Origin of the sequence: Legionella nagasakiensis, assembly GCF_900639915.1 — a bacterium.
GTDB lineage: Bacteria > Pseudomonadota > Gammaproteobacteria > Legionellales > Legionellaceae > Legionella_A > Legionella_A nagasakiensis.
This window is the reverse complement of sequence record NZ_CAAAID010000006.1, coordinates 1-115343: the sequence shown is the minus strand read 5'-3', so window position 1 is coordinate 115343 and position 115343 is coordinate 1. Positions and strand designations below refer to the sequence as shown.

Here is a 115343-nt window from a genome sequence, read left to right as displayed (position 1 = left end):
TGAAGAATTCTTGCGGCTGATGGAAAGTAAACAAATTCAAAATCTGGAAAGAGCGGCGCACAAATTACATGGCGCTTGTTGTTTCTGTGGTGTACCGCAATTACAAAGCCAAGTCGCGCAATTGGAAACATTGGCCAAGCATGCAAAACACATCGATGAGCTAACCACCTCATTTAACCAATTGATGCAATGTCTCGATGCGGTGATTGCGGAATATGAGCGTTCTTACCGCACGCAAGAAGTCGTGTAAATGTAACCGCAATCATCTTGTTAAACTACTTTTTAGTTAGAAGATTAGGGCCGTATGCTTTGGATGCCAGTATTTTCTCGCTCATGCGTTTCTTCATGTCTTTCAGTTTTATCATTGTCCAAAATGGGTGGAAGCCATGCACAATCGTTAGCAACCAAATCGACTTGTCCCCGAACAAATTGCTGAAGCTTCCTACAGTCGCTTTCCTCAGTAAAACTCATGCTTGGTAACGCTGAGGGTCCTACCGAAGAAATCACATTATTCATATATATTTTCTTATAAATTTTTTTTAAATTAACATTTTCCTCATTTTCCATAGCCTCCTCACAAGCTTTACGGATTAAGAAAATCATGGGAAGGGAGTAAAATTCTTCATACTTTTTATTTATAATAGAGAACAGCTTATCAATCGCTTCTTCAACCAGCTCATGATCATCCTCGAACAAGTTCAGAAAATTAAGAACCATTTCTAGTCTAAGTTGGTTTCTTTCTTCTGAGTTATACTCCTTACATAAACGATAAGATAACCTTATATTGTCATGGTATTTGTTTAATAAATCTTTTTTAAGCCCCATTTCCGGATGAATAGCCAAAACATCGTTACAACGAACTTTTCCTTTAACACTGCAAAGAAAAGGACTTGACGTCTTGAATCGTTCTAAGTTGGAATTCAAAAATTCAACGTCAAAGTCCGTGTAAATGCCTAAACGATAGACTACGCTTAAAGTGCGAACAATGTCACTTGCTGCAGCCACATTTCCACCTTTAAATAAATTTTGTAATTCAGTATTCGCTAATTCATACAGTGTTAATTCGTTAGAATCTAGAAGATTGTTTTGAAAACTATTTTCGGAAAAATCATAAAAATCGATCTGACTCGATTTATTTAAAAGGCTTAATTCCTTTTGAAAATTAAGAAAATCTTCTTGGCCTTGGGTATCCAGCAATCGACTGTCGTAGATAAGTGAAATCCTTCGAGAAGGAAATTTATTAAGAAAATCCATTATTCTCTCTTTGTTTTTTTGAGGAATAAATTGTTGGGAATTTGTGGTAAACCATATTCTTGTCCAATTATTAGTCAAAAACTATAAATGCCTTCCTCCATATTCGGCTCTATTGTAACTAGGGGAAATAATTTAAAACTAGGCTTAAATCGTTTCATGTTGATTCCTTGATTCATTTATCGCGGACTACGTACTGGCTTCGTCGTTTCAGGTGCTTCCGTTTCTTCCGAAAGTGTTTGTTTAGGATGTGCCCAAGCTTTCTCAAACGTTGAGCTTAATAAAGACTGAGTGAATTCCGCATCCCAACGTCGTGGCGGGATAGTACTTAACTCCTCTTGACTCATGTTTGTTTGTAACAATCCAGATGCAATTTGCCGAGCAACTGCTTCGGGATCAATGGACTGGGTCAAAAAATCAATGAGAAAGCACCGCTCACCGGTAAAATATTGTGGTTGGACTCTAAAAAAAAGAGGTGTATTTCTCCGAATAAGAACCGTTCGATAAGCATCAGAACCGCTCGTATTCATAACTTCATAGTAATTCCTTGAACGCAAGTAATTTTCCATACTTCCATATTTTTTCTCATTATACTGATAATTACTAAGTATTGTTTTAAAAAGTGCCATTATCACGGGACTATGTACAGGGGCAGCCACCACACAATTCGACATATTGCCGTAAATCATTTCCTTTTTAATCACAAATTTTGAAAAATACACCAACAGCCCCAAAGGGGCTTTCATGTGTTCTTTGAGTCGATAAGTGCAGGTAACATCCAAATCCGAATAAACTCCTCCCTGATTATAAAGAATTAAAAGTCGAAACAAATCACTTGCTGCGGCATAATTGCCTTGTGGATGCGTTAGTTCCAGTAAAAATAATTGATAAATATTATATTGAATGGTGGTTTGGTCGGTGAGTTCAGGAATGAAGGCAGTCGCTTGTTTCTGATCTAAAATCTGCAATTTGCCATAAAAACTTGCGGCATATTGCCTTAAAGCATCACGCTGTGTTGTAGTTAACTCCTCTTGATTGATCCATAGCTTAAACGTGGCTTGCGGGTTAGCACGAATCCATTCAGCCATGTTTCTGCGAAATGAATCGCGGATCGCCCCACTTGTATCAAAGATCTTCGGACCAAAATATATCCAATGCATATCATGCGGGATTTCCTTCTCCTCCACGTCATTATCACTCATCATAAAAATACGGCAGGTAATTGTTCAATGCTCTGTAAGTAATTATAGCCTACTTAAATGGCCAACTGTTTATAAAATTCTTCTCCGTACAAGCGGTCATATACAGGGACTACAACGCTATGAACAAGCGCTTGAAATCATTTTTGCCGAATTGGAACGTATGAAATAGAATAACAGGCATTCGTCCGTTAAACCATATTTCTCAGCCGCCCTTGAACAAGAAGGTTAGGGAGGAATGTATGACAACCCAATCACTTATGGAGAAACCATGTCAGTAAAAAATGCCTTGTACGCTCAATCTGGTGGCGTTACCGCCGTGATTAATGCCTCTGCCTGCGGCGTCATCCAGACCGCGCGCCTGCATCCTCAACAAATCGGCAAAGTATATGCGGCCAAAGACGGCATCATCGGTGCGTTGCATGAACGTTTAATTGATACCTCCTTGGAAAGCGACGATGCCATCGCCAAATTGCTGCATACGCCGGCCGGCGCTTTTGGTTCCTGTCGTTATAAGCTTAAAAAAGATGGGGAAGAATTCAACCGCCTGCTGGACGTCTTTAAAGCGCATGACATTGGCTATTTCTTTTATAATGGCGGCGGCGACTCGCAAGACACCGCCAACAAAGTCGCAGCCATGAGCAGCGAAAAAGGCTTTCCCATCACCTGCATTGGCATCCCTAAAACCGTGGATAATGATCTTCCCTTTACCGACTCTTGCCCGGGATTTGGCTCGGTTGCCAAATACGTCGCCATCTCAACGCTGGAAGCAGGTCTGGACGTCGCCTCCATGGCCGCTTCTTCCACCAAAGTGTTTATTCTTGAAGTCATGGGCCGCCATGCCGGCTGGATTGCGGCGGCCAGCGGTCTTGCCAGCACGCAGGCGCATGAACCCCCCCATATCATTTTATTCCCGGAAGTTCCGTTCCAAGAAGCCCACTTTTTAAAACGCGTGGATGAATGCGTCAAAGAGCATGGGTATTGCGTCATCGTCGTGTCCGAAGGAATTCGCAATGAAGAAGGCTTATTTTTAAGCGATTCGGGCCTGCGTGATGCCTTTGGCCATGCGCAGCTAGGCGGGGTCGCACCGGTCATTGCCCAACTCATTAAACGCGAATTAAATCTTAAATACCATTGGGCCGTGGCTGACTACCTGCAACGCGCCGCCCGCCATATTGCCTCACGTGTTGACGTTGAGCAGGCATATGCTTTGGGAAAAGAAGCGGTGAAACTGGCACTCGCCGGACACAACGCCATCATGCCCGTCATCGTGCGCGAAGAAGATGCCCCCTATCGCTGGTCTATTAGTCATGTGGCCTTATCAGACGTTGCTAACGTGGAAAAGAAAATGCCGCAAGCATTCATTGCCGACGATGGTTTTAGCATTACCGAGGCTTGCCGCCGCTACCTGCGGCCCTTAATTCAAGGCGAAGCTTATCCACCTTACATCAGCGGCCTGCCCGATTACGTGCGGCTGAAAAATCAACTGGTGCCGCAAACACTATAAAAAAAGCCGCTGTAAAGCGGCTTTTAACTGATGAGAATATTATCGACAGTTTGCTGGTCGGTATCTATCGTTTAAATCGCCTCCTGTACAAATCCAAGTCACTTCTCCATTTGCTTGCAGCGTTGGTGTTAAAATGAGCGTATTACCCGCAATACCTGCAGCAGCATATGTAATAGTAATGGCAGCAGTACCATCACCGGCGATGGTAATTGAAGTTACATTAGGTGTGGCTGCTGTTAAGCCAGGATAACCCGTAGCGGCCTGATTCGCCGGTAGAGCACCATTAGAAATAGCTGTTTCAGCCACTGCAAGTTTTGCCGCCGCAGCCAGATTCAGCCCTTCAGTAACCCTCGCCCGAAGTGTATAGTCCTGATAGGCTGGAATGGCGACCGCGGCCAGAATGCCAATAATGGCGACCACGATCATCAGCTCAATCAGGGTAAAACCTTGCTGTCTTTTCATGACGTTTCCCTCTTTAAAAGTAATTCACTCATCTATTAATGATGCAAGTTAGATGCCAATTAGGATTCATAAAATCATGCTTATCATGACAGATCATCAGAAAAAAATAAATGATAGAATTTTCAATCGATTAAGTACTATCCTCGCTATCAAGATTCAGCCTCAATGTTATAATCATACTAAATAGGGGATTTGAAGACGAATATCAAATGACTGACCGCTGTAACAAAACCAATACATAGTGACAAAAATTGTCATATTTTTACAAAAAATAAACAACAAGGAAGGAAATGACAATGAACATTTTGCTTGCAGGAGGCACTGGATTTATTGGCTCAGAGCTGGTGGATTCATTTCATGCGGAGCATCAAATTACGGTGCTTGGCCGCGATCATCACCATATTCAACGTGTATTTGGCAAACGGGTACAGGCTTGCACGTGGCAAAGGCTTTCCTCGCTGGAAGCTGGCCATTATGATGTGGTAATCAACCTATGCGGCCATAATATTGCCGCTTCACGCTGGACGGAATCCGCCAAAAAACTCATCATTGAATCACGGGTTAAAACCAACGCAATGCTCATTCAGTGGTTGATTGACCATCAGTGCAAGCCACACTACTACAGCGCCAATGCCGTCGGCATTTATGGAGTACAAGACAAGGATACCTCTCATGCGTTCGATGAAGACAGCCCCATCGATTTTGACCATCCTCGCGACTTTTTAAGTGAGGTGGGCATTCGCTGGCAAAAATCGCTGCAACCAGCGATTGATTATGGCATGCCGGTGACCATCACCCGTTTTGGTGTGGTCTTAAAGAGCGGTCAAGGCATGCTGAAAAAACTTGCCCCGAGTTTTAACTTAAGTTTAGGGAGCATCATTGGCGATGGCGAGCAAATCATTTCCTGGGTGCACATTGCCGATGTCATCCGCGCGTTTCATTTTTTATTGGAGCACCCTGACCTCATTGGTGCTTTCAATATAACGTCTCCCAATCCCGTGCCGCAAAAAGAATTCGCAAGACTATTGGCCAAAGCCATGCACCGGCCTTTATTTTTAAAAACACCGGCGTTTGTTATCCGTTTGCTATTCGGTGAGATGGGCGAGTGTCTCATCAATCGCGGCCAACGCGTCGTGCCCAAACGCTTACCGGAAGAAGGGTTTAAATTCGCCTACCCGGATTTAGAGGAGGCATTGGCACGCGAATTTTAACCACACTCAGCCTGGACAGTGCGAAGCAATATCCGGGATTAATGCCCAGACAAACCCGGTTATCGCTCACGCGTTAACCAGGCTACAATTCATCCAATCTGTAGTTGCTATGGTTAAATAAAAGAAGGAAAGATTATAGAAAGAGTCTCCTGTTAATGTAAATTAACAAATCTCAGGCAAGATAAAGGAGACTCTTATGGAAGGAGGTTATACGAACAAAGTGGGATTCATCGGAATAGATGTTCATAAAAAAAGTTACTCAGTCTATTGTGTGTGCGAGGGAGCAAGAGTAAAGAGTTGGAACATGGGGGCGAGGGCGAAGGAACTGATAGGGCAACTCAAGGAATATTTTTCTGGGGCTGAGCTATGTAAGCGGGTTTTAGTGGTTTTGTGTTACAAGCGCTTATTGATTCTGGGATAGAGAATATTGTAGTGAACGCTGGTTCAGTTGAGAGTGCATCTCGAGACCGAGTAAAGACGGATAAACGCGATGCAAAGAAGCTGGCGGAGCAGTTATCAGCTGGTTGTTTGCAGAGTATTTATATTCCGAGTTTGGAAATCGAAGTTGCTTGGCGAGGAATTCGCAAAGATACAGAATCCAAGCTGTGAAGCGACTTGAGTATCTTGAAGTCGTCTATCACGTAATACGTAGTTTGGGGCCAGCACTTATTAAACCGAATAGACAACTTGTGACGAAACTACGGTTTCGAGCACGAATGGCAGTATGATCTAATAAGAAGATCGATGAATGATTAATTGTACTTTTTAGAAACGTGTAATAGACTTTTTTAGAACAATAGTTGTAAAAGAAAAAAGACCTGCTTTCTGGTCACAGGAGACTTTTTTGCCTTACTTGACAATTCACATGGCGGCCTGGATAGTGCATCTCCGGGAAAAACACATCACAATCTGTCCTCCTGGTTGCAAGCAACCAGGCTACAAGCCTATCCGGGGAAACTATATCGCAATCTACCAGGATTTAATCCATGCTAACCGTCGCGCAACGAGTCAGTGACGCTTCTGTAACCATCAACGATGAAACGATTGCCAATATTGGACAAGGATTGCTTATCCTATGCGGCTTTGAAAAACAAGACACAGATGAAACCCTAAAACGCATGGTAAAAAAATGCCTGAATTATCGGATATTCAGTGACGCCCAGGGAAAAATGAACTTAAGTCTTAAAGACGTCGGTGGCAGCTTGTTGCTGGTGCCACAGTTTACACTGTTGGCCGAAACCGAGCGTGGCCTGCGCCCGAGCTTCACCAAAGGCGCCTCTCCTGACATTGGCCGTGCTTTATTTAAGGCGCTCATTGAACACGCCCGTGAACAATATCCTCACGTGGCTTATGGCTCTTTTGGCGCGGATATGCAAGTTCGTCTTTGCAATGACGGTCCAGTGACCTTCATTCTCAGTTTTTAACCGCGCAAGCACCATGAGTATTTAAATCATCGAAATGTCGGAAAAAATGGTTGTGGGGGATTTCGCCACAATTGTGGCAGTAAAGAAGGCAGGTCCCAAGTCGGAAAAAATCTCAAAGAGGCAGCCAGAGGTCGCTCTTCTAAATGAGAAAACGGTTCCGCAACCACTTGCCCGACAGAAGTCAATGTAGAAGCATCTGGTGGTAGTTCGGTTACAACAATTTTTGTGGCTTCACCGTGAACCGCAACCGGGTGGCCACTAGCCAACACAGTAGTTCTATCGATTCCGGTCATACTGGCTTCTCTTTCATCAAAACGACGTTTTCTTCTATCTTGTATTGCTGCAGATGCAAATAAGCCAAGCTCAGAAGATCTGGCCGACTTAGGTGGTCTAGGCGTCGCAAGCTCGGCTTTTTCTTTATGGGAAATTATTCCAATTCGTGCGGCAACGTCCAAGAATTCACCCGCTTTCTCCGGACTTTTAAGCGTCAAAGCTTTTAAAAGTTTGACGTTGAATTTTCGATCATTAAACAGGTTCACTGAGGCATGCAACGCTTCCAAAACCAGCTCAATCATGCTTGGATGCAGGCAAGAAAATGCGTTTGCGTAATTTTCCACAGCTTCTTCATGATTTATATCGGGATTTTTTCGTTTCTTATTGTAAATAACCCAATCATTTTCCTGAATAAACATTGTAAACCGTTTAATAGCAAGCCAGTCGTTATTTTTAATGGCAAGCAACAAGGGGCAAAGGTTATCGTTATCAACCAGCACAAATGGATCTTTTTGAACCATCCCGCACAACGTACCTAAAGGAAAAGCACTCAGTTTTTTAAAAAGCTGGAGCAGTTTTTCGATGGCCTGATAATCATGAAACTTCACCGCCAAATGCAGAGGTGATAATTCATGTTTATTTTGCAAGATCAAAAGATGCCGAGCCTGTAGAATAAGAAATTCATTTTTGGCTTTTATGGCTTTATCAATCTGCCTTTCGATAACCTCCAAAATTAAAGCCGCGCAATCAGGCCGTTGATGATACAAGGCGTAATGAAGAGCATCGTCATGCTCCTCATCCACCATGCCAATCAAATCAAGGTTTAAAGAATCCGCTTGTGCCAGTAAAATGGCTGTATGGGCCGTACGTCCAAGTGCTACTGCCAACATGAGTGGGCTGATGTAGCCTAAGGAACTTGCATCGACTTTCATTAAATGCACCGAAAGAGCAGCCGCTTCTCCCGCCATTAAAGGCAATTTCTTATCGTCCAAAATGGCCTGGCATAGAGGAGAAAGATAATATTCTCCAACGCGATGTTTATCTTTTATCGTTAAAGACAACAATCTTGGTGCTAATTGGAACGTTCGGATCAAATCTTCCGAGGCGCGGTGGCCATCGCTGGGATGCAAATAAACAAGCCCTTCCGGGTAATTGTAACTCGGTCCATAATGAATCAACAACTGTTCGCCTGGCTCAATGTCTCTTAATGCGATGTAGGCAATGTATTCTTTTCCTTCTGGCGTTTCACGGATTTCGGGATAAAGATTAAAATATTGGGCAGAATGATTGACAAAGCGGGTGGCATTACCGATTTCTTCACAATCCTCTACAACATCGCGGCTTAATTCATACAGGTATTCTGTTCTGGCAGCACTTGCCTCTTTATTGGTCAAACGTTTTCCTGCGTAAATAAATTCTTCCCCTTTGGCAATACGCCGGCTGGCAAAAGCACCATAGGCATTGGGAATATGAGACAATCGTGGAACCAGGGCAATGAAAATTGGCGTATCATCTTGTGCCGTACATGTGAAATGCATGTCTTCAGACGGATATTGAGTCCGTAAATGCTCGCTGATGACTGTTTCAAGGGCCTTTCGTCCCTCTGCAATGCCTAAATCATAAATGGCACTTCCTGGCATAACATATTCCTATTAGGAAAAATTTAGCGCATTTTCACATAAAAATAATCAGGAAACAATGCTTCGTTAATAACGATGTTTTGATTAAGACTTACAAAAAATCCCACGGGCCAGGCAAAAAGAGATTGGGAGTTTTTCGGCATCTGTTTTAAACAAAGATCATCGGAATCAATTACCATTTTCAAGCCAACGTATCTAGTGTACCATTTAATAATTATACTAATAATAAAGAATCATCATGCGCTTCATTGCTACACTTGCTGTCATCACAAGCACCCTGCTATCGACATCCTGCATCCAAAAAGGTACAAATCCGGTCGACCCGTACGAGCCAATTAACCGCAACATTTATGCATTCAATGCAGCGTTTGATGCAACCGTCCTAAAACCGCCGGCAAAATTGTATAAAGTCATTCTGCCACCGCAAGTGCGTGCCGGAATTAATAATGCTTATAACAACGTCAATATGCTGCCGACAGTCGCCAATGATGTGTTGCAGTGGGAATGGAATTATGCCATTAAAGACACTTGGCGTTTTCTGATTAATTCCACGTTTGGAATCGCAGGTGTATTTGATGTCGCGGCAAGTTCATTTAGCTTGCCTCCCCACAGCAATGATTTAGGTTTAACGTTTGCTAAATGGGGCAACAAGGAATCCCCTTATGTGGTCATCCCATTCCTAGGCCCCAGTACAATTCGTGATGGTATGGGCATGATGTTTGATTATGCGCTGTTTACCCCATATCCTTACATTAAATCCGACAAATGGCTGTATTCTATTTTAGGCTTGCGTTATATTGACTTGCGATCGCAAATGCTGGAAAACGATCGCTTAATCGCTGAAGCCATGGATCAGTATACCTTCGTTCGTGACGCTTATTTGCAAAATCGCAATTATCGCATTAATGGCGCCCAGGACAACTTGGGCTCATTATACGTCGACGATGAAGGCGATGACGATGACAGCATGCAACCGCCTGCTGATGCCAATGAGCCTGAGTTTCCATTAACTGCCGCTGCCAAAGATGCTGCACATCGCTCTGTTTCAGCCTGAAATTCCGCCAAATACCGGCAACATCATACGATTGTGCGCCAACAGCGGCGCACAATTGCATTTAATTCATCCGCTTGGATTCGCTCTGGATGATAAACGCATGCGGCGAGCTGGTCTGGATTACCATGAATGGGCCCATATCATTCATTATGAGAATGAACAATCTTTTCTTGCGCAAAATCAAAAGCGGCGAATTTATGCCTGCTCAACCAAGGCCCGTCAATGCTATAGTGATATCACTTACGAACAAGATGACATGCTGCTGTTTGGGCCTGAAACCAAAGGACTGCCAACGCATGTATTGAATGCTTATCAAACGATTCGTATCCCCATGCGCCCTGAAAGCCGCAGTCTGAATTTGTCCAATGCCGTTGCCATCATTCTTTTTGAAGCATGGCGGCAGCTTGAATTTAACTAACGACCTTTAGGATCTGACGCTTTGCTGCAAGGCAGCGTAAATAATCGCCGGCAATATCCAAGCCGGTTTCAGTTGCTATTTCACGAATACAGGTAGGACTGGTCACATTAATTTCAGTTAAATAGTCGCCAATGACATCAATGCCCACAAAATACAAGCCCTTGGCTTTTAGAACAGGAGCCAGTTGCGCACAAAGCCAGCGATCACGCTCATTGATGGCAACCACTTTACCTTGTGCACCAGCGGCCAGATTACCACGTAATTCGCCTTTTGCCGGAATACGAGCCAGTGCATAAGGAACCGGTTCCCCATCAATCAACAAAATCCGCTTATCTCCGTGCGTGATGATTTCAGGAATGTATTGTTGTGCCATAACGCTGACCGTTTGACCATGAGTCAGTGTTTCTAAAATCACCGACAGATTATGTCCTTTTTCATCCACATGGAATACGGCGCTTCCTCCCATACCCTCTAGAGGCTTGAAAATAACATCACGGTGTTGTTGCCAGAACGCCCGTAATCGCTGAATATCCTGACTTACCAGCGTTGGTGGACAACATTGCGGAAAATTCAAGGTAAAGAATTTTTCATTAGCGTCCCGTAAACTCTGCGGTTTATTGGCCACCAGCACGCCTTCCTGTTCAGCCAGCTCCAAAGCATACGTTGCATAAATATATTCCATGTCAAAGGGTGGGTCTTTGCGCATCAAAATGATATCAAATGACGCCAAAGGCTGTTCCCCCAATGACGTTGTTTCTGCCCAATCGGCTTTTGATTCATCCTGCAAGTGAATAGCAAACACATGCGCATGAGCACGTCCTTCATGGCAAAACAAATCGGATTGCGTAAAATAGGCGCAAGACCAACCTAAAGACTGGGCGCTTTGCATCATTGCCACCGTCGAATCTTTATAAGGCTTTATCTTGGATAACGGATCCATTAACACGCCAATTTTCATAATTTATCTCGCTTCAAGTCAGTTAATCAAAAACGATTCCTCCCTTTATTAAAGAGGTTAGGAAAAGTTTTCAAAGCAACACTCAAGCAATTGCAGCAATTTCACGAGCTGCAGCCAACGCCGCCAGACGCGCAATGACTCCATAGGCATAAAAACGATTAGGATAATCGACCACCGCTAAATCTTCGCACGGTGTATTGCAAGCCTGCGCAAAGGCTAAAGGTTCAAAATGCATGCCCGGTGCATTTAAATTTTCTGCCTTGCCACGACCATGATGCACGCGATAAAAACCGCCAACAACAAATTGACCAATCATATAGACAACAGGCTCTGCCACGGAACCATCCGGCATCGTTTCAAACGTATAAACACCTTCCTGAATGATCACTCGACTGACTTTCCTACTGCCCTTACTGGCCGCCATGCGCGTACGCTGTTTACGATTCAATTGTAAGATTTGTTTCCCTTCATGCACCATCATCACACTCATTCCATACGTTCCATTATCCGCCTTTATCGCAACAAAAGGCTTTTCCAAAATACCATAAGCTGTGTATTTTTCACGAATGGTATTGATGAGTTGATCAACCGCTTCCACCAAAGCCTCAATGCCTTCCTGAGCCATAAAATCAATGCTGTCAACCGCACTGAAAGCCGGGCAAATTAACCACGAATCCATCTTTACCAGTGCCGCAAATTCTTTGGCAATTTCAGTAAAATAATGAAAATGGCTAGATTTTAACCGTGATGCCCAACCCAACTTAGCCGTAGGTTGAATGTTTTGTTGCAAGTCTTGCAAAATATCCGGCACACCGGAGGACAAATCATTGTTTAACAATAACAAACAAGGATCAAAATCCGCTAAGCCAACTTTATTGCCAACGCGTAATACAGGTTCAACCAACAAAACATCTCCGTCGTCCGTCACCAATTCGGTTGGCTTTGTAATTGCAGAGTCCAGACTGCCAATGCGAACCACAAATCCTGCCTTGACAAAAATATCACGCAATACGCTCAGACTTTGCAAATAAAAACGATTACGGGTATGGCTTTCGGGTAGAAGAAGTATTTTAGTGCAACTGGGATAATGCTCTCCGAGCACCGATTGCGCTGCCTGAATGCATAAAGGGAAAAAGTCGCGATTTAAATTATTAAAACCCGCCGGAAATAAATTGGTATCCACCGGTGCCAATTTAAAACCGGCATGCCGTAAATCAACCGATGAAGTAATTGGGGGGGGAGTCTTTTGCCATTGACGACGAAACCACGCTTCAATGGCAGCAACTTGATTTAAAATAACATGCTCTACATGATGCAGTGGGCCAGTATGCGCTGTAGTTAAATGAGGTACGGGCATATCAATCACTTGCTATCCTCTTAATCAATAAATCGATGCATGGATATTAGCTCAGGTTTTACAACCATTCAAAAATAACTTCCAGAACTTATGAATAACCCTCAATCTTTGCGTTAACAAAGAAATGTTGATTCAGTCATTTGGTTATTATTTAAGCAATACTGTCCCATTAATCTGTCTTTGCGAGCGTTTAATGGGACAGTTCTGATTATTTCAATCTATGCTAATGCTTTCAATCATTTTTCTGATATGATGAGAAGCAAATTCAATCTGCTATGAGGAAGTTCGCGGATGCTGCCCGATCTTGTGCAACAATTTAGCAGTCAAATACAAACGTTTTATTATTTGTTAATTTTAATCAATGCCATTTTACATGTTATTTTTGCTGGGGCTGTTGCGCGTGATGCCGGCATTTTATATAAAATAGGACAACGTCCTGCTCTGGTATCCGCTGCTACCTGGGCATTTGCAACATTAATTGGCGGAGTAATTACAGCAACCATTTATTGGTTTATTCATCATTCCACATTGACCCGTCCTATCGTTCGAGAGGCTGATTATGACCGACAATCAAGTAGCGACCATCACCGTCCATGAATTAAAAAGACGCCGCGATGCCGACCCCAAATTATGCCTCATTGATGTACGCGAACTTCATGAATGGCAAGAGGGACGCATTGCAGGAGCACGGCATATCCCAAAAGACAAGCTCACGACTCAAATTGAGCAGGAAATCCCAAAACGTGATTGTCCGATTTATCTCCATTGTCGTGGCGGCGTTCGCTCGCTTTATGCTGCGGACTGTCTTATAAAAATGGGCTATCAACACGTTTATTCTGTTGATGGTGGAATTATGGAATGGGAAATTTGCGGTTACCCGGTTGAAAAGTAATTTTATCTGACCATGGATCTTAAGGACAAGAAGATGACATTCATTAGACCTGCACTCGGCTTACTACAAGGCGTCATTGCTTATGCACTCATTAATTTTGGCCATTTCAGTATTGCCACAACCTTCTGTGCCATCATTGTATTGACTTTTCCTCTCTTTGCGTTGCAGGTCAAACTGCCCGAACGAGACACGCTAGCACTTGGTCTTGGCATGTCGTTCATCATAGCCATTGTGTATGGTTTTGTTGCGTATCATTTGCTTGCTGATCTCACACGTGCAGTCACTTACGTTACCCCCATTCTCGCCGCCCAATGCGCTGTGAGTGCTTTTATTGTTTTTATTTTTTACTGTGTTGTGCTTGAGGAAAAACAATTTATCTTTTCCTATTCGACGTTGTTCAGTGAAGTTTGGCAAGTCATATTGAAGCTTATTCTTGGACAAGTGCTGATTTCATTAGCCATGGGATTATGCACACTGGCTGCTCTTTTATTTCAATTACTGGGTATATCACTGATTCAAAACATTGTGTTCAGCACTGCCTTTTTCTACATTATGCCGCCTTTTTTCTTCGGCATAGCCATGGCCATTCTCCATCAACATGAGCAAATTCTCACAAAACTCAGGAATATTTTATTGGCGTTTTGCAAATTCCTGTATCCAATTTTTGTGGTGATTTGTTTAGGGTTTCTCTTGGCAATTCCTTTTGCAAACCGCGCATTTGCTGACTTCTGGCCAATCATTGTGGTGTTGAGTGTCTTTAATATTTTATTGTTTAATGGCATTTTTCAAGCCGGTCTTGAACGTGAACCTTATGCTCGTTGGTTTTGTTATTTAATTTACGCCTGCTTCATCGTCAGCGCCTTATATTCTTTATTTATTCTTAAATACCCCTGGATGGACATGTGGCATTATGGCCTTAACCCTCTGTCTATCCTGTTACTGATTTCACTTATCATTCATGCCTTATATAACGTCAGTTATAGTCTGGCTGTTTTTCTCAGTGAAAAGCCATGGCTGAGCATGATAAAACCTGCCAATACTTTGCTTGCCCTGTTAATGGCAGTCGTTTATCTCATCCTGGCATTACCCTGGTTTCATATCGGTAAAATAGCGACGCATAATCAACTGGCGCGCCTCTTAAATAACAAGCCAATCATGAATCCGCAAAATTCGAGTCCAAATCAAGGCTATCTGGTTGGCGCGGATTTACACGGTGCTAATTTGCACGGCCGAGATCTGCGTCATATCGATTTCTCTCACGCAAATCTACAAGGCGCTAATTTAAGTGAAGCCAATTTGGCACATGCCAACCTGCAATCCGCTAATTTAAGTCAAAGCAACCTTAACAAAGCCGATTTAACGAAAACACGACTAAGTTATGCTGATTTAAGCCAAGCTAACCTGAGAAATGCCCAGCTCAATATGGCGTGGCTTACTCAGACCATTTTAAAGGGTACAAATTTAACAAATGCCGATTTACAGCAGGCCTTCGGTTTACAGCAGAAAAATTTGGATGAAGCTTGTGGAACAGAGGTCAAATTACCTAAAGGGCTTACCATCAAACCCTGTCCATAATTCATATCTTGTCCCTTTTTACAAATTAGAACCTGTCTTTGTAAAGAGAGGCAAGCATTTCTTTCATAATTCGTTTTAACGGTCTAGTACTTATCATTTCTCCCCTTGACTAAAGGGGAGTTAGAGGAGATTTTTCCCTGATAAATCACCAGGACTTGCGTTGTCTGACCGTTCTTAGGATAATTCGACCCAAGTCACTGAATTTCAGGTATCCCATGCAACAATTAGGACAATTTATCATAAACCATTGGCCACTTTGGCTGGCACTCATTGTGATTCTTTTATTAATTTTTGTTAACGAATTAATGAGCCAAAGAAAAAAAGCAAAAGAACTTAACCCATCTGCAGCAGTGGATCTCATTAACAATGAAAATGCCATCGTCATTGATTTACGCGATGCCGAAGCCTATCGCAACGGCCACATCATTAATGCCATACGAGCATCGATGGATGATTTCAATCAACAGCGCATGGATAAATACAAATCAAAACCGATTATTCTCGTCTGTGCCCGCGGCTTGCAATCACCAGCACTAGCCGCTAAATTACGCGAGCAAGGATTTGAGCAACCGATGGTACTTGCTGGAGGAATGGCTGCCTGGATTTCGGCTAACCTACCTACGGTTAAAGGCAAAAAATAGCGCTTATTAAATCAAACCCTATCTACCAATCGTTAATCAACTTATAAAAGGATAACGCTAGAATGACTGAACAAAACAAGAACCAACAACAATCGTCTGAAGTGCAATTTATGATTCAGCGCGTTTACGTTAAGGATTTATCCTTTGAAACCACCAATACACCAGCAATTTTTCAGCAAAAATGGGAACCAGAATTATCTCTGGATTTAAACACCCAACATACCCTCTTGGAAGAAAACGTCTACGAAGTGGCTTTGACCGTGACGGCAACGGTGAAAAATCAGAATGCCACGGCCTTTTTAGTCGAAGTTCAACAAGCGGGAATTTTCACCATTCAAGGCGCTCCTGCCGAACAACTGGATCATTTATTAGGCAGTTTCTGCCCCAGCATTCTCTTTCCCTATGCTCGTGAAGCGATTACCACAGAAGTCATTCGCGGCAGCTTCCCACAGCTTGTCTTAGCCCCAATCAATTTTGATGCGCTTTATATGCAGCAATTAGAGGAAAAGCAAAAAGCAGCTAAGGAAAAATCCAGCGAGACGTCTCACTGATTCAGGTTTTTTACCAATGAAAACGACCACGATTGCCGTTTTAGGCGCAGGCTCTTGGGGAACCGCAATTGCGATTCACCTGGCTCAGCACGGCAATCGAGTATTATTGTGGGGGCACTCTGACCAACACGTAAACGACATGCTGCAGGAGCGCTGTAATCGTCGTTATCTGCCCACTATCAATTTTCCTCCCACCCTGCAACCAACTGCCGATCTTGCAGCATGCATCGCTCAAGCCGCTGAAGTCATTGTAGCCGTACCTTCTCATGCCTTTGCAGCGCTGTTAAATCAATTACCTAAACCCGCCAAGGGTCTTGCCTGGCTAACCAAAGGGCTTGATCCAAGCCGCCATAAATTATTAAGCCAGCTGGTCGCGGAACGATGGGGCAGCGCTTTTCCTATTGCCGTGATTTCCGGACCTTCTTTTGCCCGGGAAGTCGCACAGTTTTTACCAACCGCCTTAGTCGTCGCCGGCACAAGTGGTCCTTACTTGAAAGCCATTCGCGATATCCTTCATCAAAACAACATTCGCGTCTATCAGAGTGATGATGTCATCGGGGTCCAGCTATGCGGCGCCGTTAAAAACGTTCTGGCCATTGCTTGTGGCATCAGTGACGGCTTGCATTACGGCGCCAATGCCAAAGCCGCGCTTATTACCCGGGGACTTGCAGAAATGTGTCGCTTGGGACTAGGTTTAGGCGCCCGTCAGGAAACGTTTATGGGGCTCGCCGGCGTCGGCGATTTGGTGCTTACGTGTACCGATGATCAATCCCGTAACCGCCGTTTTGGCCTTCACTTGGGGCAAGGCATTAGCCTAAATGAAGCTGAGCGGCGTATTGGACAAGTCGTTGAAGGGAAACATAATGCAGCCCAAGTTTGCGCACTGGCAACGCATCATCAGGTTGAAATGCCTATTTGTCAGGAAGTCAATGCCTTACTGCAAGGTAAAATAACCGCCGAACAAGCCGTCAAAAACCTCATGAACCGCCCTCCCAAAGACGAATAATCGTTTATTGATACGTCATTAAACCCGGTTACCGCTTACGCGTTAACCAGGCTACAAGTCACTCAATCTGTAGCCTGGATAGTGCGAAGCAATATCCGGGGAGACCATTGATGGGCATCAAACATCCACCAGTTCAATGTCGGCTTTGGCCAAGGGGCTGCCTAGAAAGATCTCGCCTACGGCTTGAAATCGATGGATGGAATCAGTGACTAGATAGTGCACTTGTGCGGCGGAATTTTTTTCAGGATTGCATAACTGTTGCGCGATCAATGCCTCTTTCAATGCCAATGCTGTGGCTTCGGCGGAATCCACCACACACACGGTGGCAGGCAACAGTCGTGATAATAACGGCTTAAACACCGGAAAATGCGTACACCCCAAAAGCAGCGTGTCTTCCTCGGTCAACCCGGCAAGATAATGGCGAAGTGTCGCTTCGGCGATGGCATTGTCCACCATGCCCTCTTCCGCCAAAGCCACCAAGAGGCTGCAGGCGCGGGCGTGAATGGTAACCTCAGGCAATTGTTCCGTGATGAGCCGCTGGTAAGCGTTAGCGGCAATCGTCGTTTCGGTAGCCAGCACCGCCAAACGCCGGTTACGCGTCGCCGCCACCGCAGCCGATGCTCCTGGCAAGACAACCCCTAAAACGGGCATATCCGGCAGCATGGCTTGTAAATGCGGCAAGGCTGCGGTGGTGGCGGTATTGCAGGCAATGACCAGTGCTTTGATGCGCCGCTCGACCAAAAGCCGCGTCATTTGCACCGCGTATTGCTGCACCGTTGCCGGGCTTTTAGTCCCATACGGCAGACGCGCGGTATCGCCCAAATAAATAAACGATTCATCCGGCATCGCCGCGCGTAACGCACGCAACACCGTCAAACCGCCCATCCCAGAATCAAAAACACCAACCGCCAATGGTGAGGGGTTCATGATGGTCCTTATTATTATGGTCTTCTTTGTCCTATTTTAGTCGTTTCTGTAGGCGCCTCAAATTCTTCTTTCTTACTATCCCACAATCGACCTTTAGTAATTACTTCTTTATATTTTGCCTGAGTCATACTTGCCAACTGACGGGTTGCTTCTTCACGATCACTTTTAGTAATGGCACTAGCCTGTGCGGGATCTTTCGGCGCAACATCACCTAAGTGCTCCGTTATAAACGTACTATTACGGGTCTTCCAGTCTGGACCTGTCACCCCTGGTATCCGCGAATCTATTTTAATATCTTTTAATGAAGGATGACTTTGTTTAAGCAGTAATAACGCTGCATAGACCTTATTACCCATATCCACATCCGGTGGCCTGGCATCTGATCGAAGGATAATATCGCCATCACCGGGCTTGTAATTGGTTAGTAACATTCTAGCCATTTTAAAGGCTACTAATTGTTGTTCCTTTGGATCTAGATTTTCTGATCTATCAGAGACTTTACCCTGATGATCCTGGGTAATGCGACCAATGCCTGCCACTTGTTGTGGGGCACCGCTGACCCGAATTGCTCTAGGTCCAAAATGAGCCACCGAATGGATCACATCGCCTTCTTCCAGTTTCTTTCCATGAAATACCACGGGTGTTCGTCGAGACGATAATTCAGCAGTAGTACTTCCTGCAAGTGGCCCTCGTGCAGCAGGTGCTTCGGGCTCTGGAGGCCTTTGTCCATGAAGAACAACAGTATCTGTAAATTGCCGCATGATGCCATGCTCTTCCAGCAGAAGAACACCAGATTTAGGCGGACCTGAGGGCGCTGGGGCTCGACCTCCAGTCACGGTTAAATCAGGAAAAGTAGCCTGGGCAGCCCCTCTTAATTCGGCAAATTTAGTTTTAGCTTCATCATAAGCACGTTTTGCCCTATCATGTTCGGCAATAAATGATCTCCGTGCCCCCTCATCTGTAATAATCGTACCGGCATTCCTGCGTATAAATTCAGCTTGCTCCAGTTTTTTCTGAAGTTGCGTCATTTGCTCTTGAAGATGGCGCAACTTATCTTCCGCTTCCCTGACTCTAAGCAGGCGGACATCGGTTGCAGCAGCCTCTCTTACAACGGCTTCAGCGCCTGTTTTGATGGCTGTGGCAAGTTCAGGTGCATAATGCTCGGCTAATGCTTTTCTTTGTTCTATTGCTTCATCTAATTTTTCCCGTAACTCCTCATTTTCCTCACCATGAACCAATGTATCTAATTCAATCGCCTTTGATAATACCTCAACATTTTCATAAGCTGCATCAAATAAAGACTTACGTTTTTGTGGAGCAGCTGCAGCAAGATCCGGTATTGACGCCAGCTCATCTCGGACAGGTTTAACCCTCGCCTCCATAAACGCCAATATGCCATCTTGCTTATCACGAACAGCAGCTTCTTCACGCTGAATTTGCTCATGAAGCGCTGCATACCTCGCCTTAATATCTGTTAAATGTTCTTCGTGAATATCTTGCTCTAGAGTTGCTCTATTAGAAACGCAATCACGCCGAATTTCTTCTTTCTTTGCCTCCAACTCCTGCAATCGCGCCATAATGGCTGCAAATTGTGCGGCAGCCGCCTCGCCTGGCTCTGCAAGCGCCGTTTCTATGGTGGGATGAGGCGCGGCACTCACCTGTTCTGCAGCCTCTAGCTTGGATTTAATCTCTTTTATTGTGGCAAGCTCGCCAGCATATTGTTTGATCTGTCCTAATCTTCTATCAGATAAATATGGATGATCGGCTTTGGGAAAAACATCCTTATCTTTTAACATTGTCCGCAATACTGCGAGATCATCCTGTGTAGCTATTGTTGTTAATTCGGCAGCAGGAAGACTAGCCAATCCAAACACCAGACGTTTTTTATTGATCTCTCGCTGTATAACAGCCATGGAGTTTTCTGCTCCATCATTGGCAACACTGAGCTCGTCCTCGTCTTCAGTATGGGCAGCACTTATAAAATTTGCATCAAGTCCCAATATTGTACTATGAGTATGTATAGCCTCCCTGAAATTTTTTGCACCATCTGCTGCATTGATATCTATCTGAATAAGAGCGTCCAGTGCGGCTTTCTGCCTCGCAGCAACAGCAGGATCACTACTTAGTTTCAATTCAGCCAACGTCTCTAAAAGTTCTTGGTTCTTAGCCATACCCAGCTCCGTCATTCCCCATCGTTAATACATAGTTTAAGCCTTTATTCTTAAGGCTTTCTTAATACCCTGGCCTGAGTTTAACAGGAAAGCAAAGACCCGGTTATTTTTTTAAAATCCTATTCCCCGGTTGCGAGCAACCAGGCTACCAACACTGTAGCCTGGATAGCGCAAAGCGATATCCAGGAGCATTCCGATAACCCCTGGCTACCGCTTGGGCGTTAACCAGGCTACACTTATCCAACGCTTATGTTCAAAGTATAGCAAGTTGCTGAAAAATGACCCTGAAATTTGGCAATGATTTCTTAATTTAAACCAACAAAAACTTAAAGTTTTTCTGGATTTCATTCAAATCAAATTTATTAAGATAGAGAGAAAAGCTCATCCAGGCACTTAGGGCGGCAAGATCGCGAAATTGCGGCGGCAGATAAACCGGGTCGGTTAATAAACCATGCTCTTTCAATTCACCCAGCAAGGGTAAATCATCCAACACCAGTTTACCGGTAAAGAGCAAGGGGATGGTATCAATCCGGTGCTGGCTGATGGCAAATCGGATGTAATTATAAATCAACACAAAGCCTTTAGCGTACGATAAATCTTTGGTAAACGGCCCACCTGTGGGGGTGCTGCCGCGAAACACGCGCACGCTTTGCTTGTAACTGTCGTCCTCACTGAAACCGCATTCAAGAAAATAACGGTAAATATCAAGAAAATCGGCGCCTTTAGTGACTTTATCCAGCGCCACCACCCGATTGGTGATTTTGCGCATCCGGCCCGGATAGGAGGAAAAGGTGATCACTTCGGTCAACACGGCCAAGCCTTCCTGAATGACGCTGCAGGAGGGAGAGCCTTTGGAGAGGAAAAAACAATACGGCTGGAAGGCGCCATTTAATGTGGTCCCTACATGCACCCAGCCTTCATGCACTTCCAAATATTTAAGATCGCGATCGCTGAAAATAACCCGTTGGTTTAGTTTAATGGTATCGGCACCGGCAGAGGCATCCGCAACCATGTCATCGCTCACCATCACCGTCAGCCTGTCTGGATGCTGATTGAAAAAAGCGCTTAACCGCGCCTGCAATAATTGTTGTGCTTCCTCAGCGCTATAGCGTTTGACATCCGCGTCCGATTGCAATTGCACGTCTAACGCGGTGAGTATATCAAAGAGCAGCGCCCCTAATTCCGACAAACGCGGTCCACCAACATAAAACGCATCATCCGGACTGCCATACAATTCCATGGCAATTTCACAAAACGCCGGCGTGCCGCGAGCATCCAGCATTTGCAAGGCGCGGATGTATTCATCGCATTGGCGCTTAATGAGGCGGGTTACTGGAGAATACTGCCCCAGCTGATTCTGAGTATCGCGCAGAATCAGGCGAAATTCTTCCATTTTTTCATTGGCATCAAACGGCAATGGCCTTTTTTGATAATAAGCCTCATCGACGGCTGGAAGTTTTTTCCCTTTATGTTGAAAAAAATCCTCGCGGATGGCTTCATCCCATTTGATGCAATCGAGAATACGAATCTTGCTTTGCGCTTCTACAATGCGCCTGGATAATTCCTGAATGACTGCAAATTCCGTTTCTCGCTCTGACATGTGGCACCTCAATTCTGCGGTGGCTCGATGTTCACCCTCGGGTTCTGATTCTGCGGGGGCAAATCATAAAAATGACTGATGTTTGCACTTGTGAGTGGTGGCGGCACCACTAAATTGAGGCCATTCCGACTTTCCAAGTACTTTTTTTCACCATTACTGGAATAATAGGATGCACAGGCCGATAATAAAAGGGCTAATGCCATAATAAATACTGTTTTTTGCACAAAATACCTCGTTTAAACGCCCGATTTTAGTTAATTTTAAATCAATTGTAATGTCCGTAATGCATGCTCCATGGATGGATGGTGGGCATGGCTTAATGGGGTCAAGGGCAGGCGAATTTCATCACTAATCAATCCCATCTTATTCAATGCCCACTTGGCAGGAATAGGGTTTGATTCAATAAACATCAATTGATGCAAAGGCATCAACTGCTCGTGCAAACGCAAGCATTCACCCTGTTCCGAATCGATGGCCGCATCACACAATTTTGCCATCCATTTTGGGGCGACATTCGCCGTGACGGAAATCACGCCTTTTGCACCAGCAAGCATCCATTGTGCGGCGGTTAAATCATCGCCACTATAGACATCAAGACTGCCATCACATTGACGTAAAATCTGCTGCAATCGCGACATATTGCCCGTGGCTTCCTTAATGCCAATGATGTTGGATATCTTGGCAAGCCGTGTAACGGTCTCCGGCAACAGATCACAGGCGGTACGCCCAGGAACATTGTAAAGAATGATGGGTACCGCCACTTCGTGCGCAATTTGATGATAGTGTTGATACAATCCTTCCTGGGTCGGTTTAATATAAGCCGGCGTCATAATCAAGACAGCATCCACCCCGCATTCCATAGCTTGTTCAGTCAATTCAATACACGCCTGAGTTGCATTGGCCGCAGTACCAGCAATCACTGGTATACGCTCATTGACCTGCTCAACCACTGATTTAATCACCAGCAATTTTTCAGCATGCGTTAATGTGCCTGCTTCCCCGGTTGTACCGGCAGCCACAATGCCGTGCGTGCCTGCTTGAATATGAAATTCAACCAGCTCACGCAAACGATCCACATCCACCTTGTCTTCTTTTAATGGCGTAACCAGTGCAACGATGCTGCCTCGAAACATGATGCCCTCATTTCAGTTGATTCGCTTTGCCAATACTAATCGCACAAGAAAACTTTCTCAAGCGCCGCGCTCATCGCCCACCTAATATGTATATATTTCTTACTGTTTATTTATTTTTTGTACTAATATGTGTAATGAAGGACTTATTTTCAAGAGGATTTGAATCATGAAAAAATTAATGTTATCTCTATTTTTTGCAGGATCAGCGATTATTACGTTGAGTGCCTGCACACCAACCCAGGTTGGTACGACAACAGGTGCTGCGGCAGGAGCCGGCATTGGTTATGCAGTCAGCGGCGGCGATGCTTTGGGAACAGTGATTGGTGCTGGGGCCGGTGCACTGGTTGGACATCAAATCGGCCAATCTCAGGAAAGACGTTACTACCGCAACGGTCGATACTACTATTATTAAAACTCATCCTCCCTTTGCAAAAGGGGAGGATTTTCACTGCCTTACGACTTTTACAAATAAAGCTTCAAATCATTTTGTTATATAACAAAATCCCGATCATAAAAAAATTAGTAAAAATTAAAAATAGTGCTATAACTTTCATAGGCCTAAGGAACAATAATAAAAAGGAGAAATCATGCGTTTAAACGATAAAGTCGCCATTGTCACTGGTGCTGCCAGTGGAATTGGTAAAGAAATAGCTTTGGTTTATGCGTCTGCAGGAGCAAAAGTTGCCATTGCCGATCTTAATCTTTCGCAAGCGGATGAAGTCGCCAGCGAAATCAAAAGTAAAGGCGGGCAAGCCATGGCCGTTGAAATGAACGTCGTTGATGAAGCACAAGTGCAAGAAGGCGTAGATGCGGTTGCTGAACGGTTTGGCAGCGTTGATGTTCTGGTCAGCAACGCCGGTATTCAAATCATTCAATCCGTTGATAAATTACCCTATGCAGATTGGAAAAAATTACTGTCCATTCACCTCGACGGCGCTTTTCTCACCACTCGTGCCTGCCTGAAACACATGTATGCATCAGGCCGAGGCGGCAGTATCATCTACATGGGCTCGGTTCATTCCAAGGAAGCTTCTTTGCTGAAAGCCCCTTACGTGACGGCAAAACACGGCTTGCTTGGTCTGTGTAAAGTTGTCGCAAAAGAAGGCGCTGCCCATAATGTCCGGGCCAACGTCATCTGCCCTGGTTTTGTACGCACGCCTTTGGTTGATAAGCAAATTCCAGAACAAGCGAAAGAATTAGGCATCAGTGAAGAAGACGTCATCAAAAAAGTCATGCTGAAAGATACGGTTGATGGTGAGTTCACCACCACAGATGATGTCGCACAAACGGCCTTATTCTTTGCCGCATTCCCAACCAATGCCTTAACAGGCCAATCTCTGGTTGTCAGTCATGGGTGGTTTATGGAGTAAAGCTTGTGCCAGGATCAAAAAACAATAAAGCCAGCGCACCAATGCATGACTACCTCGCCTGCAGTTTTCAAGGCGGCGGTGCCATGGGTGCTTACCAGGTCGGTGTGCTGCAAGCCTTGCAGGAAGCGGGCTATTTTCCTGACTGGTTTGTTGGCACCTCCATTGGTGCCATCAATTCAGCCATTGCCGCCGGGAATGCAAAGAAGGATCGCATTGATAAAATGCGATCCTTCTGGCATGCCATTTCAACCCCTACCTTAATGGATGAATCCTTGCTTCCCGGGGATACCTTCAACCGACGGTTGCAGCATTTTTTATCTGCGCAATCGGCCGTACTGTTTGGGCAGCCTGGCTTTTTTTCCCCATTGTGGGCAACACCATGGTTAAGCTGGACCAAACCCCTGTTAAGCTATTATGATACCTCGCCTCTATACCACACCTTAGAACACTTTGTCGATTTTGACCGACTTAATCATGGGAAAATACGTTTAAGCGTCGGTGCAGTCGAAGTTTCCTCAGGCGCCATACGGTATTTTGATAGCGAAAAGCAACGGATTGGCCCAGAGCACATTATGGCCAGCGGCGCTTTACCGCCAGGGTTTCCACCAGTGGAAGTAGACGGAAAACTCTACTGGGATGGGGGATTATCAAGCAATACGCCTTTAAGCTATGTATTGGCAGATGAACGCCATAAAGCGTTATTGTGTTTTATGGTGCATTTGTTTGATTCCTATGGCCTTGATCCATCCAATCTTGATGATGTTGAGAAACGTAAAAAAGACATTGAATATTCAAGCCGTTTTGAAAAACTGATAGAAATGCATCATGAAATTCATCAGCTCCGCTATCAGATTCATCAATTGGCATCGCGAATTCCTGCAGTTAAACAGCAGAAATTTATCCAACAATGTCTAAATAATGGCTGGGACAAAACCGTCTCTCTGGTGCGGTTTCTTTACGCTGGAGATGCGGATGATTTATCGTCGAAAGATTATGAATTTTCGAGAAAATCAATTGATGAACACATCAATGAAGGGTATCGTGACGGGAAAAAGGCTTTAAAAAAATCACCGTGGCTGCAACCTGTTCCAGAGGATGTTGGTATTACTATACATGATATGTCCAAGAACCTGTTCTAAAAACATAACTTAATCGGAGTATCACTATGAAGGAATCAGAAGTAAAAGAAAAAGCATTTGCGATGCCATTATGGCGCCCAAGTTATCCCCATGGCCCTTATCGTTTTATTAATCGCGAATTTTTAATTATTACCTATGAAACGGATATGGATTTATTACGGGAAGTGGTGCCTGCTCCCCTGGAAGTGGTGGATCCAATCGTAAAATTCGAATTTATTCGCATGCCAGATTCTACCGGTTTTGGCGATTATACCGAATCCGGACAGGTTATTCCGGTGCGCTATAAAGGTCAAACCGGCGGTTATTCGCATGCGATGTATCTTGATGATCATCCCCCCATTGCCGGCGGTCGTGAGATATGGGGATTTCCTAAAAAAATGGCGCAACCAAAACTTCAGGTTGAAAAAGAAACCTTACTTGGAACGCTCGATTATGGTAATTGCCGTGTTGCAACTGGAACCATGGGCTATAAATATCAAACCATCGATACCAAAACAGTCGCTGGATCACTGACTGGTAAAAATTACCTATTAAAAATCATTCCACACGTAGACGGCAGTGTCCGTATTTGTGAGCTGGTTGAATATGAATTGGAAAACGTTACCGTCAAAGGCGCCTGGCAGGGGCCAGCACAATTGGAACTGTTCCACCATGCTTTAGCCCCTGTTGCCGAATTGCCGGTGAAAAAAGTCCTTGGCGCCACACATATTCTTAGTGATTTAACCCTGCCATACGGCCGGGTAGTGCATGATTATTTAAAATAAAGCACTATTTTAATGACCTAGTACCTATCATTTCTCCCCTTTTCTAAAGGGGAGTTAGATGAGATTTTTTGTAACAATGCATTGCATTACCCAAGCTACTCTGGCGCTAAAGGAGTTATTTGATGACCAAGCTCATCATCCGGCTGATTTTTTTCCGTAGATGGCGGTTCTTTCTGCGCAAAGAAAGAAGAAGAGCATGAAGACGATTTGGTTAAACGTTGCAGCTCATGGTTGATCAATTGATTGAGCATGACTTTGGTTGCAGTTCCGCCAAATAACCCGCGAATAATACGGATAATCCATAATTGACTGCGAAGCTGACGAATGTATTGCAACTCAGGCGCAGGCCTCTTATCCGCTGTGCCGTTTAAATCCGTCTTTAAGTCTAACAAATATTTTTTTAATTGTGGATTGTGTTTATGGATATCAATAAACTGGCGTATGCATAAAACCGCTAATTCTTTTTGTGTCTTTAAACTATAGCGATGCTCTTCGCCAATAGCACGCAATAAACACTTTAATCCTGCGGAATCGGTCACGGTTTGCACTTGCGCAAGATATGGGGAACTGGATAAGTAGTCCGTTTGCAGGGAGACCTGCCTCACAGACAACGTCATTGCATTCGTCGTAGCCCCTTCATGCACTAAATGACCAATGGTTGCCGGTAAATTCGTGCGTAAATCATCCGTTGAAACCTCCCTACTTTCAGACAACGCTAATGCCAAATCAAGTGCTGTCTGTCCTTGAGCATTCACTTCAACCGAATAACGTGAAAACGATTGCCAGGTCTCATGATAACGATAATCACCCAGACGAATGGCAGCATGCAACGGTGTATCTCCAGGAACAAAACCTCCTTCCGGCAGGCATAACTCCTGATGCCGCGCGATGACTGTTGCAATTTCTTGCGACCATGGCATCACATCGTCTGCAGCAGCATCACCCACAATACCTTGCACCAAATCGCGAGAAGCTTCTTCATTAAGATTTAAAACATACTGACGGAATTCAGGGATGGTAAATAATACAGCTCGTAATGTTGCTTGTCGCGCAACCACCGATTGGGTAATCAGTGAAAGTTTCGCCCGCTCATCGGCATTCTTCATATCGAAATCATTCGCCAGTTGCTGCCTGATCAACGCGGGAGGGAGCAATATGTGTTTATAAAAAGTCTGCCATTTTTTAGCACAAAATTCCGCTGACTGAGCCAATTGTGCAAACGCTTCGCGCTCAACCTCAGACGTATAGGCATGTTCTGAATTGAAATGAAACCATCGCGATGTGGTTGGCCAATAATAATTTTGTGAATCCGTTAACCTTGGAAAATTTATCAAATCACGCGCCGTTATTTTAAAAGCATCTGAACCAAGAAACCAATTGAGAAAACGAGATTGGCAATGCGACATCACACTATCGGCCAGCATTAGATCATGATCGATCTTAAAAAAAACAACCCTAGGTTTATCATTTTTCTGTACCACATAAAAGCCAAAATTTCCCTTATGCAAATCATCTTCTTCTAAGGTATATGAGGTCGCTAACACACTGGCAAGCGATTCCATATCCAACTCTATTTCTCCCCGCGTATGTGCTTGGTATAACGTATTGAAATACCCCGGAGGAAATTGACTAAAAAAATGAAAGGGAATGGCCTCTGCAAATTCAGGACAGGAAGAAGTCCACGTTAACCTGCCACCTTCTGCGGCAAAGCGATAAAAAGTTTGATTGACATCCTCACGGCGAGCAATATCATAACTAAGATGTTCGCACGCAAGACCTACCACCTCATCAGCCGTATTTTTAACCAATCTGGATTTCGGCGCCAAATCAGAGTCTAAAAATAAACGCGCTAATGTTCCAAAGGCCACTTCAAAGCGGGATAAATCAGGATTATTATGCTTATTTTCCTTATACACAACACGACGGGCCGTTGGATGTGCCCGGGAAACATAGATTGCATCAGGATAAACCATATGACCTAGCCGCAACTCACGCGAACCTAAGACAATCTGTTCATACCGATAGGCTTGCATAGGGCATTATCAAGAAAACAACATGGTTATTATTATAACAAAACGATCATAAAATACAAAAATATGTCTTAAATTTGTTAAAAGATTCGCTAAACATGGAACAATGAACGTTATTGCCCTCAGCGTGGTTTACATAGCGTAAATGAGCTGAGAACGCAGGAAATCAAAAGTTAACAAATTCGCTAGAAATAGAACAATAGCCGTTATTTTCGAGCACCGCAGCGCAGTGTACATAGAAATACATGAGCAGCGGAGCACAGAAAATAACGGTTAGTGTTCATGTTTAGTAGAATTTGGTCTTAGAATTTGTCAATGCCACCTTCTTCAATGGTTAAATCCGTGTCTTTATCAAAATTACCTTCTTCAGACAAACGAATTTTCAAACTGACATTATTTTTAGAGTCAGCGAAACGAATGGCGTTTTCCTGACTAATTTTGCCATTTTTGTATAAATCAAACAAAGCCTGGTCAAACGTCTGCATGCCTTGCTCCGTACTTTTGGCCATCACTTCCTTGATTTCATCAATTTTGCCTTTATCAATCAAATCCGCGATGTATGGGGTATTTAGCAACACTTCCACCGCGGGAACCCGCTTGTCATGCAGCCCTGGAATTAAACGCAGAGAAATGATGGCACGCAAATTCAAGGACAAATCAAGCAATAATTGTTGTTTTGCCTCTTCTGAAAAAAAATTAATAATGCGATCCATAGCCTGGTTGGCATTATTGGCATGCAAGGTTGATAAACATAAATGACCTGTTTCAGCGTATGAGATAGCATGCTTCATGGTGTTGCGGTCACGAATCTCGCCGATCAGAATCACATCCGGCGCTTCACGCATGGCATTCTTCAAGGCATTGTCATAATTGAGGGTATCGATACCGACCTCGCGCTGATCAACGACGGATTTTTTATGCAAATGAATGTATTCAATTGGATCTTCAATGGTCAAAATATGGCCGCAATCATGATTGTTGCGATGATCAATCATGGAAGCCAATGTGGTTGATTTTCCTGCACCGGTTGAACCAACCACTAAAATAAGCCCGCGCTGCTCCATGACGACCGAACTTAAAATGGGAGGTAAATTCAAATCCGCCAGTGAAGGAATGACTCCTTTAATGTAGCGCACCACCATGGCAATTTCACCGCGTTGGCGAAATAAATTAATACGATATCGACCAATGTTATCCACGGAAATGGCCATGTTTAATTCCATGGTGGCATCAAATTCTTTTTGTTGCTGATCATTCAGCATGGATTTTGCGATTTCCGCCATTTGTTGGGATTTAAGGGGCGCTTGTCCAACTGGGGAAGTAATGCCTTCAATTTTAATGTGAGGCGGCGTACCGACGCTGAAAAATAAATCGGATGCACCGCGATCAACCATTAATTTTAAAAAAGGAATAATATCCATAAGCTTATCCATTGTTTTCCTTTATTCGTATCCATTAAGTGTAGATAATTCCACCAAAATAATAAATATGGTCTAAAATTATACATTAATAGACATGCTCGCAAACCATGGAAAGTGCATGTTGCCTCTTGACAATGAAGCACTAGGGAGAGCGCTTGAATGCCACAAGGATGTTTAAAAGTACAAGGGCAATGCACTTTCCATGGTTTGCGAGTCCAAGGGCTGCAGACCATTCGATAAGGATACCGCCATGGATAAACAGGACGAAGCACTGACCCTTTCCAATCCTCGCATGTTATCTGCGATTTATTTTAGCCTATTGGCAATCATTGCCACGATTGTTCTGGATACCATTTTCTATGCCATGGGTGTCGAACAGTTGCTGCCCATTTTCAAAGCCATCATTCTTGCGGTCGTCATCTCGGCTTGTTTTGGGGCTCTATTTGGCGAAAAGATTGTGCATAGCAAAAGACCTTATAAAAAAGCAGCTTTCTGGTGGGCGTTCTCAATGGTGATTGCGGCACTGCCAGTTTATACGCTCGGATTTATTTTTTTTCTTCACCAGCATCACCCCGATTTATTTACGGAAGCCTCTTTTCAAGATATGGCTTATATGTACATTATCGTGCTCTTATACAGCTTTCTATTGGCGGGTTTCTGGCTTGCTCTGATTGCGGGGCTTGCAGCACTCTATCTTCGTGGCTATTTGGTTTATTATTTGTTACAGTCGCTTAATGTTCGCAGAAGATCTCCAAAAGAGAAAATCATCAAAAACAAAACAGCAAAATATGGCGAAGCAACGATCACACCTCCTAAAAACAATCGTCATTAAGCAGTGATATGGCGACAGCTTCTCCTTGTATTTTGGAAAACCAGACCGCATTATTTAGCGAAATGAAAGAAGGGGCGTACGTCATTACGCCGAATAATCGCTTAAGCAAGCAGCTATTGCATGATTTTTTTAAAACCCAGGGAGTCCGGGCCTCTAAAAAACCACGCTGTCTTCCTTATCAAAGCTTTTTACATGATTTATTTAAACAAGTTCGCCATAAAGCCCCCTATGCAGAACATCCCATTGTCCTGACACAACTGCAACAGCATCATTTATGGAAAAAAATTCTTAATGACTCAGCCTATTCATCAGTCACTGAGGGACTTCTCCATCAAATCCAGGAAGCCTGGTCGCATTGTCAACTTTGGCAACTCGATTTCTCGCATCCTTCTTTTGCGCAAATACCGCAAGCCCAACAATTTCAACAGTGGCAGCAACAATTGCAAACGCAACTGACAACGCTTCATGCCATCACTGAAGATCAATTAGCAAATTATTTATTAAGTTATATTAAAGTACTCGATATTCCTGTGGTTATTTGGACCTGTTTTAATGAGTACACACCTCAGCAACGCTCTATTCGGCACGCCTTTAATCAAACCGGCTGCCAGCAATACGATTACGATTTACCAACACAAACCACTGCCATATACCAGTATGCCGCAACCGATCATCAAGATGAGTACTTACAGATGATTGAATGGATTAAGACGCGACTTGCAGCAGGTGATCAACGTATTGGTGTGGTTGTTCCGGATCTAGAAGTCCACTCTCATCGCCTACAACGATTGTTGCAACAACGACTTCCACAACCGTCATTCACCGTTTCACTGGGTGAATCGTTGGCATATTATCCGCTGGTTGCGCACGCACTTAACTGGCTGGAGCTTAATACAGACACCCTAAGCAACGCTCAAGTCCGATTGCTGCTTCATTCTCCTTATCTCAGCGGTGCAAAAACTGAATTTCAGCAACGTGCAGACGCTTTGCAGACCAGTCAATTATTGCAGGAAGCACACATTTCATTTCCTCTTCTCCTGCAAGAATTACAGCGCACAACACCGAAACTCACTAAATTACTAGCCACCCTACAGACTTATCCTGAACAAGCAGCTCCCCATGAATGGATAATGTATTACAAACAGCGCCTGCATGGCATGGGATTTCCCGGAGAATATGCGCTCAACTCTGCAACCTATCAATGCTTACAACGCTTTATTGCTCTATTCGATGAATTCTTGCAACTGTCCATCATTTATCCTGTGATGACTAAAAAGCAAGCATTAAACAGCTTGCGATACATAGCAACATCAACCATCTTTCAAGCACAGAAATCCACAAACCCAATCCAAATACTTGGCCTGCTGGAAGCCTGCGGATGTACATTCGATAGCCTATGGGTCAGCGGCATGACGGATCAATGCCTGCCACAAAAAACCAATTTATCGGCTTTTATTCCCATAGAATTACAAAAGAAACACCAGATGCCGCATGCTCTGCCTGAACAAGAATTAAAATTTGCCCAGCAATTAATAAAACAATTGCAAAACGGCTGTAAGTATAGTGTGTTTAGTTACCCGCAGCTTTCGGGTGATAGTCCAAACATGCCCAGTCCCCTCATCCATGACTATCCTCATCTCACCACAGAGAAACAGCCCACCTCAGCTGCTTCTTTATTACAGATCAGGAAAGAATCCTATCAAATTCCTTTCGCGGATGATGAAGTCATCACTGGCGGCACTGCTTTATTAGCCAATCAAGCAAAATGTCCTTTCCGAGCTTTTGCGACCCATCGTTTGCACGCCAAAAAAGGTCCAGAACTGTCTTCCGGACCTGACGCCAGGGAGCGCGGCCAAGTTCTGCATAAAATCATGGAAAAAATATGGCAAGCCATTGGCAATCAGCAGCAATTGCTCGAAATGACACAGCATGAGCTAGACACTTGCATCATGCAAGCCATTCAAACTACTCTGCCTGCCACAATGGATTATCGTCGGTATTCTTTTCCCCCATTATTGCAAGCCTTAGAACAAGAGCGGCTGAAACAATTAGCCCATGCCTGCCTTGCTTGGGAAAAACAGCGACCGCCCTTTGCAGTTAAAGCCATTGAGCAGACCTTCACCATTCAACTTGCTGGCCTTGAGTTTCGCCTGCGGGTTGATCGACTGGATGAGGTTGGCGATAAAACATGGGTTATCGATTACAAGAGTTCTTTGCCGATTAGCTTGCCCTGGAGAGAAGAACGCCCCCAAGAGCCACAGTTACTGCTGTATGCTTTATTGGATGAACGGATTAATGCCTTATTATTCATTCAATTAAAAGCCGGAAAATTAAGTTGCAGTGGTTTGAGTGAAAAAGCACTTGCCGTGGAGGGCATTCGGGGTTTAAAAAAAGAAGAACAATGGTCGGAATTACAACAGCAATGGCATCAGCAGCTAACCACGCTTGCCAATGAAATTCGTCAGGGACACTGTGTCGTGCAACCGTCTCATGAAAGTCTATGCCAACAATGCAGTTTTCCTGGTTTATGCCGTATTGAGCTATCTTAATCACTTCTATCTTCTTTAAAGGGAGCATTTTTTGATTCATGACAAATTACCATTTACTGCGTATACTTTATTTATTCTGAACAACCATTTACTAGTATGTCGCGAAAACAACGCATTCATGAAGTATTATTAGCGGGGTTATCCCCTGACGTCTTGGCGATCGAAGACGAATCCCGGCGCCATCATGTGCCTGTCGATGGCGAATCTCATTTTAAAATCATTGCCGTTTCTCAACGATTCGCCTCTTTAAAGCGTATTGACCGCCATCGTTTAGTGAATTCTTTGATAACGCAAGAATTTTCAATGGGTCTGCATGCGTTAAGCCTGCATTTATTTACCCCCGAAGAATGGCAAAAAAACGCTAGCGACGTACGCTCATCTCCTGCCTGCCGTGATGGAAAACGTCATGGCTAATGCAACCATTCGCTATTGGCAAAACCAATGTGTGCTGGCGGCAAAACCCCGTGGATTTCATTTAATCACCAACGAAATAACACAAGCAATGTCCGATATGCCATGGTTCAAAATAGGCCTCGTGCATCTATTTCTGCAGCATACCTCTGCGTCATTAACCATCAGTGAAAACACTTGCCATGATGTTCGCCTGGACTTGGAAATGCATTTCAATCAAACCGTGCCAGAAGATAATTCACGCTATCGCCATACGCTGGAAGGAGAAGACGACATGCCTGCCCACATCAAAAACGTCATTCTCGGCTCAGCTCTCACCATTCCATTAAAAGACAATCAATTGTTATTGGGACAATGGCAAGGCATTTATCTTTGCGAGCACCGAAGTCATGCCACCGACCGTAAGATCATCGTAACCGTGCAAGGGACGTCCGCTGCCAGCTCATAATACCTATGCCTCCATAACTTCAGAATTTGCCGCATTGACAGCACTCAGGTATAGCTTTGGTCTATTCTTCAAGCCACTTCAATGTCTCAAAAAGTCTCTCGCAGCTAATGACTAGTTAATCATCATGATGTATAATTAAAAAACACAAGATCAATGAGGTTATTATGTTCAGAACTATTGTGCGCACAGCGCGACGTGCGGCACCCGCTCTAGGTATTGGGATTTCGAATTGGATAAGATCCGGAGAATCATCTACTGAAACCATGCAATTTTCTGATGTTGCAACTGCGCCACTAACAGACGCCAGTCGTCGTTTTCCAGCAGCATTTGTCAGTTTGCCACGCGCCGTCGTTAACGTTCATCCATGGTCTGTCTTGCCCTTTTCTTTTACCCCAGAACAATCAATATCAGCAACACCCTTGCCTGCGGCATCAGAGCAAACGCCTGTAAGTCATCCTCGTGGCATCTCCTTTACTCCAGAAGAAGTCGAAGCAATACGCCGTGATGCACCTCCATTACCGCTTGTACGATTTAATCGCAGGCCGATGATGCCACAAGGCCTTGTCACCCAATTACTTTTTTACCCCTATTTACCGGCAATGACTTACTCGCCTATGGCATGGCTTCTTGCCCAGCAAATCAGGTTTCCAAGTGCACCTGTCACTCGCATGCCTTTATACCGCTCCCTCTTGCCTTCTGCCATGACTCCAGATTCTGATGACCAGTCCCCAGCAGAAAGAACACTTGCAACAAGAGAATCAGAATTAACCGATGCATTAAGTATTGAGGCACAACACCCTGTACAACCACGCACCTTATCCATTACTCAAGAAACCATCGACCGCATGCTGGCCAATCCAGCGCTTTTACAAAGACTCGTTCGTTTAGGTCAATTATCCGTCAGTCCAGTACTTAGTGGGACAAGCGCCCTGGATACTCCTCCTGCATTTAGAATCAAGCTGTTTGGCTACTCAACGATTGGTGAACTGATTGGTACCCCACCCGTTTTACGATTTACAGGTGGCGCTGCCGTTCCTTTACCAACATTGTCTGCTGCATTAACGGGTTTACCTGACGTGCATGCCCCCTCAATGGAGGAATTAACGACCTCCACAGACGACGCCATGACACGAAGTGTTGCTGTTACGCCCGCTGCTTTCTCAAGACAACCACGTGTTTTATCACAAACCTTGTTTGTTGATCCCAGAATCCTGGATGGTATCCTGCAACGCCCAAATGTCTGGCGAGGTTTTTTTAATGCCGGCCAATTATTGATAAGTCCCGTACCCGGAACAACCGTATTGGACACTCCTTCTGCCCTGAGCCTCACCTTGTTTGGCCATCCAACCATGGTCAGAAAAACAGGCTTACCCCTGCAACCTTCAGCGTTGCAATTGACTGGAGGTGCTGTTATTCCTTGGTCTGGGAGAACCTTGGCTCTACCAGGTTTGCCGGATGCATCACCACATCCTTCTGTAAAAGCCTCTCCACATCCATTCGGCACAGTGCTGCAGAAAGCAATCCCTCCAGTAAGTTTGCAACCTGTGATGCCACAACCTACTCCCAAACATACAACTCCTTCTATGAGACGGCCAGTTGCTTCAACAGAGCCACCTTTTACACCACTAAGACCCGTACCAGCAAGGCCATTCACCGCTCCCCAAAAGCGCCAGGTTATCATGCCGGATGAACCAGTTGCACCAATAAGCCATCCATTGCCTGCAGAGGATTTCCCTCGGAACCTTGCTGCTTTGGATAAGACCACGAGACGGGTCCATGATAAGAGGGTCAAGGAAGCCGCTAAGGAGGTTCAACGTACCGTTACTGCTTTGCATAAAGCGGGTGAAGACCCACGGCGATTAGCAGATGAACTGGCAAGAACAGAACAACTACTTACCGCTCCACCAGGAGAAGAACGGGATAAATTGCGTCGTGCCTATGAGCACCATGGTGCTGAATTGCAAAAGCATCCTTCCCGTTTATGGCAAGCATTAGGAGTTGCCATGATGGTTTTAGGAGCAGCCATTGCGGCAGTTGGTGTTCTGGCCATTGTTGGTACGTTGGGTATAGGAACTGCTCCGGGGATCGGTATGGCCGTGGGAGGCGGAGCATTGCTTGCTGCAGGCATTGGATTATTTGCCGCCAATAGCCGTCGTCCATCTGCGCCCAAAGATCCAGAGGAAACCGCTACACCTGATAATACTCCAGGCTAATTCATGACTTGACTATTCTGCCCTTTAAGGGAAAAATCCCTCCCAACCTCCCTTTAAATAAAGGGAGGAATGGTTAAAAGATTCAAAGGGATGAGTTAACATTTTTGACGTAAGGGCCTTCATGGACGACAGCGGAAATGCATTGATTTTCTGTGCTTCGTTACTCATACTGTTCAGTTTGGCGCTTGCAGAAAAAATGTCAGCACAAGCATTCAAACGTTTTTATATTTTTACCAACTAAGGTTTGCTATTGATGAAAGCCTGGTCTTCTGAAAAAATTTCTGTCTTTGCATTGGTATTATTAATTACTGGCGCTATTGATAGCATTCGCAATTTGCCAGCCACGGCGCTTTTTGGCTCCTCCCTTATTTTTTTCTTTATTTTCTCAGCCATTGTTTTTCTGATTCCCGTTGCTCTGGTTTCAGCTGAATTATCCTCTACCTGGTCAGAAGAAGAAGGCGGCGTATACAGCTGGGTTCGGCATGCCTTTGGTGAAAACTGGGCATTTTTTACTATTTGGCTGCAATGGATTAATACCATGGTTTGGTATCCTACTATTTTGTCGTTTATTGCAGGAACCTTGGCCTATGTAATCAATCCTGAGCTCGCGCAAAACAAATATTACTTAATTAGCGTGATTCTTATCACGTTCTGGTCACTCACGCTGCTCGGGCTTGCCGGTTTACGAGCTTCTGCCGCATTTGCAAGTTTTTGTGCCATTGTCGGCATGATTATCCCCATGGGATTCATCATTTTATTAGCACTGATATGGCTTATCAAAGGCAACCCGCTGGCTATTCATTTAAACTGGCATACCCTGATTCCACACTGGGCAGACACGCAGTCCTGGATATCATTGACCGCCATCATGACCTCCTTTCTTGGCATGGAGCTGGCAGCTGTGCATGTGCGCAATGTACACAATCCGCAACGCAATTTTCCCCGCGCCATGTATTTTTCCGTGTTGCTCATTTTAACGACAATGATCTTTGGTTCGCTGGCCATCGCCTTTGTTCTGCCGCAGGAAAAAATTAGCTTGGTGCATGGGGTCATGCAAGCATTTACTAACTTTTTTGCCGCATATCATTTATCAGCGTTAATGCCAGTCATGGTCGTTTTACTTTTACTTGGCAGTCTTGGCAGCATGGTCAACTGGATCATTTCACCGGCCAAAGGGTTGCTACTCGCAGCCGATCACGGCTTCCTGCCCCATTGGCTTTATCGCCTGAATCAGCATGGCATTGCCTCAAGGATTTTACTTTTGCAAGCCGTACTTGTAACTCTATTGTGCAGCGGCTTTCTACTGTTTCCTACTGTAAATGCCATCTATTGGCTATTCACTGCCTTAAGCACAGAGCTTTACATTCTCATGTATGTGATGATGTTTCTGGCGGCCATTCATCTTAAAGGCAAGTTTGCCGCTAAACTACGCCCTTTCTCCATTCCAGGTGGCCGCTTCGGTTATTATTTTACCTGTCTCTTGGGTATTTTTGGCTGCATCATCACCTTGATAGTAGGTTTTTTCCCGCCGGAAAACAGCATGGACGTTGGCGGTGCCCATCATTTTCGCCTTGTTTTTACCACAGGTATCTTGCTCATGTTGTTTCCAGCCTTTTTGCTCTACTTGCGTAAATCGCGGGTAAGCAAGCGTTTAAAAAAAAAGTTAACTAATGTCAGTTTGGCATGACCTCATTCGTAGTTTGGATAGCGCAAGCGGTATCCGGGAAATCATACAAAAACCTGGATAGTGCGAAGCAATATCCAGGCTTAATGCCCAGGCAAAACCTACAAGGGCTTATCTGAGAGTAAGGAGGGTAAAACCATATCAAGCCAGGAGCTTCCTGATAATGCATTAATGTAGCCAACATGACCGCCATAATGCGTGATGTTTAAATCAAAGAAAGGATTGATCTGTTTTAGTTCCTGAAAGCCTTCGATGGGAATGACGGGATCATCGGCCGCGGCCAAAACAGTCATGGGCACACACACGGCTTTAAGTTTTTCTTGAGAAAAATGGTACTCTGCGAAATAAGCCTCTAAATCCGGGTATTCCGAATATTGTTTAATCAAGGCTTCGGTGATTTGCTTACAACTTTTTAAGGAGAATAGGGAATTAAAATCATAAAGTTCAGGAAAATGTTTTTGCTTTTCAAGAAGATTAGCTTTCCATTTATTACAAAAATACGATCGGTAAAGGATGGATTTATCAATCGCATCCGTCACCTGTGCAGGATTAACCGATGGACAAATGGCAACGATTTTTTTTAAATTTTTAATGGGTAACGCTTCGATACTTTGTTGCCATCCAACTCTCAAAGCAAAACTGCCACCCATGGAAAAACCTACCAAATAAAGCGGTAAATCCGGCTTTAACTCGGCTATTTTTTTAATGGCCTGGAACACTTCATTTAATCGACAACCATGAAAGAGTCCTTTGTTGAGCGCAACGGTTGAACCATGATCGCGCATATTCAAGCGAAAAACATCATAGCCTTCCTGATAAAGCCGCTCCCCTCTGGCCAACATGTAAGTCGACTTATCACAACCAAGCCAGCCATGTAGAAGAATCACCAATCCTTTCGCCTGTTTCTCATTTTGTGATGAATAATAACCAGTCAAATGCACCATTTCATCGGTATGTACCTTGATATCAATGAGTTGCTCATGGTTGACCATGCCCCCAATAATTGGGCTTTTTTTTGAACTGATGATTGTCTGCAGGTGCTTATTTCTCACCAAAATAGGCGGTTTAAAAGGAAGGGGGCGCATAGCTTTTCTGTGAAATGAGAACGATGCATAAATAATAGCCGATGAATCCCTTTTTCTCAAAACATGACAGAGGTTTATCAAGCGCTACCAATGGCTTGAACGCTAGGGGGTTGCGAACACATCACCCCCTATCGCTGCAACATTCACATCACAGGTGAGGATGCGCGCGATTCTTCTTGAGAAGAGCTAAAGCACGCTTCTTTGAGTGTCTTAAAGCCATTTTTAATGGCATATCCTATTCCTTTCAGGATGGCTAAAACACCACCCTGTTGATAACCATATATTTTGTAATAAAGATCGGCTTGTTCTTGATTTAAGTGCTGATCCAACAGTTCTGTATTTCTTTTCGTTTCCTCCGCACGTTCAACGAAGCCATCTTCTACGCGGTCATCAATGAAATCTCGTAATTGCTGGGCGCTGGTCACTGGCGCTAACGTATCAATCATTTCTTTCACAGCAGGATGATCAATCACGCGTTCCTGTTTAACGTCCCCTAACGTCCAGATGCAACATTTAACCAAATTTTCAAGCGCCTGCGTATAGTCCGCATAAGCTTGTTGCCTACGTCCCCATTGATAAGCCGCATAGGCAAAAGCACCCGCTGCAACAATACTCAGCGGTAAAATCCAGGACAAGCCAAAAGCCAACACACCTAATGAAAATCCAATGACGATTTTCTTATCAATCGTTTGCAAACCATGTAACTTTTCCCGCACCGAGCGAGAGCAATCGGTTAATAACGTGGTGTGCTGTGGGTCATCGGGATTAAATGGCACCTTTCCCTGATAATCAGACAAAGTAGCCGCATGCTCAAATAACGCATTGGAAGGTTTTTGGAAAAAAGCAGGCACAGGATTCCTCCGGAATGTTTTAAAGGCCCGCATTATAGATATTCATTTGTACAATTTCAATATTAATTGAACATCATAACAAGCAACGACCATGCATTTGATGGATGGCTCCAAACCATACCAATTCTGTTACGAAGTGCGGCAACGTTGTTTATGTATTTTTTGTGTACTATTATATCAAAATATATACAAAAATAGTGTGCCATCATGCCGAATCCATTTGCTTTTTTTGTACGAACAAAAGACTTAAAAGCCAAAATTACTAAAAGAAAAAAAATTAAAGAGACAGATTTTACTATTCTTTCCAATTCAATAAACACCCATGATGAGCATGGCCTCATGGTCTTGAAAGCATGCATGGATGCTTATCCGAAAGAATTTGTCAGGAGTTTGGTCTGTTTGCAGCCGGAACGACTGATTGACAATGAAATCCTCGCGCAATTACAAGCCGGTGTAAAACTCGATGTGGCGACGGACGATGAAGAAGGTACCTTTCGTAGAGCCTTTGAGTTGGTAAAAGAGTCACTCCGTTCCGGTGATTCAATCGCTCTACAAACCTTTTGCACAGAATTATACGCGAGCTTGTCAACACAGTTGCCTGATTTTTTTACTGCATTAGCCCGAGGTGAAAACCTCGATGATTCACCTTTTTCTGAAAGTGAACGACACACCATGCGGCAACTCTATGATGAGATTGCAACCCAATCACCTTACGCTGAGAACCGGGAATTATTGCAAACCGTCTGCTTACAACGCTGGATAGCCTTGATTTATACAAAACGTTCACAAGAACATATAGGCACAGTGGTGCGTGATCATATTGAACGACATTGCTCGGCAGGTGCTCTTGAGCGATTACCTTATGTTCCCAGAGAAGAAGGCATCGCCATTTTTACAACCGGTGGTGTTGCTTCAGGAAAAGGCACGTGCCTGCGAAATATTGAAGAGTCGCTCAGAAGACGCACCCCTAAAAGTATTACCTGGAACGAACTTGTCCATCATAATGCCGATAGAATTAAACCTTTTTTATTAAATCCTGAGCGTGACAGCAAACGCTACTCTCAATACACGTATGAAGAAGCCCTGGCAGTAAAAGAAAGAGTTATGACAATCATTGCGCAACGAGGTCAAGAAACCGCGCGTTATCCTCATTTTATGCATGATCAAACAAAATTAAAACCCGATGAGCTAAAAGAAGCAAGTCTGCGCTATGGAGAATTAATTATTGCGGCGGTATCAACCGACGCGGCTACGGCCATAGAACGAGCGTATCACCGCGGAGAAAGAACCAACCGATTTGAACATACCGAGGGTTTGCTAGGCTCTCATCAAGCAGTGCCTGGCGAATTTATCAAATCATTAAATCAAGATGAACTGATTGGCAGCAACACCAGTGTGGCAATGTATGATAATAATTCTGCAGATTTGCGCATGTTTGCTTCCATTAATATGCGCAATAGAGTAATCACCATTTACAATGAGAAAGATTTGCAAAATTGGATTAAAAAGGAAACCATTAATCCCAAAGCCGATAGTATTGAAACACTCTATATGGGCGCAGATATTCGCAGGACAACGGACTATTTTGCTCCATTATTAGAGAAAGGGTTTACCCTTGATTTAACACACTGTCTCCCAGAAAATTTAGTGGAAGAGAGTCCTGGGCCGGGAACAACGATGGGTCTAAGTTCTTAATGATCCTGTTAGAATAGAAAAGTATAAATGGGTAAGAGAGAACTTAATGTTACTTTGCCTATTTTAATGGTAGAATAAACGTTTACAAAAGGAGAAAAAATGGACAAAAAACCTAATCCTGAGTCTTGGTCTTTTCTTGATACTTCCCGCAAAGCGTTGGAGGCAGCAAGGAAAAAAAAAGCCAAGGGAAGTCAAGTACAACAAGATACAGATCAACCTCACGAGCCTGTTACAGGGGCAGATAATTTAATTGAAGCAGAGCCCGATGTAGGCGATTGTATCAGGGGTAGTACTCGTCGTCCTTCATGATTTTATATCATGCCGTCAAGTAACGTTAGAGCTTATTAACTGCTCTTAAGCATTGAAAAAATCAAATGCAATCACCTTGGCAATGGCGGGCTGCTCAAGAGCTAATGCCAGCAGACGGTCAATCCCTAACGCCACTCCACTGCAGGCAGGCAAGCCGTGTTCTAATGCTTGCAGAAAATATTCGTCTGGCTGACTACCCGTTAATCCTTGTGCACAACGAATCTCTACATCCCGTTTTAAGCGGGCACGTTGAATGCGCGCATCGGTTAATTCATGAAACCCATTCGCCAGTTCTACACCGCGAAAATACACTTCAAACCGTTCTGCTACACCATGATTAATTTGAGCAAGCGCCGCCTGAGACGGTGGAAAATGATACACGGCAACAGGCACCTGCTCTCTGGCAAGCGCAGGTTCAATCACATGGCTCATCAATAAAAATAAATATTGATCCCTATCCTGCTCATCCTCCACCAAGACACCTTGCAAATTAAAACGTCGTAAAACTTGCCTTAATTCAGGTAAATCGGCCGTAAAAGGATCGAAACCACACACCGCTAGAAACAACTGCTGATACGTTTGCCGACGCATCGACTTGCAACCAAGGATTGCTTGTAATAAAACATCGACTTCATCCATTAATGCAATATGATCAATACCCAGCTGGTACCATTCCAATAAAGTAAATTCTGGATTATGCCAACGGCCCAGTTCATCATCGCGAAACACGCGCGCCAGCTGAAAAATTGGCCCGCTGCCCGCTGCCAGCAAGCGTTTCATATGATATTCCGGCGACGTTTGCAGAAAATAAGATTTTCCTCGACATTGAGCTTGAATGTTTGTCAGATAAACATCCGTCACGCCATATTGAGCCATCACCGGTGTTTCCACTTCCAAATAACCGCGTGAATTAAAAAAAGAACGAATATTAGCGATGATAGCCGCACGTTTACGTAGAGTTTCAATGGCCGCAGAAGGCCGCCAATGATTGAAGTTCATCATCGATTAATAAAACATTCCTAATTCCAGGCGCGCTGCCTCACTCATGCGCTCTTGTGTCCAAGGCGGCTCCCACACCAATTCAACGGTACACTCTTTAACACCTTCTACTTGATTCACCGCTTGTTCAACGGTACCTGGAAAGGTTTGCGCAACGGGACATCCTGGTGAGGTCAGCGTCATTTGAATGTGAACTTGTTTCGTTTCATCGATATGAATGGCGTAAATCAGACCCAAATCATAAATATTCACTGGAATTTCAGGATCAAAAACCGTTCTAAGCGCCGCGATGACTGCCTCTTGCAACAGTGCGTTATCGTCTTGTTTCTTTTTTTTAAACCCTAACATGGAGCTACTCCGTCGTCACCGTGGCTTTTTCCTGCTTCAACGCGCTTTCCAAAGTGTGCCAGGCGAGCGTGGCACATTTTACTCGTGCCGGAAACGTACGCACGCCAGCCAATACCGTCAATTTATCCATGGATTGTGGCTCCGAATCTTCTGCTACCGTCACCATGTGATGAAAACGTCTAAATAATTCATGAGCTTCCTCCACGGTTTTGCCGCGTAGCACCTCCGTCATCAGGGAAGCAGAAGCCTGAGAAATGGCACAACCACACCCTAAAAAACTGATGTCTTGAATCACATCATCCTGAAGCGTCAAATAGACCGTCACCTTGTCACCACAAAGTGGATTAAACCCTTTAGCCTGGCACGTTGGATTCGCCATTTCATGATGATTGCGTGGGTTACGGTTATGATCGATGATGATTTCTTGATACAATTCGCGTAAATTCATCATTTGGCAAATACCTCTTTCACCTTATGCAATGCTTTGATACAAGCATCAATTTCCCGTTCTGTATTATAAAACGATAAAGAAATACGGGTGGTTGCCGGTACCTCAAAAAAATCCATCAGCGGCATGGCACAGTGATGACCGCTACGTATGGCAATCCCTTCTGCATCGAGAATCGTCCCAATATCATGGGCATGGATCTTGCCATGAACAAAAGAAATAATGGGCACTTTATCCTTTGCTGTCCCAATCAAATTAAACCCTTTCACGGATTGCACCGCCTGGACAGCATAATCAAGCAAATGCGATTCATAGGCAACAATGGTTTCCAAATCCAATGACCACAAATAATCCATAGCCGCTGCCAAACCAATGGCACCAGCAATATTCGGAGTTCCAGCTTCAAATTTATAAGGCAAGGGAGCATAATCGGTGGCGGCAAACGTCACGTAATTGATCATTTCGCCTCCGCCCTGATAAGGCGCCATGGCATCTAATAACGCTTCTTTCCCCCAAAGAACCCCTATGCCTGTCGGGCCATACATTTTATGACCCGAAAACGCATAAAAATCACAATCAAGAGACTGGACATCAATCGGCAAGTGAGCAGTCGCTTGCGCACCATCGAGTAAAACTAAAGCACCATGGGCATGGGCCATTTCAATCATTTGCTTAACCGGATTAATCGTACCTAACGCATTTGAAACGTAATTGATGGCAACAAACTTGGTATTGCTTGACAGTTTTTTTTCAAACTCATCGAGAAGCACCTCGCCTTCCAGTGAAATGGGTGCAACCTCCAAGCGAGCGCCTGTTTTTTTACACACCATCTGCCAAGGAACGATGTTTGAATGATGCTCCATATGAGTGATTAAAATTTCTTCACCAGGTCGAATTCGAGGTGCAACAAAACTTTGGGCGACCAAATTAATCGCTTCCGTCGTCCCACGCACAAAGATGCATTCATGCGTATGGCTTGCATGAATAAAACGCTGAACTTTTTCGCGTGCGGCTTCAAATTGCTGAGTCGCACGCACACTCAATGTATGAACACTGCGGTGCACATTGGCATTATCATGGCTGTAAAAATCCGCCATGGCTTTAATCACCGCGTTTGGTTTTTGGGTCGTGGCGGCATTATCCAGATAAACCAGAGGATTATCATTGATTTTCTGCTGCAGCACAGGGAAATCAAGACGTATGGCATCCAAGTCCAATGTTTCGATCTGGTTCGCTCTACTCATGCCTTCCCCTTATTTAAGAATTGTTGTCACGACAAACGTTTAATAATAGTTGACGTATCCAACCAGCCAGTTCCTTGTGTGTCATGTTTTGCACATTATCCTCAGTAAATGCCTGAATCAAATAGCGGCTTGCTTCAACTTTGTCAATGCCGCGAGTGGCCAAATAAAATAAGGCGTCTTCATCCAACTGCCCCACAGTAGCGCCATGCGTGCATACCACGTCATCCGCAAAAATTTCCAATTGCGGCTTGGTATCAATTTCAGCGTGTTCCCCAAGTAATAAGTTCTTATTTTGCTGCGTTGCCTCAGTACGCTGGGCATCTTGAGCAACAAATACCTTACCGTTAAACACTGCCCGTGAAGCACCTGCTATAATTCCTTTATAATCCTGTATGCTTTGACAATCAGGTACCTCGTGCGCCACATAAGTATGATGGTCAATATGTTGGCCTTCGGCAGGTGCATAAATTCCATTTAATAAACAACGGGCATGAAAGCCAGATAAGCGGATGCTGATATCACTGCGCACCAGTTTTCCACCCAGACTTAAAGAATGGCTATTGACTTCGCTATCAGCAGATTGCCTCACCGCAACATGGCCAACATGGTATGCATACTTACTTTCGCGTTGGATCTTGTAATGATTGATCCTGGCCTTATCCGCCGCATGGATTTCTGTCACCGTATTTGTAAAATAACAACCATCCGCAATCCCTTGAAAATCCTCAACAAGTGTTACGCTACTGCCTGTTTCCGCGACAATCAAATGACGCAGATAAACCGCCTGGTTGGTTTTATCTTGCCAATGAGTTAGAACGAATGGCTTCTCCAGCTGCACGTCTTTCGGCAGATAAATAAATACCCCATGTTGCAACATCGCAGTATTCAAAGCCTGAAAACCGTGCTCATGCTGGAGAATCTTTCCCAAATAAGGCTCAACTTTTTCAGGATAATGGCACCATGCTTCAGTCAGAGGCTGCACGATCACGCCTTCTGGTAAATCAGTAGTAGCGGCATCCAGGCTAATAACCGTACCATTGGCTATGGTAATAGGCCGACCATCTGGAACAGTCGTCTGAACGTCTTGTATAGCCATATGAGCAGCCTGTTTTACAGAAAAACGCTGCTTCAGAAACGAATCAATGGCCGTATATTTCCAATCTTCATGATGGCGTGTAGGAAAGCCTTTCTTGACAAAATCAGTCAAGGCATCATGCTGCAGATTCGCAAGCCACGGTATTTGAGACTGATGTAATGCAGCCTCCTGTTGGTAAAAGTCCAAAAGTTCGCTCATGCCTGCTCCACTTCTTCCAGCCAACTGTACCCTTTATCTTCCAGCTGATGAGCCAGTGATTTATCGCCTGACTTAATAATTCGGCCATTCGCCAACACATGGATGTAATCAGGTTCAATATAGTTTAATAACCGCTGATAATGCGTTACCAGAATGATGGAACGATCTTCTCCGCGCATTGCATTAACTCCCTGCGAAATCACGCGCAAAGCATCAATATCCAAACCGGAATCCGTTTCATCAAGAATGGCAAGCCTCGGTTCAAGGGCTGCCATTTGCAGGATTTCATTGCGTTTTTTCTCACCACCAGAAAATCCTTCATTAATGCTTCTATATAGAAACTGTTCATCCATATCGAGTAATTGACATTTCTCACGAATGAAACTTAAAAATTCAATGGCATCCAATGGTTTTTTATTCTGGCTCTTGCGCACCGCATTAACGGAGGCTTTTAAAAAATTAATATTCGTGACGCCTGGTATTTCTACTGGATATTGAAATGACATAAAAATACCAGCCTGTGCTCGTTCGGCAGGGTCTAAAGGAAGCAAATCCTGGCCTAAGTAAGTGATTTCACCCTCTGTCACTTCATAAGCAGGATGCCCAGCCAGTACTTTTGACAACGTACTTTTTCCTGAGCCATTCGGTCCCATAATGGCATGCACTTCTCCGGCACCTACTTCCAGGTCAATTCCCTTTAAAATGGGTTGTTCATTAATTGCAACGTGTAATTGATTGATTGATAACATCTTAACCTACTGCCCCTTCCAGACTGATACCTAATAATTTGGTGGCTTCCACCGCAAATTCCATCGGCAACTCTTTCAATACTTGTTTACAAAAACCGTTGACGATCATCGATACAGCATCTTCCGTACTGAGACCGCGTTGCTGACAATAAAACAATTGCTCCTCACTGATTTTTGACGTCGTGGCTTCATGCTCCACTTGTGCAGATGGATGTTTGACCTCGATATAAGGAAACGTATGCGCTGAACACTCACTTCCCATCAACATCGAATCGCACTGGGTATAGTTGCGCGCATTCATCGCGGTTGGGGCGATACGTACCAATCCACGGTAGGCATTATGAGCATGCCCTGCACTGATGCCCTTGGAAATAATCGTCGAACGGGTATTTTTACCCAAATGAATCATTTTTGTTCCTGTATCAGCCTGTTGATAATTATTGGTGACAGCAACCGAATAAAATTCACCCACCGATTCATCCCCTTGCAATACCACACTGGGATATTTCCAGGTGATGGCTGAGCCGGTTTCTATCTGGGTCCAGGAAATTTTTGAGCGTTTGCCCCGGCAAGCACCGCGCTTGGTCACAAAATTGTAAATACCACCCTTGCCTTCTTTATCGCCAGGGTACCAATTTTGCACCGTTGAATATTTAATTTGCGCGCCATCCAGAGCCACCAGTTCAACCACCGCAGCATGCAGCTGGTTTTCATCGCGCATGGGCGCCGTACATCCCTCCAAATAAGACACATAGCTATCGCAATCTGCAACAATAAGGGTACGCTCAAACTGTCCGGTGGACGCCGCGTTAATTCGGAAATACGTCGATAATTCCATGGGACAGCGCACGCCTTTAGGAATATAAACAAAGGAACCATCGCTGAATACAGCAGAATTCAATGCTGCGTAAAAATTATCACGATAAGGCACGACTGACCCTAAATATTTACGCACCAGATCAGGATATTCTTTCACGGCCTCGGAAAGAGGACAAAAAATGACGCCTTTCTCCGCAAGCTTCGCTTTAAACGTCGTTGCAACTGAAACACTGTCAAACACGGCATCCACGGCAACACCAGCCAGCAGTTCCTGCTCACGCAGGGGAATACCGAGTTTTTCGTAAGTACGCAGCAACTCCGGATCGACCTCGTCCAGGCTCTTTGGCCCGTCGTTTTTACTCTTGGGCGCCGAGTAATAGGAAATGGCTTGATAATCCACTGGCGGGTAATGCACACTAGACCAATCAGGATGTGTCATTGTCAACCAATGATGATACGCTTTAAGACGCCATTCCAATAAAAATTCCGGCTCGCCTTTAATCGCAGACAAACGACGGATGACTTGCTCATCCAGTCCTGGCGGAAACGTTTCAACGTCAATATCCGTTACAAAACCGTGTTGATATTCCCGCTCAAGAAGGGAGTTGATTTGTGCGTTTTTAGCCATTACTGACTCCATTACTCCATCTCCCGTACGGCAATCCTGGGAGATATTTGCTTGATGCGTTCAAGATCGGAGGCTTGCAGCGAAGGCTTCGCCAACACCTCCAAACTAACGCTGTGCAAGGCCGATTCAATTGCCTGACTGATTAATTGCCAATTACCCTGAATGTGGCAAACGCCTTGCAAAGAACATTCATTAGGCTGAGTACTGCATTCTGTAAGCCCACGATTTTCTTCCAAAGCATAAATAATCTCTGCCACTGAAATCTCTACAGCCGGGCGTTGCAATCGATATCCTCCTGCCACGCCACGCGCCGAAGTCAACAAGCCTGCCGCCGTCAAGCGTTTTAATAATTTACTGACCGTAGGCACAGTCAGATGGGTATGCAATGCAATATCGCGCGCATTACAAACACGCTGGGCACGCTTGGCAAGATACACCATAACTACTGTTCCATAATCGGCCAACTTACTGATGCGCAGCATACCACTCCTGCCTTGAACAATCTAGTACTGTATTAGTCTTAATTATAAATCACTATTTAATATAGTACCAATTTAGTTCTATTTTAAGAAAAGTGTTAATAATACCTCATTTTAATAGCAATGACCAATACAGGGCATGCTAAACGACCCTAATCTGTAGCCTGGATAGTGCACAAAAGCGCTATCCAGGAAATTGTAGTGCACTTAAACTCTGCTAACGCACGCGCAAATCAGACATACAAAATGTTTCATGCCTAGCTGAATTCAGTTTCCGAGCGCACACAAATAACGAGGGAGATTAAAATTAAAACAAATATGGATTAAATATATCCATTATGAACCATTGACAAACACATGGTTCAAGGTATAATGCAGCGCATGCAAATGAGCAGCTTACCGGCATATCGTATGAATAAATTCCAGATGGTCACCAATACCCTGCTTGCAATTGCTTGCACTCTCTCATTAACGACAACCTCTTTTGCCGAACCGCAAAATCTTGCACAGCTAACCCATGAAGTCATGGCCTATCATGATTCGGGTGAATATCAAAAAGAATTGACTGAAGCAATCATTCATGCGCGCAATTATGTCATGACAAGAGTCAAAACCAATCAGAAAGCATCCCGACCGGAAAAACTAGCCATTATTCTTGATATTGACGAAACCAGTTTATCCAACTATGACAAGATGGCTGCACGTCATTTCGTTGCCAATAAAGAACAATTGCATAAAGAAATCTTAGCGGCCGATGCGCCCGCCATTCAACCCATGTTATCGTTCTATCAGGAAGCATTAGCTCATGGAATCACTGTCTTTTTTGTAACCGGCAGAAAAGAATCCGAACGACAGGCTACCGCCAAAAATTTAAAATTGGCTGGATATCAACAATGGGCAGGGATTTATTTAAAACCCGAGAACTATGATAAACCGTCCATCATCCCTTTTAAATCTCAAACAAGAGCAGCCATTGCCAATCGCGGCTATACCATTATTGCAACCATTGGCGATCAATTCAGCGATTTGGCTGGTGGTTATGCGGAAAAAGGATTTAAATTGCCCAATCCTTATTACTATCTTCCCTAGACTCATTTAACGGATTTCAATCCAGCAACATCAATATTTTCATGATAGATGAAATGCTGGATGATCTGTTTTGCCTGTTCACTGGTGAGTGGTTTTGTAAGAACACCATCCATAAAATAATCATTACAATCGTATTTAACCACATCGGCCTGATAAGACGTTAAGGCAATGATAGGCACATGAAATTTGGTGTTTTCCTCCATCTGCCGAAATTTTTTGGCAACCATATACCCGGAAGTATCTTCCAGTCCAATGTCCATAAATACAATATCGTATTTGCCAGGGCCAAATAATTTAAGCGCCTTGTCCCCTGAATCCGCGATATCAACATGACAATGAAGCGCAGTTAAGAGCGCTTCCTCAACTTTCTGAGCAATGAAGTTGTCTTCCACCATCAATACATGCGGCTCCTCAGCCAGCACATGTTCGGCCTTAGAATGTTCCTGACTATTCTTTTGGTCACTGAGTCGGGATTCCAATTTTTTTCGTTCTGAAATATCCGTGAATACTACGACCAGTCCAGTTACTTGCCCATTTCGATCCAGTAAGGGAGTTCGTCTGACAAGATAATAAATGGCTTCCCTTTTTTCATCAAAAATGGGAGATTCTTCAACATCATATTGAGCCACCCCTGAAAAAATGACTTTCATATCATCCAGCCTAAATGCTTCAATACGCTCCTTTGGCCATGGGGTATGTTTTGCCATCTGATCGTAAGGCGTCCCTTTTAAATCGCCTATCTTCTGCAAACCAAGCATTTGGATGAACTGATTATTGCAGCCTTTGAGAACACAATCATTATCAACCCAGTAAACAATATTCGGTATGCAATTTAAAATATCAATGTAATGTTGATGAATACTAAAAGCATCTGCAAAATTATTCTTTTTGATTTGCTGGGCCATGTTGTTCCTCCATAGGTCGCTCACATGTAAAATTATAGTACACAATGTGTAAAAATATTCACAATGAGTTTTGTAAGAGCGATCAAGACACATTCCATTTTTTGAGTTCAACCCTGTCTATGAACGCTCATTCTGAAGATGGCCATATTCTAGAGGAAACAGCATGTTTTAATTCAAGCGGAGCCAGCAGTAACACGATGCGACGGTTCAACATGTCTTCGATGCTGCTCGTAAGTATTTTTGGCCTGTGTTCTAATAAATTCCTGCATGGGCCTGGGCAAAGAATCACCGAGCAGATCACGACATTTATCAATCATGTCATCAATGCGTTCAAAACCAAACGGCGCTCCTTTGGAAATGCCGCGACCAAAAAAAGCATTATGCACATCAGCTGCAGAATCTTCTTCGGCAAATCGTGCCAAATACAAGGTCTTCAAAACAAAAATGAATACAGCACTGCTGCGAGCCTGAGTTTCACCATCAGATTCACTGGCGATCATGGCCAGACGTAAATAACCTTTTGCCAAGAGCAAATAACCCGCAGTCCCATGATGTTTAACCATATTTTCCATCGTTAACACTGCTTGACTTAAGAGTTCATAATACTGTTCTTTCGCAGCTGATTCTTGAATAATTAAATCATGCATCAGCGCCTGAAGAGCGTGTACCGACTTATGGCTAATGGCATGTTGCATATAAGTCTGATATTTTTCCCTATCTTCTTTATTGTTGAGTGCTAATAGATAAAAGACATAGCCACTGACAAAATCAGCATCGGAAAGATCCGCTTGCTTTTGAAAACGAAAATCAGGATGCCCGGGCAATCGCAGTTTATCCCGACAATCTTGCCAAAAATCCTCAAACTCTGCCTGTTGCAGTTTCGATGTATGAGCAGGATATTGCAGTTGAAATAGAGCCCAATTAGCTGGAGGCCAACGCTGCATTAAGGCGATCGCTGTGGGATAATCTTCTTTTGTTAATAAGTCATCAACGGCTTTAAATTGCTTTTCTCGAAAAAAAGGCATAATTGCTATCCTGTTTGATCTGCACCCTTTTTTTATACGTGTACTGTAACCGTTGGACGTTCTGGTTCCTCAGGCGCAGGAGGTGTTCCTCGTTGAGCAAAAACCCGCTCACTTTCAGCAAAAATTTCCGCTTCCCGATGCAACATGTCATCCTGTTCCGCCAACGGATCAACGGCGGCCAATTCATCAGCCTCCTCATGATGCACTGCTACTGCCAAAGGTACGGTGACTACTGGCACCATCGGCTCAGGCTCTACAGGCACCACCGCCTCACGGGCTATGGGTTGTTGCAGTTGCATAATGGCGGCCGTCGCAGCCTCCTGCAGACCACGGCTGAGTTCTATCGCACGAAAATGCGCGTGGGGATCAGCAGAAGCTGTTGCCGCATCGTCAATACATCGCTGCAAAAAGTCAGTAAATATCCTATCGGTCAGTCTATCACGTTTTACGGCTTCCCGCACAACCGCATTAAACTCTTCCACCCGGTCAAGTTTCAAGGCTGCACTAAATGCCTCATTGATTTGCGCCGGCCGTTGTTCATCAGGCATCAGTCGCTGCAATTTTTGCTGCTGATCGAACTGGAACTTCTTAAGGACATGCATACCAAATCCTTTATCGTTCGCCGTTGCAATATATCCTTTTAGGGTTTCTTCCATGTCGCTCATCAAACGACAAGCCGCTTCTGTGGTCATTGGCCTCGTAGCGTTATAAGATTCAATAGCTGCAATTATTCTGGTCCGATGACCTTCACCATACCCTCTTTGCATCACCCTTAAATCATTTACATCAAGATAATTGCTTCTCGTCAATTCCAGGTAATGTTCAGGAAACATCGCAGCTTCTGTAAGCCTTTGTAAATCCTCTTGTAAAATCTCAATCTCTTTATCTGAACGACGAATCGGCGAGGAACGCGAATCTGTCCAGCGACGAAGCATCGCAATCATATCATCCGGGATCTTGGAACTAAACGTGATACGAAGATGCTGCGGACTTCCACCTGGCGCGATGTTGGTAACCCGATTCCCATTACGATGAACCCACGGATTGCGATATGCTCGCTTATCGTCAGCAAACAACACAGGATTGTTCACCAGTTTTTCCAGCACCAGCGTCTTTTTAAGAAGTTCAGGCCCTACTCTGGCATCGTTTCTAGGGAGAATAGCATCAATCCTGTTGATACGCTCATGAACACGAGTCCGTAAAGCCAATGCATCGTCTCTTAACAAACGGACTTCTTTTAATGTTGCTTCCAAATTGTTACGAACGTCACGATCAAAACCTCGAACCCTAAGCCGGTCTTGTAACTCATCTATTTTACGCTGATGAACGCCAGCCACTTGGGTAAAATAAGCGGATAATTTTTCCTGTTCAGCTTTAAGCTGCATCAACGATGCAAATTTGCTGTCCATGGATGAATCTTCAATCAGAGTTCTATTTCGGCCTTGATCATGGCGAGTGTGTTTAGTGATTAAGCTTATTGGCTGCATACTAAGTCGTGAATCCAGTCCAAGTTTATTATCCAACATAATGACTTGATCAAAGATAAACAGATGGTTGCCTCGCAAGGCTTTATTCTGGTTATAGCCACCAATGGCGTCCGTATCACTGCACAGATAAAACAAGCCGAGGCTATTACCAAAATCTTCTACGAATCGATTGGCTTGCAACCCGGCACCCACAGAATTGATGGTGGAATAATGCGAATATTCTCCTCTGGAGCCTAATCTTGCCTGCATGGTTTTTCCACGAGCCACATCACTTAATAAGCGAATGTCGGCAAAAGGCACAAAAAGCGCAGGACGTCCTCCATACAAAGTTAGCATCGTTGACTGCGTCGTGTCTAAGCCTAATATTCTTGATACATTAAGCGCCATGGCTTCGCGCTGCACTTCTTTTACCTTGCCATGCTTAGGTAATTTAAGAATCGCTTGGGTACCTAGCTTAAACTCAGCGCGATGATCGTGATACTGATCCAAGGTTGTCACACCAGCTGCGGCAGTCAGGTGACCTAGCTGCTCCTCCACTCTGGCACGTGACACTAACGAGACTTTCTCGGTAACCCCCGCTGTGGCTTCTGCAAGAACACAATACTGCAGAGGTGGAGAACCTTCCTGGGGAATAACCATCGGAGTAAGTCTATTAATTTTATTTAAATCTTGCAGAATGGTCAGCCGCTTTTCGGCAAGCGCTTTCTCAGGACTGCCTTCTGCAGCCGCTTTTACCACGCCCTCTAATTCTCTGATTTTCGCAAGCACTGCTTCATTATTGGCAAGATTCAAATCAGGAGCAAAACCCCCAATAATGGGGCGTAGTTTTGCACGGCTTGCAGCAATTACTCCATTTAATCCCTCATCCGGAGGAGAGGTGGTTTCACGCGCATAATAATCACAGCCAGGAAGTGTGGTAAGCTCCAACTCACGCGTGGCCATTCTTAATCGGGCATCATCGATCCCCCTTAACACCGGAGGAGAGCCTGCTTCAAAATGACAAGCAGCAGTCAGAATGGTTTCCAATAGAGGGCAACGTTCTGGATTCTCAGTCATACGGGCAAAAAAAACAGGATGTTCTCTTGCAATTAAATTGATTCTATCGAGAATGAGTTGATATCCACCTAAGGCTGCATCATCAATATCAATCCTGGGATCCACACTTCGCTTTTGCAAATATTGACGAATGAATTGTCTTTTTTGCACGTCATTCATCCTGGGTGCTCCCTTATCAGATAAGCGATTTGCCGTTGATTCTGGAAAAGTTCTTGGCCCCAACATATAAACTATAGTATGAAAATTAAGGAATGTATGATAAGGAACCGTTAGATGAAGCGTGCGCTTATTACAGGAAGTAACCGCGGTCTGGGGTTTGAGTTTGTCAAACAGTTATCGGAGCAAAATTTTCACGTCATAGCCACATGCCGCCATCCGGAAAAGACCAAAGAATTACAACAATGGAGTAAAAATAAAGAAAATGTATCCATTCAGACCTTGGCGGGAAAGACGCTCCTATGGATGCAAAAACCAGTGTGGCAAAAATGTTAACAGTTATCATTCGCTATAAAGACAACAGCCATGCAGAGGTGTTACGCAGTTATGATGGTTCAACAATTACTTGGTAATTCACTAGAAAGACAGTTCAGCATGGGAGCGTAGCAAACCGGTATTTAAGCATCTTCAACAATATAATCCACCGCGATGATTTCATATTCCACCATACCGCCGGGCGTTTTAACAATCACCGTTTCATCCAGTTGCTTACCTATCAAAGCTCGGCCAATGGGCGAACTGTAAGAAATTTTATTTAATTTAAGATCGGCTTCATCTTCACCGACAATTTGATAGGTAATTTCAGCTTCCGTTTGTATGTGGCATAAGCGCACGGTCGTGCCAAATATGACTTTACCCTGATTATTCATTTTACTAATATCGACAATCTGCGCGTTAGATAATTTGGCCTCAAGCTCCTGGATACGCCCCTCAATAAAACTTTGCTGCTCACGAGCCGCATGGTATTCAGCATTTTCTTTCAAATCACCATGAGCGCGCGCTGTTGCAATCGCCTCAATAATGCGGGGACGCTCAACGGTCTTTAAGTGATGTAATTCATTTTTCAGCGCCGTTGCGCCTTTTAATGTCATAGGATGTTTTTGCATAATATGCTCCTAATGTAAATCTTGTAATCGGGTTACAGTTTGCCGATCTTCGTATTTCATCGCCAAGCATGCTGCTTCAGCTCCGGAAAGCGTCGTGGTATAGCTCACTTTATGCTGTAACGCATTCCGCCGGATCGCGAAAGAATCCGCAATGGCTTGCTTTCCTTCCGTCGTGTTAACAATAAAATCAATGTCATTATTTTTAATATAATCCACCACATGAGGACGGCCTTCGGCCACTTTAAACACGCGCTGACATGCAATTCCTGCTGCCTGCAATACGGCCGCAGTGCCTCGAGTTGCGATGATTTCAAAATCAAGGGCAATCAGCCGCTTAGCGATTTCCCCAATTCGTGATTTGTCAGCATCACGCACCGAGAGAAACGCCCGGCGACGTTTGACGATATTCACGCCCGCACCCAATTGCGCTTTAGCATACGCTTGTCCAAATCGTCGCGCAATGCCCATGACTTCACCAGTGGATTTCATTTCAGGACCGAGAATAGAATCCACACCTGAAAACTTAATGAATGGGAATACGGGCAACTTGATTGAGTAAAACGCTGGCATTGGATAATGCTGAGTCAAGCCTTGTTCCTTTAAGCTCTGTCCTGCTTTACACCGGGCTGCAATTTTAGCTAATGGCAGGCCAGTCGCCTTGGACACAAAAGGAACGGTTCTGGAAGCGCGTGGATTGACTTCCAGTACATAGATGTCATCTGCTTGAATCGCAAATTGCGCATTAATCAAACCAACAACGCCTAATTCTAATGCCATGAGTCGTAATTGTTCAATCAAATCCTGCTGCACCACCACACTCAAACTGAACGGTGGTAGAGTACAAGCAGAATCCCCAGAATGCACACCCGCTTGTTCAATATGTTCCATGATAGCGCCGATTAACACGTCCTTGCCATCGCACACCGCATCGATGTCTACTTCAATAGCATCGTTCAGGAACTTATCTAACAAAATAGGGGAATCTTTAGAAGCCGCAACCGCGTGGGCTAAATAATAGCGCAAATCTTCTTCTTGATAGACCACTTCCATCGCTCGTCCGCCTAATACGTAGGAAGGCCTAACCACCAATGGATAACCAATACGTTCAGCCAATTCAATGGCTTCTTCTTCGCTGCGTACGGTGCCGTTTGCCGGTTGATGAAGATTTAACTGGCCGACTAATTGCTGAAAACGCTTACGATCTTCGGCTTTATCAATGGCATCAGGAGAAGTGCCAATGATCTTCACGCCATTGGCTTCTAAAGCACGCGCCAATTTTAACGGTGTCTGTCCACCATAATGAACAATAACGCCGTCTGGTTTTTCCACAGCCACAATGGCCAAGACATCTTCAAGCGTAACCGGCTCAAAATATAAGCGATCGGACGTATCAAAATCCGTAGAAACCGTTTCCGGATTACAGTTAACCATGATGGTTTGATAACCCGCTTCACGAAGCGCCATGGCGGCATGCACACAGCAATAATCAAATTCAATGCCCTGACCGATTCGGTTTGGCCCACCGCCGAGAATCATGATCTTCTGCTTATCCGACTCAGGTCTTGCCTCACATTCGGACTGATAACAAGAATACAGATACGCTGTTTCGCTGGGAAATTCTCCTGCACATGAATCAATCCGTTTATAAACAGGATGAATATCTAATTGCAATCGCCGTGCTCTAACTTCTTCTTCCCGACAATGAAGAAGATGAGCCAGGCATTCATCAGAAAATCCCTGACGTTTAAGCTGGTGTATGGTGGTTTTATCCAACTCATGAATTGAACGTCCACTCACCATTTTCTCTGATAGAACAAGCTCATGAATTTGGGCAAGAAACCACGGATCGATTTTACTTTCTTGATGGATTTCATCCACTGACAAACCGCAACGGAATGCATCGGCAATATACCATAATCGATCCGGAGTAGGCTCCCGTAAATGTCCTCGCAATACTGCCATATCCCCTGGCTTGAAGAGCGAATGCAGACCGCTGCGCCCAATTTCTAAACCACGAATGGCTTTTTGCAACGACTCCTGGAAATTACTGCCAATGGCCATCACTTCACCCACTGATTTCATCTGCGTCGATAAAACAGGGGATGTTTGCGGAAATTTATCAAAGTTAAAACGGGGAATCTTGGTCACGACATAATCAATGGTTGGCTCAAAAGATGCCGGTGTTTTGCCGCCAGTAATTTCATTGGCCAATTCATCCAGTGTATATCCTACTGCAAGAAGTGCTGCCACTTTGGCAATAGGGAATCCCGTTGCCTTAGAAGCCAAAGCAGAACTTCGCGATACCCTGGGGTTCATTTCCACCACCAGCATTCGACCATCTTCAGGATTGACTGCAAATTGTACGTTTGAGCCGCCCGTATCAACTCCAACGGCGCGCAACACCTTGATTGCAGCATCACGCATACGCTGCCATTCTTTATCCGTGAGAGTTTGGGCGGGCGCCACTGTGATCGAATCACCAGTGTGGACACCCATAGGATCAAAGTTCTCGATGGTGCATACAATGATGCAATTATCATGTTTATCACGTACGACTTCCATTTCATACTCTTTCCATCCAAGAACCGATTCATCCAGCAACAATTCATGCGTGGGTGATAACTCCAAGCCCCGTGTGCAGATGTCTTCAAATTCTTCACGATTGTAGGCAATACCCCCTCCACTGCCGCCCATGGTAAAGGATGGCCGGATAATTGTAGGGAATCCAAGTTGTGCCTGGACAGACAAGGCTTCTTCCAAACTGTGAGCAATGGCCGAGCGCGGCATATCCAAGCCGATTTTTTTCATCAAGAGACGAAATTTTTCCCGGTCTTCTGCTTTATCAATGGCATCGCGACTAGCACCAATCAATTCCACATTAAATTGTTCCAATACACCTTCTCGAACCAGATCCAACGCGCAATTCAATGCGGTTTGCCCACCCATGGTAGGTAAGAGTGCATCAGGCCGTTCCTTTTCAATGATCCGGGCGACCTCCTGCCACAATACCGGTTCAATATAGGTTGCATCCGCCAACTCAGGATCCGTCATAATAGTCGCAGGATTTGAATTGACTAAAATAACGCGGAAACCCTCTTTCTTCAGCGCGCGTACGGCTTGAGTTCCAGAATAATCAAATTCACAGGCCTGCCCGATAACAATCGGACCTGCACCTAGAACAAGGATGGAATGAATATCAGTTCGCTTTGGCATAGTCACAACTAAAAAATATAAGTGGCTTATTTTATCTATTTTTGTTAAAAATTTATACCTGTTCCTTTATTTTTACTGCATGATTGAATCAAATCATCGAGCAAGCCATAATAACAGTCGTAGTTTTTGAAATTAATAATAAGACAAGGATTAATATGTTAAAAGAACTGGTTGCTACCACTTTGTCCGTCATCACGATGGGAACCATCCTCCCGGCACATGCCGAAAAAATTGCAGACTCCTGCTTCGTTGAGGTCGCTATATCATCACCTCCAGTACTTCCGAGCGAACGGGTTGCATTCAACGTAAGCAATAACAGCGGTATCTATCGCTCCCTGACCTTAAGTGGGGGCAGTGCTGCTAAAATTATTGAAAAACTACCTTGCTATAATGTTTATGCCGTTTCTGCGACCCTTTACTCGAACGATTCCAATCCATTGATGAATGCACCAGTCATTGGTCAATGCACATTGAAAGCAGGCGAAATAGCATTAAATGATCCAAGCAGCAACATATCGGTTGTGTTCCCATTTGATTTCAATTGTGGTTGATTCTAATATCCTACCAGCCTGAAAAACCATCTAAAGTTTATCAGGCTGTTTCTAGCCTGTAAGCACCTAATAGCGATAATGATCAGGCTTGAAAGGGCCATCCACATGAACACCAATGTAGGCGGCTTGCTCTTCGGTTAATGTGGTAAGCTTGGCACCAATACGACCAAGATGCAAATTGGCCACACGCTCATCCAAGTGCTTCGGTAAAACATATACTTGATGCTCATATTGTTCGCTGTGTTGAAACAATTCAATTTGTGCTAACACCTGATTACTGAAAGAGGCAGACATAACAAAACTTGGATGTCCTGTAGCACAGCCTAAGTTCACCAGGCGGCCTTCCGCTAAAACAATAATGCGTTTACCATCCGGAAAAATTACGTGATCCACTTGTGGTTTGATGTTTTCCCAGGAATATTGTCGCAAGCTTTGAATATCAATCTCGGAATCAAAATGACCAATGTTGCATAAAATAGCTTGATTTTTCATACGCAACATATGCTCATGATTGACGACGTGATAATTACCGGTAGCGGTCACAACAATATCAACCTGTTCTGCAACATCATCTAAGGTAACGACACGGTAGCCTTCCATAGCCGCTTGCAAGGCACAGATTGGATCAATTTCAGCAATCCACACCACCGCTCCCTGGCCACGTAAAGCTTGTGCACATCCTTTACCAACATCCCCATAACCTAAAATCAATACCACTTTACCGGCAATCATAACATCCGTTGCACGTTTTATGCCGTCTAATAACGACTCACGACAACCGTACAGATTATCAAATTTGGATTTAGTCACTGAATCGTTTACATTAATCGCGGGCATTTTCAATTGCGCTTTTTTAGCCATCTCATAGAGTCGGGCCACACCTGTTGTCGTTTCTTCAGAAACACCTTTGATGTCTTTCAACAAATTTATATATTTTTTATGAACGATTTGCGTTAGATCTCCACCATCATCCAGTAGCATATTTGGCGTCCAGCCATCAGGGCCTTGCAATGTCTGCTCAACACACCACCAATACTCTTCCTCCGTTTCTCCTTTCCATGCAAAAACGGGTATGCCAGCTTGAGCCATGGCAGCGGCTGCGTGATCCTGAGTAGAAAAAATATTGCAGGAAGACCATCGAACTTCCGCACCAAGAGCAACCAACGTCTCAATCAGCACCGCCGTTTGAATGGTCATGTGCAAACAACCGGCAATACGGGCGCCCTGTAATGGTTTATCTTGACCATATTGTTCCCGCAATGCCATTAAACCAGGCATCTCTGTTTCTGCAATAGCAATTTCCTTCCGTCCCCAGTCAGCCAATGATAAGTCAGCTACCTTATAATCAGGACTTGATTTAACCTCATTCGCTAATCTCATAATCTATCCTCAAACCAAACGTTATAATGCGTTGCGCAATTCGTCGACCTTATCCAATCGCTCCCACGGCAAATCATGGCGACCAAAATGACCATACGTTGCAGTTTGCCGATAAATTGGGCGCAGCAACTTGTGATGATCAATAATGCCTTGTGGCGTGAGATCAAAATGAGTATTGATCAAATCAATGATCGTCGCCTCGTCCAGTTTTCCTGTACCAAACGTTTCGATTGATATAGACGTTGGCTCGGCAACACCAATTGCATAAGACACTTGAATTTCACACTTTTCCGCAATTCCTGCTGCCACAAGATTTTTAGCCACATATCGTGCGGCATAAGCAGCCGATCTATCTACTTTGGACGGATCTTTTCCTGAGAAACATCCTCCCCCATGCCTTGCCATCCCGCCATAAGTATCCACAATGATTTTACGGCCAGTCAAACCGCAGTCTCCCTGGGGACCGCCAATCACAAAACGACCCGTGGGATTAATAAAAAATCGCGTTTCTGGCAAAAGCCATTCTGCCGGAAGTATTGGCTTAATAATTTCCTCACGTACTGCCTCCACCAGTTCTTGATGAGAGACATTCGGTGCATGCTGTGTTGAAAAAACCACCGTATTGACAGAAACAGGCTTGCCATTGACATAATTTAACGTTAATTGTGATTTTGCATCCGGTCGTAACCAAGGTAAAACACCTCGCTTGCGCAAATCGGCTTGTTGTATCATTAATCGATGTGCATAAGCGATAGGAGCCGGCATAAAGACATCCGTCTCACAACTGGCATAGCCAAACATCAATCCCTGATCCCCTGCACCCAATGTCTTCGTATCCTGATTATCAACGCCGCGCGCAATATCAGGCGACTGTTTGCCAATGGCTGATAATACCGCACAAGATTCCCAATCAAAGCCCATCTCTGAGCTGTTATAACCAATCTCTTTTATAACGCCTCGTGTAATGTCTTCCACGTCCACCCAGGCACTGGTGGTGATTTCACCGCCTACAATCACCATACCGGTTTTTACAAACGTTTCACATGCGACTCTCGCACTGGGATCTTGAGCTAATATTGCATCCAAAAGAGCATCTGAGATTTGATCGGCTATCTTATCTGGATGTCCTTCAGAAACAGATTCTGAGGTAAAAACATGGGAAAATTTCACGGTGCAATACTCCTAAACTAAATTAAGGCGATTCCATCAATTTAATAAACGCATCAAAAATAACATCAATATCATGAGGTCCAGGACTGGCCTCTGGGTGCCCTTGGAAACCTAAAGCAGGTTTTTCTCGATGCTTAATACCCTGCAAGCTTTGATCAAATAAAGAACGATGTGTGATTTGCAAACAATCCGGTAAAGAAGATTCATCAATTGCAAACCCGTGATTCTGGCTAGTAATGAAGACACGCTTCTCTCCATTAACTTCCAATACAGGGTGGTTAGCCCCATGATGGCCAAATTTCATTTTTAAAGACTTAGCCCCACAGGCTAATGCTAAAATTTGAAACCCTAAACAGATTCCAAATAATGGGATACCTGCTGCTAAAAACTCTTGTGTAGCCTGAATCGCATAATCACAAGCTTCAGGGTCACCTGGACCGTTTGATAAAAAAATGCCATCTGGATTCATCGCCAACACATCAGAGGCTGGTGTTTGTGCCGGAACAAGGGTCAAATGACAGCCTAAATCATGTAAAATGCGTAAAATAGTGTGCTTCACGCCAAAATCGTAGGCAACGACGTGATGCGTTAATGGCCTGGATGTTTTAGCCCATTCGCCTCGCCCCTCATGCCAACGCTCTACCGTTTGTCGTGATACCGTTTTAGCTAAATCCAAGCCTTTTAGGCCCTTAAAGGAATAAGCGGTTTCCAAAGCTTTTTCGATTTGATTCACGTCTGTACTGATGCAAGCCGCCATCGCTCCTTGATCACGTAAACGCAACGTTAGTTGACGAGTATCAAGACCAGCAATCGCCACGACCCCATGTTTATATAACCAATCAGGTAAGGATTGTTTTGCACGATAATTACTAGGATGAAAGGTACAATCTCGCATCACTAATCCACTAGCCCATACTCTGGAGGATTCCATATCCTCTGGATTGCAACCTGTGTTTCCTACATGAGCAGTTGTTAATGTGATAATCTGACGCGCATAAGACGGGTCAGTGAGCATTTCCTCATAGCCTGTCATGGATGTATTAAACACCAATTCACCAACACAATGACCACTAGCACCTACAGAAACACCATGTAAAATAGTACCATCGGCAAGGGCTAATATTGCAGGTTTGTAAGTCATCAAAACAACACTCTTCTAAGATAAATAGGACTTCATAAGTCCTGATTATGACGGCATGAAAAAATGCCCTATTGTAGCTACTCTTCCGTAAGATTAAAAGGATTCCTCTCTACCATACCAAGGCCACCAAGGCCTACACATGAAAAAATCTTGACACCTACATTCCGCGGTTTATCCGCAGAATCCAACGGGATAGCTAGATTTCTACGTCCCTAAAACAAGTCGCGGGATGTAGAAAAGGGTTCAAGTTGGTTTTAATAAACTCAATTTCAATTTTCATGCGTAGGCTCTATATACCATACGGCTTTTTTAATTTCTTCCCCTCTTTTTTAAAAGAGGTTAAGAGAGATTTTTTAGGACAAGAAGCTAAGGACTCTAAAACTTCATGTCTTCAAAAAATTTCCTTACGCCATCAAACCAAGAGGTGGAACGGGGAGAGTGTTTACCCTGCTCCAAAGATTGCTGCAATTGCAACAATAAATCTTTTTGTTCGCGCGACAGATTGACTGGAGTTTCTACCACGACTTTACATAATAAATCCCCCGTAGCATAGCCACGAACCGATTTCATGCCTTTACCTCGTAAACGAAATAATTTGCCTGTTTGTGTTTCAGCTGGAATTTTCAACGTCACTCGGCCTTCCAGAGTCGGGACTTCGATTGAACCGCCTATCGCTGCAGTGACAAAACTGATAGGAACTTCACAATGCAAATCGCTGCCATGCCGCTCAAAAATAGCATGCGGCTTAACTGAAACTTGGACATATAAATCACCCGCCCCTCCCCCATGGATGCCAGCCTCCCCTTCGCCACTTAAACGAACACGATCGCCATTATCCACACCAGCTGGAATCTTAACGGTTAATTTTTTGCTTTCGCGTACGCGCCCCTGGCCATGGCATGCAGGACATGGGTCACGAACCACTTTACCCTCTCCATGACAGCTTGGACAAGTCTGTTGTATGGAGAAAAAACCTTGCTGGATTCGCACTTGACCAATGCCATTACAGGTTTCACAGGTTTGTGGCATGGTGCCTTTCTTGGCGCCAGAGCCATTACAAGAATGACAACTGGTATGACGCGGAATGGTAATTTCCACTTGCTTGCCTACGGCTGCTTCTTCCAAAGTCAGTTGCACGCTGAATTGCAGATCAGCCCCACGTTGACCATGGGATTGACGCTGCTGCCTTCCTCCGGAGAAAATATTTTCAAAAATATCTTCAAAGACATCACCAAATCCACCAAAGCCGCCAAATCCATGACCACCGGCTCCGCCCATAGAAGCGTCTACACCAGCATGGCCGAACTGATCATAAGCAGCACGTTTTTGCTTATCAGACAATACTGCGTAAGCCTTTTGAATTTCTTTAAATTTTTCTTCTGACGCCTTATCGTTAGGATTTCGGTCTGGATGATGTTTCATCGCCAATTTACGATAAGCTTTTTTAATTTCAGCATCACCAGCATCACGACTGACACCGAGAAGCTCATAATAATCCTGCTGTTGCATGAGCACTCACACTACTTGAAGTTGAATTTCTTTAGACACAAGGCCTAATTATTAATTATAACAAAACTGTATGCATTTTTTGCAAATAAGATTGCAAAAAACAAAATCTGCACATTATTGTAGATTCAAACGGATCTTGTGCAGAAAAAATAGGCTAGCCTGACTAAGAAAACGTCATAAAACCTGGTTATCGCTATGCGCTAACCAGGCTGCACACTTATATAACTTATTTTTTATCCTCATTGACTTCTTCAAACTCGGCATCTACAACGCCTTCATCCGCTTTTGCAGACTCTTGTGGAGTTTCTGTTTCGGCTTGTGTCTGACCTTCAGTAGATTTTTTCGCATAAATACGTTCAGCCATTTTGGCAGATACATTACTTAATACTTTTAACTTATCTTCCATCAGCGCCTTATCATTGCCCTTCACTGCTTCCTTCAATTCAGAAACAGCAGCTTCAATATCTTTTTTCTCTTCATCTGATAACTCGCCTTCCAGATCTTTCATAGATTTTTCACTGCTGTGAATCAAGCTGTCTGCTTGATTGCGAATCTCTGCCAATTCTTTGAACTTTTTATCTTCCTCGGCATGCGCTTCGGCGTCCTTAACCATGGCGTCTACTTCTTCATCCGACAAGCCGCTGGATGCTTTAATTACGATGGATTGTGCCCGGCCCGTTGCTTTGTCTTTAGCAGACACATTCAAGATACCATTCGCATCAATATCAAACGTTACCTCAATTTGTGGCACGCCACGCGGCGCTGATGGAATATCAGTCAAATCAAAACGACCAAGTGATTTATTAGCAGAAGCCTGTTCCCGCTCTCCTTGCAGCACATGCACCGTAACTGCCGTTTGATTATCATCTGCCGTAGAAAATACCTGATTTGCTTTCGTCGGGATGGTGGTATTCTTCTCAATTAACTTAGTCATGACACCGCCCAGCGTTTCAATGCCCAACGATAACGGCGTAACATCTAAAAGAAGAATATCTTTCACTTCGCCAGACAATACAGCCGCTTGAATTGCAGCTCCCACAGCAACCGCTTCGTCCGGATTAACGTCTTTTCGCGGCTCTTTACCAAAAAAATCCTGAACCGTTTTCTGCACCAACGGCATACGCGTCTGACCACCAACCAAGATCACTTCATTGATTTGCCCAACCGATAAACCTGCATCCTTCAATGCTATCTTACAAGGCTCTATCGTTCGTTCTACTAATTTTTCTACAAGAGACTCCAATTTAGCTCGAGTTAATTTGATGTTTAAATGTTTTGGACCAGATGCATCTGCAGTAATATAGGGCAGATTCACATCGGTCTGCTGGGAAGAAGACAACTCGATTTTTGCTTTTTCGGCCGCTTCTTTCAGACGCTGCAAAGCCAATGGATCATTATGCAAGTCAATACCAGTGTCTTTCTTAAATTCGGAAGCAAGATACTCAATTAAAGCAAGGTCAAAATCCTCACCACCGAGGAATGTATCTCCGTTAGTGGCCAACACTTCAAACTGATGCTCACCATCAACCTCTGCAATTTCAATGATGGAAATATCAAAGGTTCCACCACCCAAATCAAATACAGCAATAACAGAATCACCCCGTTTTTTGTCCATGCCATAAGCCAGTGCAGCAGCGGTTGGCTCATTGATAATACGCTTGACTTCAAGACCAGCAATACGTCCTGCGTCTTTGGTTGCTTGGCGCTGAGAATCATTAAAGTAAGCAGGGACAGTAATCACTGCTTCTTTCACTTCCTCGCCCAAGTAATCTTCGGCCGTTTTTTTCATTTTTCGCAAGACTTCAGCTGAAATTTGTGGTGGTGCTTTATCCTGGCCTTTAACTTGTACCCAAGCATCGCCGTTATTCGCCTTGACAATTTTGTAAGGCACCATCTTAATGTCTTTTTGCACAATAGAATCATCATAACGGCGACCAATCAATCGTTTAATGGCAAACAAAGTATTATCTGGATTAGTTACAGCTTGACGTTTGGCCGCCTGACCAACCAAAATTTCATCATCACTCGTGTAAGCCACAATAGAAGGCGTGGTACGATGCCCTTCACTGTTTTCAATGACTCTCGGCTTGTCGCCTTCCATAACTGCAACACAGGAATTCGTTGTACCTAAGTCAATTCCAATTATTTTTGCCATTTTTCTTCTTGCTCCGATCTATTGTTATACGCAATTATTGTTAATATGGGGATGTCTGTGCCAATTTCAAGCCGTATCCATTTCTTTGTTATTTACCTTTGGCGACAATGACTCTGGCTGGGCGAATGACTCGATCATTAAGCTTATACCCTTTTTGAAAAACTGCCAGAACCGTATTCGGGGACACATCGCTTGATTCCTGCATGGACATGGCTTCATGAAACTGAGGGTCAAACGGCATGCCTTGAGGATCCAATGGCTCTACATTATATTTTTGTAAACTATCCAGAAACAACTTCATCGTCAGCTCAAGCCCTTCACGCATGGCTGAATCTGCTTCCTGGGCGGCAAGCTGCAAAGCCTGCTCCAAACTGTCTATAACCGGTAAAAGCGAATGAACAAATTTCTCCAAGCCATAACGATGTGCGTTAGCTACGTCTCGCTCAGCTCGCCGACGAACGTTATCCAATTCAGCAAGCGCTCGTACAGACTTTTCCCAATGTTCATGGGCTTTTTGCTCGGCAAGCGTTAATTTTTCTTCTAATTCAAGATAAGAAGGATGTTCAAGCGCGCTGCCAGTCGACTCAGATTCTTCTTCAGGATTCAACAGCTCATCAAACCCCTGTTCATCTTGCAATTCATTCTCTTCTCTCACTTTTTGCCAATCTTTTGTTGTTTTTTTGCTCATGTAAAACTCCAGAACCTAAAAAGCACGAATGCCTGTTAAATAGGGGCAAATCATTCAGAAATCAAGTCTAGAAATAATTTTTCCCTGTTATTTGCTTGCACAATAACAATCATTGCCTATTATGCACATTTATCCGATAGTCTATACTAAGCACATACACTTTACATTCAACAGGAATTACCATGAACGGATTCATAGGATGGTTAATATCTGCTTTATGTATTTCCATTGCGTTTGCAAATGATACACCATTCATCTCAAAGGATACTGAAATGGGTTTGTTGCCTTCTCCATTTCCTGTTTATGTGATAGAGCATCAAGTTACCAACTATCCCCATCCTGGCACAGAAAAAAAATGGCTGCCAACCGATAACAGTTATGCAGAAACACCAGGCTGTTATATTGCATGCTATTCACATCAATCTGGCGTTTATTCCGTGTCGCCCACCATTTACGTCATGGGACAAGTCCGTGTCAAGGGTCAATATCTCCAACGTATATGTCAACCTGAACATTATGAACATCAAGATATCAGCAAAGCTGAATCATTTAAAAAACTATGTTCAGAAAAAATTACATCATGCAAAAACATTGAGTGCTGGGCCGGCGGTGATACGGGTGGCTGGTTTGGTATTCAATAGGAATGCTTAAATCATTCATTAACATCACCAGTCACAGACCGAACGCTTGAACTGCTTGCAGTGATTGTTCATTCATTGCATACTTGGATTTTTATACAAGCAATAATGGGTTTTTCATGGGTGAATGGTCTTTAACCTCCTGGCTTCAATATCAATACGAACAATCAGCCAGTTATCCTGATGAAGCTCAGTTGGCGCGCGTGGTCGAGCAGTTAAACCAATTACCCCCTTTAGTCAGTAATGGTGAAATAAAGAACCTGAAACAAGCCATTGCCCGCGCCGGTCGCGGTGAAGCATTTATTTTACAAGGCGGTGATTGCGCCGAATCGTTTCAGGATTGCTGCGCAGACATCATCAGCAACAAACTCAAAATTCTTTTACAAATGAGTTTGGTATTGATTTATGGCATGCGTAAACCCATCATCCGTATTGGACGCATTGCAGGACAGTATGCAAAACCACGCTCATCGGATTATGAAACCATTGATGGCGTCACCCTGCCTAGTTATCGAGGCGATCTGGTTAATTCCCCAGAATTCAGTGCAGAAGCACGTACCCCAAATCCTAAATTAATGCTGCAAGGCTATAGTTGCGCCGCTATGACTTTGAATTTTATTCGCGCGCTTCTTGCTGGCGGATTCGCCGATCTCCATCATCCCCAACGCTGGGATTTACGTTTTGTTGAACACTCCACACAGGCAGAAGAATATCATGCCATCGTACGCTCAATAGCTGACTCAATGGATTTTCTTGAGTCCATTGATGGTTTACGCAACAGCAATTTGAATGATGTAGACTTTTACACCTCCCATGAAGCTTTACATCTGCATTATGAGCAAGCACTGACACGTCAATCGCAAGATGGATTATGGTATAATATGTCCACTCATTTGCCTTGGATAGGCATGCGTACCGCTAAACTGGACAGTGCACATGTTGAATTTTTACGCGGCGTGCAAAATCCCATAGGAATTAAAATAGGTCCGGCCGCCACAGCTGAATGGATTAGTGAATTATTAAATATTCTTAACCCGCAACGAGAAGAAGGGAGAGTGCTGCTCATCAGTCGCATGGGAGCGAAAGAGATTGCACGCCAACTCCCCCCACTTATTGAAGCCGTGAGAGCAACTCAAATACCAGTAACCTGGTCTTGCGATCCCATGCATGGCAATACTGAAACAACCGCCGAAGGAATCAAAACCCGACATTTTGATAATATTCTGCATGAGCTCCAACAAGCATTAAACATTCATCGGGAATTGGGAAGTTACCTGGGTGGCGTGCATTTTGAATTGACTGGAGACAATGTAACAGAATGCATTGGTGGTGCGAGAGGATTGGCCGCAGATGATTTAAAACACGCCTATCATACGTTAGTCGACCCTCGTTTAAATTACGAACAATCTTTGGAAATGGCCATTCAATTGAGTCGAAAATTTAAATCCGTCAACCGATCTTAGAGACAGTTCTTAATTCAAGTAATTTTTTAAGTGCTCAGGAATGCGATGATCAAGCCAATAAATGGGTAAGCCAGGTACATGACCACTAATAAAACCGACGTGCCCGCCTTTACGACTTAGTTCCAAAGTAACGCAATGAGATAATTCCCCTTCTTTTGGTAAAACGTCTGGGGTCATGAAAGGATCATCCAGCGCATGAATAATCAAGGTTGGTGTTGCAATTTTAGATAAATACTGCCACGAACTTGCCTCACGGTAATATGCATGGACATTCGCAAACCCATGAAGCGGTGCCGTTATGTGATCATCAAACGTCCAGAAGCAACGTAATGAATCAACATACCTTAAATCTCTTAAGGAAGAAGGGAGTTTATTGGCATGCTCTTTCAATTTACGCGCGAATATAACACGCATTTCTCTTAATAAGTAAGCTTGATAAACCCGTGATAACCCCCGATTCATGCGATCAGCTGCCAAACGTAACTGGAAGGGCACAGACACCGCGACGCCTGTTTGCACGCAGGATTGCCTGGCCTGCTCACCAAACCATTTTAATAAGACATTTCCCCCTAATGATATTCCTACAAGGGCTTTTTTAGTATGCGGTTCTCGCTGGGCTAATGTTTCCATAAAATAAGCCAAATCACTCGTATCACCTGAGTGATAAGCACGCAGCAAACGGTTAGGTTCTGACCCTGCTCCACGAAAATGCATTAATACGCCGCGCCAACCACATTGATTAAAAGCACTCAGCAAACCACCAACATAAGCTGAATTCATACTGCCACCCAAACCATGCAGCAACACTACCAAAGGGGTATCCGCTCCCAAACCATTGACCGCCCATGCCAAATCAATAAAATCTCCATCAGGAAGCTCAAATCGTTCAAGACGATCAATAGGAGCCATCAATCGACGAACCAGTGTAGGGTAGACGGTCTGGGCGTGAGGATTAGCCAACCACCAAGCTGGCTTAAATGAACTTTTTATAATCATGATGTCTCAATATGATATTCAGGGCTATATTCATGAACAGCCTCCACTAAAGCTGCTACGTGCTCCGGTGGAACATCTGGTGTTATACCATGACCTAAATTAAATACATGTCCGGAGCCTTGGCCATAAGATGCTAAGACCTGCCTGACTTGATGATGGATGCATTGTGGTGACGTCAGTAAAACAGTAGGATCAAGATTCCCCTGCAAAGCCACTAACTCACCGACCTGAGCACGCGCTGCAACAAGATCGCATGTCCAATCAACACCCAAAGCATCACAGCCTGAATCAGCCATTTGACGCAGCCATTGCCCACCCCCCTTTGTAAATAATATAATAGGGATGTTTGGATGATTCTCCTTGATCCGTTTAACAATCATGGTCATATAATTCAGGGAAAAATTCTGATAATTTTGTGTGGTTAAAATGCCCCCCCACGTATCAAAAAGCATTAAGGCATTCACACCAGCCTGTATTTGCTCCTGTAAATAATCCGTAACAGCATGCACTAGTTTTTTCAGCAATTGATGCATGGCGGCAGGCTCAGTATACATCAGCCGTAAAACCTGTTTAAAATCACGACTACTGCTTCCCTCAACCATATAACAAGCAAGCGTCCAGGGACTGCCAGCAAAACCTATTAACGGCAAATCGACTGGCATTTCCCGACGAATAAGCCGAACGGCATCCATGACATATCCTAATGCCTCTCTTGCTTGTGGCGTTGGTAAATTCTCAATATCACCAGCACCACGAAGCGGTTTTTTAAAACATGGTCCTTCGCCTTCAACAAAATACAGTTCCAAACCCATAGCATCTGGAATCGTTAAAATATCGGAAAATAAAATGGCCGCATCGAGCGCAAAACGTCGTAAAGGCTGGAGAGTCACTTCGCAGGCCAGTTGTGGATTTTTACATAAATTTAAAAAACTCCCAGCCTCCTCACGCACGGCTCGATATTCAGGTAAATACCGGCCCGCCTGACGCATTAACCATACCGGCGTACGTTCAACGCGTTTCTTTTGTAAACTACGGATAAACAGCGATTCGCTTACATCGACCATAAAACAACACACTATGCCTGAAAAAATTAAATTTTAGCATAAAAATTTGATAGACTACCCCACCTATTCTAGATCGCATCCTCATGAGATTAAGCTTCTTCCAAAATTCTTATTTAATACACACTTAAGATAAAGCCGATATACTTAATAAATTAAAAATTGAGAAAATAGTGATGGAAACTTACGAACATAAAGCGGCGGGTGATCAAATCCGCATAGAGAAAATCGAGAATCCTTATTTACGCGGCAGCGATAATTTATCGCCAGCGGAAGAAAATAAACTATTTATCAAGATGATGCAAACCATCGATGACGTGCCGGTGCCGCTTGATCTGGAATTAAGTGCAGGCGACATCGTTGCTTTGGCCGGTGATTACTACACGCTTCCAGGTTGGGGAAAACGGCTGCAATTGCCACCCAGAAATCGTGACATCATTGCGGAAAATGAACAATTATTTCATGAACGTGTATTCCCCGAAGAAAATGCCGCATTCCATGGTGCCTACAGTGATCTGGCTTCCCCTGCCGTTAAGAAACGTGATACTGATCGCATTTATGCGATTGAAAAACGTACTTATATTCCTTTTTTTAGTTCTTTAAACAGTTTAGTCCAGCAATTGGTCTACAGCTGGACAGTTAAAGACTATGGTAAAAAGCTAAATGAGAATGAAGCGCATTTTGCCCCTTGGTCAGCACGAGCCTATATTGTCGGGCATCACACCGCCTTGCAACATGCTCACCTGGCTTATTACTGCGAACGACTGGCTAAAGGAAGTGTCGTAGAAACGGATGAAGAGGTTCCGCAAACCCTTCGTGATGCTCTGCAGAAAATCCGTTTAAATCCGGAAAAATTCAATCTAGTCTCGCAAATTACGGATAATAAGATCCTCTACAACGAACTCATGCACCGCTACCATGCCCTGGCCATTGGCCAGGATTTGTTTGCCATGCATTTTTATTCTGATCATTATGCTGGTGGCCATATAAGCCGTATCGGCAGGCTTCGTCAAAGCATGCCAGAACAATTTGGCGTTTGGGGAAGCATCTTAATTAATAACATGCATAATGAAGATAATTCCGATGGTGTTACCGTCACCGACCCATTTCAACCCGAACGGCACGCGCCCTACACGTCAGCTGACAAGCCATTTCGCATGATTCGTGAAGACAATGCTGCCTATGGCGATGGCACGTATTTACAACGGGATAATGCAGAAAACAGTAACATGCTGATCAATGGCATGGATAATTCGTTAGGGGATATCTATCTTGCCAGAACAAAAGGCGAGATACGTCGCTCCCAAGACTATGGCGGCTTGGCCTTTTTACCAGAAATTGATTACAGCAAACGCCAGACTCAGCCCTTGCTGATACAAGGCCAGGATGGTACGGTGTATGTCCGTTCGGACTTGAGCCGCATCCGCATGCTTTCTCCAACAGAATATCAACGCATCTTGCAAAATCCGCAAGACAATGGCTATGAAAAACTGACTTATTGGGGGGCATTCAAGTTAGTGTTTAAGCTGCGAGTGTTGGGTTTTATTTATTCACCCAAAATCATGGCCATCAGCAGAGAAAGAGAACAGGAAATACAACAGGACGAACAACGGTTTGAGCGCCATACAACATCGAGGAGCCTGAGACCGGTTCCCCAAGGCAGTGTGACTATGGATTTAACCCATGCGGATCAAGTCGGTGCATGGCGCATGACCCCACCGGCAAGAAAGCCTGAAGCAGGTCTATTTGATCGCCGAATGGCTGCCTCCGAAGCAAGCACGCAACCAGACGCTGGACATGATCTTGGAAAAGCAACAACATTCAATTTTACCTGAGCTTAAAATCAAGTTACTCTTGCTTATGTCTTTTTTAGGATGAATGGATAAATGGATCATCTTGATATTTCATCGCTGCGTATGACCACCTATATTGGCGTCCACGATTGGGAACAACGCATTCTTCAGCGCTTGCTCATCGACATTAATATTCCGTCGGATTTTTCAAACTGTCATGATAAACTGGCCAATACGATTGACTATGAGCAACTTTGCCAGCGCGTCACCTCATTCGTGGAATCCAATCGCTTTCATTTAATTGAAACCGTCGCAGAAAAAGTAGCGCAACTGATAAAAGACGAATTTCATGTCAAGCAGTTAAGTGTGCGTGTCAGCAAACCAGATGCCATTAAAAACGCTGGAAATATTTGCATCACGATTAACCGTTAGGCTCATCGTTCAACAAAAACCGGGCTGACTTATTGATGCCGTCGGTGGCTCAACGCATGGCCGAGTCATCTTGGTTAGTTGCCTTCTCTCTTCAACAGGACAAGCCTCTTCCAAAAGGGAATCCTCATGCTGTACTCGCTTACCATGAGCCGGCATGCTGGCATGCAGGCGACGATAGCTGCTTAGTGGCGCTTGTTCCATCCTGTCTGACTCGCTTGTCTGCAGATGTTTCAAGGGTTGTTGCTTAAAACGATAGGCGTTAAGTAACAGCAAACTGCTTTGCAAAATCATTAAAGCCACGCCCACCGCAGGATTTAAAGAGATGCCAATCGCCAAAAGTAACCCACCAGCCACCATCATGGAAACAAGATTATAACCAAGACTCATGAGTAAATTTTGTTTGATATTGCCAACGGTTTGCTGAGCGACAGCAAATGCACTGACAACGGGCAGCAACGATCCGCTTTGAATGACAGCTCCTGCCTGTTGCTGAGTCACTTCATCACCATGACGTGATTTAATAGCTATGCCAAAATCACTCGCAGCAATTGCCACAGCGTCATTCGCCGCATCGCCAATCATAGCAACACGATGACCTCGCCGTTTTAGCTGTTTAATATAGGCTTCTTTATCATTAATTAAGGCCCCAGAGGAACCGGCACAAGCAGCGCGTATATTAGCCGTGGGAATATCTAATAACTTGGCGTAGCGCTTCGCCGTCGTAGCATCTGCACCCGTGCAAACATAGACTTGCTTTCCTAGTGCTTTAAGAGAATCTACCGCATGACGCGCATTATGGCGCAGTGGATCAGACAATACGATAGAACCCACCAATTTATTGCCGCGGGCAAGATAAATCATACTATCACCACCTACCGGCTTTCTGGTCATTGCCAAGTCATGGGTAACAATACCATGTTCAATCATCATGTCTTGATTACCAAGGATGTATAATTCACCATCGATCTTTGCCGTTAAACCAGAATGACTTGATTGATCCACCTCACTTACATGAACCTCAGCACCTAAACCAATCTTTTGTTCTTTAGCAAACTTACAAACCGCTTTCGCCACAGGATGTTGTGAATGTCGCTCAAGGACCGCGGCATAGGCCATTAAATCATTCGCCGTCAAACCACCGTCAGCCACGACTTCATAATGGCTTACAGAAGGAACTCCTGTGGTTAATGTGCCATTTAAATCAAACACAACCCCATCTATCTGCTCCGCTTCTTGCAGGGTTTTTGCACTCTTAAATTGCACTCCATGCTCTGCTGCTTTATTCATACCAATTTTTACCGCCAAAGGCGTTATAAATCCCAGCGTACAAGGACAGGCAGACACAAGCACTGCCACTGCGCATTTGATTGCCAGCGCCGGTGGAAAGAAAAAGCTGATGACCATTGCTGCGCCTAATGCAAATAAAATAACGGTGGGAATAAAATACTGTAAAATTTTATTCGTTGCTGTTTCCAGTGGTGCTTTCTCAAAATTGGTGCGTGCAATGTGGTTATCCAGTTGAGCCAGATAAGAATCTTTAGCCAATGCACTCACCCTTAAATGGAGAGGGGGCGCTCCTTTGGCCAGAACCATTCCGGCGAGCAATGATTCTCCGCGCTTAATTTGCCGCGGTAAGGTAGAGCCTGTGACAATGGTGTCAAAAATATGGCTTTCCTCCACGTCACAAACACCATCAATAGGAATAATCTCACCTGGATTAATCAAAATAACATCACCAGGTTTTAGCGCACGCAATAATTTTTGTTCCATGGTGCCATGGGTCAATTGACGCACCACGTTAGGAACCCGATCTTTAAAATGTTTGCCCAGATCAATGGTTTGTTTGATGGATTCTTCAATGGCGATTCCAATATGACGAAAACCAAAAATTAACAGACTGGCTTCAAACATCATCGGTAACCAGGGAAAGAAAAAAGCAGCAACGGAAACCAGCATGACGGTAAATGTGCTAATGGCAAATAACGTATCCATCGTCAATGCCTTTGTTTTAGTGAGCTTTTTTATGGCTTCATAATACGATTCCGCGCCTAAAATCAAAGACAGCACAATACTTCCAGCGCCTAAAGCAATCATCACCGGTAAGGAAAAAGTAATCCCTGTTAGAGATAAAATCAGTAAAGCAACCCCGCCACCTGTACCGAGAAAACCAAGAAACCAATGGGAATTTAAGATTTTTTTAAAAAATGCGCTTTTCTTTCTTTGGCGCTCAGCTGCTTGCACGGGACTGTCAGGAGTATGTACCTCTCTCTCAACTGGTTCTACATCCACTCTATCCAGCGCATCTGGTAATGATGAATGCGTTTCTTCCAACGCAGATTCAATATCAACCGCCTCCACTCCAACGTCATCTAATGCCTCGCGTATTAATTGTCGTATAGTTGCAGGTGAACGCCCATCATCCGTTATTCTGACCGTTAATTTCTTTTCGATCACTTCCACTGAAAATTCTTCAATCCTTACCGTTTTACAGGTACGCAAGACTTCTTCTATGGGCCGTACACAATTGACACAGCGAATACCGGGAAGAGAAAAACAATAGGTGGTGGTCGTCATACAAACCTCTTCGTTTTTATTGGTGCATCTTTTTGCAAAGTGTTGTGTGTCAATCGACTTAACACCCCCCTGTTAAAGCTGAATCTTCTACACATCTCTGAAAATCCTAGTCCAGCTCTACTCTCCTACGCCCCACGGACAAGCCGCAGGGCGTAGGAGAGATGGGGTCAAGAGACAGTTTTAAAAGAGAGAATGAGTCCATATCATTGCTCTAGGCATCCATTTTTCGAATCATCCCCATGATGCGTTCACTGCGTGCAACCTCAGTTTGAGCTTTTTCAGCCTGTATTCGTGAAGGAAAAGGACCAATAATTACTCGGTACCAATGCACTTGCTGATTGGTAACGGCTGCGACATTTACATTAAATCCTTTCAAAATCAGCGTGGCTTTCATACGCTCCGCATCTTCTTTATTTCTGAAGGATGCCACTTGTACTAAATAAGTTTCTTTATTGCTAACAGCAGCCACTATTTTATCAACGGAATGGGTAGTGAGGCTATGTTTTTGCAGTTCAGAGGTAGATTCAATCGCCTTGACCGTACTGGCAGACGCCTGTTTTGTTGGGGTTTCTTTTGTTGAATTTACTACGGCTGGCACAGCGGTTTGCTCTTTGGCCAATAAAGTATAAAATTCAAGTTTTGGTTTGGGCAACTGTACTTGTTGCCGGTCTTTTTGGTGTATCTTTTGCTCTTTTTGTTTAAAAAAACTATTGTTTAACCATTCACTTACCTGAGTAAAATTAAATAATGAGGCACTTAAATAGCCACAAAAAAAAGACATAAACACCAGCATCATCTGCCTTAACCATCCATTTGAATCCGTTTTGCCTTTTTTTCTATACTCTTTAGCCATTACATACTTTCCGGGGCAGAAACACCCAAAATTTGCATGCCATTACGTAACACTTGACGGACAGCCATCAAAAGACATAATCGCGCACAGCGCAAAGCCTCCGGCTCACATAAGAGCGGCACTGCATTGTAATAACTATGCAGTCCATTGGCTAATTCCCGTAAATAATAGGCCAACTGATGTGGTTCACACGCTCTGGCAGATGAATCGATTACTTCCGGATAACGACTGATTAAAGAGATCAGAGCTTCTTCTTGCAGTTGGGTTAGTAAATGAGTGTGAGCCAATCCTTTTCCTTCATCCCAACTTAAGCCACGTTCATGTAATTGCCTTAACACACTGCTGATTCGCGCATGAGCATACTGAATATAATAGACAGGATTATCGCTGGATTGTGATTTGGCCAAGTCAAGATCAAAATCCATATGCTGCTCTGGCTTGCGCATGACATAAAAGAAACGCGCCGCATCTTTGCCCACCTCTTCACGTAATTCTCGCAATGTCACAAATGAGCCACTGCGGGTGGACATTTGGACTCTGGTTTCACCACGATACAAAATAGCAAATTGAACCAACAAAACATCCAAGGCACTATCATCATGACCTAATGCACGAACAGCAGCTTTCACCCTCGTCACATACCCGTGATGATCAGCACCAAAAATATCAATGACATGCGTAAAACCTCGGTCATACTTATTCCAATGATACGCTACATCAGAAGCAAAATAGGTTGTTTGTCCATTAGCACGAATCAATACGCGGTCCTTTTCATCACCAAGATCCATAGCACGAAACCATAGAGCGCCTGCCTTTTCATAGGTATGACCCGCTTCTTTTAATGCCTGAATCCCTTTATCGATGGCGCCTTCATCCAGTAAAGATTGTTCTGAAAACCAACGGTCGTATTCCACGCCGAATTCTGCCAAATCTTCTTTAATATCAGCCAATACAGAATCTAATGCTTGCTTATGAAATAAAGCAAATCCAGAGTTTCCGAGAAATCGATAGGCCGTGTTGATCAGGGCATCAATATAATGCTCCTTATCACCGCCTTGTGCTTCGTCTGGAGGCAAACCCTCACTGACCGCAAACCAACTATGTACGTAATCACGCTCATGCACAGCAATCATTTTTTTTGCAATATCATGCACATAATCACCGCGATAACCATTTGCCGGAAAAACCACAGGTTCCCCAGCCAAGGCAAGATATCGCAACCAAACACTGATCGCTAATATATTCATTTGCCGACCAGCATCATTCACATAATATTCTCGGCTGACTTCATAGCCCGCAGCCATCAGTAAATTTGCCAAAGTCGCGCCAAAGGCAGCACTGCGGCCATGGCCAACGTGCAAAGGCCCCGTTGGATTAGCAGAAACATATTCCAGTAAAACCTTTTGCCCTTGCCCTAATTGACTGCGGCCAAATTCAACGCCTTGAGATAAAACAGTGGATATAATTTGCGCACGTTCACTGGCCTGCATGTAAAAATTAATAAAACCAGGACCTGCAATGTCTACCCGCGCAAGCAATGGATGTTGAGGAATGGCTTGCACTAATAATTCAGCAAGTTGGCGAGGAGATTGGCGGCATGGTTTGGCTAAGATAAGTGCCAAATTGGTTGCAAAATCCCCATGGTCCTTATCTTTAGTGCGTTCAACCTTTATTTGAACAACACAATCCGGTGGGATCATGCCAGATTGTCTGACCTCATCCAATGCCTGTCTTAGTAATTCCTCAACCGTAATTTTCATCACATTTTTCGTTATTAAAAAGCAGTTATTATGCTCTTTTTTACATCAGTTGCAAAGAATCATATGAGATAAAAGAACAAAATACGAGCTTAATTCAGTCACTGAACCAGTACAGCCGGAAACCTTTCGACCGTCAATGGTCTTTATCTCTGGACCGTATAACTGTTTTTAACATAACCATCTTGCGATAATAAAATGGCAATAGGACGAGTCGCATCAAAATGAGCAAAAAAAATCATCATCATCACAGTCATCGGTACCGAAAGAAACATCCCTAGCACTCCCCAGATAGAACCCCATAACCCTAATGCGAATAATATGATCAAGGGACTCAAATTCAGAGATTTACTAAGAAAACGCGGTTCCACCAAATTGCCAATGACAAACTGAATCACCACAATTCCTGAGGTCACAATGATAAACGGGAGCCAAGTTTGAAATTGTATCAAGGCAAGTAATGCAGGAAAAGCTGTTGCAACAATGGCACCAATATTTGGAATGTAGTTAAGAAAGAAAATCAACAACGCCCAAAATTCAGCAAAATCCAGTCCAACCATTTTCATAATAAACCAACTGGCTATCGCTGTAATTAGACTCATCAAGGTCTTTAAACCCAAATAAGTCTGAATATCCTTAACAATATGAGAAATGATGCTGTCCACCAACTGACGATGCCCAGGTTGTGGGAACAATGCATTTATTTTTTGTTTAAAAAAGTGTTGTTCAACAAATAAAAAGATAATGTATAAAGCAATCAATACAGCAGAACCTGTTAATGTAGTAAATACGCCATAAATATTTATCAGAATATGCTGGACGCTTAATTCTTTAAAAAAACTGTCAAAACTTGCCAGAGTCTTAATTTGGTAGCGAGTATCCAACGCATTTAAAATGTGCATAAGATTCTCTTGATAGCGAGAAGACGCTGAGATTACATCATTAACATTATTAGAAATAATATCAATCACTATTTTGACAAAAATAGCAACAACCACCAACGACAAACTCATGCTCAAACCATAGGGAAGACGTGCCCCCACTAGCGGTGCACGCTTAATAGCGCCATGAATGGTATTCAATAGGTTCCAAATGAAAACAGCGATGACTAAAGGAATTAACAATCCTCTACCAACAATCAGCAAATAACCCGCTATCCAGACCAGAATCAACCCTGCAGCAAAGGTAATCGTGCGATTCATTCCATGCACTCCTAACCAATCGTTCCCGACATATTCTCAAAACCCAATAAAATCCTAGAGACACCATCTGTTTTTGGAGTTATTGTTTTAAACATTTCAAATATTTATTTAAAATGCGAATTCTGTTTAAAAATCAGGCAAAAAGTGGCTTCGCCATAATCAAACTCGTTGTACGAGCATAGCCCGGAAATCAAGAATGAATGTAGAGGAAATAGTTTGTCTTGTCGATAATTTTTACCAAATATTTATATGCGAATGGGGGAAAAATCGATTGTTTGCCAAATTAACAAGGCTTAAGTCTGCTTGCTTCATTCAATTCATCCAGTACTTTTTCTCGCTCTTTTTTCGCCTCTTGATTTGCAGCCTTTGTAACACGCGCAAGTCGGCCTCCTGTTCTTAGGTCTAAAAAACTTCCAATATATTCACCTATATCATAAGGAAGTGGCGGAGTCGCACTCTGAAAAGCAGTAGCTGCAGCTGCACGAGTGAATGCTTGGTCACTTTCCGTAAATTTAAAAAGTCGATCACAAATACTGCTATCCTTAAAATAAGCATAACTACCATGTTTATGGTGTCTTATTTCGATAGTAGTTTGCATTTGTTGAATAAGCTCTTCAGGTAATCCTGCCGTACGCGCTCGACTAAAATCCGTCATGAATGGAGCGGAGGAGTTGCTCTGCCCGGGGATGTATCTTCGATACAGTTCAGCTGTCTCTTGATAATAAACGCGATTATTTTCTGCATCTATTCCCCACCTCCCATACTTTAAATCCGGTACCATTATAGAGTTCAAAAGATGTACAACTGAATTCAATTGCAATTGTTTCTTTTGAGCAAGATCAGGCAAATTAACGGCAATTCTATATTTATTTCTTTCGCTTCTTGATTCAACAATAAAAAAACAACCATGATGATCTTCAGGTGTCGTTCGTGTCAGTTCCTCAAACGCCTTGACCACTTCATCATAAGTCATTAATTCAGTTACTAATTGTACTCCATCACGAGTATTGCTTTCCCACCGCAGCCCTGAATGATTATGTGCTTCTCGTACTTCAGCAGCTATATTCTCATATCGATTGAAACGGGCCATAACAACGCCTTATTTTTATAAAAATAAACAATTGTAACATATTTTAAACAAAAACACTTTTTAACCTCCAAGCTAAAAACACCATCTATATAAACATGACATTGAATCACTTCCTTTATTAACAGCACCCTTTTAAAGCTTGAAAATCAACAAAACATGCCATTAACGACATTTCATGGATCGATTCATTAACATCCGTTCTACACCCCCAACACAATGAAATGATTTACCATGCCAAACTGAATTGTTTAAATAAACTAAATCGTTTTGCAAAAAATGAGATATTTGTATAATTCCATTATTAATTTTTTTATGATGAATCATGCTGTGTTAACAAAATCCTGTGAAATTTTGCCAGGAGTTGGCCCAACCCTGGTCAAAAAGCTGGCGAAATGCGGTATTTATACCGTCCGGGATTTATTATTTCACTTGCCTTACCGTTACCAAGATCGTACCCGCATTACGCCCATCCAAGATCTGCGTATCAATGACTGGTGCGTCATTGCCGGCAGAATCAGCAAGACAGAAATTAAATACGGTAAACGACCCATGTTGTCTTGTTATGTAGACGACAAAACCGGCCTATTAAAATTACGCTTTTTTCATTTTAATAAACAACAAATCCAACGTCTGAATTCGGGGACAAAGATTCGTGCCTTTGGTGAAATAAGGGAATTTGCCAGCCATTACGAAATGATCCATCCCGAATATCAACTTCTTGAAGAAGACAATGAATACACCGTTGAAGAAACATTGACTCCTATCTACTCAACCACTCAAGGATTAAGCCAACATCGCTTACGCCAAATGGTCAAGCAAGCATTGACTCTATGCCAAAATGAAATAAACACGCTGGAATGGATGAATGACGAACAATTACAGCACTATCAATTCCAATCCTTGCCACAAGCGCTTGCCTGTTTGCACAATCCTCCTCCTGATACCTGTGTCCAGTTGTTTGAAGCAGGCAAACACCCAGCGTTGCAACGTCTAGCCTTTGATGAGTTATTGGCACGACGCCTCAGCATGCAATTTGCAAAACAGCAACGAGCTAGACTTAAGGCCCCGCCGCTAAAACCGAATCATTCCTTTAAAACATCCTTGTTAGACAGTCTACCCTTTACCTTAACCGCCGCCCAACAACGAGTCAGCAAAGAGATTGAGCAGGATTTATCAAAATTCGTACCCATGTTACGTTTAGTACAAGGCGATGTAGGTTCGGGAAAAACCGTGATCGCTGCCCTTGCAGCCATCCAGACTATTGCTAATGGCTATCAAGTGGCGTTCATGGCTCCCACCGAGATATTGAGCGAACAGCATGCCCAAACCCTGTTGCCTTGGTTCTCATCGCTGGCCATCTCTGTTCGTCGGTTAAGCGGTAAAATGAAAGAAAAAGAACGAAAAGAAACGTTAGCCGCGCTGGCGCAACATCAATGCCAGATCATTATTGGTACCCATGCACTGTTTCAAGATGGCGTGCAATTTTCCCGTCTAGGCCTCGTCATCATTGATGAGCAGCATCGATTTGGCGTCGAACAACGATTATCTTTACAACAAAAAGGTCAGAGTGCGTCTAAAACGCCACATCAATTGTTAATGACCGCCACTCCAATTCCACGTACTCTTGCCATGACTCAATTTGCGCATCTTGATTTATCGACGCTTGATGAGTTACCTCCCGGAAGAACACCAGTCATCACCACTCTTCTTCATCAAGAAAAACGGCAACTTATTATCTCCCGTTTACAAAAAGCGATTGCTGACGGCCGTCAGGCTTATTGGGTTTGTACTCTGATTGAAGATTCGGAAAAATTACAATGTATGGCAGCCATGGCAACTGCACAAAATCTTCGTGAACAATTGCCAAATATCCGCATTGGATTGGTTCACGGACGCATGAAAACGGATGAAAAAGAAGAAGTCATGGCCGCCTTTAAATACGGAAAGCTTGATTTATTGGTTGCTACAACGGTTATTGAAGTGGGTGTAGATGTGGCCAATGCCAGCCTGATGATCATTGAAAATGCCGAACGCTTGGGTTTATCACAATTACATCAATTGCGCGGACGAGTTGGACGAGGCAGGAATCAGGCCTATTGTCTATTGCTGTATCAAACCCCATTATCCACGATAGGCAAAGAGCGTTTATGCATCATGCGAGCAACGTGTGATGGTTTTCTAATTGCTGAAAAAGACTTGCAGTTGCGCGGTGCTGGTGAAGTCCTTGGAACTCGGCAAACAGGCTATCATCCATTTAAAATTGCCAACCTGCAACGCGACAATACGATTCTGTCGTCGGTAGCTGATGCCGCCAACCAATTAACTACTAAAAAACCAGACATTGCTCATACGATTGCCGAGCGATGGCTGGGACATTTTGAACTTTTTTTACAAGGCTAGGTATGAAACAATACGAGCGCTATCAGAAAGCAAAAAAAATCACCTTGATGGGCGCCATCATCAATAGCTTATTAGGTGTCATTAAACTCATTGGTGGTATTGTTTATCATTCTCATGCACTGGTTGCCGATGGAATTCATTCATTTTCTGATCTTTTGACGGATATGATGGTTATTTTTGCTTCCAAGTATGGCAGCCAAGATGCCGATGCAACTCATCCTTATGGTCATCAGCGAATAGAAACAGCCGCTATCTTTCTTTTAGCTTTGCTACTCATCTTAGCCGGTATTGGAATTGCCTGGGATTCATTGAATGATATTCTGCAGCATGAGCATAGTCATCCCCGATTTTTGGCACTGCCCATCGCTTTGTTGTCCATTCTGGCCAATGAAGGCTTGTTTCAGTATACGCATCATATCGGCAAACAAATCCGGTCTGAACTCATTATTGCAAACGCCTGGCATCACCGCTCGGATGCGGCTTCTTCTGTCGTTGTTCTAGTCGGTTTAATTGGGAGCTTTGTCGGATTTACCTATTTAGACGCTATTGCGGCTATCATCGTCGGCCTCATGATTGTTAAAATGGGATGGAACTACGGCTGGAATAGCATTAAAGAATTAGTGGATACCGCAGTCGATTCGCAAACATTGGCCGAGATAGAACATATCATTCAGCATATTGACGGCGTGCAAAAAATTCATCAATTACGTAGCCGTTCTATGGGAAAAGACGTATTTGTTGATGTTCATATTCTAGTTTCCCCTTTTATTTCCGTATCCGAAGGTCACTTCATTGCCCAGCACGTGCATCATCAGTTGGTCGATCATATGGAAGAAATCAAAGACGTCACCGTGCATGTGGATCCAGAGGATGATGAAATGATCTGCCCTTCATTGCACTTACCTAGCCGCCGTGTCGTGGAACGCGAATTTTTACATGCATGGCGCAAGGACTTTCCTGGCATTCAATCCTGGGTATTACATTATTTAGAGGGTAAGATAACCATAGACTTGATAGGTAGTGAAACGTTTGATCAATGGTCAGCACTAGGTAAGCGCATCAATCATGACTTGGCCAAACAATCTTACATTCATCATGTTCGTCTTTTTTATGAGAAAATCCGCCCAAAAATCACTTGCTAATTACTGGGTGTGAAAATATACTGCGCGCGCCCATGTTAAAAATGATCCATATTGATTTTTTAATTTGCCCTTAAGTTCCTCCCTTTGGCTAAAAGGAGGTTAGGAGGGATTTTTGGCGATGAGTAGGAATCTTATCTCAGGAGATTTCAAATTATGGCCACAGCCTCATTAAAACTTTTTTTTGCTTTAAGCATATTCGTCGTTATTGTATTGGCTGGATGGTACCCTTTTAAAAAACGCATTCGTCAAGATGAGCATTTTGATTTCCCTTTAGGAGAAACTCTGGCGACTGGTGTTTTTTTAGGCGCGGCATTATTACACATGTTGCCTGAATCCAATGCCATATTTGCCAAAATGGGCTATGAATATCCATTTGCCTATATTATTACTGGGATTGTTTTCCTGATATTTTTATGGTTTGAGCATTTGGGTAAAGAATTGTATCACCATCACGATGCAAATCATCCGGCGTTTGCCTTGCTTGCCTGGTTGATGCTGTCGTTTCATTCCTTTGTGCTGGCAGCAGCACTTGGCTTCAGCCATGACTATGCTGTAGTCATCATGCTTTTTTTGGCCATTATTACTCATAAATGGGCGGAAAGTTTTGCTATGGCTGTACAACTGAACAAAAGCTCTTTAAGTCCTAAAACAAGTCTAATATTTTTTCTTTTATTTGCATTGATGACGCCATTGGGCATATTCGTTGGTTGGTACTTTGATCACGGCGTGGAAACCAACTCTCTCTTTGACCCAATATTAATCGCCACCTCCGCCGGAACGTTTCTTTATCTCGGAACCTTACACGGACTGGAACGTTGTGTCATGGTTGAGCGCTGCTGTAATCTACGTCATTTCAGTTTTGTCATCATTGGTTTTTTAATTATGGCGTCGGTGGCTGCCTATGTCTAATTTTCTTCATCAAGGTTCTTTAGTTCTTGCTTCCGCATCAAGGAATCGTCAGAAGCTTTTGCATGCCGCTGGCTTAAAATTCTCCATAAAGCCGGCCAAAATTGATGAAAGCGATATCAAGAAAGATTATAAAGGCCATTCTTTTTCCAACCTGGCTATGATTCTTGCTAAAAGTAAAGCCATGGATGTTAGTCAAAAACTGCCAAGTGAAACAATCATTGCTGCTGATCAACTGTGCGTCTTAGGCAATCAATGTTTTGACAAGCCCATCACTCATGAAAAAGCGAGACAACAGTTAGAATGTTTAAGTGATAAAAGCCACCAACTGTTGACTGCTGTCTGTCTCGCCCAAAATACACAAATCCTATGGCAGCATCTAGTCTGCACAACCTTGACGATGCATCCATTGAAACCAACGACCATTGAGAATTATCTACGAATTGAGAAACCCTATCACAGTTGCGGTTCTTACCACTACGAAGGATTAGGGAAATGGCTATTCAAAGAAATAGACAATGGCGATGAAAGCACCATCATTGGATTGCCATTATTATCCTTGCTGAATGCCTTATTAACATTAAATATCGTGTCTATTAGCTGATTTGCCAGGAATCTTGTTATTATAATTTTTGTAAAGTTAGAACAAACAAGAACATATAATACCAGGAGCAAGACATTATGAAAAAATCCATCGTTTTATCCGCCGCACTCTTACCGCTTATTAGTTATTCCAGCTTTGCTATGTCTTTGCAAAGTTTAAACAAAGATCAATTAATCAAGACATTTCAAGGAAATACAGTCACGACGGTCCCATTGACGACACTAGATGACCAATTAGTTAGCAACGCGATCTCAGTTTACCTCGATAAAGATGGCAAATCCCAAGGCAAATACGCCAATCCACCCAAAGATGAAGAACCACAAACGGATCAAGGAACATGGACAGCGAAAAATGATGGTACGTTCTGTATAACTTGGCAGCACTGGAATGACGGCAAACAAGGTTGCGTCTTTGTCTATAAATTAGGGAACGGTTATTTGATTGTGAATTCTGAAAACAATAACTTTGAAAGCATTGTCCTTAAGGATGTACAATATGGCAATCAGTTAGACAGTGAATCTTGATGCAACTATAAAAATCAATCGTAATGGCTCAAGGGAGTATGTCAAAATCTTGGTGAACGGTTGGATTTGAGCAGTTACAATCAATCAGCCGCTCACCCTTATTATACAGGGTGAGCTCATGGATTAATCCGGGATACGAATATTCAACGGCTCAGCTTTTACTTGATTTTTAATCTCATCATAACCTTCGCGATGATTAGCCATATAAATCAGTGACCAGCCACTCACCATGGAACCATCACCAAAAACACAAATATCACTCTGGCCTAAATGATTGGCAAAGCCACCATCCGTCACAAATCCTATCGTTGCGCCGCCCAAATTTTTACAAACATTATGTGACGGATTAGCACTCTCACCTTTCCATAAGGATGAATCAGCACCCACTTCTCTTAATCGTTTACTATAGGTTGCTGCGATGCTTGGCTTGTCTGAAGAAAAAGTTTCTAACCCAATGGAGACAAAAGCATTGTCAAGATAAAAATTACAAAAAGACTTTGACTGTCCCTGGACCCAACGACCAGGCGTCAAAAATTCGGCAACCATTTCTTCGACGACTCCACCTGCGTTGGCACAATGGTCCGAATAATCCGCTAGTGCATCAGCATGAGCATTGACTGTCGCTCCAAAAGCAATCAGCAAAGCAGATATTTGTTTTCGAGTAATACGCATTCAATACTCCTTTAACGTTCAATCATTTGTTCAGCAAAAAACAACCAGTCTGCGCCATGCTATACCATACTCTCGTCAAACTCAATGCCATTTAACCAGCCTGAATGATTTCCAGCCCCCCCATGTATGAACGCAAAACACTCGGAATTGAGATATTCCCATGTTTGTCCTGGTAATTTTCCAAAATAGCCACCAACGTTCTGCCCACAGCCAAACCTGAACCATTTAATGTATGCACGAGTTCTGTATCACCTGTTATTGGATGGCGATAACGAGCTTGCATACGCCGTGCTTGAAAAGATTCCATATTGCTACAAGAAGATATCTCGCGATAAGTCTTTTGACTGGGCAACCAAACCTCCAGATCATACGTTTTCGCAGCGCCTGCCCCCATATCCCCCGTACAAAGCGTCATAACCCTATAAGGCAATTGCAAACGTTGTAAAATCACTTCAGCATGGTTCGTCAGTTGCTCCAATGCCTCATAGGAATGCTCTGCGGTAGTAATCCATACCAGCTCCACCTTTTCAAATTGATGTTGGCGAATCATGCCTTTGGTATCCTTACCGTAGGAACCTGCTTCACTGCGAAAACAAGGGGAATGGCACACATAACGCACAGGTAATGATTCTGCATGTAAAATAGTATCACGAACAGTATTCGTCACGGGAATTTCAGCAGTGGAAGTTAGATAGTAGCCATGCTCTCCTGTCACTTTAAACAAATCTTCTTCAAATTTAGGCAATTGGCCAGTGCCGCGAAGACTGTCGGAATTAACAATATAAGGCACATAAATTTCCTGATAGCCATGTATCTGCGTATGGACATCAAGCATGAATTGAATTAAGGCCCGATGCAATCTTGCCAGATGTGATTTCAGTACTACAAATCGGCTGCCAGTAATTTTGGCTGCCAAAGAAAAATCCATTTGTCCTAAAGCCTCGCCTAATTCATCATGTGATTTAACTGGAAAATCAAATGCAGGCGGATTACCCCAACAACGTATTTCCTGGTTATCTTGCTCATCAGAACCAATAGGTACTGATTCATGAGGTAAATTAGGCAGACTTAAGCTGATGCTTTCCAGCTCTTGTAATACACGAGACAATTCCGTCTTTTTTTTCTCCAGCTCTGCTCCAATTTGATTAACTCGTTCTCGCATAGGCGTAATATCTTCATGACGGGCTTTTGCAAGGCCAATGGCTTTTGAGCGTTGATTACGTTCATTTTGCAACGCTTGCGTCGCAACCTGCAACGATTTGCGCCGCTCTTCCAGTGCCATGAACGCACCCACATCAAAGTGGAAACCGCGCGTTCTTAAACGCTCAGCGACTTCATCGGATTTTTCCCTTAGTAAATGAGGATCAAGCATATCAATTCACCTCTGCTAACCATTGTAAAACACGACCTGCTTCAATTTTTTCATCAAAATGACTCAAAATTTCATCTACCCGTGCAGGCTCATCAAAAAACTCCAGAATCATGGGCAAATCAAAATGCAAGTCAAGAAAACTGGTTTCACGCGTTTTACCTTTCATGCCAAACCCTTTAACACCACGAAAAATAGTAGCGCCTTTAATTTTTTGCTGGTGTAGATAATCAAACAATTCTTTTAATAACGGCGATTCTTCACTGAGATAAATGCGCGTCACTTTAACCTGCATCATGCACCCCCAATCAGACGACCAGACTGAACACCTGCTAAAACAAGCACTAAAGTGCCTACATTATTCATTAAAACATTTAACATAGCACTCAACCACTGACCATTGCTGTAAAGTATCCATGTCTCCCAGGCAAAGCTGGAAAACGTCGTGTATGCCCCAAGAAAACCAACGACAAAAAATAATCGCCATGACTCACCAGCAAAGCGTCCCATAAAAAAACTCATGGCAAGGCCAATCAGAAAAGCGCCCAAACAATTAACAACCAAGGTACCGCTTGGAAATCGCGGACTGAATAGGATTTGTATTGCACTCACCGTGGCAAATCGAGACAGTGCCCCTAACGCTCCACCGCAGGCAACAGCTATTGATGCCATCAGCATGATTATCTCACGATTCCACGAGTGGATTGATTCAATGCATGAATCATTGGATATACTTCAGGACAATCCTGTTGCAATAATTCCAACTCAGCAACAGCCTGTTGTACGGTTAATCCTTTACGAAAAATAATTTTATACGCTCTACGCAAATAATCGATGGCTGTTGATGAAAATCCCCGGCGACGCAAACCAACTGTATTGATGCCACAAGCAGAAGTTGAATGACCGGCTATCATGACGTAAGGTAAAACATCCTTGGTCACATAAGTTGCTCGAGCAATAAATGCATAAGCACCGACATGACAAAATTGATGAACAGCAGCATAAGCACCAATATTCGCATAATCATTTACAATGACGTGTCCAGATAATGCAGAATAATTGACCATAATAACATGATCACCAACCATGCAATCATGCCCTATATGAGTATAAGCCATTAGAAAATTATGATTTCCTAAACGAGTCAAGCCACCTCCTTTTACTGTTCCTCGACTAATCATACAAAACTCACGAATAATATTATGATCGCCGATTTCAAGACGGGTTGGCTCGCCTTTATAAGTAATGTCCTGCGGCTCATCACCCACAGAAGCAAATTGGAAGATCTTATTATATCTACCAATACGTGTTGGTCCTTGAATAACCACATGAGGTCCCACCCACGTTCCTTCACCAATTTCAACATCTTCCCCAATAATGCTGCCCGGCCCTACTGCTACACCGTTTGCCAGCTTAGCAGAAGGATGAATTATTGCATGTTCACTTATCACTTTTCACTTCCTTCGCTGCACTCATTAACTCTGCGGAACAAGCCAGTTTGTCACCCACAAATGCTTCACCTTGCATTCGCCAGAAATCGCGTTTTTGTCCTACCAATTTCACTTCAAGACGTAGTTGATCTCCGGGAATAACGACTTGCTTAAATCGTGCCTTATCAATTCCGGCGAAAAAATACAAAAATTCATGCCCTTCTGAAGGAGTACGTGACAAATTTGATAAAATAGCACTTGCCTGCGCCAGTGATTCCAACATGAGCACCCCTGGCATAATTGGCTTTCCAGGAAAATGGCCATTGAAAAAAGGTTCATTAATAGTCACATTTTTTATGGCCACTAAATAATCAAACTCCTTATAATCTAAAACCTTATCAACAAGAATAAAAGGATAACGATGAGGCAACAAATCGAGAATTTTATTTATATCTACAAATCCGCTCATAAATCAGATCTCACTTAAGTTCTTAGGGGATGATTAAAGAGCTAATTTCATAGAGTTTCAATCAGCTCTGGAACAGCTATCGCTTCTCTCTTAAAGAAGGTTATCGACAAAAAACCCAGCCAACAGTCGAGCTAAACGGTCACAACCAAACAATTCCGCCAGGAAACGGCTTAAAGTCAGGCCGCTTATATTGACCTGACTAGTAAACCAGTTTCGCTTAAAGAGCAAGAAGTCATGGGAGGAGTGCTTTAAATCACATCAGTTAATTTCTTTCATCACCTTAGAGGTTACATCAAGCTTATCAGCGCTGAAGGGTGCTGCATCTTTTTGCAACACAATGTCATATTTATCATTTTCAGCGACCTTGGCAATAGCAGCACGAATCTTGTTATAAAACTCTTCCATGGCTTCATTATGCGCTGTACTCAACTCTTGTTGATATTGCTGACCTTCTCTTTCAAATTTTTGCTGGGTACCAACTATTTTCTTTTCCAATTCTTTACGCTTTGCCTGGCTCATAACAGCACTGTCACGCTTGAATTTCTCCATGTCTTTCTTTAAATCTTCTTCCATAGCAATTAATTTATCACGACGCGGCTTGAATTCTTTTTCAAGCTTTTCCTGGATGGTTTTCATTTGCGTCGATGTTTGCATAATTTTTTGTAAATCAACCACACCTATTTTTGTTCCATCGGCAAGCACTGAAGCACTCCCCAATGTAAACATTAATGCCATTATAACACCCACTAATCGCTTCATTTTCTACTCCCGATTGAAAGATACTTTAGAATTAAAAAAATTATAGATAACCTTATCTTTGATGAGCAAAGATATGCCTCAACAAGCCATGATTTACAACGGTATAAATGCTAGCACAATTCATTTGAGGTTGCGATAATTGCATGTTTTAAAAACTTGAAGACAAAGTAAATTGAAAAATTTGTTCCACATCCGTTGGCTGTTTATTTAATGGTTTTGCAACGCTAAATGCCAATGGACCGAACGGAGAACGCCATTCTACCGATACACCACTGGAATAACGTAGTGGCCCTGCAGCAGTTCCAGCAAGCGCCAGAGGAGTGCCGCGTACAAACACATTACCAGCATCAACAAATAGGCTTGTTCGTATATTATCTCTGCTTAATGGATAAGGTAAAATAAGGCCTACGCTGCCATTAACAAGAAAGTTTGCACCTAAAGAATTACCACTATTATCCTGTGGCCCTAACGAATAACTGTCATAACCACGGACTTGCCCGGGCTGGGCAATCCCACCAGCAAAATAGTTTTCATAAAAAGGCAATCCTTGACTATTAAACGTATTTCCATACCCAACGTTGCCGAGCACTGTAAAAATAAGCCCTCGGACTAAAGGATAATACATTCGTGCTTGATAAGACGTCTTATAGTATTTCAGCGACTGCGATGTGGCCGGTAACGCAACCAAGACACTGGCTTGCTGATTAATGCCCTTATTGGGATAAGGCATTTGATCATAAGTATTTCGATTCCAGCCAGCATTCAGACGAATCTGATTAAAATCTCGTCCGTATAAATTAACAAAATTTTGAACCTGCTGTACCGTACCTACGGATTTAATATTTAATCTCTGATAGCCATAACCAAATTGCACACTACTGTTTTCACTGAGCAAAACACTATAGCTTACATCACCGCCAACACGGTCGGAAGAATAGGCGGCCACATCAAGCTTTTTCGGATCAACCACTTGATAATAAAGATTAACCCCTCGGCCAACTCCTGTATTAGTATAAAAAGGATTGTAATAATTAAATGAGTAATCTTGACCCCAGTAACTGGCATTAAAAGCCAAGCCCACCGTACGGCCAGTACCCATAAAGTTATATTGATTGAAGGAAGCATTAAATTGCGGCCCCGTTGTGCCATAACCAAGCGACGCACTTGCCTCTGAAGAAGGAGCTTCCTCCACCGATATATCCAAATCCACTTGGTTATTTGCATCAGGAACTGGCGTCGTTTTGACATTAATATTTTTCAGATAATTGACAAGACGTAATTGTCGTTCTGATTCTTTGATATTATGCAAAGATAACAAAGCGCCCTCATCCTGACGAATGATATTACGCAAAACATAATCACCCGTCTTTGTATTCCCATGAAAATTAATACGACGGACATAGACATGTCGTCCTGGATCGATAACAAAAGTAATAAATACCGTTTTATCCTGTTCATTAATTCTTGGCTCCGCATTAATGGCGGGGAAACCAAACCCGACATCCCCCAACGCTAAACCAATAGCCGAAATGCTTTCTGTGACTTTTTTTCGAGAAAAAACATCCCCTTTTTCCACCTGAATTAAGGATCTTACTTTGTTTTCGGGAAGAATGGTTTTACCCATAATTTGATAGCCAGAAAAATGATATTGAGGGCCTTCTTCGATATGGATATTGATAAATACATCTTTTTTATCTGGCGATAACAAGACCTGAGATGAAATAATTTTAAATTTTAAATAACCTCGATCCAAATAAAACGAACGTAAAGACTCCAGCGAAGCATCCATGGCGGCTTTTGAATATTGGTCCTTTTTGCTGAAATAAGTAAAAAGACTACTGGACGACAAAGCCAGTTCCGACAGCAATTGATCTTCCGTAAAATCATGATTCCCGATGATTTTAATTTCTTTAATCCTTGATACTCTACCCTCAGAGACGGTGACATTAATTGCCACTCGATTTTCAGTTAAAGAAGTAATGTGCGTTTCAATACGTGCATTATATTTGCCGCGAGCATTGTAAGCCTGTTTCAATTCCTTCTCGAGTCGTTCAAGTGATGCTCTTTGAAATACGTGGCCTTTTACTAATCCCAAGTCTTTTAGAATTTCTTTCATTTTATCACTTGGGATTTCTTTATTACCCACTACATTAATTGAACCGATGGTTGCGCGCTCTACGATCCTAACAATTAATGTATTCCCTTGGCGCTCAAGCACAACCGATTGGAAAAAGCCAGTATCATATAAAGCACGAATAATCTGAGGCGTAGAAGCAGGCCCAATTTCCTCGCCTACCTGGACAGGAAGATAGTTCAATACGGTGCCAGTACTGACTCGTTGCAAACCAACAATTTTAATGTCCTGGACCACAAAACCATTCGCTGCAATAAGCTGCGCCGACCAAACCAATGCAGTAGAACAACATACACTTAATACAATTTTTTTACTAAATTTATTCATTATTATTTTTACATCCAGGACGATGCATATCCCCGCAGCATAGACAACTCTGTCGAGATGTAGATTTTGGCCACATGCATGAGGTCTCATTCAACAAATTGAACCCTTTTATAGGAAGTAATAAGCTCTGTCAAGGTTGTTATGCGTACCTTTTAGTTCATCATCTATCCAGTCAACCTTGCCAAATCATTGGATAAGGCGACGATCATCAACGTAATTAACAACAAAAAACCAAGATAAATACCGGCTGATTTTACTCCCTCAGAAAGAGGGCGACGTCTGACGATTTCAACAAAGCAATAAAACAAATGGCCACCATCTAACACAGGAATGGGCAATAAATTCAGCACCCCTAGACTAATACTAACCAAGGCAAGAAAAGACAAATAATAAGAAAAACCGCTGCGTGCAGACTCCCCTGCTCCTTGTGCAATACCTACAGGACCACTGATGCTTTGTATAGGCAATTTGCCGGTAATAAGTCGTCCAATTAAAGCAAACGTTGCGCCGGTTAATTCTATCGTTTGTGAAAACGCATAGCCTGCCGCTGGCAGCGGTGCAGCCCGATGCAGACGCAACCAATGTTTCGGCCAGCTAATCTTCTTAGAACTAACCCCTAAAAGCCCCTGGTTTTGTCCATCATGTGTTACATGACCAAGGTCGGTTTCTATTTGATTGATTTCATTATTACGTTTTATAGCCAGGGTGATGTGTTCATCAGGATGCTGTTTAACATAATCAACCAAAACAAGCCAATCATTAATGGGCTTGTCGTTTATTGCAAGGATTTCATCACCAACTCGTAATCCTGCTGACTGGGCCGGTGAATCTGTCATCACAGCACCAATCACCGGTGGAATCGTTGGTACAAATGGAATCATGCCAATATTTGCCAATATATCCGGATTTTTTACATTCAGCTGCCAATCCGTTAGTCGCAATGTAAGCGTTTCTGTATGACCATCATTCAGAGACTTTACCGTTAAAATAATAGGCTCATGAGTTCCTAACAATGGCATCAATGCGTATTGGAAATCACGCCAGCTGTTTATCTTTTTTCCAGCCATTTGCAAAATTTCTTGATTTGGCTGTAAGCCAGCTTGTGCTGCAATACTACCTGGTTTGACGTCCGCCACAATAGGAGCCAATGACTTAATACCAATGACCCACATAAGCCACAATGCAACAAAAGCAAAAAGAAAATTAAATAGCGGTCCTGCGCAAACAATCGCGATACGTACCCAAACGGATTGATTATTAAATGCCAAATGACGCTCATGTTCAGGCACCTCACCTTCCGATTCATCAAGCATTTTGACATAACCACCGAGTGGTAAAATAGACCAGGCGAACTCTGTGCCCTTATTATCACGCCAACTGGCCAATACCTTACCAAATCCAAATGAAAAACGCAGAACTTTTACACCACAACAACGAGCAACTATAAAATGTCCAAATTCATGAATGATGATCAAAAGGAGCAAAGCAATAAAAAAATAGAATAAAGTAAATAGCATCATGAAAGCCCTGGCGGGATATATCGCAATCCACAATAAAATAACGGCAAAGCTGCAATCAAACTATCCAGGCGGTCAAGCACGCCCCCATGACCTGGAAAAACATGGCCTGTATCTTTTAATTTACATCGTCGTTTCAGAATGCTAATAAATAAATCTCCAAGTATCGAAATAAACACGGTACTCAAGGAGATACTAAACCAAAGAATTGCACTAGCCGGCCTAAAATAAAGATAGGCGATAAGGGCAACAAGCATAGCAAGTAGGACACCTCCAACAGACCCTTCCATTGTTTTACCCGGACTTACCTGAGGAATTAACTTCATTCGACCCCAGCTTTTTCCACTTAAATAAGCACCAATGTCTGCCGCCCATACGAGACAAAGCAAATAAACCACCAAATCCTTGCCTTGAGGAAATTGATATATCGCTCCTAAAGAATTTGCAAATAATGGCAACAATAACAAACAAGCACTGCCCACAATTGCAGGAAATCCCCAGAACGACTGAGAGGCAGGGAAAGTCAGAACGGCAACTAAAATCAATCCCCACAAAATAAGCCCAGCAAACAACCAATAATCAAGCCAATAAGTACTTAACCAAGTCATCAACACTAATGCCAGAATAAATACGCATTTGGGCAATAGGCGAAAAACAGGTATCAAGTGCAACCATTCCCACCCACCAATGATAAGCAGCAACAAAATAACCACCGCCAGTATCCAGGGAGCCGCAAAATAAATCGCAATCAATACGAGAGGAACAAGAACTAATGATGTTAACAACCGTTGTTTAAACATGATTTTTCTCATTTAATTGCTTTGATATTAAACCATATCGCCGCTCGCGCCTGCTGTAATTAAGTAACGCTTTTTCAAATTCATCAGCCGTAAAATCTGGCCAATGAACCTCCGAAAAATAAAGTTCTGTGTAAGCTAATTGCCAGAGAAAAAAATTACTCACTCGCTGTTCGCCGCTAGTACGGATAAATAAATCCGGATCCGGCAAATTACCAGTACTGAGACCGTGAGAAAATGCTGATTCATCAATATCTTCTACCGATAATTCCGCTTTTGCCACTTGCTTAACCAGCGTTTTTACCGCGTTAATAATATCCCATTTGCCACTGTAATTAACGGCCACATTTAAAATTAATTGGGTATTTTCTCGGGTCAACGTTTCAGCGCACCGCATTTGCTCGCGCAAGGGTGCAGACAATTGATTACGCTCTCCTGTAAAGCGCAGGCTGACGCCATGCTCATGCAGCGTTTTTATTTCCTGCTCCAAAGCATTAATAAAAAGCCGCATCAGGAAATCAACTTCCATTTCTGGGCGCGACCAGTTCTCACTACTGAATGCGAATAGACTTAAAACAGCAATATGTTTTTGCAAGCAACATTGCACCACAGCCTTGACCGCCTCAATGCCCGCACGATGACCTTCCACACGAGGCAACCCACGATTTTCAGCCCAACGACCATTGCCATCCATTACAATGGCAATGTGTTGGGGTAATTTTTGATTCAAACCCACTTCTTCCATCAACAAAAATGGCCTATAGTCTACCTTTTTTATAACAAAAGATTAAGTAATCTCTATCAGGAAAATCCATGTCAAAGAAAATACCGATTGTATTACTTATCCTGGATGGATGGGGGGTGCGTGAGGACACTAAATATAATGCGATTGCGGCTGCTCATACCCCCCAATGGGATGAATGGTGGCACACCTGTCCTCATATGATGTTAGATGCTTCTGGGCGTAGCGTTGGTTTGCCTGATGCACAAATGGGAAATTCCGAGGTAGGTCATATGCACATAGGTGCCGGCAGAGTCATTGAGCAGGACTATACCCGCATTAACGAAGCCATTAAACTAAATGAATACAACCAAAATAAGGCACTGATTGAAACCATTGCCACCATGAAATTAAAAGGCAAAGCATTGCATGTACTAGGCTTGCTTTCTCCGGGAGGAGTTCATAGCCATGAACAACATTTATTTGCGTTTCTGGCGCTTTGTGCTCAGCATCAGTTCACAAATGTCTATCTGCATTTATTTCTTGATGGCCGCGATACGCCCCCACAAAGCGCTCTTCTAAGCCTAGAGAAATTACAACAATGCCTTAAAAAATATCCCGTAGCGACCATTTCTTCACTGAGTGGACGTTATTATGCCATGGATCGCGATCAACGCTGGCAGCGCATCGAGCCGGTCTATCAACTACTTACAGAGCATGAAAGCCTACACCATTATGATACAGCCGAAAAAGCCTTAAAGGCATTCTATTCGCAAAACATTTATGATGAATTTATTCCGCCAACACGCATTGGTTCGGGTAAACCAATCGAATCGGGGGATTCCGTATTTTTTTTCAATTTTCGCGCTGATCGCGCCAGACAATTAACGCATGCATTAATTGATAAAGATTTTCATGGGTTTAAACGTCATAAAATGCCGACTATTGCTCATTTTGTTACAATGACCTGTTATGGAAATAATATTCATGCCCGTAGTGCCTTTCCTCCCGCCTCAATGCGTAACACATTAGGCGAAGTGCTGGCTCATCACAGATTACGTCAGTTGCGTATTGCAGAAACTGAAAAATACGCTCATGTGACTTTCTTTTTCAATGGTGGCTGTGAACAGGCTTATGCCAATGAAGATCGCATCTTGATTCCATCCCCTTTAGTAACAACTTATGATTTAAAACCAGAAATGAGCGCACCCGAACTGACAAAAACATTAGTGAACGCTATACAACAACAGGCCTATGATGTCATTATTTGTAATTATGCTAACGCCGATATGGTTGGGCACACCGGCAATTTTGCCGCAACGGTAAAAGCCATTGAATATTTGGATAAAGCCATGCATGAAATAGGTGCAGCACTTAGCAAAATAGGAGGGCAATTATTAATTACCGCCGATCACGGCAATGCCGAAATCATGTTTGATGAGACAATTCAACAAGCTCAGACTGCACATACCAACCAACCAGTACCCTTGCTGTACATCGGCCATGGTTGGACATTCAATACCTCCAAAGGCAGCTTAATTGACATTGCCCCAACCTTACTCGCCCTTCTTGGGATTAAACCGCCCATTGAAATGACTGGTCAAACACTTTTGGTAAAAAACCATGGCGCAACGAGTTAATATCATCCTCACCTGTTGTTTATTGTTCGGCTTCTGCATCAGCCACAGTAAAAATTCAGAGATAACGCATACAAAAAATCAGCTCAAAGCGTTGGATAATAAAATCAACACGCTGAAACAAGGATTAAATCATGCTCATGATAAACAGACCGCCCTTAGTCAAGAATTAAGCCGCATTGATAAAAGTATTGGTCTTGGAGTAAAAAACCTGCAAATGATTCAACGGGCAATGGACAATAAACAGCAAGCCATTCAAACATTACAAAAAGAAATTAAACAATTAAGTGATCAACGACACGATCAACAGCAATTGCTTGCCGAACACATCCGGACACGTTATCGCATGGGAGTCTATCAACCATTAAAATGGCTATTAAATCAAGAAGACCCCCATCTGGTAAGCCGCCTTTTAACCTTTTATCAATATATAATAAAATCTCGTGAAGAAACCATCAGCAACATACAACAAACCCAAAAACAGCTTACCCTTCATCACGATAAATTAAATGAAGAAATAGCCAGTCAAAAGCGACTGCAGCAGCAATTAACGTTAAATCAACAAAAATTAAGTCAGGAAAAACAATACCAGACAAAATTGATTCACTCATTGCAACAAAACATTCATAATAAGCAGCAAACTCTGCAAGAATATCAAATGAATAAGGAAAATTTGACACGTTTGCTTAACTCTCTTGCTCAAGAAAATACCATCCAAAGTCACGTACCATTTTCAAACCTGCGGCATAAGCTGCCAAAACCAATAAATACCGCCAATAAATCATTGCAAAAAATAAATCAAGGCATTCTATTTTTTGCTCCCGAGGGAACCCCAGTTACCGCCGTCTACCCGGGCAAAATTCTCTTCAGTGATTGGTTAAGAGGATATGGCCTGTTATTGATTATTGATCATGGCCAAGGATTTATGACTCTGTATGCACACAACCAGTCACTATTTAAACAAAAAGGTGAACGAGTACGCCAAGGCGAGCAAATTGCTGCCGCAGGTCACAGCGGTGGACTTGTGCAAAACGGTCTATACTTTGAAGTAAGACAACGTGGAAAAGCCATTCCTCCACTTGAGTGGTTGTCTTGATTATTCTCTGGCACGTAAATTGCGGTGGATTTAGAATAATAACAAACAAGAAAGCAAAAACGGCCACAGAAAAGCCGTGCTTTCAAGGAGAATCCTATGTCTAAGAAACGATTGTACACGAAAGCCCTAGTCATTTTACTAACGGCCACCATCGTTTTTCCTGTGCATGTCTTCGCCGAAGAAAATGACAACGAACAAAACCAGCGAATTCCAATGGAGGACGTACGGCGCTTTTCAAATGCTATTGGCCAGATAAAAAAATATTATGTCAACCCCACAGATGATAAAGAACTATTCGACAATGCCATACGCGGCATGTTAAGTGGTCTTGACCCCCACTCAACTTACTTAGATGAAGCAGACTTTAAAGAATTGCAGACTGCAACCACAGGAGAATTTGGCGGTCTTGGAATCGAAGTCACCATGGAAGAAGGCCTTGTAAAAGTGGTTACTCCTCTGGTCGATACACCCGCCTATAAAGCGGGTATAAAAGCGGGAGATTACATCGTTAAATTAGGAACTCACCCTGTACAAGGCATGGAACTTAAAGATGCGGTAAACCTGATGCGTGGAAAAGCGGGAAGTACCATTGATTTGACCATCCTGCGTAAAGGAGAAAATAAACCTTTAAATTTTACGCTCGTGCGTGAGAAAATTCTGATTAAAAGCGTCAAAAGCAAATTGCTTGATCAAAAATATGGCTATATCCGCCTCACCCAATTTCAAGCATTCACGGGAAAAGACATGCAGCAGGCTATAGCTCAGCTTAAGCAAGAAGCAGGAGGAAAATTAAAAGGTCTGGTGCTTGATTTACGTAACAACCCCGGAGGTCTGTTAGACTCAGCAATCCAGGTTTCTGATGCCTTTATTAACAATGACCAAAAAGGTGAAGAAGAACTGATTGTTTACACAGAAGGACGTTTGCCAGGCTCAAAATTCACCGCGATAGCCAACCCCGGAGATATTTTGCATAATGCCCCCATCGTTGTCCTGATTAATAATGGTTCAGCCTCGGCCTCAGAAATTGTTGCCGGCGCCCTTAAAGATAACAAGCGAGCCATTATACTTGGGACGAAAAGTTTTGGAAAAGGATCCGTACAAACGGTTCTGCCTCTCGACAATAAACGAGGAATTAAATTAACAACCGCCCTCTACTACACGCCATCCGGTACCTCCATTCAAGCTCAAGGAATCACCCCAGACATCGTGATTGAAGAGGTCTCTATCGCTAAGGCCGATAATCAAGATAAATTTTCCGGATTTAGTGAAGCAGATTTAAATGGACATCTTCTTAATGGCAATCATTCAGAACATGAAAAATCAAATCCAAAAAAAGTAACCAAAGAGGAACAAAATTTAATCTATGAAGATTACCAGCTCTACGCCGCCCTAACCATCCTGAAGGGGTTATCAGTCGCTCATCGTTAATCACTTTAATATCGCTCATCGCCATAGAAGTTTCCTTGCTTCTATGGCGATGGCCGTTTTCTGAATTTGGCTAAAAAGCATAAAATATGAGATAATTGCTATCATTTTATTCAGAACATCTTTAGTATGCGCTTTATTTTCCTTTTTTTACTGTCCTTCATTGTCTTACAAACCGATGCAACAGCAGACATTCATCATCATTTTCATGAAATTCAATCAGACTCCAACGCCTTATATGCTTTTTTCAAGGAAATGCCTAAGGGGGGCGAACTACATTATCATCTTGCCGGCGGAGCTTATCCAGAAACCATGTTAAACCTTGCTGAGAAGCAGGATTATTGCATTAACAAACAATCGTTTTCCATTTTAAAATATAAAGAAATCTGTCATGGAATAAAATCGCGCGACCTTACGTCTCAACCCGACGTATATAACCAGACGATTCGTGCCTGGTCAATGAAGGATTTTATCCCTGGCAAAGAATCCAGGCACGACCATTTTTTTTCTAGTTTTTATAAATTTATGCCATTGGTAGCAGATTTTCGTCCGCAACTACTGGCCGAAATTATGCAACGAGCCGCTAATCAGCACGAACTTTATTTAGAAATCATGATATTGCCAGATAACGCACACTCAGCCAGCTATGGATCATTGATCAAGGACATTCAATCGTTAAATGGTAAAAAACAGTTTCTTTTATCAAATAAAGACTTTCATCATAATAATCGCCATACCATCAAAGAAAGCCAGCGTATTTTACAACAAGCGCGCCACGAACTGCACTGTGACACACAGCCTACTCAACCCGTCTGCCATCTAACCGTAAAATTCCAATATTATATCTTACGGGAGCAACCTCTGGATAATGTATTCGCCCAAGCCTTAAACGGATTTTTGGCGGCATCACAATCCCCAGAAATTGTGGCGATCAATCTGGTTCAGGCAGAAGATGGTATGATTTCATTAAGAGATTATCGTAATCAGATGCAGATAATAAATTTTTTACATAAAAACTACCCGAACGTGCATATTGCCCTACACGCTGGAGAATTATCACCCCAAGAGGTTCACCCTGACGAATTGCGCTTTCATATCCATGATGCCATCTTTACTGGCAAAGCAGAACGAATTGGCCATGGCGTTGACATTGCCTATGAAAACAATGTGGAAACTTTAATTAAACACATGGCAAAGAAACCCGTACCCGTCGAAATCAACTTAACGAGCAATCAAGAAATTCTCAATATTTCCAGAGCAGAGCACCCCATCCACTATTATCTAGCTCATCAGGTTCCTATCGTACTCTCTACAGACGATGAAGGCATATTACGAACGGATTTAACTCGGCAATACGTCGATGCGGTCTTGCATCATCAACTTGATTATAAAACCATTAAAATGATTAACCGCAATGCTTTAACCTACAGTTTTATACCAGGACAAAGCTTATGGGCGGATGCTAATAAGGCCATTCCAGTCAAAAACTGCTTAAATCTTAACAGTAATGCATGCAAATTTTTCATTAAAACAAGCGAAAAAGCAACCTTACAATGGCAACTTGAAAATCAATTGATTGCTTTTGAAAAACAGTATGAACAAGTAGAAAAAAAAATTACGGGCGAAAAGCATACTACTCTCTCTAGCTATAAAGGCAGCACAAAATACAATGAAAGAATGCTTATCGACAAGTCATAACAGATAACGTATCATCATTGATAACTTTTAGTGTTTACGACCGATAGCATTTGGAGTAAAATCATGATAGCCGAGCCTTATTCGGCCTCTCTTATAAGCCGATTGCCCACTCCTGAGAAACAACGCACTCCCCAGGCTTATTATCGCTCAAAGCTATTTATTGCTACATCGGCAACCAATCCGCTTGTTGCAGCCGCGAGTCCACTATTGTCACTCATGGAAAGGCTTTGCATCAGTCCTACCCTGCCACCCATTCATCAAATTCGTGATAGTATTGCCCACGAGCTTCACGCCTTTCAGAGCCGTTTGATGGGTCAAGAGTATGCCGAAGAGCTGGTTGTGGTTGCCCAATATCTTTTAAGTGCCACCATTGATGAATTATTAGGAAAAAATTACATGCGGCTTTATGGTCAACCAGCTGAATTTAAAGCGTTTACACCATCATCGCATGATGAAGTAGGGCCTCAACATCGCTTTTTTGATATTGTTCATCATATTAAAGAACGCGCAACACAATATCTTGATTTACTTGAATTGGCCTACTATTGCCTCATTGCAGGATTTGAAGGAGAACAGCATCTTCGTACCAATGGCCGGCAAATGCTTGATAATTTAATTGAAGAGCTCTATCAATTGATTCAGCAACATCGCGTCAATAAACCACACCAACTTTTTAAAGAACAAACACAATCAACTCCAGAACCTGTTAATCATAAGCCTTGGGTGACTAGTGCCCTACTCTCTGTGGGAATACTCACTATTATTTATCTGACCAGTCATACTTTACTGGAATATAAAGCTAAAACCGTTCTACAGGAACATGCTGTGCTTGCTAATATGGATCGTTGATGGATAAATCATTACTTGCATTATGCAATGCATTAAAAAAAATTATTTTGCAACTAAAGCCTCATAATCATGCCTTGTCATTCATCGTGCTTACCGGAAAAATAAATCAAGGAAAAACATCACTATTACGCCAAAGTCAGCTACAGCACTGCCCGATTGATAGTGAGCAAGGAATCGATCTTTATTACAACCAGCGCGGCATTATTGTTACACTCAGTGAATCTTGGCTGAATCAAAGCAAACATTTATTACAATATACTCTAAGACAATTAAATCGCTGTCATCCTGCTTTGAAAATTAGCGGTATTCTTTTCTGCATTGACATTAATGAATTATTTAATTCAGAGCCTTTACAGTTTACAGAACGAAATAAAGCTCATATCGAGTTGTTGAAGCGTTTTGGCCTAAGCCTCAATTATAAAGTCGATGTGGCAATTTTATTTACCAAGCTGGATGCCTTAGCCGGGTTTTGCGAATTTTTCCAATATGAGCATGAAAATAACTTAGAAAAACCTCTCGGCTTTTCTCTATACCCCCCATTACACCAGGATAAATTAATCAAAACCTATAAAAAGCAATTTGATCAGCTGATTGAAATGTTGGGGCAACAGGTTATCAGTAAAATGCATCCCGTGCGTTCAAGCCTTAAACGCACTTTAATACGCGAATTCCCACTGCAATTAGCCAGCCTTCGGGTAGCAATACAATCTCTCTTACAACATATACCTCTGAATCTTTTTAATTTACAGGCTTTGTATTTTACAAGTGCGAAACAAGGCGGCATCAGTCAGGACCGACTGAATAAAAAAATTCAGCATGAATACGCTTTGACTATCCAGGATAAATTTCATCAATCGATTAATTATCGTCCCTATTTTATTGAAGGCGCAATACAAGCCTTTCAAGAACAAACCAAACACCACTTGCCCTACGTTACCGTACCACAAAAATGGATGATTGGATTCTCATCCAGCTTATTGGGAATATCCTTGTTATGGCTTGGACATCATCATCTAAAATCTTCTCATTTACTCGATGCAGCAAGCAAAGAATTATTAATGTATGAGGTATCCGACCAAAAAAATAATGACGCTCCTGCCTTATTTCATTTAACCCAAGCTTCTACTGCATTGGAAAGCATCACGGCCGACGCAGTATCGCTACCCACGGTGCAGTACTTGAAAACACAAGTGCGCTTAAGTGCCCAAAAACATCTACAGGGAAATTTTTTACCGACCATTCTTACTGAAATTGAACAAACAATGACGGATGCTGGGCAATCACACGAAACCCGCTACCAAGCATTAAAAATCTATTTAATGCTTGCTGACCCACAAAAATACTCCCACCCAGAAGTAATGAACTGGTTTCAACACCATTGGCAAAATGATTCTCAGGAGCATCAACAAAAAAAACTAGCGTTACTAAAAAATATATTACGCCAACCACAGCAGCCTATCATCATTAATCAACAAATTGTCAGTGACGTGCGTAATTATTTAAACGCTTTACCAGCAGGTTATTTATATTATTTACTGGCCAAAAATACTTTTCCTCAGGAAAAGCAGCCAATCATGATTGAAGGCTTTCAACTGGCCAATCAAGAAATACCTCTATACTTTACTAAATCCGGTTTTCAACTGGTTATTCCAAAACTGGCTGCTGTAAGTCAACAATTACAAAATGAAAACTGGGTGTTAGCTCGCCAAGATCTAAATGGACTACAATCTGTTTTACAGCAAGCCTATTGCTATGAATACGTGGTCTGGTGGCAAAATTTTATTCGAAAATCCAATCCATTGCATTTTCAAGACTATCAACAAGCACGACAACTTACCCAACTATTATATCAGTCAAACGCCATCAATAACCTCATTCATTTTATTCAGCAACAAACCAGTCCCGAGTTTGGCGATAACTCAACGCTCTTCAATCAAGAAATAGCCAGTCAATTCACCCAGATTAATTTACTGAGCCAATCTACAACTCATGATTTAACCATGAATCTCAATGAATTAGAAAAATTCTTAGCCACCCTCTCCGTGATTAATGACCAGGGAAGAACCGCATTTACCATCACAAAAGCACGATTTCTTGGAGACACCTTAACGAATCCGCTCAGTACCTTGTATGCCCGCACCCAGCAATTGCCGGAACCTGTATCGTCTTGGCTAAAACAAGTGGCCGATGATGCTTGGTTTCTTCTTATCCAGGATAGCAAAGCCCATATCAATCGGCAATGGCAGGAAACCGTATTGCAAGCTTATCAAAATCAAATTGCACAACGCTATCCTTTCGATGCCACTCAGAACCAAGAAGTGACTATCAACGATTTTGATCGCTTTTTTGCAACTCATGGAATTCTTAATCGCTTTTTGGAATCTTATTTAAAACCATTTTTAGATACCTCCCGTCCACAATGGCAACCAAAAGAACTAAACAATTATGTGCTGCCTATTCCCTCGCGCACCATCAATGAATTGATTCGTGCTAATGTCATCACCAATATGTTCTTTCCTGATCAAAGTGAAAAAAGTCATATTGAATTCAGCCTGCAAAAAGTCAACCTTGACCCAGTGGTGTCCAGTTTTCAATTCATTCTAGGTCATAATCGCCTTTATGATGATCAAAATTCCGAGTCTTTCGTTCGCTTTTCCTGGCCTCAATCCAATGTGATCCTTAAATTAAATTCCATCGAAGGCAAGCAATATGAATTGGAAGAGACGGGTCCATGGGCATTTTTTAAAATACTACAAAAAGTAAATGTCTTGGTGAATGAAGAGGACAGCGCTAGCTTACAAATTCTCTTTGAAGTAAATGGTAATTCGGGGCGTTATACACTGAAAGTGCAAAATCAAATAAACCCATTTACGCCAGGGATATTAAATGGGTTTAACTTACCTGAAACCATTGTTTAACTGGCACTGAAACCTAATCCTGAGAAAGGCATTCCTGGTTCAGCTTCAAGCCGCTGACGAGGTCGTAGGCAATTTCGTAACTTAGCGGTGAGTTGATTCACTTCCTGGCTGATGCCACAGCCGCTATCAACATAATAATGATGCATGACGTATCGTGTTGGATAACTAGTTCCTTCAGCATCTGCATAATTTGAAGGGGTTAAAATGTTATCACGATTTAAAGGATGTATCCCATTCCCACGCGTTGTTTCATTGCCAACAAAATACATTTTGAGTGAGGATTTATCAAAAACATTCACAACACCTGGTACTGGCAACCATTGACCATCTTGTTGATATTGTTTCACCAGTAAAATCGTATCTTCTCGCTCTGGACGTTCAAGCACTATACTACAATTCTCTGTTTCTAATCGTTGCAAATTTCTATAACGTTCAACCATGGCTTTGATCTGAATATCACCCGTTGCTTGCAGCATGGATAATTCCTCTTCAGTCAAAGGGGGAAGTTGTCCTGATTTTAATGCTCTAACCTCAGCATGGGGCAATTGAAGTGCATTAAATTGCATTTCTGTTAAAGGCTGGCGAGCTGCATTAGCTGCCCGCTCACCCAATTGCTCTAAAATTTGTTGAAAATCTATACCTTCCCCCAGGCCAGGAACTCCAATCGCGAATCTACCTGCCCCGCGAGGAGCATTTGCAGTCACTTGAGATCTACCTTGAAAGACGCTTCTTAGCATGGCTACAAATCCTTCATTCCATCCAATCTTTGCGCCTTCAATCGGTGATTTAATAAGCGTAAAAAGGCCACTAATCAAAAAAGCAGTAGGTATAAGAGCGCTCGTCAATCCTATAAGCGCACTCGCTGTTAAAATTCCTCCAACACTTGCGCCTAACCATCCCATAGAAGGGATAAGGGAATGCAAAAAAGAGGCTGCCATGATAGAAAGCACAGGAATCGCAATAAAAGCAATGATACTTATGCTTAAAAATGCAACGGATAACCGATACAAATTTCCTATGGGATAAAAAATTATCCCCAAACCAGCAGAGATTAATTTTCCCAGGAATAAAAAAGACGCATTTAATCTCGCTTTTAAACGTTGTAAAGCTTGGTTCATGATAATGCATAAATTGATTTATTTGCGCGAATAATTGCATTTTTGCGCAAAAAAGGCAAGGAAATCATCTTTTTATTTCAGTGGAAGACTCTTACTGGAAGGATCGCGAGCATAAGTATCAAGAATGTCCTTAATCAATCCTTCAATAACTCCCGCCTTAGCTTCTTCTTCTATTAACCCTTTTTCTTCTTTTAGAGTTTCTAGACGTGCAGAAATTTCCTTAGTCACCGTACCAGTAGGAAATAAAGACGCAAGAAAACGTCTTGCCTCTGCTGGACCAATATGGCGATATAGTTGATTTCGAACGGCGGCATCTTCTGCCGTTGTACTAAATGCCCATAATTCAATGGGCCCAAGTGTTAATGTCAACAACTGCACATTAACGCCTTGCTTGGTTGCAAATTGAGCTAAAAACGTGGCTCCACCTTCCCTAGGGCCATGCACACGAGTCCGTAGAGCCGTTCTGGCGGTTTCAGATAATCCAAAAATCTTACAAGTCTTTTCAATTGCCTGAGAAGGGCCTGCATCCATAATATAAATAGAGGTGGCAAATTCTATCATGACGGGATCAAAATCATCCACCGATTGCGACAAAAGAGAAATTTGTACTTTCCATTTCCTGCCTTCCCGCATGTCAATAATGACTTGCTCCCGCACGGCAGAAGATTTCGAGGTACGATGGAATTCATCGTAAACAATCCGTTTGGGATCTTCACGAATTTCAGAGATACGATCAGCATGATAAGCCTGATATTGTTCGGGAATATTTCCCATGCTTTCTTCCGTCAAATAATAATGACGGGCAAGCACATAACGGGCAAGCATATACATTACCGACGTTTGACGATCAGCCGCATCACCACCACTTTTAGCCACTTCATCCAAATCAAGAGAAACAACACGCGCATCGCCAATATCAAAAGCAGTCACTCTCGATAAGATTGGATATTCACGCACAGCACCCGACACCATACGTGAAAATGAGCTAATCAGAGACTCGCCGGTAGGAGCTGTAATTTTACCATACAAGTCTTCAATGGAAGGCGTACGGCAAATGGACGCCGCATCCGCAAGCAAAGGCATAGCATAACGTTGTGCAAGCAATGCCTCATGCACAAACCCCGCAGAATAAAGGGCATCCGTTACCTCCCACCAGGTTGATTTAGAATCGCGCACAAATCCAATTTCTTCCAATATGCTGTCAATAAACTCTTCCACCCCGGGAGCATAAGGGGTAGGATTATATTCATCCGAGAAACTTTTATATAACTCATCGACAACCATACCGTTTAAATCAGCCATCCCATCGTATGGTTTTGTTGCTCCCAATGGTGTTGTTAACAGCGTTAAAAAATTAACTAAAAAAGAACGTTCCAATGCCGTTGGAAAACGACAGCCAAGCTGTGTATCAAACGGATTAATCGAGTATTCTGGCGTCATTCGCAATCGATAATAAGCAACTAAATGACGCTTAGAGGCCGGTAATGCTTCTTTTAACAATGAAATCAAACCGCTACTTGAAGGCCCAATATCAATAATTGCAATGCGAGGCAATCGCGTCAAACCAGCCGATAAACATAATGCTAAATTCTGCGCATTAGATAATACCGATTTACCTGAACCAGGACGAGCATACACTAAATCAATCCAGGTGGTTTGTTGCGAAGAGCCTGGTTGAAATGGCCATGGTTTCCCATCTGGAGAACGATATAATAAAGCCCCAGTGTGCCAGGGAGAAGCTGGTCTGGTGATTGGCAACATAATAACAACATCAGAAAGCGGGGCAACAGCAGGCACGGCCGTACTGGAAGTGGTCGTTGCTAACATGGTTGATACAAATCCTGCGAATGGATCGCCGCAAATCTCAGACACATCGGTAGATCCCCAACCTTCAATCGCCTTTACTAATTCTGAACTGCGGCGGCGCAATAATGGTATATTCCCTTCAGGTGCCCACGTAGTAGCTACTACCCGCAGACGAATTAAAGCTTCATCAGTATTCACCTGAATGTATTTCAATAAATTAACTGAATCACTGATTAAACGATTTTGCGCCGATGAAAAACTTAAAATGGATGCCAGCAAACCTTTAAGTTTAATGGTTTCTAAACCTTCACTTTCGATTAAAAATGAAATCCGCCATGGAATGTGTGTAGGTAAAATCCGCGAAAAAAGCATGAGAAAAGGTCGGATATCTTTAGGAAATAAATCAATATAGGCGGAGGAATAAATTTTGTTACCAACCTGGACCGTTCTTCTGTCCAAAACTTCAGCATCCCTTGGGATTACTTGCTTTGCCAGTGATGGCCATAATAAATCAGATGCGTCCCCTTCAAAGTTATTAATTTCCCTTGCCATCTGAATTTTATCGCCGGGAAGCATTGCTCGCCAGTCATCGGCTGTAAAATCCGGGTCTGCCGTCATTCTAATTGCATGGACAGCGTCATGTACATCCATAAGCGCTGCCATTATATTTAGTTGATCAAGATCATTTTGCACAGCACGTACAAATGCACTATGCGTATCACGTAATTCTGGAATAGCGGCATAAATGGTTTGGGAGTTTTTAAATCCCGGAAATTTTCTTTCCTGGATCATTTTAAGCTTTGCTTTATTAGCAGCCTTCAACTGATCACTAGGCAAATTAAACGGCCTGGTTATCAAAACGAAATAAACACGTTCTTCAGCACAATATTGTGATAAAAAATTTACACGTTCGTTAAATAAATCATCAAGAGAAAGTTCCAAACGTTTTTCTGTTGCTTCAGCAGGCGCGTAAATATCACGAATCACCTTTTGGATATTTTGCTTATCATGGCTAAAATAAACTTGTATTGCATGGCCTGGACGCCCCATCGCCGCTTGAAACGAATTGGTTAATCCTTCAACAAGCATTTCAAATTCATCAGCTCCGGCCAAGGTAGTAACACCCTCGATTTTTAAAATAGAAATTAGAGAGCCATCATGATTGACTAGAACCGTTGGGCTATCCGCTGTTTCCAGTTCACAATAAGATTCTGTTGTTTGTTTTAATGACGTGCTTAACCAGGCAAAAAAGGTATCTACGCTTTCAAAAAAAGAATCTGCCCATTTCCCCATGCCTATATCCCCAAGTTGATACTTATTAAATCATCATGATCATTATAAAAAAGCACTAACCTATTTTTCTGTAATTTCTTCCAAAGCACTTGCAGCCCAATGCTCAATTTGTTTACGAAATTTGGCTCTGGAAGGCAATAAGCGAATATTGTTAAATATTTTTGCAGACACATCATCTGCTATATGGCCAGAATCAATTAATAGATGGCCAAATATGGCCGGATCGCTTGTTCCTTCACCATATTTTTCCTCAATCACTTGGGATCGAAACTTAAAACTACGATAGATTGTTTGTGCACTATTTTTATAGCCAGTATCATTCGTAATGGCACAAAATAAAACATGACATAAACTGTTTACCTCAGGCTGGGTTAGCTCTGGCAAATACACAAGTGTTCCACCACCATAGCCACCAACTCCGACGGACTCAATAAAAAAACATTGTGAACAAAAACAACAAGCCGTTACTAAATTGGCTAATCGATTATTATTATAATTACCATCCAGATTAATGACGTCTTGGTAAAGCCTTGCTTGAAAACCACAAAACTGACACGTATAGCGGTCGCGGCGAAACACTTTTTGCTCAAATGATTTAAAGCGAGGGTCTGCCTTTCTTGCGGAGTACAGCCGCCAAGAGCCTGGACTAGCGATCAATTTTAATTCGCAGCGCTCCTGCTTGTTCATCATGCAATACTCACCAATTATTCAATGAATTAGGCTAAATGAAAAAATCCAGGGAAAGAAACAGCATTCTTTCCCTGGAATCAGTTAGATTACTCACCAGTGTAAGTAACACCGCCAGGACCAGCGGTTTTAGCACCGGATCCAAACATGGTTCCGCCAGTAACAGAAAGCAATGTTGGTAAAAACAGCAATGCTGCAGCTATTAAAACCAAAGCAATTGGCGTACCAATAGGTATTTGAGTTGGGTTATCTTTATGTTGCTTAAACTTCATGATGGCGCCGATAGAAAAAGCAAGGCCTGCAAGATAAGATCCCCCTGTAATTAACTTACCAACTCTTGCAAAGGAATCTGTTATCGTTGAAGCCATTGCTCCTACCGACGTAGCAGCGGCTGCTGCTACGTCGGTAAATAGCACCAAGCCAAGAAAAGTAACGCAAAGCATCGCCCACTTATACAGTTGATGATTTAGAACGTTTTTCACATTTATCTCCCCCTTGATAATATTACAATTTTAACCATACAAAGTATTATTAATTATTTGTAATGTTCCTACAATATTCATTGCAAGAATTCCACCAAATACATGCATCATTCCTTTGCCGGTACCTCCAGGAGGTTGTCCTTGAGAAGCAGAACGAGAAATTAAAATCCATCCTCGGATAAAGGCGATCAAACCAATCGTTCGAATAATGACCGCTAATGGCGGACCAACCACACTATTTGAACCAAATAATGTATCTAAGGCTTGATTACTGCTATTAATGGGCGCATAGGCCAATATATTGGTATAACCAAAGGTACTGTTTAAAAATATCTCAAATGCAGTTGGGAAATAAATAAAAATTCCCGCAACCAGTAGATAGGTTAAGGGTTCCTTCATGCTTGCATTGGTTGACATCATGGTCCTTGCTTCCCCATATACTTTCAAGCTATATATGGCTTTAAACGCAAAAGATAATCCTATTAGGTAAGCAGCCCCTGTCAGCATCCTCTGAACAGGCGCCATGTTATTGGCAATATTGATTAATATATCGGCATTATTAGTAACCCAACCCCAATTCCAATCAGCCATAAACTACCTCAACTATCGTTTTGACTGAACCTAATGACTTGACCTGTACTCGTCGTTACCCGTCCCTGATTAGGATCAATCAATTTCACTATGCCATAACCAGGAATAATCGAACCTTCTCTAACAGTAAGTGTAGTACCATTTGAGGAAATTAACCAAGCTCTCCCCGGAATTACTGCCTGAACGTAATATTTTTTTACAGGGGTTACTTTTACAACACGCGGAGCTGGTTTTGGTTTCGTCCTAATCATCAATTGCTCTATTTCATGTGATTGTTCATCAATTTTAGCATTTAAAGCAGCTATCGCCTGATTTAGCTGCGATAAATGTGTCGACAATTCATTAACATTTGAACTAATTCCACCTAGTTGATTACTAACAGAATTAACTTCCGAGCGCATGCTTTGCTGGCTTACTTCCAACGCGGATAATTTTTGTGACATTTTAGGATCAACCGCCGGAGCAGCAATGGGTTGTATAGGTTGAACAGGTTGTGCAAGCGTAGGTGCCGGCACCGGTTGCGTACGAACTGGAGAAGGAGCCGCGGTGGTGTCTACTGGTGGAGTTGTTTTTCTATCGGCAAAATAAGCGCCAAGAAACTTATAAACAATCATGGCAAGAATAACCATGCCTACGATAATTAATACATTCCGTTTTAAATTGCCTGAGGTAAAAAAGTTTTGTTTTTTATCCGTTGGGAAAGCGCTTTCAGTACCCTGACTCTCCTCAGAAGGTTCAGGGCTGAGAGCATCCAAATCTGAGAACTGATATTCATCGTTGTATTGATCATTATCTGCCATGTCTTACCCACTCATCAAATTAAAGTGATGTTATGTCCTGAGTAAACAGGATCCCTATACCCGTACCAGCACATACTTCCACCGTCGTCGGCGTATTAAACAATTGTTGGGCTTCTTGCCCCCAGTTTTTCCCGAGCGTTGCCAAACCAATTACAGCATTTTCCAATATTGACCGTCCGAGACCACTTTCAACCGTCGTTGTCTGTGCCCCTGCCGTTCCCCCAATGGTTATGGTTGTATTTGCAGACTGAAATGCATTCCCAAATCCCTCAAGGAAGGAAGAGGCAAATAAAGAACCATAACGAAGCAAGTAATGATGATTCGTATAACTTGCCAAGGCAGTACGTGCGGTATTTGGATCAATGGCATAAGCACTGATCGACGTCGTCTTTGCAGCGCCAGGCACCGACATCGTATTAAAACTTATAACCATTTTGTCGGCGTTGCTTGGCAAATTAAAGCTGCCAATTAATTTTGCACCCTTGAATCGCCCCGATACAATCGTTGCCAATATGGGGCTAGGTTCATCGCTATTAACTGCCGTATCGAGAACCGCAAACATGATATCACCCGTTTTAATGATCGCCTTCTGCGTTGCACTGCCACCTGCCTGGCCACCTGCCTGTGGTGAAGAAGGTTGATACACAGACAAGCCAATGCTTGTTTTATCTTCGCCCCCTGCTCTTCCTTTTGCAGGCTCGGCCTTTCCTTCAATATACACTTGTTGGCTAACTTTTCGCCAATCCTGTAACGCCTGAGTCGCTGCAGAAAGCATCACATTGGTACGAGCCTGCAGCTTTTGCTGATAACGTTGATCTGCCATTTGACTTTGTTGTCGTTTTAAAATCTCCTGTAATTGCTTCGCACTTTCATCAGCACTCGCCTGACGTGCCAATTGAGGTCCAGCAATCCCCGGTATGGCTGTCACAGCAGAAGGAGCCGTTGGCGTTTCAGGCGGCCCCTCTAATCCGGCAACTGCGGATTCTTGGGGCGAGAAACCGGCATCCTGGATTTGCTGATTTGAAAACCCGGCATTCTTTAATTGAGCAGCACTAAAACCTGCATCTTTCATCTCTTTTGCAGAATAACCTGCTTGACGCAACGCATCGGCGCTAAAGCCGGCGTCCTTTAGATCTTTTGCACTAAAACCTGCAGCTTTCAATTGAGCGGCCGTAAAACCGGCATTTTTTAAATCAGACGCACTAAATCCTGCATCTTTAAGTTGTGATGCACTAAATCCCGCATCCTTTAATTGTTGAGCACTAAAGCCTGCAGCACGCAATTCTTTTGCTGAGAAACCCGCATTTTTCAATTCTGCCGCGGTGAATCCTGCGTTTTTTAATTCTGCCGCAGTAAATCCGGCATTTTTTAATTCTGCCGCAGTATACCCCGCAGCTTTAAGCGCTGCCGCACTGCAACCTAATGTATCTTTAATCGTACTAGCCGAAACGCCCATTGCATGCGCTGCTTTTAATGAAGCCACACTACAATCTGCCGTTCTTCCCGCCGCGATTACGCCTGCAGGATTTAGGCCAGCAGCCGTTAATTGCTGCGGTGTGAATCCGGCATCTAACAATTGCTGCGGTGTAAATCCTGCATTTGCCAGCTCTTTAGCATCAAAGCCCGCCGCTTTCAGCGCTGCCGCATTACACCCATTTAATTCATGAATTTGCGCGGCTGATACCCCTTGTGCACGCAACGCACTCAATTTTGCCGGGTCACATCCCGCGGCGCGAATAGCATCAGCACTGACTGCTTGAGCCGCCCGTACTTCGGCAGGGG

102 protein-coding genes (1 of these 102 running past the window's edge) are annotated in these 115343 nt (G+C 43.2%); 43 read left to right on the top strand and 59 right to left on the bottom strand.

What is annotated here, in order from left to right; all coding sequences use genetic code 11:
- Positions 1–250 carry the final stretch of a two-component system sensor histidine kinase LetS gene (gene letS, locus E1O52_RS07030; RefSeq protein WP_133128029.1) on the top strand. It extends 2501 nt beyond the left edge of the window, so only the last 250 of its 2751 coding nucleotides appear in the window; the start codon falls outside the window, past its left edge; it ends in the stop codon at positions 248–250.
- Positions 251–294: 44 nt separating this feature from the next.
- Here the strand turns inward: letS and E1O52_RS07025 are convergent, their stop codons facing one another.
- Both E1O52_RS07025 and E1O52_RS07020 read right to left on the bottom strand, forming a co-directional pair.
- On the bottom strand, positions 295–1332 hold the full coding sequence (locus E1O52_RS07025) for a glycosyltransferase family 88 protein (RefSeq protein ID WP_133127999.1): 1038 nt from the start codon (positions 1330–1332) through the stop codon (positions 295–297).
- A 98-nt stretch (positions 1333–1430) separates the two neighbouring features.
- The gene (locus E1O52_RS07020) at positions 1431–2411 is read right to left on the bottom strand and encodes a glycosyltransferase (protein ID WP_207384187.1); all 981 of its coding nucleotides are present in this window, start codon (positions 2409–2411) and stop codon (positions 1431–1433) included.
- Between the two features lie 310 nt (positions 2412–2721).
- Here E1O52_RS07020 and E1O52_RS07015 point away from each other — a divergent pair, with 310 nt between their 5' ends.
- The gene (locus E1O52_RS07015; RefSeq protein WP_133127997.1) at positions 2722–3957 is read left to right on the top strand and encodes a 6-phosphofructokinase; all 1236 of its coding nucleotides are present in this window, start codon (positions 2722–2724) and stop codon (positions 3955–3957) included.
- Between the two features lie 39 nt (positions 3958–3996).
- Here E1O52_RS07015 and E1O52_RS07010 read toward each other — a convergent pair whose 3' ends face one another.
- A complete protein-coding gene (locus tag E1O52_RS07010; RefSeq protein WP_133127996.1) occupies positions 3997–4419 on the bottom strand; it encodes a pilin in 423 nt (140 codons plus the stop codon).
- Between the two features lie 290 nt (positions 4420–4709).
- On the opposite strand from E1O52_RS07010, the gene E1O52_RS07005 reads away from it, so the two are divergent.
- The 3 genes from E1O52_RS07005 (at position 4710) to dtd (ending at position 7054) form a co-directional block, all read left to right on the top strand.
- On the top strand, positions 4710–5630 hold the full coding sequence (locus tag E1O52_RS07005) for a TIGR01777 family oxidoreductase (protein WP_242602193.1): 921 nt from the start codon (positions 4710–4712) through the stop codon (positions 5628–5630).
- A gap of 196 nt (positions 5631–5826) precedes the next feature.
- Positions 5827–6051 (top strand): hypothetical protein, encoded by a 225-nt coding sequence (locus E1O52_RS07000; RefSeq protein WP_133127995.1) that lies wholly within the window; start codon positions 5827–5829, stop codon positions 6049–6051.
- Positions 6052–6616: 565 nt separating this feature from the next.
- A complete protein-coding gene (dtd, locus tag E1O52_RS06995) occupies positions 6617–7054 on the top strand; it encodes a D-aminoacyl-tRNA deacylase (RefSeq protein WP_133127994.1) in 438 nt (145 codons plus the stop codon).
- A 26-nt stretch (positions 7055–7080) separates the two neighbouring features.
- On the opposite strand, the gene E1O52_RS06990 is transcribed toward dtd, so the two are convergent.
- Positions 7081–8967 carry an SET domain-containing protein-lysine N-methyltransferase gene (locus tag E1O52_RS06990; protein WP_133127993.1) on the bottom strand — a complete coding sequence of 629 codons (1887 nt, stop codon included), beginning with the start codon at positions 8965–8967 and terminating at the stop codon, positions 7081–7083.
- A gap of 238 nt (positions 8968–9205) precedes the next feature.
- Here E1O52_RS06990 and E1O52_RS06985 point away from each other — a divergent pair, with 238 nt between their 5' ends.
- Together E1O52_RS06985 and trmL are read left to right on the top strand one after the other, a co-directional pair.
- Positions 9206–10021: an MlaA family lipoprotein gene (locus tag E1O52_RS06985; protein WP_133127992.1), complete on the top strand. Its 816-nt coding sequence runs from the start codon at positions 9206–9208 to the stop codon at positions 10019–10021.
- Positions 9993–10439: a tRNA (uridine(34)/cytosine(34)/5-carboxymethylaminomethyluridine(34)-2'-O)-methyltransferase TrmL gene (trmL, locus tag E1O52_RS06980; RefSeq protein WP_133127991.1), complete on the top strand. Its 447-nt coding sequence runs from the start codon at positions 9993–9995 to the stop codon at positions 10437–10439. Before E1O52_RS06985 ends, trmL begins: the two co-directional genes overlap by 29 nt.
- Here the strand turns inward: trmL and gshB are convergent.
- Together gshB and gshA are read right to left on the bottom strand one after the other, a co-directional pair.
- Complete coding sequence (gene gshB / locus E1O52_RS06975) at positions 10432–11397, bottom strand: glutathione synthase (protein WP_165474735.1); 966 nt, start codon at positions 11395–11397, stop codon at positions 10432–10434. The two genes, trmL and gshB, sit on opposite strands and share 8 nt — an antisense overlap.
- 82 nt (positions 11398–11479) lie before the next feature.
- Positions 11480–12754, bottom strand: a complete 1275-nt coding sequence (gene gshA / locus E1O52_RS06970) for a glutamate--cysteine ligase (RefSeq protein ID WP_133128027.1) — start codon at positions 12752–12754, stop codon at positions 11480–11482.
- Between the two features lie 291 nt (positions 12755–13045).
- Here gshA and E1O52_RS06965 point away from each other — a divergent pair, with 291 nt between their 5' ends.
- From E1O52_RS06965 to E1O52_RS06940, 6 genes are all read left to right on the top strand, one after another.
- On the top strand, positions 13046–13351 hold the full coding sequence (locus E1O52_RS06965; RefSeq protein ID WP_133127989.1) for a hypothetical protein: 306 nt from the start codon (positions 13046–13048) through the stop codon (positions 13349–13351).
- Positions 13314–13646, top strand: coding sequence for a rhodanese-like domain-containing protein (locus E1O52_RS06960; protein WP_133127988.1), 333 nt, complete (start codon positions 13314–13316; stop codon positions 13644–13646). The genes E1O52_RS06965 and E1O52_RS06960 overlap by 38 nt, the downstream gene beginning before the upstream one ends.
- Positions 13647–13679: 33 nt before the next feature.
- Entirely contained in the window at positions 13680–15221 is a 1542-nt protein-coding gene (locus tag E1O52_RS06955) for a pentapeptide repeat-containing protein (protein ID WP_165474734.1), read from the top strand.
- Positions 15222–15436: 215 nt separating this feature from the next.
- On the top strand, positions 15437–15862 hold the full coding sequence (locus tag E1O52_RS06950; protein ID WP_133127986.1) for a rhodanese-like domain-containing protein: 426 nt from the start codon (positions 15437–15439) through the stop codon (positions 15860–15862).
- A 62-nt stretch (positions 15863–15924) separates the two neighbouring features.
- Positions 15925–16413, top strand: coding sequence for a protein-export chaperone SecB (gene secB, locus E1O52_RS06945; protein ID WP_133127985.1), 489 nt, complete (start codon positions 15925–15927; stop codon positions 16411–16413).
- Positions 16414–16429: 16 nt separating this feature from the next.
- Positions 16430–17419, top strand: a complete 990-nt coding sequence (locus tag E1O52_RS06940) for an NAD(P)H-dependent glycerol-3-phosphate dehydrogenase (protein ID WP_133127984.1) — start codon at positions 16430–16432, stop codon at positions 17417–17419.
- A 117-nt stretch (positions 17420–17536) separates the two neighbouring features.
- Here the strand turns inward: E1O52_RS06940 and murI are convergent, their stop codons facing one another.
- The 5 genes from murI to dapA all read right to left on the bottom strand — a co-directional run bounded on the left by murI (position 17537) and on the right by dapA (position 23250).
- Positions 17537–18346 carry a glutamate racemase gene (murI, locus tag E1O52_RS06935; RefSeq protein WP_133127983.1) on the bottom strand — a complete coding sequence of 270 codons (810 nt, stop codon included), beginning with the start codon at positions 18344–18346 and terminating at the stop codon, positions 17537–17539.
- Between the two features lie 14 nt (positions 18347–18360).
- The gene (locus E1O52_RS06930) at positions 18361–20517 is read right to left on the bottom strand and encodes a coiled-coil domain-containing protein (protein WP_133127982.1); all 2157 of its coding nucleotides are present in this window, start codon (positions 20515–20517) and stop codon (positions 18361–18363) included.
- A 310-nt stretch (positions 20518–20827) separates the two neighbouring features.
- Positions 20828–22117, bottom strand: a complete 1290-nt coding sequence (locus E1O52_RS06925) for a flavohemoglobin expression-modulating QEGLA motif protein (protein WP_133127981.1) — start codon at positions 22115–22117, stop codon at positions 20828–20830.
- An 8-nt stretch (positions 22118–22125) separates the two neighbouring features.
- Positions 22126–22341 (bottom strand): hypothetical protein, encoded by a 216-nt coding sequence (locus E1O52_RS13350; protein ID WP_133127980.1) that lies wholly within the window; start codon positions 22339–22341, stop codon positions 22126–22128.
- A gap of 36 nt (positions 22342–22377) precedes the next feature.
- Positions 22378–23250 carry a 4-hydroxy-tetrahydrodipicolinate synthase gene (gene dapA, locus E1O52_RS06915; protein ID WP_133127979.1) on the bottom strand — a complete coding sequence of 291 codons (873 nt, stop codon included), beginning with the start codon at positions 23248–23250 and terminating at the stop codon, positions 22378–22380.
- A 166-nt stretch (positions 23251–23416) separates the two neighbouring features.
- On the opposite strand from dapA, the gene E1O52_RS06910 reads away from it, so the two are divergent.
- From E1O52_RS06910 to E1O52_RS06895, 4 genes are all read left to right on the top strand, one after another.
- Complete coding sequence (locus E1O52_RS06910; protein WP_133127978.1) at positions 23417–23662, top strand: glycine zipper domain-containing protein; 246 nt, start codon at positions 23417–23419, stop codon at positions 23660–23662.
- Between the two features lie 175 nt (positions 23663–23837).
- Positions 23838–24620: a 3-hydroxybutyrate dehydrogenase gene (locus E1O52_RS06905; RefSeq protein WP_133127977.1), complete on the top strand. Its 783-nt coding sequence runs from the start codon at positions 23838–23840 to the stop codon at positions 24618–24620.
- A gap of 5 nt (positions 24621–24625) precedes the next feature.
- On the top strand, positions 24626–25759 hold the full coding sequence (locus E1O52_RS06900) for a patatin-like phospholipase family protein (protein ID WP_242602192.1): 1134 nt from the start codon (positions 24626–24628) through the stop codon (positions 25757–25759).
- Positions 25760–25785: 26 nt separating this feature from the next.
- Positions 25786–26523: an acetoacetate decarboxylase gene (locus E1O52_RS06895; protein ID WP_133127976.1), complete on the top strand. Its 738-nt coding sequence runs from the start codon at positions 25786–25788 to the stop codon at positions 26521–26523.
- Between the two features lie 95 nt (positions 26524–26618).
- Here E1O52_RS06895 and ankK read toward each other — a convergent pair whose 3' ends face one another.
- Positions 26619–28556 carry a Dot/Icm T4SS effector AnkK/LegA5 gene (ankK, locus tag E1O52_RS06890; protein ID WP_133127975.1) on the bottom strand — a complete coding sequence of 646 codons (1938 nt, stop codon included), beginning with the start codon at positions 28554–28556 and terminating at the stop codon, positions 26619–26621.
- A 299-nt stretch (positions 28557–28855) separates the two neighbouring features.
- Complete coding sequence (locus E1O52_RS06885; RefSeq protein WP_133128025.1) at positions 28856–29974, bottom strand: PilT/PilU family type 4a pilus ATPase; 1119 nt, start codon at positions 29972–29974, stop codon at positions 28856–28858.
- Between the two features lie 250 nt (positions 29975–30224).
- On the opposite strand from E1O52_RS06885, the gene E1O52_RS06880 reads away from it, so the two are divergent.
- The 6 genes from E1O52_RS06880 (at position 30225) to E1O52_RS06855 (ending at position 38114) form a co-directional block, all read left to right on the top strand.
- Entirely contained in the window at positions 30225–30806 is a 582-nt protein-coding gene (locus tag E1O52_RS06880) for a hypothetical protein (RefSeq protein ID WP_133127974.1), read from the top strand.
- Positions 30807–30814: 8 nt separating this feature from the next.
- Positions 30815–33355, top strand: a complete 2541-nt coding sequence (locus E1O52_RS06875) for a PD-(D/E)XK nuclease family protein (RefSeq protein ID WP_133127973.1) — start codon at positions 30815–30817, stop codon at positions 33353–33355.
- Between the two features lie 96 nt (positions 33356–33451).
- Positions 33452–33769, top strand: a complete 318-nt coding sequence (locus E1O52_RS06870) for a BolA family protein (RefSeq protein ID WP_133127972.1) — start codon at positions 33452–33454, stop codon at positions 33767–33769.
- Positions 33762–34214: a secondary thiamine-phosphate synthase enzyme YjbQ gene (locus tag E1O52_RS06865; RefSeq protein WP_133127971.1), complete on the top strand. Its 453-nt coding sequence runs from the start codon at positions 33762–33764 to the stop codon at positions 34212–34214. Before E1O52_RS06870 ends, E1O52_RS06865 begins: the two co-directional genes overlap by 8 nt.
- Before the next feature lie 164 nt (positions 34215–34378).
- The gene (locus E1O52_RS06860) at positions 34379–36427 is read left to right on the top strand and encodes a hypothetical protein (RefSeq protein ID WP_133127970.1); all 2049 of its coding nucleotides are present in this window, start codon (positions 34379–34381) and stop codon (positions 36425–36427) included.
- Between the two features lie 253 nt (positions 36428–36680).
- Positions 36681–38114, top strand: a complete 1434-nt coding sequence (locus tag E1O52_RS06855) for an APC family permease (RefSeq protein ID WP_133127969.1) — start codon at positions 36681–36683, stop codon at positions 38112–38114.
- Positions 38115–38212: 98 nt separating this feature from the next.
- On the opposite strand, the gene E1O52_RS06850 is transcribed toward E1O52_RS06855, so the two are convergent.
- Together E1O52_RS06850 and E1O52_RS06845 are read right to left on the bottom strand one after the other, a co-directional pair.
- Positions 38213–39196, bottom strand: a complete 984-nt coding sequence (locus E1O52_RS06850; protein WP_133127968.1) for a YheT family hydrolase — start codon at positions 39194–39196, stop codon at positions 38213–38215.
- Positions 39197–39339: 143 nt separating this feature from the next.
- Positions 39340–40047: a hypothetical protein gene (locus tag E1O52_RS06845; RefSeq protein WP_133127967.1), complete on the bottom strand. Its 708-nt coding sequence runs from the start codon at positions 40045–40047 to the stop codon at positions 39340–39342.
- A gap of 207 nt (positions 40048–40254) precedes the next feature.
- Here E1O52_RS06845 and E1O52_RS06840 point away from each other — a divergent pair, with 207 nt between their 5' ends.
- Positions 40255–41742 (top strand): zeta toxin family protein, encoded by a 1488-nt coding sequence (locus E1O52_RS06840; protein WP_133127966.1) that lies wholly within the window; start codon positions 40255–40257, stop codon positions 41740–41742.
- Positions 41743–41841: 99 nt separating this feature from the next.
- Positions 41842–42051 carry a hypothetical protein gene (locus E1O52_RS06835; protein WP_133127965.1) on the top strand — a complete coding sequence of 70 codons (210 nt, stop codon included), beginning with the start codon at positions 41842–41844 and terminating at the stop codon, positions 42049–42051.
- Between the two features lie 45 nt (positions 42052–42096).
- Here E1O52_RS06835 and epmA read toward each other — a convergent pair whose 3' ends face one another.
- From epmA to E1O52_RS06795, 8 genes are read right to left on the bottom strand one after another with little or no spacing between them, the layout of a single operon-like run.
- Positions 42097–43050, bottom strand: a complete 954-nt coding sequence (epmA, locus tag E1O52_RS06830; RefSeq protein WP_133128024.1) for an elongation factor P--(R)-beta-lysine ligase — start codon at positions 43048–43050, stop codon at positions 42097–42099.
- Positions 43051–43056: 6 nt separating this feature from the next.
- The gene (locus tag E1O52_RS06825) at positions 43057–43398 is read right to left on the bottom strand and encodes an SUF system Fe-S cluster assembly protein (protein ID WP_133127964.1); all 342 of its coding nucleotides are present in this window, start codon (positions 43396–43398) and stop codon (positions 43057–43059) included.
- A 4-nt stretch (positions 43399–43402) separates the two neighbouring features.
- Positions 43403–43849, bottom strand: coding sequence for a Fe-S cluster assembly sulfur transfer protein SufU (gene sufU / locus E1O52_RS06820; protein WP_133127963.1), 447 nt, complete (start codon positions 43847–43849; stop codon positions 43403–43405).
- Positions 43846–45090 carry an aminotransferase class V-fold PLP-dependent enzyme gene (locus E1O52_RS06815; protein ID WP_133127962.1) on the bottom strand — a complete coding sequence of 415 codons (1245 nt, stop codon included), beginning with the start codon at positions 45088–45090 and terminating at the stop codon, positions 43846–43848. The genes sufU and E1O52_RS06815 overlap by 4 nt, the downstream gene beginning before the upstream one ends.
- A 13-nt stretch (positions 45091–45103) precedes the next feature.
- Entirely contained in the window at positions 45104–46384 is a 1281-nt protein-coding gene (gene sufD, locus E1O52_RS06810; protein WP_133127961.1) for a Fe-S cluster assembly protein SufD, read from the bottom strand.
- Complete coding sequence (gene sufC / locus E1O52_RS06805) at positions 46381–47133, bottom strand: Fe-S cluster assembly ATPase SufC (RefSeq protein WP_133127960.1); 753 nt, start codon at positions 47131–47133, stop codon at positions 46381–46383. The genes sufD and sufC overlap by 4 nt, the downstream gene beginning before the upstream one ends.
- A gap of 1 nt (position 47134) precedes the next feature.
- Entirely contained in the window at positions 47135–48580 is a 1446-nt protein-coding gene (gene sufB, locus E1O52_RS06800) for a Fe-S cluster assembly protein SufB (protein ID WP_133127959.1), read from the bottom strand.
- Positions 48581–48591: 11 nt separating this feature from the next.
- Positions 48592–49062 (bottom strand): SUF system Fe-S cluster assembly regulator, encoded by a 471-nt coding sequence (locus tag E1O52_RS06795; protein ID WP_133127958.1) that lies wholly within the window; start codon positions 49060–49062, stop codon positions 48592–48594.
- Positions 49063–49416: 354 nt separating this feature from the next.
- Between E1O52_RS06795 and E1O52_RS06790 the strand changes: the two genes are divergently transcribed.
- Positions 49417–50148, top strand: a complete 732-nt coding sequence (locus tag E1O52_RS06790; RefSeq protein ID WP_242602191.1) for an HAD family acid phosphatase — start codon at positions 49417–49419, stop codon at positions 50146–50148.
- 2 nt (positions 50149–50150) lie between these two features.
- Here E1O52_RS06790 and E1O52_RS06785 read toward each other — a convergent pair whose 3' ends face one another.
- From E1O52_RS06785 to E1O52_RS06775, 3 genes are all read right to left on the bottom strand, one after another.
- On the bottom strand, positions 50151–51053 hold the full coding sequence (locus tag E1O52_RS06785) for a response regulator (RefSeq protein WP_133127957.1): 903 nt from the start codon (positions 51051–51053) through the stop codon (positions 50151–50153).
- A 173-nt stretch (positions 51054–51226) separates the two neighbouring features.
- Positions 51227–52078: a Dot/Icm T4SS effector metaeffector MesI gene (mesI, locus tag E1O52_RS06780; RefSeq protein WP_133127956.1), complete on the bottom strand. Its 852-nt coding sequence runs from the start codon at positions 52076–52078 to the stop codon at positions 51227–51229.
- Between the two features lie 32 nt (positions 52079–52110).
- Complete coding sequence (locus E1O52_RS06775) at positions 52111–54780, bottom strand: hypothetical protein (protein WP_133127955.1); 2670 nt, start codon at positions 54778–54780, stop codon at positions 52111–52113.
- Positions 54781–54894: 114 nt separating this feature from the next.
- Here E1O52_RS06775 and E1O52_RS06770 point away from each other — a divergent pair, with 114 nt between their 5' ends.
- Positions 54895–55113: an SDR family NAD(P)-dependent oxidoreductase gene (locus tag E1O52_RS06770; RefSeq protein WP_133127954.1), complete on the top strand. Its 219-nt coding sequence runs from the start codon at positions 54895–54897 to the stop codon at positions 55111–55113.
- 122 nt (positions 55114–55235) lie between these two features.
- Here the strand turns inward: E1O52_RS06770 and greA are convergent, their stop codons facing one another.
- Entirely contained in the window at positions 55236–55724 is a 489-nt protein-coding gene (gene greA / locus E1O52_RS06765) for a transcription elongation factor GreA (protein ID WP_133127953.1), read from the bottom strand.
- Positions 55725–55733: 9 nt separating this feature from the next.
- The gene (gene carB / locus E1O52_RS06760) at positions 55734–58937 is read right to left on the bottom strand and encodes a carbamoyl-phosphate synthase large subunit (protein ID WP_133127952.1); all 3204 of its coding nucleotides are present in this window, start codon (positions 58935–58937) and stop codon (positions 55734–55736) included.
- Between the two features lie 155 nt (positions 58938–59092).
- Between carB and E1O52_RS06755 the strand changes: the two genes are divergently transcribed.
- Entirely contained in the window at positions 59093–59488 is a 396-nt protein-coding gene (locus tag E1O52_RS06755; protein ID WP_133127951.1) for a hypothetical protein, read from the top strand.
- A 66-nt stretch (positions 59489–59554) separates the two neighbouring features.
- On the opposite strand, the gene ahcY is transcribed toward E1O52_RS06755, so the two are convergent.
- The 6 genes from ahcY to grpE form a co-directional block, all read right to left on the bottom strand.
- A complete protein-coding gene (gene ahcY / locus E1O52_RS06750; protein WP_133127950.1) occupies positions 59555–60868 on the bottom strand; it encodes an adenosylhomocysteinase in 1314 nt (437 codons plus the stop codon).
- A 21-nt stretch (positions 60869–60889) separates the two neighbouring features.
- Positions 60890–62038 (bottom strand): methionine adenosyltransferase, encoded by a 1149-nt coding sequence (gene metK, locus E1O52_RS06745; RefSeq protein ID WP_133127949.1) that lies wholly within the window; start codon positions 62036–62038, stop codon positions 60890–60892.
- A 22-nt stretch (positions 62039–62060) separates the two neighbouring features.
- Complete coding sequence (gene carA, locus E1O52_RS06740) at positions 62061–63179, bottom strand: glutamine-hydrolyzing carbamoyl-phosphate synthase small subunit (RefSeq protein WP_133127948.1); 1119 nt, start codon at positions 63177–63179, stop codon at positions 62061–62063.
- A gap of 375 nt (positions 63180–63554) precedes the next feature.
- A complete protein-coding gene (gene dnaJ / locus E1O52_RS06735) occupies positions 63555–64688 on the bottom strand; it encodes a molecular chaperone DnaJ (RefSeq protein WP_133127947.1) in 1134 nt (377 codons plus the stop codon).
- Between the two features lie 226 nt (positions 64689–64914).
- Positions 64915–66843: a molecular chaperone DnaK gene (dnaK, locus tag E1O52_RS06730; protein ID WP_133127946.1), complete on the bottom strand. Its 1929-nt coding sequence runs from the start codon at positions 66841–66843 to the stop codon at positions 64915–64917.
- 88 nt (positions 66844–66931) lie between these two features.
- Positions 66932–67531 (bottom strand): nucleotide exchange factor GrpE, encoded by a 600-nt coding sequence (grpE, locus tag E1O52_RS06725; protein WP_133127945.1) that lies wholly within the window; start codon positions 67529–67531, stop codon positions 66932–66934.
- A gap of 182 nt (positions 67532–67713) precedes the next feature.
- Here grpE and E1O52_RS06720 point away from each other — a divergent pair, with 182 nt between their 5' ends.
- Positions 67714–68172, top strand: coding sequence for a hypothetical protein (locus tag E1O52_RS06720; protein ID WP_133127944.1), 459 nt, complete (start codon positions 67714–67716; stop codon positions 68170–68172).
- A gap of 116 nt (positions 68173–68288) precedes the next feature.
- Complete coding sequence (locus E1O52_RS06715; protein WP_133127943.1) at positions 68289–69632, top strand: 3-deoxy-7-phosphoheptulonate synthase class II; 1344 nt, start codon at positions 68289–68291, stop codon at positions 69630–69632.
- A 9-nt stretch (positions 69633–69641) separates the two neighbouring features.
- Here E1O52_RS06715 and E1O52_RS06710 read toward each other — a convergent pair whose 3' ends face one another.
- Both E1O52_RS06710 and hemE read right to left on the bottom strand, forming a co-directional pair.
- Complete coding sequence (locus E1O52_RS06710; protein ID WP_133127942.1) at positions 69642–70628, bottom strand: hydrolase; 987 nt, start codon at positions 70626–70628, stop codon at positions 69642–69644.
- On the bottom strand, positions 70625–71692 hold the full coding sequence (gene hemE, locus E1O52_RS06705; protein ID WP_133127941.1) for a uroporphyrinogen decarboxylase: 1068 nt from the start codon (positions 71690–71692) through the stop codon (positions 70625–70627). Before hemE ends, E1O52_RS06710 begins: the two co-directional genes overlap by 4 nt.
- A 173-nt stretch (positions 71693–71865) precedes the next feature.
- On the opposite strand from hemE, the gene E1O52_RS06700 reads away from it, so the two are divergent.
- Both E1O52_RS06700 and folB read left to right on the top strand, forming a co-directional pair.
- On the top strand, positions 71866–73524 hold the full coding sequence (locus E1O52_RS06700; RefSeq protein ID WP_207384186.1) for a hypothetical protein: 1659 nt from the start codon (positions 71866–71868) through the stop codon (positions 73522–73524).
- Positions 73525–73575: 51 nt separating this feature from the next.
- Positions 73576–73914 (top strand): dihydroneopterin aldolase, encoded by a 339-nt coding sequence (gene folB, locus E1O52_RS06695; protein WP_133127939.1) that lies wholly within the window; start codon positions 73576–73578, stop codon positions 73912–73914.
- 9 nt (positions 73915–73923) lie between these two features.
- On the opposite strand, the gene E1O52_RS06690 is transcribed toward folB, so the two are convergent.
- The 5 genes from E1O52_RS06690 to E1O52_RS06670 form a co-directional block, all read right to left on the bottom strand.
- A complete protein-coding gene (locus E1O52_RS06690; protein WP_133127938.1) occupies positions 73924–76488 on the bottom strand; it encodes a heavy metal translocating P-type ATPase in 2565 nt (854 codons plus the stop codon).
- Between the two features lie 211 nt (positions 76489–76699).
- Positions 76700–77341 carry an SPOR domain-containing protein gene (locus E1O52_RS06685; protein WP_133127937.1) on the bottom strand — a complete coding sequence of 214 codons (642 nt, stop codon included), beginning with the start codon at positions 77339–77341 and terminating at the stop codon, positions 76700–76702.
- On the bottom strand, positions 77341–79101 hold the full coding sequence (gene argS / locus E1O52_RS06680) for an arginine--tRNA ligase (RefSeq protein ID WP_133127936.1): 1761 nt from the start codon (positions 79099–79101) through the stop codon (positions 77341–77343). The genes E1O52_RS06685 and argS overlap by 1 nt, the downstream gene beginning before the upstream one ends.
- 143 nt (positions 79102–79244) lie before the next feature.
- On the bottom strand, positions 79245–80300 hold the full coding sequence (locus tag E1O52_RS06675) for an AI-2E family transporter (protein WP_133127935.1): 1056 nt from the start codon (positions 80298–80300) through the stop codon (positions 79245–79247).
- A 283-nt stretch (positions 80301–80583) separates the two neighbouring features.
- Entirely contained in the window at positions 80584–81390 is an 807-nt protein-coding gene (locus E1O52_RS06670) for a hypothetical protein (protein ID WP_133127934.1), read from the bottom strand.
- Between the two features lie 327 nt (positions 81391–81717).
- On the opposite strand from E1O52_RS06670, the gene recG reads away from it, so the two are divergent.
- From recG to E1O52_RS06645, 5 genes are all read left to right on the top strand, one after another.
- On the top strand, positions 81718–83790 hold the full coding sequence (recG, locus tag E1O52_RS06665) for an ATP-dependent DNA helicase RecG (RefSeq protein WP_133127933.1): 2073 nt from the start codon (positions 81718–81720) through the stop codon (positions 83788–83790).
- A 2-nt stretch (positions 83791–83792) separates the two neighbouring features.
- Positions 83793–84932 carry a cation diffusion facilitator family transporter gene (locus tag E1O52_RS06660; protein WP_133127932.1) on the top strand — a complete coding sequence of 380 codons (1140 nt, stop codon included), beginning with the start codon at positions 83793–83795 and terminating at the stop codon, positions 84930–84932.
- Between the two features lie 153 nt (positions 84933–85085).
- The gene (locus E1O52_RS06655; protein WP_423202720.1) at positions 85086–85841 is read left to right on the top strand and encodes a ZIP family metal transporter; all 756 of its coding nucleotides are present in this window, start codon (positions 85086–85088) and stop codon (positions 85839–85841) included.
- The gene (locus tag E1O52_RS06650) at positions 85834–86442 is read left to right on the top strand and encodes a Maf family protein (protein ID WP_133127930.1); all 609 of its coding nucleotides are present in this window, start codon (positions 85834–85836) and stop codon (positions 86440–86442) included. Before E1O52_RS06655 ends, E1O52_RS06650 begins: the two co-directional genes overlap by 8 nt.
- A gap of 77 nt (positions 86443–86519) precedes the next feature.
- Positions 86520–86966 carry a hypothetical protein gene (locus E1O52_RS06645; protein WP_133127929.1) on the top strand — a complete coding sequence of 149 codons (447 nt, stop codon included), beginning with the start codon at positions 86520–86522 and terminating at the stop codon, positions 86964–86966.
- Positions 86967–87089: 123 nt separating this feature from the next.
- On the opposite strand, the gene E1O52_RS06640 is transcribed toward E1O52_RS06645, so the two are convergent.
- The 11 genes from E1O52_RS06640 to E1O52_RS06590 all read right to left on the bottom strand — a co-directional run bounded on the left by E1O52_RS06640 (position 87090) and on the right by E1O52_RS06590 (position 97170).
- Entirely contained in the window at positions 87090–87638 is a 549-nt protein-coding gene (locus E1O52_RS06640) for a hypothetical protein (protein WP_133127928.1), read from the bottom strand.
- 91 nt (positions 87639–87729) lie between these two features.
- Positions 87730–89010: a serine--tRNA ligase gene (serS, locus tag E1O52_RS06635; protein WP_133127927.1), complete on the bottom strand. Its 1281-nt coding sequence runs from the start codon at positions 89008–89010 to the stop codon at positions 87730–87732.
- Between the two features lies 1 nt (position 89011).
- Positions 89012–89305: a DUF190 domain-containing protein gene (locus E1O52_RS06630; protein WP_133127926.1), complete on the bottom strand. Its 294-nt coding sequence runs from the start codon at positions 89303–89305 to the stop codon at positions 89012–89014.
- Entirely contained in the window at positions 89302–89685 is a 384-nt protein-coding gene (crcB, locus tag E1O52_RS06625) for a fluoride efflux transporter CrcB (RefSeq protein WP_242602190.1), read from the bottom strand. Before crcB ends, E1O52_RS06630 begins: the two co-directional genes overlap by 4 nt.
- A gap of 2 nt (positions 89686–89687) precedes the next feature.
- Positions 89688–90458: an acyl-ACP--UDP-N-acetylglucosamine O-acyltransferase gene (gene lpxA / locus E1O52_RS06620; protein WP_133127925.1), complete on the bottom strand. Its 771-nt coding sequence runs from the start codon at positions 90456–90458 to the stop codon at positions 89688–89690.
- Positions 90448–90906 carry a 3-hydroxyacyl-ACP dehydratase FabZ gene (gene fabZ / locus E1O52_RS06615; protein WP_133127924.1) on the bottom strand — a complete coding sequence of 153 codons (459 nt, stop codon included), beginning with the start codon at positions 90904–90906 and terminating at the stop codon, positions 90448–90450. The genes lpxA and fabZ overlap by 11 nt, the downstream gene beginning before the upstream one ends.
- Positions 90907–91164: 258 nt before the next feature.
- Positions 91165–91665: an OmpH/Skp family outer membrane protein gene (locus tag E1O52_RS06610; protein ID WP_133127923.1), complete on the bottom strand. Its 501-nt coding sequence runs from the start codon at positions 91663–91665 to the stop codon at positions 91165–91167.
- 148 nt (positions 91666–91813) lie between these two features.
- The gene (bamA, locus tag E1O52_RS06605) at positions 91814–94126 is read right to left on the bottom strand and encodes an outer membrane protein assembly factor BamA (RefSeq protein ID WP_133127922.1); all 2313 of its coding nucleotides are present in this window, start codon (positions 94124–94126) and stop codon (positions 91814–91816) included.
- 164 nt (positions 94127–94290) lie between these two features.
- The gene (gene rseP, locus E1O52_RS06600; protein WP_133128021.1) at positions 94291–95643 is read right to left on the bottom strand and encodes an RIP metalloprotease RseP; all 1353 of its coding nucleotides are present in this window, start codon (positions 95641–95643) and stop codon (positions 94291–94293) included.
- Positions 95643–96443: a phosphatidate cytidylyltransferase gene (locus E1O52_RS06595; protein WP_133127921.1), complete on the bottom strand. Its 801-nt coding sequence runs from the start codon at positions 96441–96443 to the stop codon at positions 95643–95645. The genes rseP and E1O52_RS06595 overlap by 1 nt, the downstream gene beginning before the upstream one ends.
- Positions 96436–97170, bottom strand: a complete 735-nt coding sequence (locus E1O52_RS06590; RefSeq protein ID WP_133128020.1) for an isoprenyl transferase — start codon at positions 97168–97170, stop codon at positions 96436–96438. The genes E1O52_RS06595 and E1O52_RS06590 overlap by 8 nt, the downstream gene beginning before the upstream one ends.
- A gap of 83 nt (positions 97171–97253) precedes the next feature.
- Between E1O52_RS06590 and gpmI the strand changes: the two genes are divergently transcribed.
- The 6 genes from gpmI to icmF all read left to right on the top strand — a co-directional run bounded on the left by gpmI (position 97254) and on the right by icmF (position 106784).
- On the top strand, positions 97254–98801 hold the full coding sequence (gene gpmI / locus E1O52_RS06585) for a 2,3-bisphosphoglycerate-independent phosphoglycerate mutase (protein WP_133127920.1): 1548 nt from the start codon (positions 97254–97256) through the stop codon (positions 98799–98801).
- Positions 98785–99894, top strand: a complete 1110-nt coding sequence (locus E1O52_RS06580) for a murein hydrolase activator EnvC family protein (RefSeq protein ID WP_133127919.1) — start codon at positions 98785–98787, stop codon at positions 99892–99894. Before gpmI ends, E1O52_RS06580 begins: the two co-directional genes overlap by 17 nt.
- 96 nt (positions 99895–99990) lie before the next feature.
- Positions 99991–101322: a S41 family peptidase gene (locus tag E1O52_RS06575; RefSeq protein WP_133127918.1), complete on the top strand. Its 1332-nt coding sequence runs from the start codon at positions 99991–99993 to the stop codon at positions 101320–101322.
- Positions 101323–101448: 126 nt separating this feature from the next.
- Positions 101449–103017 carry an adenosine deaminase family protein gene (locus tag E1O52_RS06570; RefSeq protein ID WP_133127917.1) on the top strand — a complete coding sequence of 523 codons (1569 nt, stop codon included), beginning with the start codon at positions 101449–101451 and terminating at the stop codon, positions 103015–103017.
- Positions 103018–103080: 63 nt separating this feature from the next.
- Positions 103081–103866 (top strand): type IVB secretion system protein IcmH/DotU, encoded by a 786-nt coding sequence (gene icmH, locus E1O52_RS06565; RefSeq protein WP_133127916.1) that lies wholly within the window; start codon positions 103081–103083, stop codon positions 103864–103866.
- Positions 103866–106784 (top strand): type IVB secretion system protein IcmF, encoded by a 2919-nt coding sequence (gene icmF, locus E1O52_RS06560; RefSeq protein ID WP_133127915.1) that lies wholly within the window; start codon positions 103866–103868, stop codon positions 106782–106784. Before icmH ends, icmF begins: the two co-directional genes overlap by 1 nt.
- On the opposite strand, the gene E1O52_RS06555 is transcribed toward icmF, so the two are convergent.
- From E1O52_RS06555 to dotG, 7 genes are all read right to left on the bottom strand, one after another.
- Positions 106781–107902, bottom strand: a complete 1122-nt coding sequence (locus E1O52_RS06555) for a hypothetical protein (protein ID WP_133127914.1) — start codon at positions 107900–107902, stop codon at positions 106781–106783. The two genes, icmF and E1O52_RS06555, sit on opposite strands and share 4 nt — an antisense overlap.
- A 72-nt stretch (positions 107903–107974) precedes the next feature.
- Positions 107975–111001, bottom strand: coding sequence for a type IV secretion protein IcmB (locus tag E1O52_RS06550; RefSeq protein WP_133127913.1), 3027 nt, complete (start codon positions 110999–111001; stop codon positions 107975–107977).
- A 60-nt stretch (positions 111002–111061) separates the two neighbouring features.
- A complete protein-coding gene (gene icmJ, locus E1O52_RS06545) occupies positions 111062–111691 on the bottom strand; it encodes a type IVB secretion system protein IcmJDotN (RefSeq protein WP_133127912.1) in 630 nt (209 codons plus the stop codon).
- Positions 111692–111777: 86 nt separating this feature from the next.
- Positions 111778–112131 carry a type IV secretion protein IcmD gene (locus E1O52_RS06540; protein ID WP_207384189.1) on the bottom strand — a complete coding sequence of 118 codons (354 nt, stop codon included), beginning with the start codon at positions 112129–112131 and terminating at the stop codon, positions 111778–111780.
- Between the two features lie 69 nt (positions 112132–112200).
- Entirely contained in the window at positions 112201–112761 is a 561-nt protein-coding gene (locus tag E1O52_RS06535) for a type IV secretion protein IcmC (protein WP_133127910.1), read from the bottom strand.
- Between the two features lie 8 nt (positions 112762–112769).
- Positions 112770–113561, bottom strand: coding sequence for a type IVB secretion system protein IcmG/DotF (gene icmG, locus E1O52_RS06530; protein ID WP_133127909.1), 792 nt, complete (start codon positions 113559–113561; stop codon positions 112770–112772).
- A gap of 19 nt (positions 113562–113580) precedes the next feature.
- Positions 113581–115343 (bottom strand): type IVB secretion system protein DotG/IcmE (dotG, locus tag E1O52_RS06525; RefSeq protein ID WP_165474733.1); only part of this gene is annotated, 1763 nt, incomplete at its 5' end.

Coding starts and splice junctions, on each gene's coding strand:
- ahcY (WP_133127950.1), bottom strand. CDS start 60,868: ATGAGATTAGCGAATGAGGTTAAATCAAGTCCTGATTATAAGGTAGCT.
- fabZ (WP_133127924.1), bottom strand. CDS start 90,906: ATGAGCGGATTTGTAGATATAAATAAAATTCTCGATTTGTTGCCTCAT.
- E1O52_RS06955 (WP_165474734.1), top strand. CDS start 13,680: ATGACATTCATTAGACCTGCACTCGGCTTACTACAAGGCGTCATTGCT.
- E1O52_RS06650 (WP_133127930.1), top strand. CDS start 85,834: ATGTCTAATTTTCTTCATCAAGGTTCTTTAGTTCTTGCTTCCGCATCA.
- E1O52_RS06575 (WP_133127918.1), top strand. CDS start 99,991: ATGTCTAAGAAACGATTGTACACGAAAGCCCTAGTCATTTTACTAACG.
- E1O52_RS06930 (WP_133127982.1), bottom strand. CDS start 20,517: ATGGCTAAGAACCAAGAACTTTTAGAGACGTTGGCTGAATTGAAACTA.
- E1O52_RS06595 (WP_133127921.1), bottom strand. CDS start 96,443: ATGTTTAAACAACGGTTGTTAACATCATTAGTTCTTGTTCCTCTCGTA.
- rseP (WP_133128021.1), bottom strand. CDS start 95,643: ATGCTATTTACTTTATTCTATTTTTTTATTGCTTTGCTCCTTTTGATC.
- E1O52_RS06840 (WP_133127966.1), top strand. CDS start 40,255: ATGCCGAATCCATTTGCTTTTTTTGTACGAACAAAAGACTTAAAAGCC.
- E1O52_RS06660 (WP_133127932.1), top strand. CDS start 83,793: ATGAAACAATACGAGCGCTATCAGAAAGCAAAAAAAATCACCTTGATG.
- E1O52_RS06630 (WP_133127926.1), bottom strand. CDS start 89,305: ATGATGCAGGTTAAAGTGACGCGCATTTATCTCAGTGAAGAATCGCCG.
- E1O52_RS06790 (WP_242602191.1), top strand. CDS start 49,417: ATGGTTCAAGGTATAATGCAGCGCATGCAAATGAGCAGCTTACCGGCA.
- E1O52_RS06855 (WP_133127969.1), top strand. CDS start 36,681: ATGAAAGCCTGGTCTTCTGAAAAAATTTCTGTCTTTGCATTGGTATTA.
- hemE (WP_133127941.1), bottom strand. CDS start 71,692: ATGGTCGATGTAAGCGAATCGCTGTTTATCCGTAGTTTACAAAAGAAA.
- carA (WP_133127948.1), bottom strand. CDS start 63,179: ATGACTTACAAACCTGCAATATTAGCCCTTGCCGATGGTACTATTTTA.
- carB (WP_133127952.1), bottom strand. CDS start 58,937: ATGCCAAAGCGAACTGATATTCATTCCATCCTTGTTCTAGGTGCAGGT.
- grpE (WP_133127945.1), bottom strand. CDS start 67,531: ATGAGCAAAAAAACAACAAAAGATTGGCAAAAAGTGAGAGAAGAGAAT.
- E1O52_RS06950 (WP_133127986.1), top strand. CDS start 15,437: ATGCAACAATTAGGACAATTTATCATAAACCATTGGCCACTTTGGCTG.
- sufD (WP_133127961.1), bottom strand. CDS start 46,384: ATGAGCGAACTTTTGGACTTTTACCAACAGGAGGCTGCATTACATCAG.
- sufU (WP_133127963.1), bottom strand. CDS start 43,849: ATGATGAATTTACGCGAATTGTATCAAGAAATCATCATCGATCATAAC.
- E1O52_RS06795 (WP_133127958.1), bottom strand. CDS start 49,062: ATGCTGCGCATCAGTAAGTTGGCCGATTATGGAACAGTAGTTATGGTG.
- E1O52_RS07010 (WP_133127996.1), bottom strand. CDS start 4,419: ATGAAAAGACAGCAAGGTTTTACCCTGATTGAGCTGATGATCGTGGTC.
- E1O52_RS06960 (WP_133127988.1), top strand. CDS start 13,314: ATGACCGACAATCAAGTAGCGACCATCACCGTCCATGAATTAAAAAGA.
- E1O52_RS06985 (WP_133127992.1), top strand. CDS start 9,206: ATGCGCTTCATTGCTACACTTGCTGTCATCACAAGCACCCTGCTATCG.
- E1O52_RS06700 (WP_207384186.1), top strand. CDS start 71,866: ATGGAAACTTACGAACATAAAGCGGCGGGTGATCAAATCCGCATAGAG.
- E1O52_RS06640 (WP_133127928.1), bottom strand. CDS start 87,638: ATGCGTATTACTCGAAAACAAATATCTGCTTTGCTGATTGCTTTTGGA.
- gshB (WP_165474735.1), bottom strand. CDS start 11,397: ATGAAAATTGGCGTGTTAATGGATCCGTTATCCAAGATAAAGCCTTAT.
- E1O52_RS06875 (WP_133127973.1), top strand. CDS start 30,815: ATGGCGACAGCTTCTCCTTGTATTTTGGAAAACCAGACCGCATTATTT.
- E1O52_RS06770 (WP_133127954.1), top strand. CDS start 54,895: ATGAAGCGTGCGCTTATTACAGGAAGTAACCGCGGTCTGGGGTTTGAG.
- E1O52_RS06910 (WP_133127978.1), top strand. CDS start 23,417: ATGAAAAAATTAATGTTATCTCTATTTTTTGCAGGATCAGCGATTATT.
- folB (WP_133127939.1), top strand. CDS start 73,576: ATGGATCATCTTGATATTTCATCGCTGCGTATGACCACCTATATTGGC.
- E1O52_RS06535 (WP_133127910.1), bottom strand. CDS start 112,761: ATGGCTGATTGGAATTGGGGTTGGGTTACTAATAATGCCGATATATTA.
- E1O52_RS06965 (WP_133127989.1), top strand. CDS start 13,046: ATGCTGCCCGATCTTGTGCAACAATTTAGCAGTCAAATACAAACGTTT.
- trmL (WP_133127991.1), top strand. CDS start 9,993: ATGCTGCACATCGCTCTGTTTCAGCCTGAAATTCCGCCAAATACCGGC.
- murI (WP_133127983.1), bottom strand. CDS start 18,346: ATGAACCCCTCACCATTGGCGGTTGGTGTTTTTGATTCTGGGATGGGC.
- E1O52_RS06720 (WP_133127944.1), top strand. CDS start 67,714: ATGAACGGATTCATAGGATGGTTAATATCTGCTTTATGTATTTCCATT.
- dnaK (WP_133127946.1), bottom strand. CDS start 66,843: ATGGCAAAAATAATTGGAATTGACTTAGGTACAACGAATTCCTGTGTT.
- E1O52_RS06850 (WP_133127968.1), bottom strand. CDS start 39,196: ATGCGCCCCCTTCCTTTTAAACCGCCTATTTTGGTGAGAAATAAGCAC.
- E1O52_RS06550 (WP_133127913.1), bottom strand. CDS start 111,001: ATGGGGAAATGGGCAGATTCTTTTTTTGAAAGCGTAGATACCTTTTTT.
- E1O52_RS06895 (WP_133127976.1), top strand. CDS start 25,786: ATGAAGGAATCAGAAGTAAAAGAAAAAGCATTTGCGATGCCATTATGG.
- dapA (WP_133127979.1), bottom strand. CDS start 23,250: ATGTTTCGAGGCAGCATCGTTGCACTGGTTACGCCATTAAAAGAAGAC.
- E1O52_RS06815 (WP_133127962.1), bottom strand. CDS start 45,090: ATGAGTAGAGCGAACCAGATCGAAACATTGGACTTGGATGCCATACGT.
- E1O52_RS06880 (WP_133127974.1), top strand. CDS start 30,225: ATGGATAAACAGGACGAAGCACTGACCCTTTCCAATCCTCGCATGTTA.
- icmJ (WP_133127912.1), bottom strand. CDS start 111,691: ATGATGAACAAGCAGGAGCGCTGCGAATTAAAATTGATCGCTAGTCCA.
- E1O52_RS07020 (WP_207384187.1), bottom strand. CDS start 2,411: ATGCATTGGATATATTTTGGTCCGAAGATCTTTGATACAAGTGGGGCG.
- E1O52_RS06645 (WP_133127929.1), top strand. CDS start 86,520: ATGAAAAAATCCATCGTTTTATCCGCCGCACTCTTACCGCTTATTAGT.
- icmH (WP_133127916.1), top strand. CDS start 103,081: ATGATAGCCGAGCCTTATTCGGCCTCTCTTATAAGCCGATTGCCCACT.
- mesI (WP_133127956.1), bottom strand. CDS start 52,078: ATGCCTTTTTTTCGAGAAAAGCAATTTAAAGCCGTTGATGACTTATTA.
- sufC (WP_133127960.1), bottom strand. CDS start 47,133: ATGTTATCAATCAATCAATTACACGTTGCAATTAATGAACAACCCATT.
- icmG (WP_133127909.1), bottom strand. CDS start 113,561: ATGGCAGATAATGATCAATACAACGATGAATATCAGTTCTCAGATTTG.
- E1O52_RS06570 (WP_133127917.1), top strand. CDS start 101,449: ATGCGCTTTATTTTCCTTTTTTTACTGTCCTTCATTGTCTTACAAACC.
- bamA (WP_133127922.1), bottom strand. CDS start 94,126: ATGAATAAATTTAGTAAAAAAATTGTATTAAGTGTATGTTGTTCTACT.
- serS (WP_133127927.1), bottom strand. CDS start 89,010: ATGCTTGATCCTCATTTACTAAGGGAAAAATCCGATGAAGTCGCTGAG.
- E1O52_RS06925 (WP_133127981.1), bottom strand. CDS start 22,117: ATGTCAGAGCGAGAAACGGAATTTGCAGTCATTCAGGAATTATCCAGG.
- crcB (WP_242602190.1), bottom strand. CDS start 89,685: ATGCTGATGGCATCAATAGCTGTTGCCTGCGGTGGAGCGTTAGGGGCA.
- E1O52_RS06655 (WP_423202720.1), top strand. CDS start 85,086: ATGGCCACAGCCTCATTAAAACTTTTTTTTGCTTTAAGCATATTCGTC.
- sufB (WP_133127959.1), bottom strand. CDS start 48,580: ATGGCTAAAAACGCACAAATCAACTCCCTTCTTGAGCGGGAATATCAA.
- E1O52_RS06715 (WP_133127943.1), top strand. CDS start 68,289: ATGGGTGAATGGTCTTTAACCTCCTGGCTTCAATATCAATACGAACAA.
- dnaJ (WP_133127947.1), bottom strand. CDS start 64,688: ATGCAACAGCAGGATTATTATGAGCTTCTCGGTGTCAGTCGTGATGCT.
- E1O52_RS06580 (WP_133127919.1), top strand. CDS start 98,785: ATGGCGCAACGAGTTAATATCATCCTCACCTGTTGTTTATTGTTCGGC.
- dtd (WP_133127994.1), top strand. CDS start 6,617: ATGCTAACCGTCGCGCAACGAGTCAGTGACGCTTCTGTAACCATCAAC.
- gshA (WP_133128027.1), bottom strand. CDS start 12,754: ATGCCCGTACCTCATTTAACTACAGCGCATACTGGCCCACTGCATCAT.
- argS (WP_133127936.1), bottom strand. CDS start 79,101: ATGAAAATTACGGTTGAGGAATTACTAAGACAGGCATTGGATGAGGTC.
- E1O52_RS06990 (WP_133127993.1), bottom strand. CDS start 8,967: ATGCCAGGAAGTGCCATTTATGATTTAGGCATTGCAGAGGGACGAAAG.
- E1O52_RS06860 (WP_133127970.1), top strand. CDS start 34,379: ATGTTCAGAACTATTGTGCGCACAGCGCGACGTGCGGCACCCGCTCTA.
- E1O52_RS06555 (WP_133127914.1), bottom strand. CDS start 107,902: ATGAACCAAGCTTTACAACGTTTAAAAGCGAGATTAAATGCGTCTTTT.
- E1O52_RS07005 (WP_242602193.1), top strand. CDS start 4,710: ATGACAATGAACATTTTGCTTGCAGGAGGCACTGGATTTATTGGCTCA.
- E1O52_RS06940 (WP_133127984.1), top strand. CDS start 16,430: ATGAAAACGACCACGATTGCCGTTTTAGGCGCAGGCTCTTGGGGAACC.
- E1O52_RS06675 (WP_133127935.1), bottom strand. CDS start 80,300: ATGAATCGCACGATTACCTTTGCTGCAGGGTTGATTCTGGTCTGGATA.
- E1O52_RS07000 (WP_133127995.1), top strand. CDS start 5,827: ATGGAAGGAGGTTATACGAACAAAGTGGGATTCATCGGAATAGATGTT.
- E1O52_RS06670 (WP_133127934.1), bottom strand. CDS start 81,390: ATGGCCCGTTTCAATCGATATGAGAATATAGCTGCTGAAGTACGAGAA.
- gpmI (WP_133127920.1), top strand. CDS start 97,254: ATGTCAAAGAAAATACCGATTGTATTACTTATCCTGGATGGATGGGGG.
- E1O52_RS06540 (WP_207384189.1), bottom strand. CDS start 112,131: ATGCTTTGCGTTACTTTTCTTGGCTTGGTGCTATTTACCGACGTAGCA.
- icmF (WP_133127915.1), top strand. CDS start 103,866: ATGGATAAATCATTACTTGCATTATGCAATGCATTAAAAAAAATTATT.
- E1O52_RS06755 (WP_133127951.1), top strand. CDS start 59,093: ATGTTAAAAGAACTGGTTGCTACCACTTTGTCCGTCATCACGATGGGA.
- E1O52_RS06905 (WP_133127977.1), top strand. CDS start 23,838: ATGCGTTTAAACGATAAAGTCGCCATTGTCACTGGTGCTGCCAGTGGA.
- ankK (WP_133127975.1), bottom strand. CDS start 28,556: ATGCAAGCCTATCGGTATGAACAGATTGTCTTAGGTTCGCGTGAGTTG.
- epmA (WP_133128024.1), bottom strand. CDS start 43,050: ATGAACTTCAATCATTGGCGGCCTTCTGCGGCCATTGAAACTCTACGT.
- E1O52_RS06870 (WP_133127972.1), top strand. CDS start 33,452: ATGTCGCGAAAACAACGCATTCATGAAGTATTATTAGCGGGGTTATCC.
- E1O52_RS06775 (WP_133127955.1), bottom strand. CDS start 54,780: ATGAATGACGTGCAAAAAAGACAATTCATTCGTCAATATTTGCAAAAG.
- E1O52_RS06710 (WP_133127942.1), bottom strand. CDS start 70,628: ATGATTATAAAAAGTTCATTTAAGCCAGCTTGGTGGTTGGCTAATCCT.
- E1O52_RS06835 (WP_133127965.1), top strand. CDS start 41,842: ATGGACAAAAAACCTAATCCTGAGTCTTGGTCTTTTCTTGATACTTCC.
- E1O52_RS07015 (WP_133127997.1), top strand. CDS start 2,722: ATGTCAGTAAAAAATGCCTTGTACGCTCAATCTGGTGGCGTTACCGCC.
- E1O52_RS06685 (WP_133127937.1), bottom strand. CDS start 77,341: ATGGCTAAAGAGTATAGAAAAAAAGGCAAAACGGATTCAAATGGATGG.
- E1O52_RS06690 (WP_133127938.1), bottom strand. CDS start 76,488: ATGACGACCACCACCTATTGTTTTTCTCTTCCCGGTATTCGCTGTGTC.
- E1O52_RS06825 (WP_133127964.1), bottom strand. CDS start 43,398: ATGTTAGGGTTTAAAAAAAAGAAACAAGACGATAACGCACTGTTGCAA.
- E1O52_RS06785 (WP_133127957.1), bottom strand. CDS start 51,053: ATGGCCCAGCAAATCAAAAAGAATAATTTTGCAGATGCTTTTAGTATT.
- secB (WP_133127985.1), top strand. CDS start 15,925: ATGACTGAACAAAACAAGAACCAACAACAATCGTCTGAAGTGCAATTT.
- greA (WP_133127953.1), bottom strand. CDS start 55,724: ATGCAAAAACATCCTATGACATTAAAAGGCGCAACGGCGCTGAAAAAT.
- E1O52_RS06610 (WP_133127923.1), bottom strand. CDS start 91,665: ATGAAGCGATTAGTGGGTGTTATAATGGCATTAATGTTTACATTGGGG.
- E1O52_RS06885 (WP_133128025.1), bottom strand. CDS start 29,974: ATGGATATTATTCCTTTTTTAAAATTAATGGTTGATCGCGGTGCATCC.
- E1O52_RS06865 (WP_133127971.1), top strand. CDS start 33,762: ATGGCTAATGCAACCATTCGCTATTGGCAAAACCAATGTGTGCTGGCG.